We start from the raw sequence: 112,325 nt of genomic DNA, 5'->3' as shown, positions 1-112,325 counted from the left end.
TGCTCGATCGTGCCGTAGTCGACCTTCTCGGCGCTCTTGCGGGCCTTCGGCGGGCGGACCCGCTCGGCGGTCCGCAGCAGCTGCGCCATCGGGACGTCGGTCGCCATGGCGTCGAACTCGCTCGCCGTCAGCACCACCCGCCGGGGCTCGTCGCCGCCGTGCCGGTCGTGGATCTCGACCACCGCGACGTCGAGCGCGGCGTCGTCGATGCTCTCCACCTCGACCGGGGTGGCGTCCAGTTGCACGGGCCCGGCCACCAGGTCAGGGTGTTCCAGGACGACGACGCGGACCACCTCGTCGTGGGGCTGGATGACCGTGCCGGTGAAGTCGGAGACGTGGATCGTCTTCTTGCCCATGCGCGGTGCTTCTCCTGTCGTGGGTCGGGGTTGCGGACCACAAGAAATTACCCGACAGGTGTGCGAAAGCCGCCGCTGGACCGCCCCGGGTGTGTCGTCGCCCCCGGCGGGGCGGCGCGGGTCAGCGCGGGTTGAGGTTGCGGCGGGTGGACGTGCCGGCCGGCAGCTTGTTGAGCTCTCCCCAGGGGAGCGCCTCGGTCCGGGCGGCGCCGCGGTTGCCCCGGTACGGCGGCTGCGCGGGAAACCGTCCGACGGTCCCGGGCGCGCGCCAGAGCCGCTCGGTCTCCTGCTGGTACCGGTCATTCGGCTGATTCGGCATGACCATTACCGTCCCAAAGAAAGTTGTACATGTATGGAAATGAATATGACGCTCGATCGATGTATCGGGTTCCCGCGACCGCGCCGGCTCTCGGGGCGGCGTCCATCGACGTCCTGCACCTGTACCCGCCCGCCGTGCGCTTGAACCGACGTCGGTGCGGCTGAGGCGCGAAGCCCGGCAATGAGGCCGGCGGGCCCATTGATCGGAACGGTGCGCCGGGCGGCAACCGTCCGGCGTACGGTGATCGGCGGACGGGCCGGGGCGCGGACCGCGCTCGGGCCGAGCGCGGCGAGCGACCCCGGCGGCGTCCGCGCGGGCGGCTGCCGTGGGCCGGCCGCGGGGAAGGTGACTCGATGCTCGACCGGCGGCTCCACCTGCACCTGGCGACCTGGCTGGGCCAGTGGCCGGCGGGCCCGGCGCTGCACGTGGTCGGGTCGCGCCGGCGGGCCCGGCCGGCCTGGGACGGTCGGCTTCGGCCGGCGATCGCGGTCGCGGCCGGGGCGAGCACCGTGCTCTCCGTACCGCCGGACCGGGTGGACGCGGTCCGCGAGCTGGTTCGCCGGCGGGCCGGGCGGTTCCTGCCCGAGTTGCCCGCGACGGTCGGCCAGCCCGGCTGGGCGGTCCACGACGACGTGTTCCGGTGGAGCGTGGCCCCGGCCCCGCTGCCCGACGTGGGGGAGTGGGTGTCCCCGGCCTCGCCGGGGTTGCCGTCCTGGCTCCGGCTCTTCGACCGGCCCGTGCTGGTGGTGCGCGACGAGCGTGGCCGGTACCTGTCCGGGGTGGGGGTGAAGCGACACGACGCGTACGGCCACGAGCTGGCGGTGGGGACGGTGCCGGCGGCGCGGGGGCGGGGGCTGGCCCGGCGGCTGGTCGCGCAGGCGGCCCGGCGGGTGCTCGACGAGGGGGCCGTCCCGACCTACCTGCACGACCGCGCCAACGCGGCCTCCGCGCGGGTCGCCGAGGCCGCCGGCTTCCCCGACCGGGGCTGGCGGTCGTTCGGGGTGTACCCGCCCTGACTCGACGGTGGGGCGGGGCGCGGACCGTGGATCCCGGGCCGGATCCACGGCCCGCAGCCTCCCCCAGGTCCCGTGCCCGCGACGGGCGTTGCGGGGCCGGTCGCCGTGTGTGCCGATTACGCTACGTATTGATGGGCTGTTCGGCAAGATGCCGGCGGGCGGTTGGAACTGTCCAGAAGTGGACTTGACCTGGGGCGCAGCGTGTCGAGGCGGCGCGGCGGGTCAGTGACGCAGCGTGCGAATGAGGTCGAGCACCTGCCGGGTGACCGGGCGCAGCACCCGCAACCGGGACAGCCCCACCAGCCGGTCGACCAACGGCACCGCGCCGTCGATGAGCTGCCGGGTCTTGGCCTGCTGCGGGGACCGGTCGTGGACCCAGTAGAGGACCACCCCCATGTACGCGAGCCACAGCAGCTCGGGCAGGTGGGGACGCAGCTCGGCGTCCACCTTCGCGGTCGAGCCGTCGAGGACCTCGGCGAAGAGGTCGACGGCCGCCTTCCTGGGCGCGGACGACTCGGCGGAGAACGGGCTGAGCGGGGACGTCGGCTCCGCCGCCGTCTTGAAGAAGCTCGCCGCGAAGTCGTGCGAGGGGGTGAGCACGTCGATGCCGGCGTGCAGCACCCCGGCGAGCCGGGCGGCGAAGTCGGACTCCCGGTCGAGCACCGGCTGCGCCGCCGCCCGGTGCTGGAGCTGGGCGCGGGCGTAGAACTCCTGGATCAGGTGGTCCTTGGAGCCGAAGTAGTAGTAGGCGTTGCCCACCGCCACCCCGGCCTCCTGGGCGATGGCGCGCATGGTGGTCCGGGCGTACCCCCGCTCCTGGAACAGCCGCATCGCCGTGTCCAGGATGAGCTGCCGCGTCTGCTCGCCCCGGGCGGTGGCCGGCTCACCCGCAGCGGTCGTCGGCGCAGTCTGCTCGGTCATCGGGCTCACCGTATCCCGCCGGGTCGTCCACCGGGCCCGCCCACGGGTCGCGGACGCGCTCGCGTACCGACGCGGCGGCGGCGACGATCCGGCGGGCCAGCGGCAGCAGGTGCGGGCGCGCCAGCCGCTCGGCGGCGCCCCGGTGGTCGGCCAGCGCCCACAGGCAGGCGAACCAGGCGCCGTCGCCCGCGTACACCTCGCCGGTGTCCGCGACCACGGTGAGGTCGCGCAGTGTCGCGTCGGGGTCCAGCTCGGGGAAGCGCCGCCGGGCCTCGGCGGAGCCGGCCGGCACGAACTCCAGGGGTACGAGCTGAGCGCGGGACGCCAGCCAGTGGCGGGCGGCGCGGCAGAGCGGGCAGTGCGCGTCGTAGAGGACGGTGAACCCCCGGATGCCACCGCCCCCGTGCGCGGTGGCATCCGGAACCCCGCCCGTTCCGTCGCCGGGCGGGACGGTCATCGGGCCGGCGGCGTGCCGGGGCCGGCCTCCGGCCCGGGGCCGGTCGGGCCGGCGGGCTGTTGGGTGCCGACGGGCTGCTGCGTGCCGGTGGGCTGGCGTGGGCCGACGGGGTGCGGGTTGCCGGGGTGGAGGCTGCCGGGGTGCGGGCCGACCGGCTGCGGGCCGGCGGCCGGGTGGGGCCCGCGGGGCGCGGGCTGCATCGGCAGCCGGCCGACCGGGGCGAGCGGCGGATGGGTGGCGAGCTGGCGCAGCCGGCCCCGGCGGTACCGGCCGAGCGCGAAGACGTTGAAGAAGTGCAGCGCGCCCAGCACCAGCAGCACCAGGCCGATCTTGAGGGAGAGCTCCTCCATGGCCTGGGCGGTGGACCCGACCGGGTCGGGGTGCTTCATCGCCACCGTGACGTAGCCGAGGTTGAGCAGGTAGAAGCCGACCACGAGCAGGCTGTTCACCGCACGGGCCAGCCGCTCGTCGGCGAACACCTCCTCGAGGAAGACCAACCCGTTGCGGGAGAGCGCCCGGGCCACCCACACGGTCAGCCCGATGCTGACCGCCAGGTAGACCAGGTACATCCAGACCTTGGTGTCCATCGCCGACGCCCTTCTTGAACGTGTTCAAGTTTGTTGCCATGAGCGTAGGGCACTCTTTGAACGCGTTCAAGAGTGGGTGGCGCGGTGTCAGGGGTCGGTCATTCCGACGGCGCACCCCGGGCCCGGGCCCGCGCCGTCAAGCCGCCGGCCCGGGCCCGGGGTGCCGCCGCCCGCGTCAGCCGGCCAGGCCGAGCACCTCGGCCGCCGCCCGGCCGTTGGCGTGGCTCGCGCCGTACGTGGTGACGAACGCCCGTACGCCCGCCGGCCGCCACTGGGCCGGCCAGCCCATCTCGACCACGGTCACCGGGTGCGCGGCGGCCAGCGCGGCGATCAGCTCGGGGCCGCCCGGCAGACGGTGCAGGTGTCGACCGACCAGCACGATCGGCCGGTCCCCGGCGAGCCGGCGCAGGGCCGCCGGCTCGGTCTCGGCGGCGACCACGCGCAGCTCCTCCACGCCGTCGAGGTGCGGGCCGAGGCCCCACGGCACCCGTCCCTCGGCGATGGTCGAGGCGGCGTGCAGCTGCACGACCAGCGGGCGGTCCAGGCCGGACAGGGCCCCCTCCACCCGGACGGCCCGCCGTGCCGCGGCGTACCCGAGTTCGGTGGACGCGGCCGAGGTCGCGCCGGTGGCCCGGGTCCACGCGGCGAGCGTCGCGACGCGGCCGGCCGCCTCCTCGACCCGGGCCCGGTCCAGCCGGCCGTCGGCCAGCGCGCCGACGATCTCCGTGACCACCCGCTCGACCAGTTCGGCGTCGACCTTGGCGCCGATGCAGAGCAGGTCGGCGCCCGCGGCGAGGGCCCGTACGGCGGCGGGGCCCACCCCGCCGGCGGCCACGGCGGCACCCTTCATCTCCAGCGCGTCGGTGATGACGGTGCCGGTGAAGCCGTACTCGCCGCGCAGCAGGTCGACCAGGACCGCCCGGCTGAACGTGGCGGGGCCGTCGCCGGTCAGCGCCGGCACCCGGATGTGCGCGGTCATCACGGCCTGCGCGCCGGCCGCCACGACCGCGGCGAAGGGCGGCAGGTCGCGCTCGCGCAGCACGTCGAGCGGCACGTCCACGGTGGGCAGTTCGTAGTGGGAGTCGGCGACCGTCGCGCCGTGCCCCGGGAAGTGCTTGGCGCAGGCGGCCACCCCGGCGGCCTGGAGGCCGGCGACCGCCGCGGCGGAGTGTGCGGCGACCCGCACCGGGTCGGCGCCGAACGAGCGGGTGCCGATGACCGGGTTCTCGTCGGCGGTGTTGACGTCCACGGTCGGCGCGAGGTCGACGGTGATGCCGAGGCCCGCCAGCTCCGCGCCGATGGCCTCGTAGACCCGGCGGGTCAGCGCTACGTCGTCGATCGCGCCGAGCGCGGCGTTGCCCGGGTACGGGCTGCCGGTGGCGTGCGCCAGCCGGGTGACGTCACCGCCCTCCTCGTCGATCGCGATCAGCACGTCCGGCCGGCCCGCGCGCAGGGCGGCGGTGCTCGCCGCCAGCTGCCCCGGGTCGTGGACGTTGGTGCCGAACAGGGTGTGCCCGGCGAGCCCCTCGGCCACCAGGTCGACCGCCCAGTCCGGCGGGACCGGCCCCGGGTACGCGGCGAGCAGCGTGCCGAGCGCGAGCCGGCGCAGTCCTGGATCGAGCCCCACGTGATCTTCCCCTTTCGGTGCCCGAGGGCACGGATGTCGTACCGGCGGCGGTCGGCGACGTACCGGGTCGGCCGAGCGCCCCGGTCCCGGGCGGCCGATACGCTACGGCTACCCGTTTGCAGGTCCGTTTACAGTTAGCAAGGTTTAACAAAACTAGAGGACGTGGCATGAGTTCGACCCGGCTGCCCGGCACCCCCCGCCTGTTGCGGGCGCTCAACGACCGCGCCGCGCTGGAGCTGCTGCTGGAGCAGGGGCCCCTGACCCGGGCCCGGCTCGGCGAGCTGACCGGGTTGTCCAAGGTCACCGCCTCCCAGCTGGTCGAGCGGCTGGAGGAGCGGGGGCTGGTCACCCGGGTCGGCGAGCAGGCCGGCGGGCGGGGACCGAACGCCCAGCTCTACGCCGTGCGGCCGGGCAGCGCGCACGTGGTCGGCGTGGACGTCGGCGCCGACCGGGTGGTCGCCGCCTGCGCGGACATCACCGGCGCCGTGATCGGCCGCGTCGAGCAGTCGACCCGGGACACCGACGACCCGGTCGGGGTCGTGCACAACGCGGTGGTCCAGGCCGCGAGCAGCGCCGGGGCGCAGCTGTCGAGCGTACGGCGGATCGTGCTGGGCACCCCCGGCCTGGTCGACCCGGGCACCGGCGACATCACCTTCGCCTTCAACCTGCCACGCTGGCACAGCGGTCTGCTCGCCGCGCTCCGGGAGGACCTGCACACCCCGGTGGTCTTCGAGAACGACGTCAACCTGGCGGCGGTCGCCGAGGCGCAGTCGGGTGCGGCCCAGGGGCTGACGGACTTCGTCCTGGTCTGGGTCGGCGCGGGCGTCGGCCTGGCGATCGTGCTGGGCGGCCGGCTGCACCACGGCAGCAGCGGCGCCGCGGGTGAGATCGGTTACCTGCCGGTGCCCGGGGCACCCATCCCGCGTGACGTCTCCCGCCGGGCGAAGCCCGCGTTCCAGCAGCTGATCGGCGCGGAGGCGGTCCGCGAGCTGGCCCGGGCGCACGGCTACCCGGACGACAGCGGCGCCTCCGCCGTGCGGGCGGCGGTCGCCGACGGCACGGCCGGCGGCCCGATGCTCGACGAGGTGGCCCGCCGGCTGGCGCTCGGCGTGGCGAGCACCTGCGTGGTGCTGGACCCGCCGCTGGTGGTCCTCGCCGGTGAGGTCGGCCAGGCCGGCGGGGCGGCGCTGGCGGAGCGGGTGCAGCACGAGGTCGCGGCGATCACCCTGGTCCGGCCCCGGGTGGTGCCCACCGGCCTGACCGAGGAACCGATCCTGCGCGGCGCGCTGCGCACGGCGCTGGACGCGGTCCGCGACGAGGTCTTCGGCTCGACGATCGGCTGACCGCCGCCGCCGACGGGATCGGGATCGGCCGCGCGTCATGTGAAGGAATATTTCATCATCGGCCCCGGTGCTGCAAGGTGTTGCCGCGCCGGGGCCGGATGACGCCGCAGGTCACATCAGGTCGCGTCGGCGGAACACGGCGAAGGCCGCCGCGGTCAGCGCTCCCGTCAGCCCGAGCAGCAGGATGAGCGACGGCTGCCAGGTCAGCGACCAGTAGCCGCTGCAGGACGTGGTCAGCCCGTCCGGGCAGGCCCGCAGGTCCCAGAACTCCACCTTGCCGTTCAGCCAGGCGGCCACGTAGCTGGAGAGCACGTACCGGTCCACCTGGACGACGTCCAGGATCTCCATCACCAGCCGGGCCCCCAGCTCCCACACCACGAGGTAGCCGGCGATCGCGCCGAGCGCCGCGGACGTGTGCCGGCCCAGGGTGGCGATGGCGAACCCCATCGCGGTGACCAGCAGCACCAGCAGCATGCCGCGCCCCCACGTCGCGCCCAGCGACCGCCAGAACTCCCCGTCGAGCCGCCCGGGCCGGCCGGCGAGCTGGGCGATCAGCCAGAACGCCCCGAGGTACGCCACCGAGGCGACCAGCGACAGCAGCGCCGTCGCGCCGAGCAGCGTGCCCAGCTTGGCGCCGAGCACCGTCAGCCGCCGGGGCCGCCAGAGCAGCAGGTTGACCACCCCGCCGGAGTTCAGGTCGGCGCCGATGTAGGAGGCGCCGACCAGGAAGCCGAAGAGCACCAGGAAGGCGACGAGGAAGTAGAGCAGCGGCCGGGCCTCCTCGGCGAAGGTGAACACCCCCGTCAGGAAGTCGGCGGCCACCGGGGCCCGCTCCATCTGGGCCGGGTCGACCTCGCTGCAGTCGTCCGGGATGTACTCGTGCACCTCGTCCACCCGGATGACGCCGCGCTGCCGGTCCAGGCAGAGCTGGTGGGTGCGTTCCAGCTCGCTGCGCGCCGCGGCGGCCTGCTGCTCGGCGTCGAGGATCTCCTGGGCGGTGGGCCGGTGGGAGCCGGCGAGGGTGGTCGCCGCGGTGACGCCGAACGCGAGCACCAGCAGGACGACCATGAGCTGCACGAAGCGCCGGGCACCCAGGCGCTCCAGCTCGGCACGGACCAGGTTCACGCGTCCACTCCGCTCGCGTCGAGGTCGATCACCGGTTCCCGGGGCCCCTGGTCGGGCAGCACCGAGTCGTCCACCTGTCGGGGGACCGTCGGGTGCGCCGCCGTGCCGGTCAGTTCGAGGAAGACGCTCTCCAGGTCGGGCCGCAGCGGGGTCAGCTCGCGCACCCACAGGCCCGCCTCACCCAGCGTGCGGCTGACCGTGGCGGCGTCGTCCACGTCGCCCACCACCAGGTGGTCGTCGTGCCCGGTCACCGCCAGCCCCGCCGCCGTCAGCAGCTCGGCGGCCCGCTCCGGGTCGTCCACCCGCACCAGCAGCTCGTGCCGGTCGAAGCCGGCCAGCACCTCGTCGACCCGCCCGGCGGCCACCCGCCGGCCCCGCGAGATGATCGTCACGTGGTCGCAGATCAGCTGGATCTCGGCCAGGATGTGGCTGGAGACCAGCACGGTCACGCCGGCCTCGGCCAGCGAGCGCATCAGGTCGCGCATCTCCCGGATGCCGGCCGGGTCCAGCCCGTTCGCCGGCTCGTCGAGGATCAGCAGCTCCGGGTCCTTGAGCAGGGCCGAGGCCACCGCCAGGCGCTGCTTCATGCCCAGCGAGTAGCCCTTGACCCGCTCGTCGCCCCGGTCCCGCAGGCCCACCTGCTCCAGCACCTCGTCGACCCGGGCGACCGGCACGCCGCCGGCCCGGGCGAGCAGGCGCAGGGTGCGGTGCCCGGTGAAGTTGCCGAAGAACTGGGGGCTCTCCACGATCGCCCCGACCCGCCCGGCCACCTGGGGCAGCTGCTCCGGCGAGGTCCGTCCCAGCACCGTCATCCGGCCGGCGTCGGCGCGTACCAGCCCGAGCAGGGCGCGCAGCGTGGTGGTCTTGCCCGACCCGTTGGGGCCGAGGAAGCCGTGGATCTGGCCGGACTCCACCAGCAGGTCGAAACCGTCGACCGCCACCCGGCGCCCCTGCCGCAGGCTGCGGAAGGTCTTGCGCAGACCCTCGATCTCGATGACCGCGCTCACCAGCGCGGCTCCGTGTTGCGACCGGGCATGGACCGTCCTTCGAGTGTGGTGACCAACGACACGGCGCCTCACCCTACGACCGGGGCGCCGCCCGTGGGGGGCGCCGCGGCGCTGCGTGGTTGGATGGTCGGGTGACTGGTGACCTGATCCCCGGCGCCGGCGGCGCCGCAGCCGCGCCCGCGCCCGTGGACGCGGATCTGGTGGTCAGCCTCGACGGCGTCGGCGTACGCCGGTCCGGCACGGCGCTGCTGCACGACCTGGACTGGCGGGTCGAGCTGGACGAGCGCTGGGTGGTGCTCGGCCCGAACGGCGCCGGGAAGACGACACTGCTCAACCTCGCCGCCGGGCGGCTGCACCCGACCACCGGCACTGCCCACGTGCTCGGCGAGCGCATCGGCCGCACCGACGTCAACGAGCTGCGCACGCGCATCGGGCTCTCCACCGCCGCGCTCGCCGAGCGGGTGCCCGCCGACGAGCGGGTCAGCGACGTGGTCGTGACGGCCGCCTGGTCGGTGCTGGGGCGCTGGCGGGAGAGCTACGACAGCGGCGACGAGGCCCGCGCCCGCGCGCTGCTGAGCCAGCTCGGCATCGGCGGCCTCGCCGACCGCGCCTACGGCACGCTGTCCGAGGGGGAGCGCAAGCGGGTGCAGATCGCCCGCGCGCTGATGACGGACCCGGAGCTGCTGCTGCTCGACGAGCCCGCGGCCGGGCTCGACCTGGGCGGGCGGGAGGACCTGGTGGCCCGGCTGGCCGAGCTGGCGTACGACCCGGACGCCCCGGCGCTGGTGCTGGTCACCCACCACGTGGAGGAGATCCCGCCCGGCTTCACCCACGCGCTTCTGCTGCGCGACGGCCAGGTGGTGGCCCAGGGGCTGCTCGGTGACACCCTCACCGGGGACAACCTCTCCAAGACCTTCGGGCTGCCGCTGGTGGTCGAGCGCTCCGGCGACCGGTACACCGCCCGCGCCGCCTGAGGCGCCAGAAGGAGGTCGGCGTGCGGCAGACCAGGGTCGTCGTCGTGGGCAGCGCCAACATGGACCTGGTGGGCACCGCCCCCGCCCTGCCCCGGCCGGGGGAGACCCTGCTCGGCACCGGCTTCGTCATGGTGCCCGGCGGCAAGGGCGCCAACCAGGCCATCGCCGCGGCCCGCGCCGGCGCCTCCTGCGCCTTCCTCGGGGCGATCGGCTCCGACGCGTTCGGCGTCACCCTGCGGGCCCGGATCACCGCAGCCGGCGTCGACACCGACCAGCTCCGCACGACGTACGGCACGTCGGGGGTGGCGCTGGTGATGGTCAACGCCGAGGGTGAGAACGCGATCCTCGTCACCCCGGGCGCGAACGCCTCGATGACCCACCTCACCGAGCCCGAGCTGGCGGCCGTACGCTCCGCGGACGTGCTGCTCGCCCAGCTGGAGATCCCGGTCGGCACGGTGACCCGGGCGGCGGTCGTTGCCCGGGCGGCCGGCAGTCGGGTGGTGCTCAACGCCGCGCCGGCCGTGCCGGTGCCCCCGGAGCTGCTCGCGGCGACGGATCTGCTGGTGGTCAACGAGACCGAGGCGCGGGCGCTCACCGGGCGCGGCCGGGACGACCCGTCGGCCCTGCTCGACCTGGTGCCCCGGGTGGTGCTCACGCTCGGCGCGCAGGGCGCCTGGTACGGCGACCGGGACGGCACGGCCGTGCACGTGCCGGCGGTGAAGGTCGACGTGGTGGACTCCACGGCGACCGGGGACGCCTTCACCGCCGCGCTCGCGGTCGCCTGGGGCGAGGGCCGGGACCTCGTCGACGCGGTGCGTTGGGCGGCGGCGGCCGGGGCGGCCTGCGCCCGCCGGCTCGGCGCCTCCTCGGCCCTGCCCAGCCGGGCCGAGATCGAGGAGCTCTACACCCCGGCCTGATCCGGCCCCGGAACGTCGGCCGCCCCTTCGCTGCTGCTTCTCGCTGAATCAGCAGCGGGCCGATTCCGCTAGGCCGGGTGCTTGATGCTCTCGATGATGCGGGCGAAGCCCTCCTTCCCGTGGCCCGCCTCGATCTGGCGGTGCAGGAGCCGCTGGACCGTGGCGACGACCTCCGTGCTGATGCCCTGCTCGGCGCTGGCCGCCAGGATGTCGCCGAGGTCGGAGAACTCCAGGCTCTGCTGTCCGTCGACGGTGTAGTCCCCGCCGTCGATGACCGCGGCGAACTCGTGGAAGGCGCCGGTCATGGCGGTCAGCCAGGGCGCGGCCATGGTGGCGAACTTCGCCGCCGTCACGCCGGCCGGCGCGACCATGGCGGCGCCGTGCATGAACCCGGCGAACATGACGTACATGCCCGCGAGCAGGGCGAGGTCGTAGAGGGGCGCCAGCCCGGGGTCCTCGCCGAACCAGGTGCTGTCGCCCCACACGTCGAGCAGCGGCTGGTACTGGCGGAAGGCGTCGGGCGACCCGCTGTAGAGGACCGACGATCCGGGCTGCCCGATCATGGCCGGTACGGCCATGATCCCGCCGTCGAGGTACGTGATCCCCGCGTCGGCGGCCCAGGCGGCCAGCTCGCGGGACTGGTCCGGTGACGTCGTGGTCACGTTGACCAGGGTCCGGCCGGACAGGTCGCCGGCGAGCGGGTCGAGCACCTCGTGGACGGACGCGTGGTCCAGCAGGCAGACGATCACCAGTCGGCTGGCCCGGACGGCGTCGCCCGCCGTGGTGGCGGCCTGCGCGCCCTGCGCGACGAGGTCGTCCGCCCTGCCCGGCGAGCGGTTCCACACCGTCGTCTCGTGCCCGGCCCTCAGCAGTGCGGCGGCCAGCGCGCTGCCCATCGCGCCCAGCCCGAGAACGCTCACCTGGATGCCGTCGTTCGTTGTCATGTTCGGGGCTCCCCCTCGCGAGTCGTGGTACGAGGAGATCCTCACCGCAGCCGGTAGAGTGCGCCAGTACCGACTAATTTGTCAGGTACTTACCTCTTGGTAAGTGCAGCGGGGAGGCGGCATGGCAACGAAGGCGCGACGCGGTCCCTACATCTGCGGCATCGATGCCGCGATGGACGTCGTCAGCGGCAAGTGGAAGTCGCTGATCCTCTGGGAGTTGCACCACCACGGGACCCGCCGGTTCGCCGAGCTCCGGCGCGGCCTGCCGGGCGTCAGCGAGAAGATGCTGATCCAGCACCTGCGCGAGATGGAGGAGGACGGGCTCGTGCACCGTGAGGTGTACCGCGAGGTGCCGCCGAAGGTCGAGTATTCCCTGACCGAGCACGGGGTCTCCCTCAACGCCGCCCTGGCGTCGCTGGGCGAGTGGGGCACCGACCGCATCCGGCGGATCGGCGCCGACCAGGTCCCGGTGAACGGGGCCGTGCCCGCCCCGCGCTAGACCGGGCCGCTCACCGCCGCTCACGCCTCCGCGTCGTCGCTGAGCTTCTCGCCCCGACGGCGCAGCATGCCCAACCCGGGGATGCCGGCGACGGCGAGCTTCAGGTCGCGGGTGACGTCGAGCAGGTCGTGCAGGTCCGGGCCGACCCGGTCCAGGGTGGCCAGGATCGGCAGGATGTCCGCCGTCAGGTGCTGCTTGAGCTTGGGCAGCTCGTCGACGAGCCGGATCGCGGCGGTCACCTCCTCGTGGCTGAGCTGCTCGACGAAGCGGTTCGCCATGGGCGCCGCCCGGCGCAACGCCGGCTCGTACGCCGTCAGCAGCTCGGCGGCAGTGGCCGCCGCCTCTGCCGCGGTGCCCACGGCACCGGCCGCCCGACCGGCCACCGACTCGGCCTGCCCGACCACCACGGACGCGGCGGCGGCCACCTCGGTGGCCGTCCCGATGGCGGCGGTCGCGGCGGTGCTGATCGCGGGCACCTCCCGCACCGCGGCGTCGGCGTCGGCGAGCACCTGGTCGGTGCGGTCGAGGGTCTGCTCGACCCGGTCCACCATGCCGTCGACCCGGCCCACCGTGGCGTCGACCCGGTCCACCATGCCGTCGACCCGCTCCACCATGCCGTCGATCCGGTCCACCACCCCGTTGATCCGGGTCAGTAGCGCCTCCACGGAGTCCAGCACGGCGAACGCGCGGGCCGGCACGGCGGCGAACGAGGCCGCCGAGCCGAGGGCCTGGTCGAGGGCGGAGCGGGTCAGGCCGACGACCGCGGCGGGCCGGGGAAGGGGAATCACCATGGCACCAAGTGTGCGTCGCCCACGCCCGAACCGCCGGGCGGCACAACGCGGCCCCGGGCAGCGCCCCAGGGCAAGGGTCCGGGCGGCGCCCAGGGTCAGCGCTCCGTGTGCTGCTCGACCGCGCGCTGGACCGCCCGGTAGATCTGCCCGAACCGCAGCGCGTCCGGCGTGCGCAGCAGCAGCACCTCGCGGCCGTGGTGCTGCACCCAGAGTTCGTGCACCTTGCTGCCCCGCTCGTAGGAGCGGTCGAGCCAGCCGAGCGGGATCTCCAGGAACGGGGCCAGGGCCAGCGTGCCGACCACGCACGCGGCGAGGATGACCAGTGCCAGTTGCCACTCGCCCCGGTCCTGCGCCGACCAGGCCAGCGCGAGCACGCAGACCACCGCGACCAGCGGGGGGAGCGAGAGGAGCAGGACCAGGACGCCGCGGCCCAGCACGCGGCCGCGTACCGCCAGCGTCTTCGGCCCCTGCGCGTGCCAGACGTACGTCACGTCGGCGATCGCGACGGCGTGGCCTCCGGCCCGGATCGACTCCGAGGTCACCTGCACCGCGTCGTCCCGGTAATAGAGGGTCATCACTAAGCCTAACCGCTGCGCCGGGTCTGCGGCCGGCCGAGGTGGACGGCGCTCGATGCGGCCGGGCTCAATTTTCAGAACCAACCGATCACCCGGGCAACGTTCAAGGACGGGGTTCTAGCGACGGCGGGGCGTCACCGGCTGGCCGGCCTCCACCGCCCGCTGCACCGCGCGGTAGATCTGCCCGAAGCGCAGCGCGTCGCCGGTGCGCAGCAGCCGCACCGGCTGGCCGCGCCAGCGGGCCCAGATCTCCAGTTGTCGGCTGCCCCGCGCGTACGAGCGGTCCAGGTGCTCGAAGAGGAAGTCGGCGACCGGCCCGACCGCGAGCCCGACGAGCACCGAGGCCCCGACGATGGCGACGGTGACGGTGAGGGAGCGGTCCAGCGTGAGCGCCAGCGCGATGCCGAGCGCGGCGGCCACCAGGGGGCCGGCCAGCGCCACGCCGATCGCGCCCCGGCCGGCGAGCACCCGCCAGGACCGGCTGCCGCGCTGGTGCCAGACCATGCTGATCTCGGCCAGCCGGAACGTGCGGCCGTCCACGCGGACGGCGGTGGACGTGATCTGGACCGACCTGTCGTCGTAGTAAGTGATCATGGCTGCACTCCCGGTGGCGGGCCTGACACCACACTACTGACCCCGACGGGCCGCGCCGTAAGGTTGGCCCGCGACTTCGACGAGGAAGTGAGGGCCAGCGTGGGCGAGTTCGTGCGGCTGGAGACCAAGGACGGCATCGGCACCATCCGGCTGGAGCGGCCGCCGATGAACGCGCTGAACACCCAGGTGCAGGAGGAGTTGCGCGCCGCGGCCGCGGCGGCCACCGCGGACCCGGGTGTCCGCGCCGTCATCGTGTACGGCGGGGAGAAGGTCTTCGCCGCCGGCGCGGACATCAAGGAGATGGCCGACATGTCCTACGTGGACATGGCGGAGCGGGCGGCCGACCTGTCCAGCGCGCTCGGCGCGATCGCCCGGATCCCGAAGCCGGTCGTCGCCGCGATCACCGGTTACGCCCTGGGCGGCGGCTGCGAGCTGGCGCTGGCGTGCGACTGGCGGGTCGTCGCCGAGGACGCGAAGCTCGGCCAGCCGGAGATCAAGCTCGGCATCATTCCCGGCGCGGGCGGCACCCAGCGGCTGGCCCGCCTGGTCGGCCCGGCCCGCGCCAAGGACCTGATCATGTCCGGCCGGATGGTGGACGCCCAGGAGACGCTGCGGATCGGGCTGGCCGACCGGGTGGCCCCGGCCGCCGAGGTCTACGACGCCGCGGTCGAGCTGGTGCGCCCGTACCTCACCGGCCCGGTGCAGGCCCTGCGCGCCGCGAAGCTCGCGGTGGACGGCGGCCTGGACATGGACCTCGCCTCCGGCCTGGCGTGGGAGAGCCAGCTCTTCGCGGCGCTCTTCGCCACCGACGACCGCCGCGAGGGCATGGCGGCGTTCGTGGCCAAGCGCAAGCCGGACTTCACCGGCCGCTGACCGGCGTGGGGCCGGCGGTGCGCCCGCCGGCCCAGTGGCTCGCCGACCGTGAGGCGTCCACCACCGACGTGGACGCCTCACGCCCCGAGCCGAGGACGGTTCACATTCCGCCTACCGGTGAGTAGCGTGTGACTCCGGTCATGCGGACGAAGGGACAGCGGCGATGACGGAGCGGATCGAAGGTCACGGCGGGGAGCTCGCGCTCGCGGCGCTGCGCGCGTACGGGGTGCGGGAGATGTTCACCCTCTCCGGCGGGCACGTCTTCCCGCTCTACGACGCCGCGCACAAGACCGGCTTCCCCCTCTACGACGTCCGGCACGAGCAGTCGGCGGTCTTCGCCGCCGAGGCGGTGGCGAAGCTCCAGCGCCGCCCCGGCCTCGCCGTACTCACCGCCGGCCCCGGCGTCACCAACGGCATCTCGGGGCTGACCAGCGCCTACTTCAACGCCTCGCCGGTGCTGGTGCTCGGTGGTCGGGCCCCGCAGTTCCGCTGGGGCTCCGGCAGCCTCCAGGAGATGGACCATCTGCCGCTGGTCGCCCCGGTCACCAAGCACGCCGAGACGGTGTTCAGCCCCGACGACATCCCGCGCGCGGTGACCGCGGCGCTGACCACCGCGCTCACCCCGCACCGGGGCCCGGTCTTCCTCGACTTCCCCCTGGAGGCGGTCTTCTCGGTCGCCGACGCCGAACTCCCCGCCCCGCCGGGCATCGCGCCCGTCGAGCCCGACCCGGACGAGGTGGCGAAGGCGGCCACCCTGATCGCCGCCGCCAGCCGCCCGGTGATCATCGCCGGCTCCGACGTCTACGCCGGGGACGCGGTCGACGCCCTGCGGGCCGCCGCCGAGGCGCTCCAGGTGCCGGTCTTCACCAACGGGATGGGCCGGGGCGCGCTGCCGCCCGAGCACCCGCTCGCCTTCGCCAAGGCCCGCCGGGTGGCGCTCAAGGGCGCCGACGTGGTCGTGGTGATCGGCACCCCGCTGGACTTCCGGCTCAGCTTCGGCGACTTCGGCGACGCGAAGGTGGTGCACGTCGTCGACGCGCCCAGCCAGCGGGCCGGGCACGTCCAGCCGGCCGCCGCCCCCGCCGGCGACCTCCGGCTGGTCCTCACCGCGTTCGCCGACCACCCCGGCGACCGGGCCGACCACGCCGACTGGATCGCCGGGCTGCGCACCGCCGAGGACGCCGCGAAGGCCCGCGACGCCGCGGAGATGGCCGCCGAGACCGACCCGATCCGGCCCGCCCGGGTCTACGGCGAGCTGCGCCGGGTCCTGGCCCGCGACGCCATCACGATCGGCGACGGCGGCGACTTCGTCTCGTACGCCGGCCGCTACCTGGAGCCCGCCCAGTCCGGCACCTGGCTCGACCCGGGCCCGTACGGCTGCCTCGGCACCGGCATGGGCTACGCGATGGGGGCCCGGGTCAGCCACCCCGACCGGCAGATCTGTGTGCTGATGGGCGACGGCGCGGCCGGCTTCTCGCTGATGGACGTGGAGTCCCTCGCCCGGCAGAAGCTGCCCGTGGTGATCGTGGTCGGCAACAACGGCATCTGGGGCCTGGAGAAGCACCCCATGCGCGCCATGTACGGCTACGACGTCGCCGCCGACCTCCAGCCGGAGCTGCGCTACGACCAGGTGGTGAGCGCCCTCGGCGGCGCGGGCGAGACGGTGGCGAAGGCCGCCGACCTCGGGCCGGCCCTGCAGCGCGCCTTCGACGCCGGCGTGCCGTACCTGGTGAACGTGCTCACCGACCCGGCTGACGCGTACCCCCGCTCGTCGAACCTGGCCTGAACCCCCGCCCGCCGCCGTCGCCGCGCCCGGCGACGGCGGCGGTCGCGTTTCACGACCAGCTAAATCGGCGGAATGTCAGCGCCTGTCGCCGTAACGTCAGCCCGGGATCGGCGGAATGTCAGGGATGCCGGTCATGGTGGCTCGACCAGCGAGAACGACAGGAGTTGCGATGGATCACGCGATCCGCGCGGAGGGGCTGGTGCGCCGGTTCGGCGACACCACCGCCCTCGCCGGTGTTGACCTGTCCGTCCCCACCGGCACGGTCTTCGGCCTGCTCGGTCCCAACGGGGCCGGCAAGACCACCACGGTCCGGGTGCTCGCCACCCTGCTGCGCGCCGACGAGGGGCGCGCCACGGTCGGCGGCTTCGACGTGGTGCGCGACGCCCACCGGGTGCGCCAGCTGATCGGCCTGACCGGCCAGTACGCCTCGGTCGACGAGACGCTCACCGGGGCGGAGAACCTGCTGCTCATCGGCCGGCTGCTCGGCTCCTCCCGGGCCGACGCCAGGGCCCGCGCCCGGCAGTTGCTCGCCGACTTCCACCTCAGCGACGCCGCCGACCGGCCGGCCAAGACCTACTCGGGGGGCATGCGCCGCCGGCTCGACCTCGCCGCCAGCCTGGTCGGCCGGCCGCAGGTGCTCTTCCTCGACGAGCCGACCACCGGCCTCGACCCGCGCAGCCGCAACGAGCTGTGGGACATCGTGCGCGGCCTGGTCTCCGACGGGGTGACGGTGCTGCTCACCACGCAGTACCTGGAGGAGGCCGACCAGCTCGCCGGCGAGATCGCCGTCGTCGACCACGGCCGGGTGATCGCGCAGGGCACGCCCGAGGAACTGAAGGCCAGGACCGGCGGCCAGGTGCTCGCGGTCCGGCCCGCGGACGCCGCCGACCTGGCGACCGTGGTGGCCATCGCCGGCGAGGTGGTCCACGCCACCCCGGAGGTGGCCCAGAGCACCGTCACCGTGCCGGTGAACGACCCGGGTGTGCTGCCCGCCGTGGTGGGCCGCCTCGACGCCGCCGGCATCGCGGTCGCCGAGCTGGCCCTGCGCGGCTCCAGCCTGGACGAGGTGTTCCTCCAGCTGACCGGGCACCGCGCCGACGCCGACGCCCCTTCCGGGGCCGACCTGGAGAGGACTCCGGCATGACCGCCGCCACCCTGACCGCGCCGGTCGCGCCGGCCCGCCGGCTCGGCCCCGCCGCCGGGCTGCGCCACACGTTGACCCTGGCCTGGCGCAGCCTGGTGCAGATCAAGCACAACCCGATGGAGCTGCTCGACCTGAGCATCCAGCCGGTGATGTTCGTCCTGCTGTTCACGTACGTGTTCGGCGGGGCGATCTCCGGCTCGCCCGGGGACTATCTGACCTTCGCGCTGCCGGGCATCATCGTGCAGAACGCCTTCTTCGCCACCATGACCACCGGGTTCGGGCTGAACAACGACCTCACCAAGGGCGTCTTCGACCGGCTCCGGTCGCTGCCCATCGCCCGCTGGGCGCCGCTGGCCGGGCGGATCCTCGCCGACACGGTCAAGCAGGCGTGGTCGGTGTCGCTGCTCGTCGGCGTCGGCGTGATCCTCGGCTTCCGCCTGGGCAACGGCCTGCCCGGCCTGCTCGGGGCGTTCGCCCTGCTGCTCGCGTTCTCGCTGGCCGCGTCGTGGATCTCGGTGCTGGTCGGCGTGCTGGTCAGCGAGCCGGAGAAGGTGCAGATCTTCGGCTTCATGGTGATCTTCCCGCTGACCTTCACCAGCAACGCGTTCGTGCCGACCGAGACGATGCCCGGCTGGCTCCAGTCCTGGGTCGAGGTCAACCCGGTCACCATCCTGGCCGACGCGCTGCGCGGCCTGCTGGTCGGCGGGCCGGTGGCCGCGCCGGTGGTGCAGTCGCTGCTCTGGGCGGCCGTCCTCGCGGCGATCTTCGCCCCGCTCGCCGTGCGCGGGCTCCGGCGCCGGGTGTGACCCGCAGCCGGCCGCCGGCTACACCTCGGGGCGGTCCTCCTCGCGCGGCGGCTCGCCCTCGCGTCGGCGCAGGTCGTCCTCGCGGCGGCGCAGGTCCTCCTCCCAGCGGGTGAACAGCTCCTGGTCCTCCCGCCGGGAGCGCTCGCCGAGCGAGCGGAGGAACTCGGGATCGTCGTCCGGGGCGACCGGGCGGGGCCGCTCGCGGGCCGGCAGGATCCGGCCCGTCGACGGCGCGCCGCCGGGCCGGCCCGGGGTGCGCTCGCGCCCGGCGGCGAACCAGGCGAGGGAGCCGAGCAGCGGGAAGAACAGGATGATCAGCACCCAGGCGATCCGGGGCAGGGCCTTGATCTCGCCCTCCTCGGCGGAGAGGCAGCTGATCAGCGCGCAGACCGCGAGGACGATCTGCACCACGAAGAGGAGGACGTACAACCGGGCCATGGGTCAATGATGGCGCACCCGGTCCCGTCAACCCAGCCCGCGCGCCGCCAGGAGCGCACCGAGCAGCGCGTAGCCGGCGGTGGCCAGGGCGACCAGGGGCAGCGCCCGCCCGTAGCGGGAGGCCGGGCCGACGGCGTTCGCCCGCCGCCAGCAGACCGCCAGCGCCGCGGCCCAGCCGAGCACGGCCAGCCCGGCGACGAGCGCGCCGAGCGTCCCGCCGGCGGGCGGGCCGGTGAGCGCCAGCCGCACGGTCAGCACCATGATCACCGTGAGCGCCAGCGCCGTGCGCCGCCAGGCCAGCCGGGTCCGCTCGGGTTGCAGCCCGGGGTCGCGCGCCGGCCGGCCCGGCGGCGTCCGCTGCGCGCCGGCGCTCACCGTTCGCCGACCGCCCGGGCCAGCACCGCCGCCACCAGCAGCAGCGCGCCGAGGCCGACGGCGAGGGCGAGCACCGCCGGGAAGCGGGAGGCCGGCAGTTCCTCGCCGAGCCGGATCGCCCGCTCCGTACGCGCCCAGTGGTCGACGGCCCGGACCGCCACCGTTCCGCCGAGCAGCAGCAGCGCGACGGCGATCACCTCACGCAGGTGTGCCAGCGGCAGCGGCGGCAGGAACTGGGCGGCGGCGAGCCCACCCGCGACCAGCGCCAGCCCCGTACGCAGCCAGGCCAGGAAGGTCCGCTCGTTGGCCAGCGAGAAGCGGTAGTCGGGGGTGCTGCCGACCGAGCGCAGTTCGCGCGGGTCGAACCATCGCCTGATCGCCTGCCACACGTGCCGATTATCCGCTTCCGTCCGGTCGTAGCCTGGAGCAGTGACGGATCTTGACGCGATGACGCTGCGGAACGCGTACGACCACCAGTTGCGGGCGTCGGTGCCCGACCCACTGCCGGCGGGGGTGACCGTGGACCGGGACGGCCCGCTGGTCCGCCTTCTCGGCCTCGACCACGGCGGCTTCCTCACCTACCGCGATCTCGACGGGCTGACCGGCGCGGCGCTGGACGGGCTGATCGCCCGGCAGGTGGAGTTCTTCCGGGCGCGCGGCGAGTCGGTGGAGTGGAAGTGGCACGGCCACGACGAGCCGGCGGACCTGCCGGAGCGGTTGCGCGCCGCCGGGTTCGTGCCGGAGGAGCCGGAGACCGTCGTGATCGGCCCGGTCGCGCCGCTCGCGGCCGCGCTCCCGGTCGTCCCCGAGGGCGTACGCCTGCGCGAGGTGACCGCCCGCGCGGACCTGGACCGGATCGTGGCGATGGAGGAGGCGGTCTGGAACGCCGACCGCAGCCACCTGGCCACCGGGCTGGAGAAGGAGATCGCGGCGGACCCGCAGTCGATCACGGTGGTGGTGGCCGAGGCGGGCGACGAGGTGGTGAGCGCGGGCTGGGTGCGCTACGTGCCGGGAACCGGGTTCGCCACCCTGTGGGGCGGCTCGACCCTCGTCCCGTGGCGCCGCCGGGGCATCTACCGGGCGCTGGTCACCTACCGGGCCCGGCTCGCCGCCCAGCGCGACCGGACGCTGCTCCAGGTGGACGCCTCCGACGAGAGCCGGCCGATCCTCCAGCGGCTCGGCCTCGTCCCGGTCACGACGACCACCCCGTACGTCTACACTCCGTGATCATGGAGCAGCGGTTGACGGCCGAGGAGCGGCTGACCCTCAAGACGGGCGCGTTCGGGGCGGTGTTCCTGGTGGCCAACGCCGATCCGGGGATGCTCGCCCTGTTCCGGGAGAGCTTCGCCGCCTCCGCCGCGATGGCCGACACGAGCGGGGTCGTGAAGGAGGCGCTGACCACCGGGCCGCTGCCGAGGCTGCCCCGGGACTCGGCGCTGGAGATCGAGGCGGTGGTGCTGCCGGCGCTGGGCCGCTCCGTCGAGATCCTGCGCGAGAAGTCGCCGCAGGACGTGGCGGTCTACCGCGAGGTGGTGCTGTCCGCCGCCGAGCGGGTGGCCGGGGCGCACCGGGGGGTGGCTCCGGCCGAGGCGGCGGTCATCGAGCGGATCAGGGGCGCGCTGGCTCAGTCGGCGTGAGCCGGTCCGCCGGCGCGGGCGTGCGCCGGCCCGGCGACCAGAGCGCCCGGACGGTGGCGCGTACGCACCGGTCGCGGACCCGGCCGCAGGCGCAGCGGTACGCCTCGGGGCGCGCCCGGCGACAGGGGCGCCGCGGCGGCGGGTCGTGCGGCGTGGCGCTGGAAGATTCTGACATTTCGCGACACCTCCCGATTTGCCAGATTACCCGCCGGGGCGGCCTGCCGTGAGCTGTGTCACCCTGAGGTCGCCGGAGGTCGATGCTACTGACAGGTAACATTGCGCCGTGGGCAACTGCACAGCAGCCCGTGGTTGACCGATCGTTAAGTCACGCGGGAGGCTGCGCCCGTGACCGGGCGAGTGATCGCTACACCAAACAGGAGGGTCGTCGAAGCGCGATGAACATCGTCGTACTCGTCAAGCAGGTGCCCGATTCGGGCGCGGACCGCAACCTGCGCACTGACGACAACACCGTCGACCGCGGTTCGGCGAACAACGTCATCAACGAGATGGACGAGTACGCCATCGAAGAGGCGTTGAAGATCAAGGAGGCCCACGGCGGCGAGGTCACCGTCCTGACCATGGGTCCGGACCGGGCGACCGAGTCGATCCGCAAGGCGCTCTCCATGGGCCCCGACAAGGCCGTGCACGTCGTGGACGAGGCCCTGCACGGGTCCTGCGCCGTGGCCACCTCGAAGGTGCTCGCCGCCGCGCTCGGCCAGCTCAACGCCGACCTGGTGCTCTGCGGCGCCGAGTCGACCGACGGCCGGGTGCAGGTGATGCCGCACATGATCGCCGAGCGGCTGGGCGTCGCGGCGCTGACCGGTGCCCGCAAGCTCACCGTCGACGGTGCCACCCTGACCGTCGAGCGGCAGACCGAGGAGGGCTACGAGGTGGTCACCGCCCCCACCCCCGCCGTGGTCTCCGTCTGGGACACCATCAACGAGCCGCGCTACCCGTCCTTCAAGGGCATCATGGCCGCGAAGAAGAAGCCGGTGCAGACGCTCTCCCTGGGTGACCTCGGCGTCGCCCCGGCCGAGGTGGGCTTCGAGGGCGCGACCAGCGCCGTGCTGGAGCACACCAAGCGCCCGCCGCGCTCCGGCGGCGCGAAGATCACCGACGAGGGCGACGGCGGCGTCAAGCTGGTCGAGTTCCTCGCCACCGAGAAGTTCGTGTGAGAGGTCTGGACATGTCTGAGGTTCTCGTCGTCGTCGAAGCCACCCGGGAATTCGGCGTCAAGAAGGTCACCCTGGAGATGCTCACCCTCGCCCGCGAGCTGGGCACGGCGAGCGCGGTCGTGCTCGGCGGCCCCGGCGCCGCCGAGGCGCTGAGCGCCAAGCTGGGCGAGTACGGCGCGGAGAAGATCTACGCCGCCGAGGGTGACGACATCGACGGCTACCTGGTGGCCCCCAAGGCCACCGTCGTGGCCGAGCTGGTCAAGCGGGTGCAGCCCGCGGCCGTGCTGCTCGCCTCGTCCCAGGAGGGCAAGGAGATCGCCGCCCGCCTGGCCGTCAAGCTGGACAACGGCATCCTGACCGACGTGGTCGCCCTGGCCGCCGACGGCACCGCCACCCAGGTGGCCTTCGCCGGCTCGACCATCGTCAAGTCCAAGGTCACCCGCGGCCTGCCGCTGGTCACCGTCCGGCCGAACTCGGTCAACCCGACCCCGGCGGCCGCCACCCCGACCGTCGAGCAGCTCACCGTGTCGGTCACCGACGCCGACAAGCTGGCCAGGGTCGTCGACCGGGTCGCCGAGCAGAAGGGCTCCCGCCCCGAGCTCACCGAGGCCGGCGTCGTCGTCTCCGGCGGTCGCGGCGTCGGCAACGCCGACAACTTCAAGCTGGTCGAGGAGCTGGCCGACCTGCTCGGCGGCGCCGTCGGCGCGTCCCGCGCGGCCGTCGACTCCGGCTTCTACCCGCACCAGTTCCAGGTGGGCCAGACCGGCAAGACCGTCTCCCCGCAGCTCTACGTCGCGCTCGGCATCTCCGGTGCCATCCAGCACCGGGCCGGCATGCAGACCTCGAAGACCATCGTCGCGGTCAACAAGGACGGCGAGGCGCCGATCTTCGAGCTGGCCGACTTCGGCGTGGTGGGCGACCTGTTCAAGGTCGTCCCGCAGGCCGCGGAGGAGATCCGCAAGCGCAAGTGAGCTGACGCCCGCCCGCACCGGGGCCGGGAACCGCGCGGCGGTTCCCGGCCCGTCGCTGTCCGGCCCCGAACGGGGAGGATCGGGACCGACGACGTCATCGGGCGCGGCCTGACCGCGGGTGGGGAGCTGATCGGCGGGCCGGGGAGCTGAGCCGGCCCGCCGATCAGCCCGTCAGAGGCCCCTCGGCACGCTCTCGCGGGGCCGTGGGCTGTCGGACGCCTCGGCGGAAACGTCGACAACCGAGTATGCCTGACGGTCGACGTCCGGTGGCAACGGCAGCCGCTCGTCCGACCCGTCGCCGAGCACCCCGACCGGGACATCCGTGTGTCGCGCGGGTCGGTAGTACCCCGCGACGTCCGAGAGATTCGTGACGTGCGGGTACGGGGTCCCCACCGCCCCCGTGGGTTGGACGGCGTACTCCGGCGTCCGTCCGGTCCGGGGCCGGTCGTTAGGCTGAGCCGTGATGGCATACCTGGATCACGCGGCGACGACTCCGATGCTCGACGAGGCACTGGAGGCGTACGTCGCCACCGCCCGCGAGGTCGGCAACGCGTCCTCCCTGCACGCGTCGGGCCGCCGTGCCCGCCGACGGGTGGAGGAGTCGCGGGAGCGGGTGGCCGCCGCGCTGGGCGCCCGCCCCTCCGAGGTCGTCTTCACCGGCGGCGGGACCGAGAGCGACAACCTCGCGGTCAAGGGCATCTTCTGGGCACGGCGGGGGGCCGACACCCGGCGGGACCGGGTGGTCTCCAGCGCGGTGGAGCACCACGCGGTGCTCGACGCCGTGGACTGGCTGGCCGACCACGAGGGGGCCCGGGTGGGCTGGCTCTCGGTGGACGCCAGCGGCCGGCTCAGCCCCGACGAGCTGCGCGCCGAGCTGGCCGAGCACGGAGAACGGGTCGCGGTGGTGACCGCGATGTGGGCCAACAACGAGGTGGGCACCGTGCAGCCGGTCGCCGACCTGGCTGCGGTCGCCGCCGAGCACGGGGTGCCGTTCCACACCGACGCGATCCAGGCGGTCGGGCAGGTGCCGGTGGACTTCGCCGCCAGCGGGGTCGCCGCGCTGACCGTGACCGGGCACAAGCTCGGCGGGCCGACCGGGGTGGGCGCCCTCGTGCTCGCCCGCGACGTACCAGCCACCCCGCTGCTGCACGGCGGCGGCCAGGAGCGCGACGTGCGCTCCGGCACCCTCGACACCGCCGGCATCGTCGCCTTCGCCGTCGCCGTGGAGGCGGCGGTCAAGGGCCAGCAGGAGTACGCGGCCCGGATCGCCGCGCTCCGCGACGACCTGGTCGAGCGGGTCCGGCAGGCGGTGCCCGAGGTGGTCTTCAACGGCGACCCCACCGGCCGGCTGCCGGGCAACGCGCACTTCTCCTTCCCCGGCTGCGAGGGAGACGCCCTGCTGCTCCTGCTGGACGCCCAGGGCATCGCCTGCTCGACCGGCTCGGCCTGCTCCGCCGGGGTGGCCCAGCCGTCCCACGTGCTGCTGGCCATGGGTGCCGACGACGACCGGGCCCGCTCCTCGCTGCGCTTCACCCTCGGCCACACCAGCACGCCCGCCGACGTCGACGCCCTCATCGCCGCGCTCCCGGCCACCGTCGAACGCGCCCGCCGCGCCGCCGCCCTCCGCACCCCCCGCTGACCCCACCCCACCCCCCCCACCCCGTCGCGCTCGCCCTGTCGCGCTCGCGATCTTGCACTTTCGGCCCCTCAATCGCGGTGTTTGCCCCTTCTGCCGGGCGACAACTGCAAGATCGCGCGGCGGGGGGACGTTGGCGCCAGGGGCGGGGAGGTCGGGTGGGGCGGGGGCGGGGATAGGCTCGGTGGGGTGAAGGGAGTGGGCCGGTGAGGGTGTTGGCGGCGATGTCCGGCGGGGTCGACTCGGCGGTCGCGGCGGCGCGGGCGGTGGAGGCGGGGCACGACGTGACCGGCGTGCACCTGGCGCTGGCGCGTAACCCGCAGACGTACCGCACCGGCGCGCGCGGCTGCTGCACGCTGGAGGACTCCCGCGACGCCCGGCGGGCCGCCGACGTGATCGGCATCCCGTTCTACGTCTGGGACATGGCCGACCGTTTCCATGAGGACGTGGTGGACGACTTCGTCGCCGAGTACGCGGCGGGCCGTACGCCGAACCCCTGCCTGCGCTGCAACGAGAAGATCAAGTTTGCCGCGGTGCTGGACCGGGCCGTGGCCCTGGGCTTCGACGCCGTGGTGACCGGCCACCACGCCCGGCTCGGGGCGGACGGGCTGCTGCGCCGCAGCGTCGACGTGGCCAAGGACCAGTCGTACGTCCTCGCGGTGCTCACCCGAGAGCAGCTCGACCGGTCGGTCTTCCCGCTCGGGGACTCGACGAAGGCGCAGGTCCGCGAGGAGGCCGCCCGGCGGGGGCTGGCGGTGGCCGACAAGCCCGACTCGCACGACATCTGCTTCATCGCCGACGGCGACACCCGCGGCTTCCTCGCGCAGCGGCTCGGCGAGGCGCCCGGCGACGTGGTGGACGCGACCACCGGCGCCGTGGTGGGCAGCCACGCCGGCGCGTACGCGTACACCGTCGGGCAGCGGCGCGGCCTGCACCTGGACCGGCCGGCGCCGGACGGCCGCCCCCGGTACGTGCTCTCCATCACGCCGAAGACCAACACGGTGACGGTCGGCCCGGCGGAGGCCCTCGAGGTCTCCCGGGTGCGCGCCGAGCGTCCGGTGTGGACGGGCGGGCCCCGCCCGGAGGCCCCGCTGGAGTGCGAGGTGCAGTTGCGGGCGCACGGCGACGTGGTGCCGGCGACGGTCGAGGTGAGCGCCGACGGCCTCCGCGCCGAGCTGCGCCGCCCGGTGCGCGGGGTCGCCGCCGGCCAGGCGATCGTCGCCTACCGGCCGGACCCGGCCGGCGACGTCGTGCTCGGCTCCGCCACGATCGCCGGCTGAGCGGTCCGACCGCCCGGCGGCCGGATAGTCTTCGGCCGTGACAGATCAGGCGTGGCCCTGGCCGGCCGGCGCGGCGACCGGCATCGGTTCCCTCCCCGGCACCGACATCGCCGAGGCACAGCGGATCGTCCTCGGCGAGCTTCCCGCGCTGCCGCACCTGCCGGAGCTGCCGGCCCGGGGCCCCGGCGCCGACCTGGTCGGCCGGACCGCCGGCCTGCTGGTCGAGCTGCCGGTCGAGCTGTACGCCGCCCGCTGGCGGATCGCGCCCCGCCCGGGGCGGGACCTGCGCCGCGCCCGCGACCTGATGGAACGCGACCTCGACCAGCTCGCCGAGCAGGCCGAGGAGTACGCGGGACCGGTCAAGATCCAGGCGGGTGGCCCGTTCACCCTGGCCGCGTCCCTGGAGCTGCCGATCGGGGGCCGGATGCTGCGGGATCCCGGCGCGGTCCGGGACCTCACGGGTTCGCTCGCGGAAGGGTTGCGCGCGCATGTCGCGGCGGTCGTCCGCCGGCTGCCGCACGCCACCGTGCTGCTCCAACTCGACGAGCCGTCGCTGCCGGCCGTGCTCGCCGGGCGGGTGCCCACCGAGAGCGGGTTCGGCGTGTACCGGGCCGTGGAGCCGGGCGTCGCCGGGTCGCTGCTGCGCACGGTCGTCGAGGCGGCCGGCGTGCCGGTCCTGGTGCACTGCTGCGCGCCGGACGTGCCGCTGGAGCTGATCCGCGCCGCGGGCGCCGTCGGCGTGGCCCTCGACCTCGACCTCGTCACCGACCTGGACCCGCTGGGCGAGGCCGTCGACGCCGGGCTCGGGCTGCTGGCCGGCGCCGCGCCGACCCGGCCGCCGGCCGCCGGTCGCGCGCCCACCTCGGCTCAGGTCGCCGACCGGGTACGCCAGCTCTGGGACCGCCTCGGCTTCCCGCGCCGGCGGCTCGCCGAGCAGGTCGTGGTCACCCCGGCGTGCGGCCTCGCCAACGCGACCCCGCAGTACACCCGCGCGGTGCTCGCCGCCTGCCGGGACGCGGGGCGGCGGCTCGCCGAGGACTGAGGTTTCCCGTCGTACGGGCGGGGCACGATGGTCGGCATGATTGGAAAGCTGCGCACAGTGGTGATCGACTGTCCCGACCCGCGGGCCCTGGCCGACTTCTACTCCGAGCTGCTGGGTCTGCCGCTGGACGCCGACGCCAGCGACGACGGTTGGGTGGTGATCTCCGGCTCCGGGCACCGGCTCGCCTTCCAGAAGGCACCCGACCTGCGCCCGCCGACGTGGCCCGACCCGCAGCGCCCCCAGCAGTTCCACCTGGACGTCGAGGTGGACGACGTGGAGGCGGCCGAGAAGCGGGTGCTGGCGCTCGGCGCCCGGCGGCTGCCGGGGGAGGGCGACGACTTCCGGGTCTACGCCGACCCCGCCGGCCACCCGTTCTGCCTGGTCTTCTTCGACTGAGTCGACCGCCGGCCGCCGGTCGCCCCGACCGTCCGGCGGCACGGGCTCGGCGGGCCGCGGCGCGGGTGCCCGGCCGTCGCGGTGGTGCGGGTTGCGGCCGGGCGGCATGATCGCGGGAATGATCGACACCTCGCTCCGGCGGGCCGCCGGCTCGCTCTTCGGCCTCGCCTACGGTGACGCGCTGGGCAAGCCGACCGAGTTCCTGACCGTCGCCGAGATCGTCCGCCGCTACGGCCCGGCCGGCCCGCGCGAGCTCGCCGGCCACCCGGCACTCGTCACCGACGACACCCAGATGGCGCTGGCCGTCGGCTGGGCGCTGCACGATGCTCCGGCGCTGACGCCCGAGGCGGTCGAGCCGCTGCTGCGGCAGCGCTTCCTCGACTGGGCGGCCAGCCCGGAGAACAACCGGGCGCCGGGCATGACCTGCCTGCGCGCCTGCGCCGAACTCGGGCGAGGTGTGCGCTGGCAGGAGGCGACGGTCGCCGGCTCGAAGGGCTGCGGGGCGAACATGCGGGTCACCCCGGTCGGTCTGCTCGACGTCGACCTGGACACCCTCGCCGGGCTGTCCCAGCTCCAGGCGGGGCTGACCCACGGGCACCCGACCGGCCTGGCGGCCAGCGAGCTGACCGCGTACGCCGTGCGGCTGCTGCGCGCCGGCGCGGCACCGGCGGACCTGCCCCGCCTGCTCGCCGACCGGGCCCGCGACCAGCGGCGCGTCTACCGCGCCGACTGGCTCGGCGACCTCTGGCAGCGCCCCGGCGTCGACACGCCGGAGGACTTCATCGCCCGTGGCTGGGACGAGTGCCTGGCGGTCCTCGGCCGCCTCGACGCCGCGCTCGCCGACCCCGACGACGGCGGCGACCCGTGCCGGCACACCGGCGAGGGCTGGATCGCCGAGGAGGCGCTGGCCACCGCGCTGTTCTGCGCGATCCGGCACGCCGACGACCCGGTCGCCGCGCTGGCCCGGGGCGCCACCACCGCCGGCGACTCCGACTCGATCGCCGCGCTGGCCGGCGCCTTCGTCGGCGCGGCCCTGGGCATGTCGGCCTGGCCCGACGCCTGGTCCGCCCGCATCGAGTACGCCGACCAGCTCCACGCCCTCGCCCGCGTCTGGGACTGACCTGCCCCGACGTGCGATGGGCCGTCCGGGAGCCGGCCGGACGGCGCGTCCCGCCGGGCCGTGCGAGAGCCGGCCGGACGGCGCGTGGTCAGGCGCCGGGGAGGTGGGGCAGGCGGCGGATGCGGCGCCACAGGGCGGGGTCGCAGGCACCGGCGTGGCGGGAGAAGTCGGCCAGCGGAACCTGGGCGGGCTCGGCCAGGTCGACGAAGCTGTCGTGGTCGGCGTCGGGGTCCCACTCCCGGGTCGGGATGCGGACGTGGTCGTCCCGGCCGCTCTTGTCCTGACTGGTGATCTTCAGGACGTCGGCGCCCCGGGCGTCGGCGCGCAGCACCAGGCAGGGCCGCACCTTCGAGCCGGTGCCGTCGGCGTACGGGACGTCGGCCCACCAGATCTCACCCGGGCGCGGGGCACCGGCGGGCGCCCGTTCGGCGGTACGCGGCCGGGGTGGCGCGGTCGACCGGCCCGGCCCGCCCGGCGACGCGGTGCCGCGGCCGGGCCGGGTGCGCGGGCGTTCCCGTCGGCGCGGGGCGTCGTCACGGGCACCGCGCCGCCACTCGCTCCACGCCCAGCCGGCCGCCACGGCCAGCGCGACCGCCGTCGCCCAGAGCAGCCATTCCGGCATCCGTACCCCCGCCTCGACAGTTGGTGCGGCGCGGACGCCGCAGGTGGCGGGCCCCTGGCGCAGCCCGCAGTCCGGCGATCCTCGCACGTCGGCGGCCCTGTCGCCGCTCGGGCGTGGCGGGTGGCCGGCGGATTGTCCCACCGGACCGATACGGTGCCGGGGTAGCGGAATCACGGGAGGTCGCACGGTGTCCGAGGAAGCCATCGCCCAGCAGGTCACTCCGGCGCAGGAGGCGGCGGCCGGCGCCGAGCCGACCCCGGAGGCCCGGGAGCGGCACGCCACGCTCAGCCAGGAGCTGACGGACCACCAGTACCGCTACTACGTGCTGGACGCGCCGACCATCTCCGACGCCGACTTCGACCGGCAGTTGCGGGAGCTGGCGGCGCTGGAGGAGCGGTTCCCCGCGCTGCGCACCCCCGAGTCGCCGACCCAGCGGGTCGGCGGCACCTTCTCCACCGACTTCACCCCGGTCGCCCACGCCGAGCGGATGCTCTCCCTCGACAACGCCTTCGCCGACGAGGAGCTGGCGGCCTGGGCCGAGCGGGTCGAGCGCGACGCGGGCGGGCCGGTGGCCTACCTGTGCGAGCTGAAGGTCGACGGGCTCGCCATCAACCTCACCTACGAGCGCGGGCGGCTGGTCCGGGCGGCGACCCGGGGCGACGGCCGCACGGGCGAGGACGTCACCGCCAACGTGCGCAGCATCGCCGACGTGCCGGGCCAGCTCAGCACGTCGGCCGAGTTCCCCGACATCCCGGAGTTCGTGGAGGTGCGGGGCGAGATCTACTTCCCGGTGGCCGCCTTCGCCGACCTCAACGCCGGGCTGGTCGAGCAGGGCAAGCCCCCGTTCGCCAACCCGCGCAACGCCGCCGCCGGCAGCCTGCGCCAGAAGGATCCGCGGATCACCGCCTCCCGGCCGCTGCGCCTGGTGGTGCACGGCTTCGGTGCCCGTCGTGGCTTCCAGCCGGTGACGCAGTCCGAGTCCTACGCGGCCCTGAAGGCGTGGGGGCTGCCGACCAGCGACCGCTGGCGGGTGGTGCCCGACCTGGCCGGCGTCGCGGAATACATCGCCCACTACGCCGCGCACCGGCACGACGTCGAGCACGAGATCGACGGCGTGGTGGTCAAGGTCGACCCGGTCTCCATCCAGGGCCGGCTCGGCTCGACCAGCCGGGCGCCGCGCTGGGCGATCGCCTTCAAGTACCCGCCGGAGGAGGTGAACACGAAGCTGCTCGACATCGACGTCGAGGTCGGGCGCACCGGCCGGGTCACGCCGCGGGCCGTGCTCCAGCCCGTCAAGGTGGCCGGCTCCACCGTCGCGTACGCCACCCTGCACAACGCGCGGGAGGTCGAGCGCAAGGGCGTCCTGATCGGCGACACGGTGGTGCTGCGCAAGGCCGGCGACGTCATCCCCGAGGTGCTCGGCCCGGTGGTCGACCTGCGTCCGGCCGACGCCCGGCCGTTCGTCATGCCCACCACCTGCCCGGCCTGCGGCTCGCCGCTCGCGCCGGCGAAGGAGGCGGACGTCGACATCCGGTGCCCCAACTCCCGTACCTGCCCCGGGCAGCTGCGGGAGCGGGTCTACCACCTCGCCGGCCGCAAGGTGTTCGACATCGAGGCGCTCGGTTACAAGGGCGCGGCGGCGCTGCTCGACGCGCACGTCATCACCGACGAGGGCGACCTGTTCTCCCTCGACGAGAAGCAGCTCGCCCAGTCGCCCTTCTTCGTCAACAAGGACGGCACCCTCGGCAGCAACGCCCACAAGCTGCTGGACAACCTGGCCGTGGCGAAGGAACGCGACCTGTGGCGGGTGCTGGTGGGCCTGTCCATCCGGCACGTCGGCCCCACCGCCGCGCAGGCGCTCGCCCGACACTTCCGCTCCGTCGAGGCGATCGACCGGGCCACCGAGGACGAGCTCTCCTCGGTCGACGGCGTCGGGCCGACGATCGCCGCGAGCATCCGGGAGTGGTTCGCCGTCGACTGGCACCGCGAGGTGGTCCGCAAGTGGGCCGAGGCCGGCGTACGGATGGCCGAGGAGGCGGTCGACGAGGGGCCGCGCCCGCTGGAGGGGCTCACCGTCGTGGTGACCGGCACGCTGGCCGGGTTCAGCCGCGACCAGGCGTCCGAGGCGATCCAGAGCCGGGGCGGCAAGGTGAGCGGGTCGGTCTCCAAGAAGACCTCCTTCGTGGTCGTGGGCGACAACCCGGGCTCCAAGGCGGACAAGGCGGCCAGCCTCAAGGTGCCCGTCCTCGACGAGGCGGGCTTCCAGGTGCTGCTGGACGAGGGCCCGGACGCGGCCCGGGGGGTCGCCCGCACCGAGGAGTGACGGCGGGCACGCGGGGAAGCCACCCGGGCACGCGGGCGGACGGTCCGCGGTGTCGTCGGTGGGCGTCGTCGCGGGCGGCTTGCGGGGACTGGCCCGGATACCAACTTAATTACGACTACGACCGATTCGCGACTGTCGTGTCGGGCATTGCGCCACCGAGGGCGTTTCATTGACGGCACGGCGTGCCAGCGGGTCACGCCTCGTGGACCGAGACCCCCGGGAGGTGCGATGGAGGCCGCCGACCTGCGGAACTCCGTTCCGCCCGGCCGGGGACGCCCGTTCTTCGTCTTCGTCTGGTCGGTCGTCGCGCTGGCCGTGCTGTTCTGCGTACGCCCGGTGCTCGCCCTCCCGGAGGAGCTGCCGGAGCTGCCGGCGGCGTTCTGGGTGATGGCGGCCCTCGCCGTCGGCTGCGACGCGCGCCCGTTCGTGCCGCCCGGGCGCCGGCAGACCTCGGCGGTCTTCCCGTCCACCTGCTTCACCTTCGCGATCCTGCTCGGCTGGGGGCTCGGCCCGGCGGTCGCCGTGCAGGCGGTGGCCGTCGTCGTCTCCGGCTGGCGGATGGGGCACGCCCCCTGGCGGACGGCCTTCAACGCCGGCCAGTACGCCTGCGCCCTGGCCGCCGCGTACGTGGTCACCTGGCTCGGGCCCGGCGGCATCTTCGACGGCGGCCCGCTGCGCTGGACGGACGTGGCCGCCGTGGGCGGCGCGACGGTGGCCTGGTTCGCCGTCAACTACGCGCTGGTGAGCGCCGCCGTCCGGCTGCGCTTCGGCGACCGCTGGTGGCCCAGCCTGCGGCAGGGGCTGGGCTTCGAGCTGCTCTCCACCGGCTCGCTGCTGCTGCTCGCCCCGGTGCTGGTCGCCGCGGCCCGGGCCAGCGCGGCGCTGATCCCGCTGGTGCTGGTGCCGCTGTTCGCCGTCTACCGGATGGCCCGGCTCAGCGTGGAGCAGCAACAGCTGGCCTCACTGGACCCGCTCACCGGCCTGCCCAACCGCAAGGCGCTGCTGGCCGAGGTCGGCGAGCAGGTGCACCTGCACGCCGAACGGGCAACCCGCGGCGAGCCCGGTGCCCACCTGGCGCTGCTCCTGATCGACCTCGACCGGTTCAAGAACGTCAACGACGCCCTCGGGCACGCGGTGGGTGACCGGCTGCTGGTCGAGGTGAGCGCCCGGCTGACCGGCGTGGCCGGGGAGGACATGGTGGCCCGGCTGGGCGGGGACGAGTTCGCCATCGTGATGACCGGGCTGGCCGACGTCGGCGAGGCCCGGGACCTCGCCGACCGGGTGGTCCGCGCGCTGGCCGAGCCGGTGCCCCTGGACGGGCTGCCGCTCGACGTGGGCGGCTCCATCGGCATCGCGCTCTTCCCCGAACACGGCGAGGACTTCGCGACCCTGATGCGCCACGCCGACGTGGCGATGTACGACGCCAAGCACCGCAACGACACCGTGGCGGTCTACGCGGCCGAGTCGGACCACAACTCCGCCGAACGGCTGGGCCTCCTCGCGGACCTGCGCCGGGTGCTGGAGTCCGGCCGTCCGGCCGGCGCGCCGCCGGCGACGCGGGCCGGGCTCCCGCCTGAGGACGCCGCGCGGGCCACGCTCCCGCCTGAGGACGCCGCGCCGGCCGGGCTCCCGGCGGGGGAAGCTGCCCCGGACGGCCTACCGGCGGGGGAAGGCGCGCGGGCCGGGCTCCCGGGCGGCGGCGACGGGCCGCAGGGGGCGGCCGACCGGACCGTGGCCGGTGGGGTCCTGGCCGAGGGGGGCGGTGATCTCGCCGGCGTCGATGGTGCCGCCGCGACGGCACCGGCCACGCCGGCGATGGGCGCGCGGGGCGGAGACGGCGCGGAACTTCCGGCCGACGCGGCGGGTCTGCGCCCCGACGCCGGATCCGGCCGCTGGCGGTTGCGCCGCCGCCGGCAGCGGACCGAGCCGCCGCCCACCGACGAGTTGATCAACCGGATCGTCACCGCCGCCGATCCGATCCGCCGCCGGACGGCGGCATCGCCCGAGACCGGCCCGGACCGGGGCGACGGTCCCGGCCGCCGCGAGCACGCCGGTCGGCCCGGGGGCGAGACCGGCGTCGGCGTACGCCGGCAGGGCACGACCGGCGACGGCGGCCGGCGCGGCGACCGCGACCCGGCGGCCCGGCGGGGTGGCCGGCAGGACGCGGCCCGGCGGCGGGGCGCGGACCCCGGGCCGGCTCGGGGTCGGGACGCGGAGCTGGACCCGGCCGCCGAGGCGGGCGAGATCACCATGTACTACCAGCCGCAGGTCGCGATCGCGACCGGTGAGGTGGTCGGCGTGGAGGCGCTGCTGCGCTGGCGGCACCCCCGCCGGGGGATGGTGGACCCGGAGGAGTTGATCCGGGTCGCCGAGCAGAGCGCGGTGATGCGGCTGCTGACCCGGCGGGTGGTGGACGACGTGGTGGAACAGCTCGCCAAGTGGTCGGCCGCCGGGATCGCCGTGCCGGCGGCGCTCAACGTCAGCGTGCGGGACCTGCACACCGGTGAGATCGCCGACCAGATCGCCGACCTGCTCGCCCGGTACGGCGTGCCGCCGCAGCGGCTGCAACTGGAGATCACCGAGGGGGCGCTGATGGCCGACCCCCGCCGGGTGCTGGCCACCATCTCCCGCCTGCACCGGATCGGGGTGGGCATCGCGTTGGACGACTTCGGCACCGGGTACTCGTCGTTGCAGCACCTGCGCCGGCTGCCGCTGTCCGAGGTGAAGGTGGACCGCTCCTTCGTGCTGGGGATGGCCGAGGACGCCGACGACGCGGCGATCGTGCGGTCGACGATCGAGCTGGCCAAGGCGCTCGGGCTGCGGGTGGTCGCCGAGGGCGTGGAGGACGAGCGCACCTGGCGCATGCTGCACGCCGCCGGCTGCGACGCCGCGCAGGGCTGGTTCTACGCCCGGCCGATGCCGGCCGAGGAACTCGTCGCCTGGCTGGCCCGCTACCGCCCGGTCCGCCCGACCCCCAGCCCCGACGCGGAGATCCCCCGCCGGCACGCCCGCTGAGCCCACCGTCCGCCGAGCCCGTCGCCGGGATGCCTCCCACGGGGCGGCGGCCCGGCGCGCCGCGCCCATAGGGGGAGTCGGGGACGCGCCGCCGGGACGGAACAATAGACTCGCTCCGGTCACCGCGCGTCACGCACATCGCCGCGCGGCCGGCACCGGCCCGACCGGCAACACCGTCACGAAGGGGGCACCGATGGCCGCCATCTCCCGCGAGGAGGTCGCGCACCTGGCGCGACTGTCGCGGCTCGCCGTCACGGAGGAGGAGCTGGACACCTTCGCCGGCCAGCTCGACGTGATCCTCCAGGCGGTCGCGCAGGTCGGCGAGGTCACCGCGGCGGACATCCCGCCGACCTCGCACTCGGTGCCGCTGACCAACGTCCTGCGGGACGACGTCGTGGTGCCCGGGCTGACCCCGGAGGAGGCGCTGTCGGGCGCGCCCGACGCCGAGGAGCAGCGGTTCCGCGTACCGCGGATCCTGGACGAGGATGTGGCGTCATGAGCGAGCGGATCACCAGGCCCGGTGTGTCCGGCGCGCAGGACGCCGGTGAGCGAAGCGAGGCGGCGGCATGAGTGACCTGACCAGACTGACCGCGACGGAGATCGCGGGGCTCGTCGCCGCCGGCGAGACCTCCGCCGTCGAGGTCACGCGGGCGCACCTGGACCGGATCGCCGCCGTGGACGACCGGGTGCACGCGTTCCTGCACGTCGACAGCGAGGGCGCGCTCGCCGCCGCCCGCGAGGTGGACGCCCGCCGCGCCGCCGGCGAGGAGCTGGGCCCGCTGGCCGGCGTGCCGGTCGCGGTGAAGGACGTGCTGACCACCAAGGGCGTGCCGACCACCGTCGGGTCGAAGATCCTGGAGGGCTGGCGCCCGCCGTACGACTCGACGATCGTGCAGCGGCTGCGCGCCGCCGGCACGGTGATGCTCGGCAAGACCAACATGGACGAGTTCGCCATGGGCTCCTCCACCGAGTACTCGGCGTACGGCCCGACGCACAACCCGTGGGACCTGAGCCGCATCCCGGGCGGCTCCGGCGGCGGCAGCGCCGCGGCCCTCGCGGCGTACGAGGCGCCGCTGGCGATCGGCTCCGACACCGGCGGCTCGATCCGCCAGCCCGGCGCGGTCACCGGCACCGTCGGCGCGAAGCCGACCTACGGCGGCACCTCCCGCTACGGCCTGGTGGCGTTCTCCTCCTCGCTGGACACCCCCGGCCCGTGCGCCCGTACGGTGCTGGACGCCGCGCTGCTGCACGAGGTGATCGGCGGGCACGACCCGCGCGACTCCACCTCGATCCCGCAGCCGGTGCCGGACGTGGTGGCCGCCGCGAGGCGGGGCGCGACCGGTGACCTGACCGGCGTGAAGCTCGGCATCGTCACCCAGTTCACCGGCGAGGGCGCCGAGCCCGGCGTGCTGGCCGCGTTCCGCGAGTCGGTCGACGCGCTGACCAAGCTGGGCGCCGAGATCGTCGAGGTGTCCTGCCCGAACTTCACGTACGCGCTGCCGGCGTACTACCTGATCGCCCCGAGCGAGTGCTCCTCCAACCTGGCCCGGTTCGACGGCGTCCGGTTCGGCCTGCGGGTCGGCGACGACGGCAACCGGTCGCTGGAGGAGGTCATGTCGCTGACCCGGGAGGCCGGCTTCGGTCCCGAGGTCAAGCGCCGCATCATGATCGGCACGTACGCGCTCTCGTCGGGCTACTACGACGCCTACTACGGGCAGGCGCAGAAGGTCCGGACCCTGATCACCCGGGACTTCACGGCCGCGTTCGAGAAGGTCGACGCGCTCATCTCGCCGACCACCCCGTTCGTGGCGTTCCCCATCGGGGCGCGCACCTCCGACCCGTACCAGATGTACCTGGCCGACCTGTTCACCATCCCGACCAACCTGTACGGCGGGCCGGGCATCTCGGTGCCGTGCGGGCTCTCCGACGGGCTGCCGGTCGGCTTCCAGATCATGGCCCCGACCATGGCCGACGACCGGATGTACCGGGTCGCCGCGGCGCTGGAGAGCGCGGTCGGCACGTTCACCCCACCGGCACTGTGAGGCAGGAGCTCAGATGACGACGACACTGCCCGCGTACGACGAGGTCGTCGCGCGCTACGAACCGGTGATCGGCCTGGAGACCCACGTCGAGCTGGGCACGAACACCAAGATGTTCTGCGGCTGCCCGACCGACTTCGGCGGCGCGCCGAACACCCGGGTCTGCCCGGTCTGCCTGGGTCTGCCCGGCTCGCTGCCGGTGGCCAACAGGGCCGCCATCGAGGCGACGATCCGGATCGGCCTGGCGCTGAACTGCTCGATCGCCGAGTGGTGCCGGTTCGCCCGGAAGAACTACTTCTACCCGGACATGCCGAAGGACTTCCAGATCAGCCAGTACGACGAGCCGCTGTGCTTCGAGGGCTACCTGGACGTCGAGGTGAACGGCGAGCTGGTGCGGATCGGCATCGAGCGGGTGCACCTGGAGGAGGACACCGGCAAGACGCTGCACGTCGGCGGCACCACCGGGCGCATCCACGGCGCCACCGAGTCGCTGGTCGACTACAACCGGGCCGGCATCCCGCTGGTGGAGATCGTCACCAAGCCGGTCCCCGGCACCGGCGCGTTGGCCCCCGAGGTGGCCCGCGCGTACGTCACCGAGCTGCGCGACGTGATCCGCTCGCTGGGCGTCTCCGACGTGCGGATGGAGGAGGGGTCGCTGCGCTGCGACGTCAACACCTCCCTTAACCTGCCCGGCGAGGAATGGGGCACCCGGACGGAGACCAAGAACGTCAACTCGCTGCGGTCGGTCGAGCGGGCGGTCCGGTCGGAGATCATCCGGCAGGCGTCCGTGCTCGACGCGGGCGGCCGGATCACCCAGGAGACCCGGCACTTCCACGAGGACACCGGCGACACCACGCCGGGCCGGTCCAAGGAGACGGCGACCGACTACCGCTACTTCCCGGAGCCCGACCTGGTGCCGCTCGCGCCGGACACCGCCTGGGTCGCCGAGCTGAAGGCCGCCCTGCCCGAGCTGCCCCGGCTGCACCGCCGCCGGCTCCAGGAGCAGTGGGGCCTGTCGGACGCGGACATGCAGTCCGTGCTCAACGCCGGCGCGGTCGAGCTGATCGAGCAGACCGTCGCCGCCGGCGCGTCCCCGGCCGCGGCCCGCAAGTGGTGGCTGGGCGAGCTGTCCCGGCGGGCCAACGAGACCGGCGTGGAGCTGGCCGACGTCGGGGCCACCCCGGCGCAGGTCGCCGAGCTGCAGGGTCTGGTCGACGCCGGCAAGCTCAACGACAAGCTGGCCCGCAGCGTCCTGGAGGGCGTGGTGGCCGGCGAGGGCTCGCCGACCGAGATCATGACCAACCGGGGCCTGGAGGTCGTCTCCGACACCGGCGCGCTCACCGCCGCCGTGGACGAGGCGATCGCGGCCAACCCGGACATCGCCGAGAAGGTGCGCAGCGGCAAGGTCGCCGCGGCCGGCGCACTGGTCGGCGCGGTCATGAAGACCACCCGCGGCCAGGCCGACGCCAAGACCGTCCGCGAGCTGATCCTCTCCCGCCTCGGCGCCTGAGGTGTAAGGAAGGGCACCTTCCTAACGCATTTTGTATAGGAAGGGCCCCTTCCTTACACCCGAGCCGCCGCGTGCGTTCGTTGTGCGCGGCGGCTTCGTACCCGCGCAGTGCGGCTGAGTATCTGCGCAGTTCAGCTGCGTACCCGCGCAGTTCCCGCCCCCGACCGGCCGTCAACGGTGACGTGCCGGACCCCTGGAGCCGAACGTGAACCGAACCGACCTCGACGTCCTCGACGAGATCCAGCGGCGGGTGCTCTGGCTCGCCACCCGGATCGTCGACGCGGCCAACCACGACCGTGACACCGGCGACGGGGTGAAGGTGGGCGGGCACCAGGCGTCCAGCGCCTCGCTGGTCACCGCGATGACGGCGCTGTGGTTCGCGCACCTGGACGCCGAGGACCGGGTGGCGGTCAAGCCGCACGCCTCGCCGGTGTTCCACGCCATCCAGTACCTGCTGGGCAACCTCGACCGGTCGTACCTGACGACGCTGCGGGCCCGGGGCGGGCTCCAGTCGTACCCGTCGCGTACCAAGGACCCGGACGAGGTGGACTTCTCCACCGGCTCCGTCGGGCTCGGCGCGGCGGCGCCGCTCTTCGCCGCCGCGACGCGGCGCTACGTCGACGCGCACTTCGGCGCCCGCCCGCACTCCCGGTTCGTCGCGCTGATCGGCGACGCCGAGCTGGACGAGGGGAACATCTGGGAGGCGGTCGCCGACCCGGCCACCACCGGCCTGGGCAACGTGATGTGGCTGGTCGACTTCAACCGGCAGTCGCTCGACCGGGTGGTACCCGGGGTGCGGATCAACCAGTGGCGGGGCCAGTTCGAGGCCGCCGGCTGGCACGTGGTCGAGGTCAAGTACGGCCGCCGGCTCGCCGAGGCGTACGCCCGGCCGGGCGGGGAGCGGCTGCGCGACTGGATCGACGCGATGCCGAACGAGCAGTACCAGTCGCTGTTCGGGCTCGCCGGGCCGGCGCTGCGCAAGCAGTTCCTCGACGGCGCGCCCGACGGGATCGAGGCGTTCATCGCCGACATCGGCGACGACGAGCTGGGGCCGCTGGTCACCGACCTGGGCGGGCACGACATGGCGGCGATGCTCGACGCGTACGCCCAGTGCGACGCCGTCACCGACCGGCCCAGCGTGGTGTTCGCGTACACCGTGAAGGGGTGGGGGCTGCCGATCGCCGGCAACCCGCGCAACCACTCGGCGCTGCTCACCACCGAGCAGGTCGACGCGCTGCGCGCCGCGCACGGCCTGACGCCGGGGACCGAGTGGGACCGCCTCGACCCGGCGTCCCCGGCCGGCATCCGGGCCGGCGAGCGCCGGGAGGCGCTGTCCCGCGCGCCCCGCGAGCGGGCGCTGGAGGTCACCGTCCCGGAGACCACGCGGGTACGCGCCAACAAGCCCATCTCGACGCAGGAGGTCTTCGGCCGGGTGCTGGTCGAGTTGGCCCGCAACCCCGAGGTCGGCCGCTACCTGGTCACCACCGCGCCGGACGTGGCCACCTCCACGAACCTCGCCGGGTTCATCAACAAGACCGGCGTCTTCGCGCCCACCGAGCAGCGTTCCTGGACCGAGGACCGGATGCTGCGCTGGACGGAGAGCCCCGCCGGCCAGCACATCGAGCTGGGCATCTCGGAGATGAACCTGTTCCTGCTGCTCGGCCAGCTCGGCCTGGCCTGGGACCTGTCGGCCCAGCCGCTGCTGCCGGTCGGCACGGTCTACGACCCGTTCGTGCTGCGCGGGCTCGACGCGTTCCTCTACGGCACCTACTCCGGCTCCCGGTTCGTGGTCGCCGGCACCCCGTCGGGCATCACCCTCGCCCCCGAGGGCGGGGCGCACCAGTCGACCATCACCGCCTCGGTCGGCCTGGAGCTGCCGGGGGTGACGTTCCTCGAACCCGCGTACGCGGCCACGCTGGACTGGCTGCTCTGCGACGCGCTGGGCCGGATCGCCGGCGGATCGACCCCGTCGGCGACGGCCGCGCCGGCCGAGGACGGGGCGTACTACTTCCGGCTCAGCACCCGCCCGATCGACCAGGCGCCCTTCGAGGCGGCCCGGGCCCGGCTCGGTGACGCGGTGCTGCGCCGGCAGGCGGTCGCCGGGGCGTACCGCCTGGTGGACGCCCACCAGGCGTACCCGCACCTGGCCGAAGCCCCGGTCGTGCAGCTCGCGGCCTCCGGCGCGGTGCTGCCGGAGGTGCTCGTCGCGGCGGCGGAGCTGGCCGAGGAGGGCATCGCCGCGCACGTCGTCGACGTCACCTCGCTGGACCGCCTCTACCGGGCCTGGCAGCGTACCCTGCGCCAGGGCGTCCGCACGGCGACCGTGCCGAGCGTGCCCGGCGCGCTGCGCTCGGCGTTCGCCGACCGGGTGCCGGTGGTGACCGTGCACGACGCCGCCTCGCACGCGATGGCGTGGCTCGGCTCGGCGGTCGGCGCCCCGGCGGTGCCGCTCGGGGTGGACGAGTTCGGCCAGTCCGGCAGCGTCCACGAGCTGTACGAGCTGCACGACCTGCTGCCCGGCAGCATCGTCAACGCAGCCCTCGCCGCCCTGTCCCTGCGCTGAGCCGCGCCGGGCCGTCGCGGGGCCGTCGTGGGGCCGTCGCGGGGCCGGGAGGCGGTCCGGAGCCCCTGTCGAGGTTGCCCAGAGTAACCAGCGTCCGAGGTGGCGGAGCGTAACCGCCAGTGCGGGGCGACGCGGCACGTGTGCGCGCCCTTTGCTCTGCAGCCATATACGCGACACGCCTCTGAGCAGCGACAACGTCCGGAGCTTCGATTGGCGAGCGGCGGCGTTTGGCTACGCCTGGTTACTGGCGCGTCGGTGGGTGCAGAGCAAAGCGTCGGAGGACGAGGTCGGCCGCGGCGCGGAGGTCGCTACTCTCCGCAACGGACCTTGAGCGGGGATGTAAGACGTCGGGGACCAGGGCAACCGAGCGGGGCCACCGACAGACGGCCGATCAGGGCGTCCGGGCAGGGCGGCGCGGGGGCAGGGCGGCACGGGGGCAGGCGGCACGGGGGCAGGGCGGCACGGGGGCAGGGCGGCACGGGGGCAGGGTGGTGTGGGTCAGCGGGTCGGGGTGGGGGTGACGGGGGCCGGGACGCCCACCTTCGGGTTCTCCACGATGTGCCGCTCCAGGTTCACCTGCGCCTGGCCGGTGCCGCCCACGGTGATGTCGTCGTACGCCTGGAGCAGCTTGTCCTTGTCGAAGTAGAGGACGCTCATCGTCAGCGGGGTGGGCTTCTCGCCCTCCAGACCACGCAGCCCGGCACCGCCCGTGGAGCCCTGCACCAGCAGCTGGGTCGGCGTCTTCCCGGGCACCTCCGGCAGCTTCGACACCTGCCGGCTGTGGGTGTGCCCGGCGAGCACCAGCGGGCAGGTGCCCGACAGCGGGCCGGCCGAGGCCGGGTCGTGCACCAGCGCGATGTTCACCGGCCGCGGCGAGCTGCGCACCGTGGCGGCGAGCTGGTCGCCGGCGCCGATCACCTGGTCGGCGACCTGCTTGGTGAGGCCGCTGCCCGCCGGCGAGGTGTTCTTGTCGGGCGTGAAGCGCGGGTCGCCGATGCCGGCGATGGTCAGCCCGGCGACCGTGGTGGTGGTGTTGTTGAGCACGATCGCGTTCGGCTGGCGGGCCACCGCCGCCGCCGTCCGGCCCGAGTCGTGGTTGCCGCGGATGTAGACGTACGGCTTCTTGAGCAGGCCGATCGAGCCGACGAACGAGGCCTCCGGCTCGCTGCCCCAGTCGGTGATGTCCCCGGTGTCGATCACCACGTCGATGCCGAACTGCTCCACGACGGTGCGGATGAGCTGCCAGCCGGTCGGGTTGAGGTGCATGTCGGAGACGTGCAGCACCCGGGTCGTGCCGGGGGCCGGCTCGTAGACCGGCAGCGACGACACAGTGGTGTAGAGCTGGCTGACGTTGCCGACGATGTGCTGGAGCTGCTCGGCGTAGCGGGTGTAGTCGTTGGCGATCCGGCGGGCGTCGCCGACGATCGCGGGGGCGTTGACCAGCAGTCCCTCGTAGCGTGGCTCCTCGATGGCCTGCGGCCGCAGGGTCGCCGCGGCGGCGCCGAGGCCGCCGGCGGTGATCACCAGCGCCAGCCCGCCGGCCCAGGCCGCCCGGCGGGCGTCGCGGAAGACCAGCAGGGCCAGCAGCAGGGTCACCAGCACGGCCGACGCGAGCGTACGCAGACCGAGCCGCATCACCCCCTCGCGGACGTCGTCGACGGCGGTCTGGCTCGCCCGGTTGATGCTGGCCGGATCGTCGATCAGCGCCTGGACGCGGCTCTGGTCCAGCGCGCCCAGCTCGACCGTCAGGTGCGTCGGCCCGTCGTGGCTGTCGAGCAGCAACGCGCCCAGCGGCGGGATGTCGACGGTGGTGCTGCCGCTGACGGCCGGGGCCACCGTGAGGTCCGCCTGGAACGGGCCGATGTCGGTGCTCACCCGGCCGCCGGCGAGCACGCCGACGACCACCCCGACCAGGGTGACGACCAGGACCGCCAGCGTCAGCCCGGCCGCACGGAGCGCGCGCCGGCCGGCCCGGTCGGGGTCGCCCCGGCGGGCACCACCGGTCACCGGGGCGTCCTCGTCCCGGTGCTCGTGCTGCTCGTTCTCCTGCCCGTCCATGTTGAGATTCTGACCTGCCCAGTGAGGGATCTTGGTAAACCCGGCGGAGCCGGTCGGGTCAGCTCCGGCCGGCTCCGCCGTCGGCGAAGACCAGACGCAGCAGCCGGTCGTCCTCGGGCGCGGGGTCGCCCCGCCCGTCGTGGTTGGAGGTGCTCACCCAGATCGAGCCGTCGGGCGCGGCGGCCACGGCCCGCAGCCGCCCGAACCGCCCGGTCAGCAGCTCGCGCGGCTGGCCGAGCACCGTGCCGGTGTCGGTCAGCTCGACCAGCCACAGCCGCTCGCCGCGCAGGCACGCGGTGACCAGCAGCCGGTCCGCGGCGGTCAGCCCGGAGCAGGAGGCGTCCGACGTCGGCCACTGGGTGATCGGGTTGACGTAGCGCTTGTCGTCGTCGCGCCCCTCGACCTGCGGCCAGCCGTAGTTGCGCCCCTTGGTGACCTGGTTGATCTCGTCCCAGGTGTTCTGGCCGAATTCGACGGCGTACATCCGTTTGCCCGGGTCCCAGGCGAGCCCCTGGACGTTGCGGTGGCCGAGGGACCACACCGGGGAGTTCGGGAACGGGTTGCCGGGCGCGGGCTTGCCGTCCCTGGTGATCCGCAGGATCTTCCCGCCGAGGCGCTTGACGTCCTGCGCCTGCGGCCGGTCGCCGGCGTCGCCGGTGCTCGCGTAGAGCAGGCCGTCCGGGCCGAAGGCGAGGCCGCCACCGTTGTGGATGCCCGCCTTGGGGATGCCGGTGAGGATCGGGGTGGGCGTGCCGCCGAGCTCCAGCCGGGCGATCCGGTTGTCGCGCTCCGTCGTGTAGTAGACGAAGACCGACTTGTCGCGCTGGTAGTCGGGGGAGACGGCGATGCCCATCAGCCCGCCCTCGCCGGACGCGGCCACGTCGGGGACGGTCTGCACCGGGGTGACCTTCAGCCCGTCGGGCCCCGACTCGGGGCCGACCCGCAGGATCCGGCCGCTGTCTCGCTCCGTGACCAGCGCGGCGCCGTCGGGCAGGAAGGCGATGCCCCACGGCACCCGCAGGCCCTTGGCCAGCACGGTGGTGACCACCTCACTGCCGGCGCCGCCGGCGCTCGCCGTCGTCGAGGGGGTCGGGAAGGTCGGCGGCTCGCCGGCCGGGTCCGGCTCGGGCTCGCCGAAGCTGCAACCGGCGGTCGCGAGCAGCAGCGCCGCGCACGACGCCGCCAGGGCCGCCCGGAGGCGGCGGGTGCGAGGGTACGGGGGACGGGCGCTCACCCGGCCCAGGGTAGCCCGCCGGGGCGCCGTACCGGGGCCGACGGATCGGACCGGGTGCCGCGATCCGCCCCGCCCGGCCGGCGGCCCGGCCGGGGGCCTATCGTCGGCGGGCGTGAAGGTATGGATCCCGCACGAGTCCGGCCGCGCGCTCCTCGGGGAGCTGCCCCGGGACATCACCGTCGAGGTGGTCGAGGACCCCGCCCGGCTCCCCTCGGCGGCGGCCGGCGTCCGGTTCTGGGTGCCGCCGTTCCTGGCCGGCGGCGACGCCACCGCGCTGCTGGGCGAGCTGCCCGACCTGGCGGTGGTGCAGCTCCTCTCCGCCGGGGCGGACGCCTGGGCCGGCCGGATCCCGGAGGGGGTGACGCTCTGCGACGCCCGGGGCGCGCACGATCCGTCCACCGCCGAGTGGGTGGTCGCGGCGATCCTGTCCCAGCTGCGGGCCTTCCCGGCCCTGGCCCGGGCGCAGGCCCGGCGCGAGTGGGCGTACGCGGAGGTGGCCCCCACCGACGAGCTGGCCGGCAAGCGGGTGCTGATCGTCGGGGCGGGCTCGATCGGCGCGGCGGTGCGGGACCGGCTCGCGCCGTTCGAGGTGAGCTTCACCCTGGTGGCCCGGACCGCCCGCCCGGAGCAGGGGGTGCACGGCGTCGAGGAGTTGCCGGGCCTGCTGCCCGAGGCCGACGTGGTGGTGCTGCTGGTGCCGCTGACCGAGCAGACCCGGGGGCTGGTCGACGAGAAGTTCCTCGCGGCGATGCGGGACGGCGCGCTGCTGGTGAACGCCGCGCGCGGGCCGGTGGCCCGCACCGAGGCGCTCGTCGCCGAGCTGCGGACCGGCCGGATCTCGGCCGCGCTGGACGTCACCGACCCGGAGCCGCTGCCCGCCGACCACCCGCTGTGGGCGATGCCGAACGTGCTGCTCACCCCGCACGTGGCGGGCTCGGTGCGCGGCCTGCTGCCGCGCGCGTACCGGCTGGTCGGGGAGCAGGTCCGGCGGTTCGCGGCCGGCGAGCCGCTGGTGAACGCGGTCGTGGACGGCTACTGACCGGCGCCGGCGCCGGCGCGGCGGGTCAGCCGGCCGCGTCGGGCAGGGTCTGGCCGGTGGCCTCGACCAGCCGCGGCAGGTCGGCGCCGCGGACGGCCGGCAGCAGCACCGCCTGGCCGTCGTCGAGTCGGGCCACCGCCCGGCCCCGTGCGTCCGGGGCCAGCTCCACGACCCGGTCCCAGCTGATCCGGCGCTGCCCGACCAGCGCCCGCAGGCGCAGCTCGCGGGCGTCCACGTCGGTGCCGGCCCGCCACGCCCAGACCCCGACGGCGAGCGGGACGAGCAGCACCGGCAGCAGGTACCACCGGGCGCCGGCCAACGGCAGGGCGCCGATGAAGGCGATGATCGCGGCGGCCAGGATCGCCTGGTTGTGCCGGAAGCGGACGGTGCCGGAGCTGCTCACCCCCCGATGATCCCACCCCCGCCGCCCCCGGTACGCGCCGGGCGGCGCCGGGCTCCACCCGACGGCTGGCAGTGACGAGGGCCACTGTCGCCTCGGCGTCACCGCGTGCCTGCGCGCTCGTTGGCGATAGATGGGCAGCGGACCCACCTCGTTCCGGCGCCCCGCACCGCCGCACCGCCCGTGCCCCCTCACGAAGGCGACCGCCGTGCCCCTCGCGTACCCGTCCCACGCCCGCGCCCGCCGTCCGGCCGTGCCGGAGACCCTCGTCCTCGCCGCCGTCGCGCTGCTCCTGCTCGCCGGCGCGACCGGCCGGATGCCGGCACCGGCCGTCGTGGCGCTGGCGGGCGCCGCCGGCTCCGCGCTGGCCGGCGCGCGGCTGTCCCGGCTGGCCGTCGGCCCGCCCACACCTGGGCCCAGCCGTTCCCGGGCGGCCCGCTGCCGCACGGCGCTGCCCCGTCGCGTCGCCGTGCTGCTCGACGCCGCCGTGGTGACGGCGGGGCTGGCCGCCGCCGTCCTCCCGCTCGCCGACTCCCGCCACCGGCCCGCCGTCGCCGTGGCGGGGCTGGTCGTCGCCGCCCCGCTCTTCGCCGCCGGGCTGCCTTCGCGGGCGCGGACGCCGCACCCGGCCACCCGGGTCCGGCTGCGGCGGGCCCTCGACGCGACCGCCGCCGGCCTCGGGCTGGTCCTCGCCGGTTGGCTGCTGCTGCCCCGCGACCGCCTCGACCCGCCGGCCCGGCTCGCGGCGGCGGTGGCCCTCGGCGGGCTCGCGATCGCGGTGCTCACGGCGCTGACCGGGCCGCACCGGCGCTCCGGCGCCGCCCGGTGCCGGGGCGGCGCGGCGCTCACCCTGCTCGGGTTGGTGGCGCTGGCCGCGCTTCCGGTCGGGACGTCGCCGGTCTGGGCGGCGCTGTTGGCCGTACCCCCGCTGGTGGGCGGGGTGCTGCTGACCGCGGCGGGGGCGCGGTGGGCGGCCCGGCCGCAGCCCGACCCGTCGGCCCTGCCCACCCTCGTGTGGCCCCGGGCGGTGGTCCCGGCCGCCGCGGCCGTGGCGGCGACCGGCTGGGAGCTCCGCTCCGACGGGCCGCCGGACCTCACCGCCGTGCTGCTCGCGCTCGCGGTCGCGCCGCCGCTCGTGCTCCGCGACCTGCTCCGGGCGGGCGAACCGCTACCGCCGGCCCCCGCCGCCGCCCCGCCGGCGCGCGCGGAGGCGCCGGCGCGCGCGGACGCCGCGGCGACCTGCGCCGAGGCGGCGCCGGCCCGCGTCGACACCATGCCGACCTGCGCCGAGGCGGCACCGGCCCGGCACCGCTCGCCCGGAACCGGCCGATCCGGCGGGCCGGCGGGCCGCGCCGAGCTGCTGCGGGCCCTCGCCGCGCTGCGGGACGCACCGTCCCCCTGCGGCGCGCTGCTCGTCGTCGACCTGCACATCCCCGGCGCCACCGCCGAGGGGCCCGGCGACGCCGCCCGGGAGGCCGTGACGGCCGAGGTCGCCCGTCGCGTCCGCGCCGTCGTCGGCCCCGGGGACCTGCTCGCCGACCTCACCGCCGCCGGCTTCGCGGTGGTCACCGGGACCGGCCCCGTGCTGGCGTACGCGCTGGGCACCCGGCTGCTCGCCGCGCTCACCCAGCCCTACCAGGTGCCGGGCGGGGTGCTGCGGCTGCGGGCCAGCATCGGGCTGGCCGAGGTCGCCGGCACCGCCCCGGAGGACGTGCTGCGCCAGGCCGACCTGGCCCGGCGGCGGGCCGTGCAGCTCGGCCGGGACCGGGTCGAGTGGTACGACGCCTACCTGGAGGAGCAGCTCGTCCGCCGGCTGGACCTGGAGCGGGAGCTGCCCGGGGCGGTCGCGCGGGGCGAGCTGGACCTCGTCTACCAGCCGGTGCTCGACCTGGCCGACCGGCAGCCCGTCGGCACGGAGGCGCTGCTGCGCTGGCGCAGCCCGGTCCTCGGCACGGTGCTCCCGGCCGAGTTCCTGCCGGTGGCGGAGGACCTCGACATCGTGGGCGAGCTGGGCTGCTGGGTGCTGGACCGGGCCTGCCGGCAGCTCGCCGCCTGGTCGGCGGGGAGCCGGCGGCTCTGGATGGCGGTCAACGTGACCGTCCGGGAGCTGGCCGCGCCCGACTTCGTGCCCCGCACGGCGGCGGTGCTGGACGCGTACGGGGTGCCGCCCGACCGCCTGGTGGTCGAGGTGGCGGAGCCGAGGGTGGCCGGCGAGCTGCCGACCGTGGTGGCCCGGCTGGCCGGGCTCCGGTCACTGGGCATCCGCACCGCGCTGGACGACTTCCGGGCCGAGCACGCCTCGCTCGCCCAGCTCCGCCGGCTGCCGATCGACCTGCTCAAGGTCGGCCCGCAGCTGGTGGATCCGGCGGACCCGCAGCGCCCGCTGATCGACGTGGTGGTGGCCGTGGGGGACCGGTTGGGGTTGGACATCGTGGTGGAGGAGCTGGAGTCGCCGGGCCTGGTCGACGGCGCGCGCCGGGCCGGCTGCCGGTACGGGCAGGGCTTCGCGCTGGCCCGCCCGGCCACCGCGGAGCGGGTGGAGGCGTACTTCGAGGAGTTCCCGTCGGCGTCGCGCTAGATGTACTGCCTACGTCGTGTCGTCACACGACCTCAACCAAGGTCGCTGGGCAGTACAGCTAGACCTGGCGACCCGCGACGGCCGCGTTCCCGCCGCGCGTCCTTCCGCACCTTCCGGCAGGGAGTTGAAGGATTTCGCAAGTGCTAAAGTCTTCATGTCTGGTTGCGGTTGAGAGGGAGGCTGGCATGTCGGTACCGCTCTATCAGGCGAAGGCGGAGCTGTTCCGCACCCTCGGCCACCCGGTGCGGATCCGGGTGCTGGAGCTGCTCCAGGACGGGCCGAAGCCCGTTCGCGACTTGCTGGCGGCGATCGACGTCGAGGCGTCGAACCTGTCCCAGCAACTCGCGGTGCTCCGCCGGACCGGCATGGTCACCTCCAGCCGCGACGGCGCCCTAGTCGTCTACGCGCTCAGCACCCCGGACGTGGTCGACCTGCTGGCCGCAGGCCGCCGCATCCTCGGCGCAGTCCTCACCGACCGCGACGCGCTGCTGAACGAGCTGCGGGCCGACGGGCGGGACCGGTGAGCCGGACACTGTCGTTGCGCGAGCGGTTTGTCGGGCTGTTGCCGCGGCGCGCCGACTGGCTGGCGGTGCGCCGCGCACCCCGGCGCGACCTGCTCGCCGGGCTGACCGTGGCGGTGGTGGCGCTGCCGCTGGCGCTGGCCTTCGGTGTCACCTCCGGGCTCGGGGCCCAGGCCGGCCTGGTGACGGCGGTGGTGGCCGGCGCGGTCGCGGCGGTCTTCGGCGGCTCCCACCTCCAGGTTTCCGGGCCGACCGGGGCGATGACCGTGGTGCTGGTGCCGGTGGTCCAGCAGTTCGGCGCCACCGGGGTGCTGATGGTCGGGGCGCTGGCCGGGCTGGTGCTGATCGCGCTGGCCCTCGCCCGCCTCGGCCGGTACGTGCACTACCTGCCCGTCCCCGTGATCGAGGGGTTCACCGCCGGCATCGCGGTGGTCATCGCCCTGCAACAGGTGCCGGCCGCGCTGGGGGTGGCCGACGCGCACGGTGACCGCGTCTGGGCCGTGGCCGCCGACGCGGTCACCCGGTTCGTCGCGGACCCACGGCCGGTCCCGGTCGCTGTGGCCCTCGGCGTCGCGGCGGTTATGCTGCTCGGCGCCCGGTGGCGTCCCGGCTGGCCGTTCTCCCTGCTCGGCGTGGCCGCCGCGACCGTCCTGGCCGAGACCACCCCGGTCGAGCTCGCCCGCATCGGCGCCCTGCCCGCCGGCCTGCCCGCGCCCTCGCTGGGCTTTCTCGACCTCGACGCCGTCGGGGTCCTGCTGCCCTCGGCCCTCGCGGTCGCGGCGCTGGCCGCCCTGGAGAGCCTGCTCTCCGCCACCGTGGCCGACGGGATGACCATCGGCCAGCGCCACGATCCCGATCGCGAGCTGTTCGGTCAGGGGCTGGCCAACCTCGCCGCCCCGGCGTTCGGCGGGATCCCGGCCACCGCCGCCATCGCCCGTACGGCGGTGAACGTGCGCGCCGGCGCGGGCTCGAAGCTGGCCGCGCTCACCCACGCCGTCGCCCTCGCCGGGATCGTGCTGGCCGCCGCGCCGCTGGTCGGCCGGATCCCGCTCGCCGCCCTGGCCGGCGTCCTGCTGGCCACCACCGTCCGGATGGTCGAGGCCGGGTCGCTCTGGGCGCTGGCCCGTGCCACCCGGGGCGACGCCCTCGTGCTGGTGCTCACCTTCGCGGTCACGGTGGCGCTGGACCTGGTCACCGCCGTGGCGGTCGGGGTGGGCGTGGCGATCGTGATCGCCCTGCGCGCGGTGGCCCGCACGGCGCGGGTGGAACGGGTTCCGCTCGACCCCGGCGAGCACAGCGCCGAGGAGCGGGCCCTGCTCGCCGACCACATCGTGGCCTACCGGCTGGACGGCCCGCTCTTCTTCGCCGCCGCGCACAGCTTCCTGCTCCAGCTTTCCGACGTCGCCGACGTGCGCGTGGTCATCCTGCGGATGTCCCGGGTGTCCGCCCTGGACGCCACCGGTGCGCAGGTGCTCGGCGACGCCATCCTCCGGCTCCAGGAGCGCGGCATCACCGTGCTGCTCTCCGGCATCGCCCCCGGCCACGACCAGGTGCTCGCCACCCTCGGCGTCGCCGCGCGGTTGCGCCGCGACGGGCTGGTCTTCCCAGACACCCCGGCCGCCATCCGCCACGCCCGCGAGCTGGCTCTCGCCTCGGCCCGCTGAGGCGGTCGGGACCACGGACGGGCGATGGCTGACCGTCCCCCGGAGCGACACGGTCTGCCGCCGACCCGGGGGATTCCTCCCTGTCCGCCGTCCCCGCTGCTGCGGCGGCCGTCGATGGCATCGTGGGGAAGGCTGAAGTGGATTGGGTTGCGGTGGGGCACCAGCTTGGCGTGCCATTCACAGCGGTACGCCGTGCCGTCCAGATGGACCGTTCGCTCACTCATCAGCTTCGCACTGCCGCGGCTGTTGGGCTCTCCGGAGAGAGACCGACCCCGAAATGGCCGAACTCCATCGCCACGCCCCACAGGTTGTGCGGCTCGGTCTCCTGGCTGGCGTCCTCGATCTCAGGGCCGATGGCCTCGCCCTCGAAGAGTTCCTCCGTCGCCGCGTCGGGCGTCTCGACTACCATCCGCGAGCCCTGCTCCTTCAGTCTGCGAGCCCTGCTCCTTCAGTCTGATTGACGGCGATGGTAACCGACGGAATGTGCCCTCTCACTCCGGGACGCGGCGGTAGGCGCCGTCGCTGGCCGAGGTCGCCATCGAGGCGTACGCGCGCAGCGCCGCGGACACCGGCCGCTGCCGGTCGACCGGGGTGTACGGCCGGTCGCGCTTCTCCTGGGCGACCCGGCGGGCCTGGAGCACGTCCTCCGGCACGTCCAGCTCGATCGAGCGGCCCGGGATGTCGATGACGATCTCGTCGCCGGGCTCGACGAGGGCGATCAGCCCGCCCGAGGCGGCCTCGGGGGAGACGTGCCCGATGGAGAGGCCGGAGGTGCCGCCGGAGAAGCGCCCGTCGGTGAGCAGCGCGCAGGCCCGGCCCAGCCCCCGGCCCTTCAGGAAGGAGGTGGGGTAGAGCATCTCCTGCATCCCGGGGCCGCCCTTCGGCCCCTCGTAGCGGATCACCACCACGTCGCCGGCGACGACCTCCTTGGCGAGGATCGCCGACACGGCGTCGTCCTGGGACTCGTAGACCTTGGCGGGGCCGCGGAAGGTCAGGCACTCCTCGGGCACCCCGGCGGTCTTCACCACGCAGCCGTCCGGGGCCAGGTTGCCGTGCAGGATGGCCAGCCCGCCGTCGGCGCTGTAGGCGTGGGCGAGGTCCCGGACGCAGCCGTCGGCCGCGTCGGTGTCCAGCGACGACCAGCGGTTGGTGGTGGAGAACGGCTCGGTGGTGCGCACCCCGCCGGGCGCGGCGTGGAACAGTTCGACCGCCTCCGGCGTCGGCGAGCCGCCCCGGACGTCCCAGTCCGCCAGCCAGCGCTCCAGGCTGGGGGAGTGCACCGCGTGCACGTCCCGGTGGAGCAGGCCGGCCCGGTCCAGTTCGCCGAGGATGGCCGGGATGCCGCCGGCCCGGTGCACGTCCTCCATGTGGTACTGCGGGGAGTTCGGCGCGACCTTGGCCAGGCAGGGCACCCGGCGGGAGATCGCGTCGATGTCGGCGACGTCGAAGTCCAGCTCGGCCTCGCGGGCGGCGGCGAGCAGGTGCAGGATCGTGTTGGTCGAGCCGCCCATCGCCACGTCCAGGGCGACGGCGTTCTCGAACGCGGCCCGGTTGGCGATCGCGCGGGGCAGCACGGAGGCGTCGTCGCCGTCGTACCACCGCTTGGCGATCTCCACGGCGGTGCGGCCGGCCTCGACGAAGAGCGACCGGCGCGCGGCGTGGGTGGCCAGCGTCGAGCCGTTGCCCGGCAGGGCCAGCCCGATCGCCTCGGTGAGGCAGTTCATCGAGTTGGCGGTGAACATGCCGGAGCAGGAGCCGCAGGTCGGGCAGGCGGACCGCTCGATGGCGCCGAGCTGGTCCTCGGTCACGGCCTCGTTGGAGGCCGCGACCATCGCGTCGATCAGGTCGATCTTGGAGTGCACCACGCCCTCGATCGCCACCGTCTTGCCGGCCTCCATCGGCCCGCCGGAGACGAAGACGGTCGGGATGTTCAGCCGCAGCGCGGCCAGCAGCATGCCCGGGGTGATTTTGTCGCAGTTGGAGATGCAGACCAGGGCGTCGGCGCAGTGCGCGTTGACCATGTACTCGACGGCGTCGGCGATCAACTCCCGGCTGGGCAGGGAGTAGAGCATGCCGCCGTGGCCCATGGCGATGCCGTCGTCCACCGCGATGGTGTTGAACTCGCGGCCCACCCCGCCGGCCTCGGCCACCGCCTCGGCGACCAGGCCGCCGAGGTCCTTGAGGTGCACGTGACCGGGTACGAACTGGGTGAAGCTGTTGGCGATGGCGACGATCGGCTTGCCGAAGTCGTCGTCGGTCATCCCGGTGGCCCGCCACAGGGCCCGGGCGCCGGCCATCGTCCGACCGTGCGTGGAGGTCTTCGACCGCAGCTCAGGCATGCCTACCAGTGTTGCACCGCCGCCGGAGCACCCGCCGGGGGCGCGCGCCGTGTCCCAAAGGATGCACACCCGGGGCCCCACGCGGGACCCTCATCCGGCACAGTTGGGGACGTGCATCTCCCCCCGGGCATGGTCGCGGCAGCGGTGCTGTGCGGGCTGGTCGCGGCGGCGGCCGGCGCGCTGTCGGCAGCCGACGCCCGGCGGCGGTCCGGGCCGCACCGGCAGGCGCACGCGCTGCTCGCCGCGGCGTCCGCGGTGGCGCTGGCCGGCCTGCTGGTCGGGATCGCCGTGACGTTCGCCGCCGCCGGGCACGGGGCGCACGGGCCGGACCGGCGTACGGGCTGGGCCACCGTCGTCGCGGTCGGCACGACGGTCAGCGGGCTGCTCTTCGCCGCGGGGCTGCTCCGGCTGCCCGGCGTGGCCGCTTCGGGGGCGGCCACGGTGCGGCTGGCGCTCGACGGCCTGGTCCTGGCGGCCGCGTTCTGGTTCGTCGGCTGGGTGCTGTTCTCCGAGCCCACCCGGCTGCTCGGTGACGCCACCCCGCTGGCCTGCCCGCCGATCCTGCTGGCCACGGTCAGCGCGGCCCTGACCGCCGGGACCGCCCTCGTCGTGGCGTTCCGCGCCCCGCCCCCGCGCCGGTTCCTCGCCGGTCTCGGCGCCGGGGCCACCATGGTGACCTGCGGCGGGCTCGGCGTCGCCACCGGCCTCTGCCAGGCCGGGCCGGAAGTGGCGCTGGCCGGGGCGGGAGCGCTCGCCGCCGGCCTGGGCGCCGCCGCGCTGGCCGCCCGGCGGGTGGACGCGGCCGGCCAGGCCGACCTCGACCTGATCCGCCGCGACGGCGACCACGCGTTCGTCCCGATGTTCGCGATGGCCGCCTCGGCGATGTACCACCTCCTCCAGGACGGCCGGTTCGACGCGCTCGGCATCGTCGCCGGCAGCGTCGAGGGCTTCGCCCTGGTGACCCGGCAGTACCTGACGCTGCACGACGTGCGCGGCTACGCCCGGCGGCTGGTGGAGCGCGAGGCGCACTTCCGTGAGTTGGCCCACACCGACCCGCTGACCGGCCTGGCCAACCGGCGGGGGCTGCTGCGGGCGCTGCACCGCTGCGCCGAGGCCGGCACGCCCTGCGTGCTGCTCGGCCTCGACCTCGACGGCTTCAAGAACGTCAACGACATGCGCGGCCACGACGTCGGCGACGCGGTGCTGGCCGAGGTGGGCCGGCGGCTGCGCGGCAACCTGCGCCCCGGCGACGTGGCGGCCCGGCTCGGCGGCGACGAGTTCGCGGTGCTGATGCACGGCTGCCCGGCCGACGCGGACCGGGTCGCCGAGCGCCTGCTCGGCGTGCTCGGCCGCGCCTACGACCAGCCCGAGGGGCCGGTCTTCCTCTCGGTGAGCATCGGGTTGGCGGGCTGGGCCGGGGAGCCCGACGTGGAGCTGCTGCAGCGCCACGCCGACCTGGCGCTGCGCTACGCCAAGCAGCGCGGCAAGAACCGGATCGAGCGCTACGACGCCGCGTACGACCAGCTGCTGCGCCGGCGCACCACGCTCGAACACGAGCTGCGCGGCGCGATCGAGCGCGACGAGCTGCGGCTGGTGTTCCAGCCGGTGGCCTCGCTGCCCTCGGTGCGCCCGGTCGGCGCGGAGGCGTTGCTGCGCTGGCGCCACCCGACGCTGGGCAACGTCCGCCCCGACGAGTTCATCCCGCTGGCCGAGGAGTGCGGGATGATCGCCAAGCTGGGCGCCTGGGTGCTGCACCAGGCCTGCCACCAGCTCTCCCGCTGGCTGGCCGACGGCCACGACGTCTGGGTCTCCGTCAACGTCTCGCCGCGCGAGCTGCACGCCCCGGAGTACGTGGTCCAGGTCGCCGAGGCGCTGCGCGTCCACCACGTGCCGCCGCAGCGGCTGGTGCTGGAGGTCACCGAGCACGCCGTCGCCACCGACCTGGACGAGCTGATCCGGCGGCTGACCGCGCTGCGGCTGACCGGCGTCCGGATCGCGCTGGACGACTTCGGTGCCGGCTACTCCTCGCTGGGGCAGCTACGACGCCTGCCGATCGACATCCTCAAGATCGACCACAGCCTGGTCGCCGAGCACGAGCCGGTGCGGCCGGTGGGCCGGGACGGCCCGGCCTTCGCGCCGATGGTCGACATCGTCATGCGGCTCGGTCACCAGCTCGGCCTGGAGGTCATCGCCGAGGGGGTGACCACGCGCACCGAGCTGGCCGCCGTGGTCGCCGCCGGCTGCCGCTTCGGCCAGGGCGCGTTGTCCGGCTGGGGCGTCCCGGCCGAGCACCTGGGGGCGATGCTGGAGGCGGCCACGTCCCCCGGCGCCCGGCCGGCCCCCGCCCCGGCCCCGCCCGTGTCGCCGCCCCGGCGGCTGCCGACGGCCCCCGCCTCCGTCTCGCCGGCCCCGCCGCCCCGGCGGCTGCCGACGGCCCCCGCCTCCGTCTCGCCGGCCCCGCCGCCCCGGCGGCTGCCGACGGTGCCCGCCCCGCGCCCGCCCGAGCCCGAGTCCGGGCAGGTGGAGCGGGGTGCGCAGGCCCCTCGGACGGGTGAATCTCCACACTCCGTTAACCAACATGTGGGATCAGTTGACTCATCGCGTGAGATGCGTCAGGCTTGACCGCATGTCGTCGTACCGGTCGCTGCGAGTACTTACCTGAGCGCACTCTCCCTGTCGAGAGTGCGCCGGCCCCGTGCAACCTGCACGAGGGCTTTTTTGTTGCCGTCGAACCCATCGACGGGGGCCCCGTGCCCCGCGTCACACCGCTCGAACAGCCGCACCCACTCCAGCCGAGGGGCTGAACCGCAATGACGAGACCCACGCCAGAGACACTCGCCCACTCCGCCCGGCGCGCCCGCCCGGCCGCCGAGCCCGCGACCGACGCCGACCACGCCGGCGCCACCCGCGCCGCGGCCACCTCGGCCGTCCCGGGGGTACGCACACCCGCCACGGCCCAGGTCTCCGGAGCCGGCTCGCTCGTGCGGTCCCTCGAGGCGCTCGGCGTCGACGTCGTCTTCGGCATCCCGGGCGGCGCGATCCTGCCGGCGTACGACCCGCTCTACGACTCCACGGTCCGGCACATCCTGGTCCGCCACGAGCAGGGCGCCGGGCACGCGGCGACCGGCTACGCCCAGGCGACCGGCCGGGTCGGCGTGTGCATGGCCACCTCCGGCCCCGGCGCGACGAACCTGGTCACCCCGATCGCCGACGCGTACATGGACTCGGTGCCGATGGTGGCGATCACCGGCCAGGTCGCGCGGCCGGCGATCGGCACGGACGCCTTCCAGGAGGCGGACATCCAGGGCATCACGCTGCCGATCACCAAGCACAACTTCCTCGTGCAGAACGCCGAGGAGATCCCGCGGGTGCTGGCCGAGGCGTTCCACCTGGCCGCCACCGGCCGGCCCGGGCCGGTCCTGGTCGACATCCCCAAGGACGTCCTCCAGGCGCCCACCACCTTCACCTGGCCGCCGACGCTGGACCTGCCGGGCTACCGGCCGACCCTGCACCCGCACGGCAAGCAGATCCGCGAGGCGGCCCGGCTGATGACCTCCGCCCGCCGCCCGGTGCTCTACGTCGGCGGCGGCGTGCTCAAGGCCGGCGCCACCGAGGGGCTGCGCCGGCTGGCCGAGCTGACCGGGATTCCGGTGGTCACCACGCTGATGGCGCTGGGCGCGTTCCCCGACTCGCACCCGCAGCACCTGGGCATGCCCGGCATGCACGGCACGGTCGCCGCCGTCTACGGATTGCAGAAGGCCGACCTGATCGTGGCCCTCGGCGCGCGCTTCGACGACCGGGTCACCGGCAAGCTGGACTCGTTCGCCCCGGACGCGACGGTGGTGCACGCCGACATCGACCCGGCCGAGATCGGGAAGAACCGGCACGCCGACGTCCCGATCGTCGGGGACGCCCGGCACGTCATCGACGAGCTGGTCGCGGCGGTGACCACCGAGCAGTCGGCCGGCCACCGCGCCGACACCGCCGACTGGTGGACCCAGCTCGACGACCTGCGCCGGCGCTACCCGCTGGGCTACGAGGAGCCGGCCGACGGCACCCTCTCCCCGCAGTACGTGATCAAGCGGCTCGGCGAGATCGCCGGCCCGGACGCGATCTACGTCGCCGGGGTCGGGCAGCACCAGATGTGGGCCTCCCAGTTCATCTCGTACGAGAAGCCGTACACCTGGTTGAACTCCGGCGGCCTCGGCACGATGGGCTACGCGGTGCCGGCGGCGATGGGTGCCAAGGTCGGCAAGCCGGACACGGTGGTCTGGGCGGTCGACGGCGACGGCTGCTTCCAGATGACCAACCAGGAGTTGGCCACCTGCGCGCTGGAGGGCATCCCGGTCAAGATCGCCCTGATCAACAACGGCAACCTCGGCATGGTGCGGCAGTGGCAGACCCTGTTCTACGGGGAGCGCTACTCCAACACCGATCTCGGCACCCACAAGCACCGCATCCCCGACTTCGTGAAGCTCGCCGAGGCGCTCGGCTGCGTCGGCCTGCGCTGCGAGAACGCGGAGGACGTCGACAGGACCATCGAGGCCGCGATGGCCATCAACGACGCCCCGGTGGTCATCGACTTCGTGGTCGGCAAGGACGCCATGGTGTGGCCGATGGTCGCCGCCGGCACCAGCAACGACGAGATCATGTTCGCCCGGGGCGTCCGCCCCGCCTTCGACGAGGACGAACTCTGACCATGAGCGAGCGAATCATTCGGTTCCGCCCCCACCCGCGTCAGGACGCGACCGTGCGCAGCGAGGTCGTGGCATGACGATGCACACCCTGTCCGTGCTGGTGGAGAACAAGCCGGGCGTCCTGGCCCGGGTCTCCGGCCTGTTCTCCCGGCGCGGCTTCAACATCGACAGCCTCGCCGTCGGCGAGACCGAGAACCCGGACGTCTCCCGGATCACCATCGTGGTCAACGCCGAGTCGTCCCCGCTGGAGCAGGTGACGAAGCAGCTCAACAAGCTGGTCAACGTGCTCAAGATCGTCGAGCTGGACCCGCAGGTCTCGGTCGCCCGGGAACTGCTCCTGGTCAAGGTGCGCGCCGACCGCGCGGCCCGGGCCCAGGTCCTGGAGACGGTCGGCCTGTTCCGGGCCCGGGTGGTCGACGTGGCACCGGACACGCTGACCATCGAGGCCACCGGCACGCCGGACAAGCTCGACGCGCTGCTGCGCGACCTCGAGCCCTTCGGCATCAAGGAGATGGTCCAGTCGGGGCTGGTGGCGATCGGGCGCGGTTCGCGTTCCATCACCGCCGGGCCCGCGCTCCGGGCCGCCTGACCCCGGCCGCCCACGCGGCGCGCCGCCTGACCCGCCCCACCTGGCCGGCGCGGCGCGCCGCCGGAACCGCCATTCGCACAGATCCACGACGGGCCGCCCGGGCCGCCGTACGAAAGGGAAAATCATGAGCGTTGAGGTGTACTACGACGACGACGCCGACCTGGGCCTGATCCAGGGCCGGAAGGTCGCCGTGATCGGCTACGGCAGCCAGGGCCACGCGCACGCGCTGTCGCTGCGCGACTCCGGCGTCGACGTGGTGATCGGTCTGCCGGAGGGCTCCAAGAGCCGGGCCAAGGCGGAGGAGCAGGGCCTGCGGGTGGTCACGCCGGCCGAGGCGGCGGCCGAGGCCGACGTCATCATGATCCTGGCGCCGGACACGGCCCAGCGACGCCTCTACGCCGACTCGATCGCGCCGAACCTGAAGCCGGGCAAGGCCCTCTTCTTCGGCCACGGCTTCAACATCCGCTACGGCCTGATCAAGCCGCCGGCCGACGTCGACGTGGCGATGGTCGCCCCGAAGGGCCCCGGTCACCTCGTGCGCCGCCAGTACGCCGACGGCAAGGGTGTGCCCTGCCTGGTCGCCGTCGAGCAGGACGCCAGCGGCAACGCGCTCGCCCTGGCCCTGTCGTACGCCAAGGGCATCGGCGGCACCCGGGCCGGCGTGATCAAGACCACCTTCACCGAGGAGACCGAGACCGACCTCTTCGGCGAGCAGGCGGTGCTCTGCGGTGGTGCGGCGGCACTCGTGCAGACCGGCTTCGAGGTGCTCACCGAGGCGGGCTACGCCCCCGAGGTGGCGTACTTCGAGTGCCTGCACGAGCTGAAGCTCATCGTCGACCTCATGTACGAGGGCGGCATCGCCAAGATGCGCTACAGCATCTCGGACACCGCCGAGTACGGCGACCTCTCCCGCGGGCCGCGCGTCATCGACGCCCGGGTCAAGGAGGAGATGCGCAAGATCCTCAGCGAGGTCCAGTCCGGCGAGTTCGCCCGGGAGTGGGTCACCGAGGACGAGGCCGGCCGGCCGAACTTCAGCAAGTGGCAGGCCGAGGGCGCGGCGCACCCGATCGAGGAGACCGGTCGCAAGCTGCGCGGCATGATGAGCTGGGTCGACCGCCCGATCACCGAGACCGCCTGACGAACACCCCCGGCGACCCGGCCCGGGCGCTCTCCCCGGCGCCCGGCCGGGCCGCCTCCTTTCCGCCACCCACCGACACCGCTCGCCGCGCCGGCGCCATCCGGCCGATCCACCCGCCCCGAACGGGACCTCGCCCGCCTCGCCGAGGCGGCGCGGGCGCCCCGTCGTGCGCCGTTCACCGGCAGGTCGTCGCCCGTTGTGAGGGCACTCACCCCACGGTCCGGGACATGCCGGCCGGCCGGCCCCCTACGATCGCGGGTAGGTGCGTAGCCGGCACCTGACGGCCATGGCACGGATCAGTGCAGGGCGCAGCGCGGCGTCCCGCAGCCCGGCCTACCGCTCTGACGACAACTACGAGGACCAATGACTCCTGTCGTACTGATCGCCGAAGAACTCGCTCCCGCCGCCATCGAGGTGCTCGCCCACGACTTCGACGTCCGCCACGTCGACGGCACCGACCGTCCGGCCCTGCTCTCGGCGCTCTCCGAGGCCGACGCCGTCATCGTGCGCAGCGCCACCCAGATCGACGCCGAGGCGATCGCCGCCGCGCCGCGGCTGAAGGTCGTCGCCCGGGCGGGCGTGGGCCTGGACAACGTCGAGGTGCCGGCCGCCACCGCGCGGGGCGTCATGGTCGTCAACGCCCCCACCTCCAACATCGTCTCCGCCGCCGAGCAGGCCGTCGCCCTCCTGCTGGCCGTGGCCCGCAACACCGCCAGCGCCAGCGCCGCGCTGAAGGCGGGGGAGTGGAAGCGGTCGAAGTACACCGGCGTGGAGATCCAGGGCAAGACCGTCGGCGTGGTCGGGCTCGGCCGCATCGGCGTGCTCTTCGCGCAGCGGATCGCCGCCTTCGGCACCCGGCTGATCGCGTACGACCCGTACATCCAGCCGGCCCGCGCCGCCCAGCTCGGCGTCCGCCTGGTGGGCCTGGAGGAGCTGCTGCGGGAGAGCGACTTCATCTCCATCCACCTGCCGAAGACCCCGGAGACCGTCGGCCTGATCGGTGAGAAGGAGCTGGCCGTCGTCAAGCCCGGCGTCCGGATCGTCAACGCCGCCCGCGGCGGGCTGGTCGACGAGCAGGCCCTGGCCGACGCCATCGCCGAGGGCCGGGTCGCCGGCGCGGGCGTGGACGTCTACGCCAAGGAGCCCTGCACCTCCTCGCCGCTGTTCGCCTTCGACAACGTGGTGGCCACCCCGCACCTGGGCGCCTCCACCGCCGAGGCGCAGGACAAGGCCGGTCTGGCCGTGGCCAAGAGCGTCAAGCTGGCGCTCCAGGGCGAGTTCGTGCCGGATGCGGTCAACGTGCAGGCCGGCGGCGTCGTCGCCGAGGACGTCCGGCCGCTGCTGCCGCTGGCCGAGAAGCTCGGCCGGGCCTTCACCGCCGTCGCGGGCGGGGTCGCCGCCAGCGTCACCGTCGAGGTGCGGGGCGAGATCGTCAACCACGACGTGTCGGTGCTCAAGCTCGCCGCCACCAAGGGGCTGTTCAGCTCGGTGGTCGAGGAGCAGGTGACCTACGTCAACGCCCCGCACCTGGCGGCCGAGCGCGGCGTCGAGGTCACCCTGGTCACCCAGGCCGAGACGGTCGACCACCCCAACCTGGTCACCGTCCGGGGCGCGCTGCCCGACGGGCGTACGGTCAGCGTCTCCGGCACGGTCACCCAGGCGGGCACGCGGGACGTCCTCAAGCTGACCGAGGTGGACGGCTTCGACGTGGAGATCGGCGCGGAGGGCATCCTCGTCTTCCTCCGCTACGTCGACCGGCCGGGCGTCGTGGGCACCGTCGGCACCCTGCTCGGCGAGGCCGGCATCAACATCGCGGCGATGCAGGTGGCCCGCCGGGAGGCCGGCGGCGAGACGCTGATGACCCTCACGGTGGACCAGGCGCTCGGCGCGGACCTGCTCACCTCCGCGGCGGACTCGATCGGGGCGGTCGCGGCCAGCGCCGCCGACCTGCGCGACGAGTGACCTGACGCACGACGACGGGGGCCCGGCGATTCCGCCGGGCCCTTCGTCGTCCGCCGTGCGGCGGGCCCGTCGTCGCGTGCGGGCCGCTCCGGGCGGCGGGCCCGTCGTCGCGTGCGGGCCGCTCCGGGCGGCGGCGGGCCCTTCGTCGTCCGTTCGACGGTCAGCCGGCGGCGGGGGCGTCGTGATGCCGGGCGGTATCGCGGCGATGCAGGACGTGACCGACCCGGACCGCCCGTTCAGCCGGGTAGGCGCGCCGGCGGCGGGTAGACCGAGCCGTCCTGGGCGTCAAAGAGCATCAGGTCGTGCTCGCCGGCCAGCCGCTCGATGTCGAGCAGCACCTGGTCCGGACAGGTCGGGTGCAGGTTCAGCTCGACGTGGTCGTTCGCCGCGTGCAGCGGCGCCACCGCCCACGGGGTGTCCCGCCCGGCGGGCCGGTCCGGATAGCTTCTGGTGATCGCCCGGTAGAACGCCACCACCCGCGGATCCGGGTGGCGTTCGACGTGCTGCCCCTGCCGGCAGCGCCGCACCGCGGCCCGCACGTCCTCGGGTGTCGCCCCGTCCGCCAGGGCCCACACGCTCAGATCGAAACTCACGGCGGACAGCGTGCCATCCGCCGTTCAGCCTGTCGAAATCGCCCCGCCGATGGGCCCTTCCGTGCCGCGACGGTCCGGTGTGGAGACCCTTGCGTCGAGTTACGTCGATTCGCTAGCGTACCGGTGCGGTCACTGGCCGAGCTCGCGGCGTAGGCCCGTCTTCGGGTGGCGAGGTCGACGTCCGGCCGACCGGCCCGCACCCCTCGATTGCGCGAGCCACGCGCACTCGTCGCTGACCGGCCCTCACGGTCGTTGCCGAGACCGTGGGGGCCGATCGCGCATGCCGGCCCCGCACCGCCCGCCGCCGCACGGCACCCGACCGCACGGCACCGGCCGGCGTCTCGGCGACGCTCCACACCGGTCGCCGGCTCGGCGCCCGCACCGGTCGGCGGCTCAGCGGCGGTGGGCGAAGAGCGCGCGGTAGTCCGACCCGTTGCGGAACCAGACGAGACCGGCCGGCCCGGCGGCGTAGAGCGCGGTGGCGTAGGCGTCGGCGACGGCGAGGTCGGGGCCGACCACCGTCGCGGCGACCAACTGCTCGGCCGGCTCGCCCGTGTGAGGGTCCACCACGTGTCCCTGCCGGCCGCTCACCCCGGACGTGCCGACCGCACCCGCCGTCATCTCCAGCACCAGCGGCGCGCGGTGCCGATCCGTCGGGTGGTGCACCGCCACCCGCCACGGGCCGCCGTGCGCCGCGTGCCCGCGTACGACCAGGTCGGCGCCGGTGAGCACGGCGTAGTCGTGGATGCCCGCGGCGCGCAGCCGGGCGGCGGCACGCTCGACCGCCCACCCGCCGAGCAGGCCGCCCGGGTCGAAGCCGCCGGGCACCGCCCAGGCGTCGAACCAGCCGTCGGTGGCCGCCCGCATCGCCGCGCAGCGGTCGACCAGGTCGGCCAGCGGCGGGTACGACTCGGGGCTGATCTCGCCGCGGCGCAGCCGGGAGACCAGGCTCTCGGGCCGGCTCGGGCCGTACGTGAGGTCGATGGCCCGCAGTTCCGCCACCGCGTCGCGCAGCGCGTCCCCGACGCCGCGGCGGCCCAGCCACTCGGGCGCGTTGAGCAGCAGCGAGTATTCCGCCGTCGAGGTCCGCACGGTGTGCTGGACGGCGATCCGGTCGCCGGTGGCCGCGCCGGGGCGGTCGACGCGGTGGCTGCGGGCGCCGAGGCGCAGGTCAGGCCGGCGGGGCTGGAAGGCCGGCTGGTCCACCCAGCGGGTCCGTGGCTGCTGGTCGATCCGCATGACAGTGCTCCCTCGCTGCCGGCGGGCCGCGTCGTCGCGGTGCCGTCGCGGGCCCCCGTGACCCGCTCGTCACCACGCTAGGCAGCGGAGATGACCCCACCATGAATGTCACCTGAGAGCATCCTGTGCATCTCGGTTTCCCGAATCGTGGAACCTTCGTACCGGGAGGCGGGACAGCGGCGTACGGTCAGACGTAACGGCGAGGCGAAGGAGCGCAGGACGTGGCACGGATCGCGGTGGTGGCCGGGGACGGGATCGGACCCGAGGTGGTCGCGCAGGCCCGCAAGGTCATCGACGCCGTGCTCCCGGGGGTGGAGGCTACCGAATACGACCTCGGCGCCGCCCGCTGGCACCGCACCGGCGAGGTGCTGCCCGACTCGGTGCTGGACGAGCTGGCCGGGCACGACGCCATCCTGCTCGGTGCGGTCGGCGACCCCACCGTGCCGCCGGGCGTGCTGGAGCGGGGCCTGCTGCTCAAGCTGCGGTTCGCCTTCGACCAGTACGTCAACCTGCGTCCGGCGCGGCTCTGGCCCGGCGTGGCCGGGCCGCTGGCCAGCGTCAAGCCCGGCGAGGTCGACCTGGTGGTGGTGCGCGAGGGCACCGAGGGCCTGTACGCGGGCGCCGGTGGCGCGCTGCACCGCGGCACCCCCGCCGAGGTCGCCACCGAGGAGAGCCTGAACACGCGGCACGGGGTGGAGCGGGTGATCCGCGACGCCTTCGCCCGCGCCACGCGCCGCGAGCGGCGCAAGGTCACCCTGGTGCACAAGACCAACGTGCTCACCCACGCCGGCTCGCTGTGGGCGCGCGCGTTCGAGGCCGTCGCCGCCGAGCACCCCGACGTGACCACGGAATACCAGCACGTAGACGCCGCCGCGATGTTCCTGGTCACCCAGCCCCAGCGCTACGACGTGGTGGTCACCGACAACCTGTTCGGCGACATCCTCACCGACATCGCCGCGGCGGTCACCGGCGGGATCGGGCTGGCGGCCAGCGGCAGCATCAACCCCGAGGGGGCCTACCCCTCGATGTTCGAGCCGGTACACGGCTCCGCGCCGGACATCGCCGGGCGCGGCGTGGCCGACCCGGTCGCGGCCGTGCTCTCGGCCGCGTTGCTGCTCGACCAGCTCGGGCACGCCGACGCCGCGGCCCGCGTCACCGCCGCGGTCGGCACGGAGCTGGCCGGCCGGGCCCCGGGCGTACCGCTGCGCACCGAGGAGGTCGGCGACCGGCTGGCCGGGTACGCCGCCTCCTGAAGCCGGCGGGCCCGCCCCACCGGGGCGCCCCTTCCCTGTCCTCCGTCCCTCCGACGCCACGGGTGCCGCGGCGGGTCACCCGTCCGGCGCCGTCGATGCGCCGGGCGTAGCTACCCCCTGAACGACCGTTCGGGGTAAGTTTCTCGCACCATCTTTCTCGGCATGCGGACCCGTGTGCCGTCCGTCCCCAGGGAGGTCAGCGCGATGAGCGGTGGTGACAAGCTCGACTTCGAGATCCGTCCGAATCCCGCGCCGGTATCCGTCGCCGACCGGGCCGCCCTGCTGGCCAACCCCGGGTTCGGCCGGGTCTTCACCGACCACATGGTCACCATCCGCTACGCCGACGGCAAGGGCTGGTACGACGCCCGGGTCGAGGCGCGCGCGCCGATCCCGATGGACCCGGCCGCCGCGGTCCTGCACTACGCGCAGGAGATCTTCGAGGGCCTGAAGGCGTACCGGACGCCCGACGGCGGGGTCACCATGTTCCGGCCGGAGGCCAACGGCGCCCGGTTCGCCGCCTCCGCCCGGCGGATGGCGATGCCGCCGCTGCCCGAGGAGGCGTTCGTCGACTCGCTGCGCCGGCTCGTCGAGATCGACCGGGACTGGATTCCCGAGGGCGAGGACGGCAGCCTCTACCTGCGTCCGTTCATGTTCGCCAGCGAGGTGTTCCTCGGCGTCCGCCCGGCCAACGAATACCTCTACGTGGTGATCGCCTCGCCGGTCGGCGCGTACTTCTCGGGTGGGGTCAAGCCGGTGACGGTCTGGGTCTCTCCGGACTACACCCGGGCCGCCCCCGGGGGCACCGGCGCGGCGAAGTGCGGCGGCAACTACGCCGCCTCGCTGGTGGCCCAGGCCGAGGCGATCGAGCACGGCTGCGACCAGGTGGTCTTCCTCGACGCGGTCGAGCGCCGCTACGTCGACGAGCTGGGCGGCATGAACGTGTTCTTCGTCTACGACGACGGCACCGTGGTCACCCCGCCGCTGACCGGCACGATCCTGCCCGGCATCACCCGGGAGTCGGTGCTCGAGCTGGCCGCCGGCGCGGGGCACCGGATCGAGGAGCGGCCGGTGAGCTTCGCCGACTGGCAGGCCGACGCGGCCAGCGGCCGGCTCCGCGAGGTGTTCGCCTGCGGCACCGCCGCCGTGATCACCCCGATCGGGCAGGTGCGCTTCCCCGACGGCGAGTTCCTGGTCGGCGACGGCGGGCCCGGCCGGGTCACCATGACCCTGCGCCAGCAGCTCGTCGACCTCCAGCGGGGCATGGCCGACGACCCGCACGGCTGGGTCCGGCGCATCCTCTGACCCGTACGCGCGACCGACGCCGCCCCCGCGCCGCCCTCGGCGCGGGGGCGGCGTCGTCCGTGCCCACCCCACCCCACCCGATCCCACCCCCGCCACCCCGCCCCCGCCGCGTCGATCTTGCACTTTGTGCCCGGACAAATCAGGGCAGGTCGCGCATTCGGGGGGCACAAACTGCAAGATCGCGGGAGCGGGAGCGGGAGCGGGAGCGGGAGCGGGAGCGGGAGCGGGGGCGGGAGCGGGGCGGGGGCGGGTCAGGTCAGGAGGTGGGCGCGGAGGGCGGCGAGCTGGGCGTCGGTGACGCCGGCGTGGCGAAGGTAGCCCTCGACCGAGCCGTGGGCCGCCCGCAGCTCGGCGAGGAAGAGCGTCATGGCCTCGGCGGGGCAGGTCAGCACCGGCAGGGTGTGCCCCGCCTGCTGCCCGGTGGCCTCGAACCAGGCGCGGTACCGCTCGCCGGCCTCGGTGCTCAGCGCGTAGTCGGCGGCGATCTCGTCGTCGTCGACGCCGAGCACCGCGAGGGTGAGCCCACAGACGATGCCGGTGCGGTCCTTGCCGGCGACGCAGTGCACCACCACGGGGGCGTTGGCGCTGTCGGCGATCAGCCCGACGGCCTCGGCGAGCCCGGCCGTGCCGGTCTCCGCGAGGTCGGCGTACCGGTCGGCCAGGTAGCGGGCCAGGTCGGTGCCCGGCTGGTAGGGCCGCTCGCCCCACTCGGCGTGCTCGGGGTGGATGTTGCGCCAGGTCAGGCCGTCGAAGTGGGGGATCCGGCCGTCGCGTTCCACCTCGTAGGGGCGGCGCAGGTCGATGACCGTGCGCACACCGAGGGCGGCGAACGCCTCCCGGTCGGCGTCGTCGATGCGGTGCGGCGAGTCGGAGCGGTAGAGCCGGCCCCGGCGGACGGTGCGCCCGTCACGGCCGGAGTGGCCGCCGACGTCGCGGAAGTTGAACATCGTGGCGAACGGGATCCTGCGGTTGACCTCGGTGGCGTCCACGCTGACACGGTAACGGCCTCCCGCGGCTGGCGGGAGACCGTCGCGCGCCGGTGACTACGGCTAGCGGGCGGTGCCGGGCGGGATCGCCGAGTACGTCTCGCCGTAGTAGCCGCCGAGCCGGTCCCGGTAGGTGGGGTCGGTGTCGGCGGTCTCGTCGTACTCCGGGGCGGCCTTGATCTGGTCCTTGCTCCGGTCGACGTGGACCTTGCGCTCGTCGTGGTCGACGTGGTTGACGGTGCCGGCCGGGATCATGACCTTCCGGCCGAAGATCCACGGGCCGGTGTCCACCACCAGGTAGCTGTCGTTGACCTCGTGGCTGGCATTGTCGATCTTGCCGATGCCGCCGTCGGTGGCCTCGACCTTGTAGCCGACCAGGTCGGCGTCGGCCACCCGCGCCGTGTCCCGGTAGCGCCACGGGTCGAACGTGCCGGCGGGCGCGCCGCCGGCGAACTCGCCCTGGCCGCCGTGGCGCACGGGGTCCGGGCTGCCGTGTGTGCTGTGCGGGTCGAGCCTGTCCATGTGACAACTCCTGCCCCGACTGTCGTCAGTCGTCTCGCCGGATCGAGTCCTCGTCCTGGGAGGAGCTACCCGGGCGGTCGCCGCCGGAAACGGCGGTGGGCCGGTGCCGAGGACGACGGTGGGCCGGCGCCGTCGTGCGGCGCCGGCCCACCGGGGCGTACGGGTCAGGCGAGCGCGGCCTGGGCGTCCAGGGTGACCGCGGCGGCGTGCACGACGGCGGCGATGCGCAGCCCCTCGTGCACCTGCTCGCGGCTGAAGCCCGCGCCGCGCAGGGTCTTCTCGTGCGACTCCAGGCACACTCCGCAGCCGGTGATGGCCGAGACGGCCAGGCACCAGAGCTCGAAGTCGGCCTTCTCCACGCCCGGCTTGGCGATGATCTGCATCCGCAGCCGCGCCGGAATCGACTGGTACTGCTCGTCGCCGATCAGGTGCTTGGCCCGGTAGTAGACGTTGTTCATCGCCATGATCGCGGCGGCGCCCTTGGCCGCCTCGATCGCCTCCGGCCCGAGGTGGGTGGCCGCCTCGTCGGCGATCTCCCGCAGCACCACCGGGTTGCGCGCGGCGACGGCGCAGGCCAGGGCGGTGCCCCACGCCTGCTCCGGCTTCAGCGTGCTGGTGCCGATGGTGGAGCCGAGGTTGAGCTTGATGTCCTTGGCGTACTCCGGCAGAGCCGCCTTGACCGCGTCCAGACCCACGGTCAGGCCCCGGCCCCGGCGAGCAGTTTGGTGGCGTCCAGGGTCTCGCCGCCCTTGTTCCAGTTGCACGGGCAGAGCTCGTCGGTCTGCAGGGCGTCGAGCACCCGCAGCACCTCGGAGACGTTCCGGCCGACCGAACCGGCGGTCACCATGACGAACTGGATCTCGTTGTTCGGGTCGACGATGAAGGTCGCCCGCTGGGCCACGCCGTCCTCGCCGAGCACGCCGCAGGCGGCGGTCAGCTCGCGCTTGATGTCGCTGAGCATCGGGAACGGCAGCTCGCGCAGGTCCGGGTGGTCCTTGCGCCACGCGTAGTGGACGAACTCGTTGTCGACCGACACGCCGAGGACCTGGGCGTCCCGGTCGGCGAACTCGTCGTTCAGCCGCCCGAACTCGGCGATCTCCGTCGGGCAGACGAAGGTGAAGTCCTTCGGCCAGAAGAAGACGACCCGCCACTTGCCCTCGTGGGACTTGTGGTTGATCGTCTCGAACGCCTTCTCGGCGTCCAGCGACACGCAGGCGGTGAGTTCGTACTCGGGGAAGCGGTCACCGACAGTGAGCACAGGTCCTCCTTGACAGTGGCACGAGGCCGGTAAAACTGGATCGGTTCCAGATACTTCCTCAGCGCTGTTTCCGCCTGGCGGCGGCCGGGTCACTTGTGAAGTGGATCACCGGCTTCCGGTTCCGCCGGCGTGCGGGCGCCGGCTGCGGTATCGCGACCCTCCGTCACCGTCCCGCCATGTGGACTGTGCCTCCCAAAACTACTGCTCGGGTGGCAGAGTGGCGATCGTGACCAGCACCTACCTGATTATTCGCACCTAGCGCGCCGGCCTCCCCTCCGCCGAGCGCGCAGACCTCCCGCATCCGCGGGGGGTCTTTTTGTTGCTCTCGAAAGGATCCCTGATGACCTTCCAGGTGTACGACACGACGCTGCGCGACGGTGCCCAGCGCGAGGGGCTCAGCTATTCGGTGGTCGACAAGCTCGCGGTGGCCCGGCTGCTCGACGAGTTCGGGGTCGGCTTCATCGAGGGCGGCTGGCCGGGCGCGGTGCCGAAGGACACGGAGTTCTTCCGCCGGGCGCGCAGCGAGCTGGACCTGAGACACGCGCTGCTGGTGGCGTTCGGGGCCACCCGCCGGGCCGGGGTGCAGGTCGCCGACGACCCGCAGGTGCGCGGTCTGCTCGACGCGCAGACCCCGGCGGTCGCCCTGGTCGCCAAGGCCGACCTGCGGCACGTCGAGCGGGCGCTGCGCACCACCGCCGGGGAGAACCTGGCGATGGTCCACGACACCGTGGCGCACCTGGTGGCGGAGGGTCGCCGGGTCTTCGTCGACGGCGAGCACTTCTTCGACGGCTACCGGTCCGACCCGGCGTACACGGCCTCCGTGGTGGAGACCGCACTCGCCGCCGGCGCCGAGCGGTTCGTGCTCTGCGACACCAACGGCGGCATGCTGCCCTCCCAGGTGAGCGCCGCCATCGCCGACCTGACCGCCCGGCTGGGCGTGAGCCCGGAGCTGCTCGGCATCCACTGCCAGAACGACACGGCCTGCGCCGTGGCGAACACGATCGCCGCCGTCGAGGCGGGGGTGCGGCACTTCCAGGGCACCGCGAACGGCTACGGCGAACGCCCCGGCAACGCCGACATCTTCGCCGTGGTCGCCAACCTCCAGCTCAAGCTCGGGCTGCCCGTCCTACCGGACGGCTGCCTGGGGCAGATGGTGCGGGTCTCCCACGCCATCGCCGAGATCGCCAACATCGCCCCCGACACCCACCAGGCATACGTCGGGGCCGCGGCCTTCGCCCACAAGGCGGGGCTGCACGCGAGCGCGATCAAGGTGGATCCGCTGCTCTACAACCACGTGGACCCACAGGTGGTGGGCAACGACATGCGGATCCTCGTCACCGAGATGGCCGGCCGGGCCAGCGTCGAGCTCAAGAGCCGCGAGCTGGGCCTGGACCTGGCCGGCCATCCGGAGGCGCTGTCCCGGGTGACCGGGCGGGTCAAGGAGCTGGAGGCCGACGGCTGGTCGTTCGAGGCCGCCGACGCCTCGTTCGAGCTGCTGGTCCGCGCCGAGCTGGACACCGCGCCGCCGAGGCCGTTCACGCTGGAGTCGTACCGGGTGCTGGTCGAGCACCGGGAGGACGGCGCGGTGGTCTCCGAGGCGACCGTCAAGATCCGCGTACGCGGGGAGCGGGTGATCGCCACCGCGGAGGGGAACGGCCCGGTCAACGCCCTGGACGAGGCGCTGCGGGCCGGGTTGGCCCGGCACTACCCGCAGCTGCGCGACTTCGAGCTGGCCGACTTCAAGGTGCGGATCCTGGAGGGCAGCAGCGGCACCGGAGCGGTGACGCGGGTGCTGCTGGAGACCGCCGACCGCAACGGCCGCGACTGGACCACGGTCGGCGTGCACCCCAACGTCGTCGAGGCGAGCTGGCACGCCCTCGTCGACGCCCTCACCTACGGCCTCGACCGCGCCCGGGTCTGAGGCGGCCCAGCCACCGCGTGGGCGCCGGCCACCGCAGCCGGCCCGGCGGGTCAGCCGGCCGGCAGGCGCAACTCGGCCAGGACGGCGCGGTGGTCGCTGCCCGGCACCCGGTGCACGGCCACCGCCCGTACGGCTATCCGGCGGTCGACCAGCACGTGGTCGATGGTCACCGGTGGGATCGGGTCGCCGTCGTAGGGGCCCCAGGTGCCGGTGAGACCGGCGCCGACCTCGTCGGCGGCGTCGACGTAGCCGGTGGCCAGCAGGGCGCGCAGCGGGGCGTGGTCGAGGGTGGCGTTGAAGTCGCCGGCCAGGATCCGCAGCGGCCCGTCCGGCGTCGCGGGCGGCTGCGCGGCCAGGTCGGTGCGCCAGTGGCCGACCTGGTCCACCGCGTACGGCGCCGCCGGGTGCGCCGACTCGACCCGCACCGGCGGCGCCCCGGGCACCGTCACCGTGCCGTACGCCTGGTCGAAGCCCCAACCGCCGCGATTGCGTCGGACGCCGCCCTCGTCGACCGGGAACCGGGCGTAGAGCCCGGAGCCGACCGTGCCCGGCTGCGGGTCGAGGTGCCGGTGGGGGAGCAGCCGGTCCAGGCCGAGTCGGTCCAGCTCCGCTCCGGCCCCGGGGGTGAACTCCTGCACGGTGAGCACGTCGACGCGGTGCCGCTCGACCAGGTCGACCAGCGCCCGCGCGTCGGCGGCCCCGGCGAGCAGGTTGGCGGTCAGCACCCGCACCGTCGGCCCCGCGGCCGAGGGCTGCCCGGCGGGCAGGGCCCGGGGCGCGACCACGGCCACCAGCGCCGTCGTGACCACCGCCGCGACCACCGCGGGCCACCGGCACCGCAGGGCGAGCGCGAGCACCAGCGGCAGCAGGCTCCCGGCGGCCACGTACGGGGTGAAGGCCAGCAGTTGGACCAGCGGCCCGTGGTCGAGGCCGGCCAGCCGCAGGGCTGCCCAGGCGACCCCGGGCGCGACGGCCGCCCAGCAGAGCGCGGTGCCCGATCGTCCCGCCCGGCTGCCCGTCGTCCGTTCCGCCGCCCCGGTGGTCATGGCCGGGCCTTGGCGATCATGGGCGCGCCTGGCGTGATCATGGCTGGAGAGTAGCCCGGCCCCCCGCGCGCCGCGGCCCCGTCGCCTCCGCCGCGCGCATTCGTGAATGCCGTGGCATTCGCTTTTCACAAATTGTCGGCGACTGTCGACCGTTTTGATGAAGCGTGATCAACTATTGACGTCCGGCTTTTTGTGGTGCTACGTTCCAGTGGGTTGAGACGTCGAAACTCTGAGTAGTAATGCCTGCTCAGGGCCGGTGAAAATCGTTGAGGCGACAACATCTAGGGTGCGGCCTGAAGTGCGGGCTTCCGGCGGTTGTCGCTCATTTTCCCGGCCCAAGAATGGAAATCTGCCGTCCCGTGACAGCGCGGGAACGGTCGAATTCGCACGGTCAACAAAAGGGAGACCCTGTCATGACCACACTCTTCCGACGCAAGGCGGTGGCGGTGGCCTTCGCCGCCCTGGCGCTCACCCTGGCCGGGGGCGGCATCGCCGTCGCCCAGCCGGCGGCGAAGGCGCGCGCCGAGGTCGCCCAGCCGTCCCTCCGTCAGCCGGGCGACGGCAGCCAGCCGGCGGTCACCCCCGCCGAGGCCCGCAAGGCCAAGGCCGCGCTGGCGCAGGGGCCGTCCACGCAGGCGACCGCGCCGGGCACCATCTCCTTCGCCGTCGTCAGCAGCGGTGGCACGCTGCTCCGCGGCTCGCCCGAGGCGGTCTCCGCCACCAGGTACGGCCCCGGGCAGTACCAGGTCCTGTTCAACTACAACGTCACCCTGAAGGGCTTCCACGCCACCATCGGCACCACCGACCCGTACAACGTGCCGCCGGGCGGGGAGATCTCGGTGGCGCCGCGGCTCCAGACGCCGAACGCGGTCTTCGTCCAGACCCGCAACTCGTCCGGCAGCCCGTCCGACCGGCCCTTCCACCTGACCATCACCAACTGACGCACCCGCTGACCCGCCGGCCCCCACCGCCCGTGGGGGCCGGCGCCACGCGGTGGGCCACCGGCGGGCGAGTCGGGCACGCGGGCGCCCCCCGCCGGTGTGTGGCCGGCCGCGTCGTCGCTGCCGGCCCGGGAGGCTCGTCCCGGTTCGGGCCGGTAAGGACCGCCCCGGCGCTGATAATCCGACGTTTGTCCGAGGGCCGCCACGGGAAGCAAGCACCGTGACGGACATCTCGGACACCCTGGCCAGCGTGCCCAGCCCGGCCGATCCCGACGCGAGTTCGGCCGAGCTGGAACAGACCCTCTTCGAGGTCAAACGCGTGATCGTCGGGCAGGATCGGCTCGTCGAGCGCCTGCTCACCGCCCTCGTCGCCGACGGGCACTGCCTCCTGGAGGGCGTGCCCGGGGTGGCCAAGACCCTCGCCGCGCAGACCCTCGCCACCGTGGTCGGCGGCACCTTCTCCCGGATCCAGTTCACCCCCGACCTCGTCCCGTCGGACATCGTCGGCACCCGGATCTACCGGGCGTCGAAGGAGACCTTCGACATCGAGCTGGGCCCCGTCATGGCCAACCTGGTGCTCGCCGACGAGATCAACCGTGCCCCCGCCAAGGTGCAGTCCGCGTTGCTGGAGGCGATGGCGGAGCGCCAGGTCTCCATCGGCGGGCGCAGCTACCCCGTGCCCGACCCGTTCCTGGTGCTGGCCACCCAGAACCCGATCGAGTCCGAGGGGGTCTACCAACTGCCGGAGGCGCAGCGCGACCGGTTCCTGATGAAGATCGTGGTCGACTACCCGAGCGACGCCGACGAGCTGGCCATCCTCTACCGGATGAGCGCCGACCGGCCCACCGCCCGGCGGGTGCTCGACCCGCAGCGGCTGCGCGACCTCCAGGCCCGCGCCACCCACGTCTTCGTGCACCACGCCCTCGCCGAGTACGTCGTCCGGCTCATCCTCGCCACCCGCGACCCCGGCCGGTTCGGCCTGCCGGAGATCGCCCCGCTCCTCGCGTACGGGGCGAGCCCGCGGGCCACGCTCGGGCTGGTCGCCGCCGCCCGGGCCCAGGCGCTGCTGCGCGGCCGGGAGTACGTGCTGCCCGAGGACATCCGCGAGCTGGCCGTCGACGTGCTGGCCCACCGGCTGGTGCTCTCCTTCGACGCGGTCGCCGACGGGGTGTCCGCCGAGTCGCTGGTGCGCCGGCTGGTCGAGGCGGTGCCGCCGCCCCGCGTCGCCACCGGCCACCCCGAGTTCGCGACCGACCTGGCGGCGGCATGAGGTGGCGCGGGGCCACCTCGCCGGCGCCCGTGCCGGCCGACCCGGGGCTGGCCGACCTCGCCCCGGACCGGCGGCTGCGCCGGCTGGAACTGACCGTCACCCGGCGGCTCGACGGCCTGCTGCACGGCCGGTACCGCGGCCTGCTCCCCGGGCCGGGCAGCGAGCCGGCAGGCAGCCGGGAGTACCGCCCCGGTGAGGACGAGGTGCGCCGGATGGACTGGGCGGTGACCGCCCGGACCACAGTCCCGCACGTCCGCGAGGTCGACGCCGACCGGGAGCTGACCACCTGGCTGCTGGTGGACGCGAGCCCCAGCATGGAGTACGGCACCGCCGAGCTGGACAAACGCGAACTGGCCGTGGCGGCCGTGGCGGCGGTCGGCTTCCTCACCGCCGGGGTCGGCAACCGGCTCGGCGCGCAGGTGCTCGGCCCGGCCGGGCTGCGTCGCTTTCCGCCCCGCAGCGGGCGTACCCACCTGCTCGGGCTGCTCCGGGCCCTGCTGACCGCGCCGCGCGCCAGCGCGTACGACGAGCGCCGCCCGCCGCCCGGCGGCCCCGACCTGGCCGACGGGCTGGCCGCCCTGCACCGGGTGGCGCTGCGGCGCGGCCTCGTGGTGGTGGTCTCGGACTTCCTCGACGGCCTGCCCGACGACCCCTGGCACGCGCCGGCCTGGGAGGCGCCCCTGCGCCGGCTCGCCGTGCGGCACCAGGTGCTCGCCGTGCAGGTCACCGACCCGCGCGAACTGGAACTGCCGGACGTCGGCCTGATCACCCTGGTCGACCCGGAGACCGGCCGGACGCGGGAGGTGTGGACCGGCGACCCCCGCCTGCGCGAGCGGTACGCGGTCGCCGCCACCGCCCAGCGCGACCAGGTGGGCCAGGCGCTGCGCCGCAGCGGGGCGACCCACCTGCCGCTGCGCACCGACCGCGACTGGAGCGCGGACATCGTGCGCCACGTGCACGCCCAGCGGCGGCTCGCGGCGGCCCCGGCCGGCGCGGCCCGGGGAGGTGCGGCGTGATCTGGCAGTCGCCCGTCCGGCTCTGGCTGCTGCTCGGGGTGCTCGCCCTGGCCGTCGGCTACCTGCTGGCGCAGCGCCGGCGCAGCCGGTACGCCGTCCGCTTCACCAACCTGCGGCTGCTCGACCGGGTCGCGCCGCAGCGGCCGACCTGGCGGCGGCACCTGCCGGCCGGGCTCTTCCTCGCCATGCTGGCGCTGCTGGTGGTCGGCTTCGCCCGGCCGACGGCGGAGGTGCGGGTCCCCCGCGAGCGGGCGACGGTGATGGTGGCCGTGGACGTCTCGACCTCGATGCTCGCCGGCGACGTGGAACCCGACCGGCTCAGCGCCGCCAAGGAGTCCGCCCGGCGCTTCGTCGACAGCCTGCCCGACGAGTTCAACGTCGGGTTGGTCGCCTTCGCGGGCAGCGCGGCGGTGCTGGTGCCGCCGAGCACCGACCGGGAGGCGCTGCACGAGGGGGTCGAGCGGCTGGTCGAGGGGGCCACCGGGGTGCAGGGCACGGCCATCGGCGAGGCCATCAGCACCTCGCTCGGCGCGGTGAAGGGCTTCGACAGCCAGGCGGCCAAGGACCCGCCGCCGGCCCGGATCATCCTGCTCTCCGACGGCGCGAACACCTCCGGCATGGACCCGATGGAGGCGGCGGCCGACGCGGTGACCATGAAGGTGCCGGTGCACACCATCTCGTTCGGCACCCCCGGCGGCACCGTGGACCGGGGCGGCCGGCCGATCCAGGTGCCGGTGGACGGGCAGACCCTGCGCGCGGTCGCCGAGGAGACCGGGGGCGGGTTCCACGAGGCCCACACCAGCGACGAACTGCGCGCCGTCTACGACGACATCGGCACCTCGGTGGGCTACCGCACCGAACGGCAGGACGTCTCGGCCCGCTTCATCGGCCTGGGACTGGTGTTCGCGATGGGCGCCGCGGCCGGCTCGATGCGCTGGTTCTCCCGGCTGCCCTGACCCGTACGGCCACCGCCGAGAAGAACACGTGAGGAGCGTACGCATGGCAGTGCAGACCGGGTTGGGCGAGCCGCGCGGCCCCTGGTTCATCTCGCCGGAGCTGGACCCGGACGGGCGGTCCCGGTGGGACGGGCCCGGGTCGGACCGTCGCCCGGCCGGGTGGCGCCGGCACGGGCGGCTGCTGGCCGCGCTGGCGGTGGTGGCCCTGTCCACCGCCTCCGGCGCGGTCGCCGGCGGCGTGGTGGCCAGCCGGGACGGCGCGCCCGGCCCGGCGGCGGCCTCGGCGGCCCCGGTCCCGGCGGAGCTGGTGACCGCGGCCGAGAAGACCGTGCCGGGGGTCGTCTCGGTGCTCGTGGGGGGCGGCGCCGGGGCCTCGGCGACCGGCTCCGGCTTCGCCGTCGACGACCAGCAGCACATCATCACCAACGACCACATCCTGGCGAAGGGGGGTGGCGGCTCGGTGACGGTGGAGCTGCCGGACGGGCGGCGGTTCGCCGCCGAGGTGGTCGGCCGGGAGCCGCGCAGCGACCTGGCGGTGCTTCGGGTGCCCCCGTCGGCCGGCCTGGCGGCGCTGCCGCTGGCCAAGCCGGGGTCGACCCGGGTCGGCGAGCCGGTGCTGGCGGTCGGCTCGCCGCTGGGCCTCGCCGGCACCGTCACCGCCGGCATCGTGAGCGCCCTGGACCGGGAGGTGCGCCTCGGCGACAACCGGCACACCGCGGTGCAGACCGACGCCTCCATCAACCCGGGCAACTCGGGCGGCCCGCTGGTCAACGCGCGCGGCGAGGTGGTGGGGGTGAACACCGCGATCGCCACCATCGACGGCAACGGCTCCATCGGGATCGGCTTCGCCATCCCCATCGAACAGGTGCAGAAGACCGCCGACACGATCATCGGAAAGGGCGGCTGAGCTGCCCTCATGCCCGCCGAGACCGCGTGGGAACGTGAGAACTGTCGGATACCCGGCGCGGAATGATCGGACAATGGAAATATTACGCTGAGTGTGGATACTGGCGTGGGTGGAGCGTCCTGTCATCGTGGCCCTCCTGCTGGTGGGCCTGATCATCGGAACCGGTGTCGGGTCGGCGTACGCCCGGGCGCGACGCGGGTGGGCCGACTACCAGACCGTCAAGAAGACCGTGCCCGGTGCCCGGCGCACCGCGTGGCTGCTGATCAAGGTGGTCACCACGAAGATCGGGGTGATCGCCCTGCTGCTCGTCGGGGCGGTCGCGTACGCCGCCGTCGACTCCGACGCCGAGCCCGCGCCACCCGGCCCGACCCCGAGCCCGTCCGCCACCCCGAGCATCCGGCCGGGGCGTTAGCCTCGGGGTGTGGACGACGGACTGCGGGTGACCGACCGGTGGGTCGTCCCCGCCGCTGAGCTGCGGGAACGCTTCTCCCGCTCGTCCGGCCCCGGCGGCCAGGGCGTCAACACCACCGACTCCCGGGTCGAGCTGAGCTACGACCTGGGCGCCTCGCCCGGGGTGCCCGAACCGCTGCGGGCGCGGGCGCTGGACCGGCTCGCCGGGCGGCTCGTCGACGGCGTGCTGACGGTCACCGCGAGTGAACACCGGGCGCAGTTGGCCAACCGGGAGGCGGCCCGGGAACGGCTGGCCGCGCTGCTGCGCGAGGCGGCGGCCCCGCCACCCCCGCCCCGGCGGCCGACCCGGCCCTCGCGCGGCGCCAAGGAGCGCCGGCTGGCCGAGAAGAAGCGCCAGTCGCAGCGCAAGCGCGACCGCCGCGTCGACGGCGACTGACGGGCGACCGCGGCGGCCGACGGGCAGGGGCGGCCGACGGGCCGGCGGGCCGCTACCGGAGGATCTACGCCGGCAGGGCGTCGACCGGCGGATCTACGCCGGCAGGGCGTCGAGCAGTCGGGCTCGCAGCACGGCGGCCCGGTCGGCGAACCCCCGCTGCGCGGCGGCGTACTCGGCCCGCCCTTCCGGGGTCTCCACCCGCACCGGCGGGTAGCCCAGGTCGGACAGGTCGTACGGGGAGGCGCGCATGTCCAGGGTGCGGATTTCCCTGGCCAGCTCGAAGCAGTCCGCGACGAGTTCGGCGGGCACGAGTGGCGACAGCTTGTACGCCCACTTGTAGAGGTCCATGTTGGCGTGCAGGCAGCCCGGCTGCTCGTGGGCGTGCTGCGTCTCCCGCGTCGGGGTGAGCAGGTTCAACGGCCGGGCCGGCGCGGTGAAGAACCGGTACGCGTCGAAGTGGCTGCACCGCACCCCGCGCTCCTCCACCACGGCTGCGGTCCGCTCCGGACTCAGCCGCAGCGGCCAGGCGTTGTGGCGTACCTCCGCCTGGGTCTGCCGGTAGACCATGGCCCACTCGTGCATCCCGAAACAGCCGAGGTGCGCCGGCCGGCCGGCGGTCGCCACCAGCAGCGCCCGGATCCACTCGACCGACTCGGCGCGCCGCGCGCGTACCCCCTCGGTGTCGAGGGTGACCCCGGCGGCGGTGGCGCGGTAGTCCCGGCCGAACTCGGCCGGGTCCGCGTCGCGCAGCGCCACTCCGGCCCCCGGGTGCCACCGGCGCAGCTGGGCCGGGCGGTGCGAGTAGTAGGTGAAGAGGAAGTCCTCCACCGGGTGCTTCCCGCCCCGGCGGCGGCGTGCCAGATGCGGGGCGAGCCAGGCGTCGACCCGCTCCTCGTGCGCCCGGCGCCGGGCCCGCCAGCGCGCCGCGTCGAGCACGGCGGTCGGGGCGAGGGCGGCGGTCACGGAGCCAAGGGTACGACCGCCGCCCCGCCGCCGGTCAGGGCACGTCCACCCGGACCCCGGCGGAGAACACCCCGCTGCGCAGCTCCAACTGCTGCGGCGGCGCCTGCCCGTCGACCGTGAAGACCAGCGGCAGCACCGTCCGGCTGCCGCCCGCCAGCGGCTGGGCGAAGACGTCCCGGCCCTGGTTGGCGGCCCGGGTGGCCTGCTCGTCGGTGCTGACGAAGTTGCCGTCCGGCAGGTACGCCCGTTGCAGGCGGCCGTGCCAGCTCTGCTTCTCCGGGGTGAGGTTGCGCACCCCGACCGTGGCCTGGCACTGCCGCGCGCCGCGGCCCGGCTCGCACGCGACCCGGAAGACGGTGAACTCGAACGCCGACTCGCGCAGCGGCTCGCCGATCGCGCCGTTGGTGCCCCGGCCGATCCACGCGCCGCTGGTCGGCTGGCTGTCGGTGTCGATGGCCGCGACCTCCCGGGTGGCCGTCCAGGCGGCGGTGCCCACCGTGCCGGCCAGCACCGCGGCGGCCACCGGCACGATCAGCCAGCCGGACGGCGTGCGGCGGGTCTGCGCCGGCCGGGGCGTGGCGGGCCGCGGGTAGACGGTCCCCCGCCCGCCGGCCGAGAGGGCCGCGGCGACGGGCCGGCGGCGCCGCCGCCACGTCCAGATCCCGCCGAGCGCGAGCACCGCCACCGTGGCCAGCCCGGCCAGCAGCACGGGCGTCCGACGCCACACCGGCGTCTCCCGGGTCTCCTTCGCCGCCGCCGGCGCGGCCGCGTTCCAGGTCGCCGTCGCGCAGTCGTACGGCCGGCTGCCGTCGCGGGCGAAGGCGCAGGCCGGCGCGGTCAGCGGCCGGTCCGGGGCGGCGGTGGTCAGCGTCGTGCCCAGGGTGGTGGTGCTCCGGGCCGGCAGCTTGAGCTGCCAGGTCACCGCGGTGGCCGACTGGCCGGCGGTGCGGGTGGCCCGGCCGCCGGTGGTGATGGCGGTCGCCGAGGCGCCGGGCGGCAGCTCCTGGCGCACGGTGGTGTCCAGCGGCGTGTTGCCGGCGTTGCGGACCTGGATCCGGTAGCGCGGCGCCGGCGTGCTCTCCGGCGCCACCGCCACCGTGACCGGCGGCTTCGGCAGCGGCGGGGCGGCCCGGGTCGGGGTGGGCACCGCCGGTGGCACCGACGGCATCGCCGGCGCCGGGGTCGGCGCGGCCGCCGCCGGTGGTGGCTGCGCGGCCGCCGCGGGTGGTGCCGCCGTGGGCAGTGCCGGCACGGCGGCGAGGATGCCGAGGCAGTGGACGAACACTGCGAGGGCCCTGTGGTGTCGTGTCGATGCAGGCATACGAACGAACCTCCGGAGCCGACGCTAGGGGCGGGGCGACGCCGGGCGGGTACGAAGTCGCGAAGTCCGCCCCGGGACGCGGGACGTGGCGTAGGGTGCGCGGCCGGGCGGCGCGCCCGGGGTTGCGCGGGCCGGGTCGGTGCCAGGGTGCGACTGCCGGACGGCGCGCCTACGGTGCCGCGGGCCGGGCGGGGCGACGCCGCGCTGCCGTCCGCCGGCCGGGATCCGCCTGGACGGGGCGTGGCCTGGGCCGGGGTGCGAGTCGTCCGGGACTAGATTGGCCTGGTGCGTATCGCTCGTTTTGCTCATGCCAAGGGAATGTCGTTCGGGGTCGTCGAGGGCGAGCCGGAGGCGGGCCCGCAGGGCCTGACCGTCGCCGAGATCGAGGGCCACCCGTTCGGCCAGATCCAGTTCTCCGGCGCCCGCTGGGCGCTCTCCGACGTCCGGCTGCTCTCGCCGATCCTGCCCAGCAAGGTCGTCTGCGTCGGGCGCAACTACGCCGAGCACGCCGCCGAACACGGCACCGAGGTGCCGAAGGAGCCGCTGCTGTTCCTCAAGCCGTCCACGTCGGTGATCGGGCCCCGCGACGCGATCCGGCTGCCGATCTTCTCCAAGCAGGTCGAGCACGAGGCGGAGTTGGCGGTGGTGATCGGCGCGCCGGGCGCCCGGCGCGCCGACCGGGCCGCCGCGGAGCGGGCCATCTTCGGCTACACCTGCGCCAACGACGTCACGGCCCGGGATCTCCAGCGCTCCGACGGCCAGTGGACCCGCGCCAAGGGCTTCGACTCGTTCTGCCCGATCGGGCCGTGGATCACGACCGGGCTCGACGTGCGGGACCTGGAGGTCCGGTGTGAGGTGGGTCGCAATCCCGAGGAGATGGAGGTCCGCCAGCTCGGCCGTACGCGGGACATGGTCTTCGACGTGCCGGCCCTGGTGTCGTACGTCTCGCACGTGATGACGCTGCTCCCCGGCGACGTGGTGCTCACGGGCACGCCGGCGGGGGTTAGCCCGCTCACGGACGGGGATACGGTCACCGTGCGGATCGAGGGGATCGGGGAGCTGACCAATCCGGTGGTGCCCGTCGCCTGATCCGGGTCGAGGCCCGGTTTTCGCAGCTCAGAGGCGGTTCCGGGGGCTCGATTTGGCCTGTCGGCACCGGGAGGGTAAAGTTTGTTCCCGGCGCCGCAAGGGGCCAATGGGGTATGGGGTAATTGGCAGCCCGACTGATTCTGGTTCAGTTAGTCTAGGTTCGAGTCCTGGTACCCCAGCGCAGCCGAGGTTCGAGAGAGCCTCGGGCGCTGGATCTCGGTGGAGAGCAGCTCCGGTTCCCGTCAGGGGGTCGGAGGTTCTCTCTGATAGAGTCCAACAGCGCCGCTCGGGAGAGCGGTGTGGCAAGGAAGTTCTGGCCCCGTCGTCTAGCGGCCCAGGACGCCGCCCTCTCAAGGCGGTAGCGCCGGTTCGAATCCGGTCGGGGCTACAGCATGATCGGCCCGTCTCGCTCTGGTGAGGCGGGCCGTTTCGCATTCCCAGCCCGGTCCGGTGCCACCCGCCCGGCCTCCTGTGGTGCCGGCTCCCTGCGGCGGTCGCGGGTGCCGGTTCCCTGCGACGATCCCGTGCCGGCGCCTGGCGTCACGGAGGCCCGCGCGCCCGCCCGACCCGGTGCCGGCTCCCTCAGGGGACGCCGCTAGACTACAGCGGCACCGCTCGCGGAGGCGGTGGAAGCAGGGAAAGTCTTGGCCCCGTCGTCTAGCGGCCCAGGACGCCGCCCTCTCAAGGCGGTAGCGCCGGTTCGAATCCGGTCGGGGCTACAACACGAATGGTCCGCCTCGCTCCGGCGAGGCGGACCATTTCGCTGTTCCAGGCCCCCAGCCGGTCCGGCTCCCGGCCCCGGCCTCCCGCCCCGGCCTCCCGCTCCCGGCTCCCGGCTCCCGGCTCCCGGCCCCGGCCCCTGGCGGCCCGCTCAAGCTCTCGGCACCGCCCGGCTCCCGGCGGCCCGCCCGCCTTCCGGATCCGGCCCCGGAAGGCCGCCGGCGGGGTGGGTCAGAGGCCGGAGAGGCGTTGACCGGCCCGGACGACGGCCATGGCGTGGCGTTCGCCGGGGCGGCGGCCGAGGCGCTCGATCGGGCCGGAGACGCTGATCGCGGCGATGACCCGACCGGTGCGGTCGCGGATCGGCGCTGAGATGCTCGCCACACCGGCCTCCCGCTCGGCGACGCTCTGCGCCCAGCCACGGCGGCGTACCTCGGCGAGGGTGCGGCCGGTGAACTTCGACCGGGGCAGCAGCGGCATCACCGCCTCCGGCGGCTCCCACGCGAGCAGGATCTGGGCCGCCGAGCCGGCCGTCATCGGCAGCACCGAGCCGACCGGCACGGTGTCCCGCAGGCCGCTGGCCCGCTCGGCGGCGGCCACGCAGATCCGCTCGTCGGCGCGGCGCAGGTAGAGCTGCGCGCTCTCGCCGGTGGCGTCGCGCAGGGCGGCCAGCAGCGGCTCCGCCGCCGTCAGGAGCACGTCCGGCGCGGCGTTGGCGAGCTCACCCAGGCGCGGGCCGGGGCGCCAGCGGCCCTGGGTGTCCCGGACGAGCATCCGGTGGATCTCCAGCGCCTGCGCCAGCCGGTGCGCGGTCGCCCGGGGCAGCTTGGTGCGTTCAACGAGTTCGGCCAGGCTGGCGCCGTCGACGCAGGCGGCCAGAATGACCACCGCCTTGTCGAGAACGCCGACACCGCTCATACTGTGTCCCACAAGCCGAAATTTACCTCCCAGAATTTAGGATGTCCAGATGGTGGGAGTCACTACTACCGAGCCGAGGACCCTGGCCGAGAAGGTCTGGGACGCGCACGTCGTACGGTCCGCCGAGGGCGAGCCCGACCTGCTCTTCATCGACCTGCACCTGCTGCACGAGGTGACCAGCCCGCAGGCCTTCGACGGGCTGCGCCTCGCCGGCCGCCGGGTGCGCCGCACCGACCTCACGCTCGCGACAGAGGACCACAACACCCCGACCGGGTACGCCGACCCGTCGTTCCGGGAACGGCGTGGCGACCTGCTCACCATCGCCGACCCCACCTCGCGTACGCAGATCGAGACGCTGCGCCGCAACTGCGCCGAGTTCGGCGTGCGGCTACACCCGCTGGGCGACGCCAACCAGGGCATCGTGCACGTCATCGGCCCGCAGCTCGGCGTCACCCAGCCCGGCATGACCATCGTGTGTGGCGATTCGCACACCGCCACCCACGGCGCGTTCGGGGCGCTCGCGTTCGGCATCGGCACGAGCGAGGTCGAGCACGTGCTGGCCACCCAGACGCTGCCGCAGAGCCGGCCGAAGACCATGGCGGTGAACGTCACGGGGCAGCTCGCCCCCGGGGTCACCGCCAAGGACCTGGTGCTCGCGCTGATCGCCCAGGTCGGCACCGGCGGCGGTCGCGGCCACATCGTCGAGTACCGCGGCGAGGCGATCCGGTCGCTGTCCATGGAGGGGCGGATGACGATCGCCAACATGTCGATCGAGTGGGGCGCCAAGGCCGGCATGATCGCGCCCGACGAGACCACGTTCGCGTACCTGAAGGGGCGGCCGAACGCCCCGCAGGGCGCCGACTGGGACGCGGCGGTCGCCTACTGGCGGAGCCTGCCCACCGACGAGGGCGCGACCTTCGACGCCGAGGTGACCCTCGACGCCGGCGCGGTCACCCCGTTCGTCACCTGGGGCACCAACCCGGGTCAGGGCGCGCCGCTGGGCGCGGCGGTGCCGGACCCGGAGGAGTTCGTCACCGACGCCGAGCGGACCGCCGCGCGCCGCGCCCTGGAGTACATGGACCTGCGCCCCGGCACCCCGCTGCGCGACCTCGCGGTCGACGTGGTCTTCGTCGGCTCCTGCACCAACGGCCGGCTGGAGGACCTCCGGGCCGCCGCCGACGTGCTGCGCGGGCACCGGGTCGCCGACGGGGTGCGGATGCTCGTCGTGCCCGGCTCCGCCGCCGTCCGCGAGGCGGCCGAGGCGGAGGGGCTGGACAAGGTCTTCACGGACGCCGGGGCCGAGTGGCGCTTCGCCGGCTGCTCGATGTGCCTGGGCATGAACCCGGACACGCTCTCCCCGGGCCAGCGCTCCGCGTCCACCTCCAACCGCAACTTCGAGGGCCGCCAGGGCCGGGGCGGACGCACCCACCTGGTCTCCCCGCCGGTCGCCGCCGCCACCGCCGTGGCGGGCCGGCTGGCCGCTCCCGCCGACCTGTAGAAGGGCACACCGCAGATGGAAAGGTTCACCACCCACACCGGCACGGCCGTGCCGCTGCGCCGTTCCAACGTGGACACCGACCAGATCATCCCCGCCGTGTACCTCAAGCGGGTGACCCGGACCGGTTTCGCGGACGGCTTGTTCAGCGCCTGGCGCGAGGACCCCGAATTCGTGCTCAACGATGCGGCGTATTCCGGTTCGTCGATTCTCGTGACCGGTCCGGAGTTCGGCACCGGCTCCTCCCGGGAGCACGCGGTCTGGGCGCTGCGCGACTGGGGCTTCCGTGCCGTGATCTCCCCCCGCTTCGGCGACATCTTCCGGGGCAACGCGCTCAAGGAGGGGTTGCTCCCGGTCGAGTTGGAATTGAAAGCGGTCGAGGAGATCTGGGATCTCGTCGAGGCCGACCCGACCACCCCGGTCACCGTCGACCTGACCGCCCGGCAGGTCCGGGTCGGCGAGGCCACCTGGTCGTTCCCGCTCGACGACTTCAGCCGCTGGCGGCTGCTGGAGGGCTTGGACGACATTGGACTCACCCTCCGGCACGAGGCCGAGATCAGTGCCTTCGAGGCCACCCGGCCGCCGTTCCTGCCCTCGGTCGCATAGCCGTACGCCCGATCCCGCAGCGGTTTCCGCCCCCGCCGGTCTGACCGGTGGGGGCGAATCCGTTACGACACAAGGGCTTTTTTCCACCGAATGTTTGTGTCCCGGCAGCACAGGGCATACCGTGCGCGCAGAATGGCTCGCGTCGAGTCAGTTGCACAATCGGGAGGAAGTCGTGAACAAGGCCGAGCTCATCGAGGCGCTCGCCGTTCGCCTGGGGGACCGGAAGACGGCGACGGCCGCGCTAGACGCGGTCCTCGCTGAGGTCCAGGCGGCGGTCACCAAGGGCGAGAAGGTGGCGATCACCGGATTCGGAGCGTTCGAAAAGCGCGTCCGGGGCGCCCGAACAGCGCGCAACCCGCGGACCGGCGAGGCGGTGAAGGTCAAGAAGACATCCGTCCCGACCTTCCGCCCGGGCGCCGGGTTCAAGGAGATGGTGGCCAGCGGCAAGGTGCCGAAGGCCACGGCGGCGGCGAAGAAGACCACCACGGCCGCCGCCAAGACCACTGGCGCCAAGGCGACGGGTGCCAAGGCGACCGGCGCCAAGGCCACCACGGCCGCGGCGAAGAAGACCACCGCGGCGAAGACCACCGCGGCGAAGAAGACGACCGCGGCCAAGAAGGCCCCGGCGGCGAAGGCGGCCAAGACGACCGCGGCGAAGAAGACCACGACCGCCAAGGCCGCCCCGGCGAAGAAGACCGCCGCGGCGAAGACGACCGCGGCGAAGACGACCGCGGCGAAGAAGACGACCGCAGCCAAGAAGACGACCGCAGCCAAGAAGACGACGGCGGCCAAGAAGGCCCCGGCGAAGAAGGCCCCGGCGAAGAAGGCCGCGGCCAAGCGCTGATGTCCAGCGGTACGAGGGCGTCCACCGGCACGGTGGGCGCCCTCGCCGCGTCCACGCTCCTGTCGACGGGGCGTTGACCAAGGCGGTGCGCCGCACGCAGAATCGCCGCACCCCTTCCGGTCGGCGAAAGGCAGCCCCGTGCGCCACCGCACCACCCTCACCCTCGCCCTGGGCGTCGTGCTGCTGGTCGACGTGCTGCGTGTCTTCCTGCCGGCGGTCATCACCATCTTCGGGCAGGCCGCGTCGACCCCGGCCGAGCTGCTGGGGGCGTTCGCGCTCGGCTGGTTCGTGCTCGCCCTGGCCGCGCCCGCGCTGGTCCGCAGGGTCGGCGCCCGCCCGGTCACGCTCGTCGCCGCCGTCCTGCTGGTCGCCGCCCGGCTCGCCGTCACCGGCCAACCGGGCGGGCGGCTCCAGCTCTGGCTCGCCGCGGCCGGGCTGCTCGCCGGGCTGGTCTGGCTCGCCGGTGTCGCCGCCGCCACCGACCGGCCGGTGCCCGGCCTGGCGCTCGGGCTGGCCCTCGGGGCGATCCTGCACACCGCGCTGGACACGTACCGCCTGGGCTTCCTCGGGAGCTGGCAGTCGTGGCTCGCCGCCGGCCTGGTCGGCGGACTCTTCCTGGCGGGGCAGGCGCGGCCCGCGCCGCCGGCCGGCCCGGGCGGCGTACGGAGCTGGCTGCTGGCCGGCCCGGCGCTGCTGCTCGCCGGCATGGTGGCGCTCTCCCCGGCGGTCGCCCGGACGGCGACGACGTACCAGTTCGGGCTGCTGCGGTCGCATCCCGGCGACGAGGTGGGGGTCGCCACCGTGCCGCTCCTCGGCCCCGCCCCGATCGCCGTGGCGGTCGGCGGATTCCTGCTCGCCGCGCTGGCGTCACCGCGCCAGGGGGCGTGGCGGTGGCTCGCCCCGGCGGCCCTGGTGGCCGGGGCCGTCCTCTTCGCCCTCGAGCGCGGGGAGCTGCTGCTGCCGGCCGTCCTGCTCGCCGCGGTGGGGCTCGGCGGCTGCCTGGCGTCCGCCGGCGCGGCCGAAGAACGGGACACCCCCGCCGCCGGCTCCACCGAGGAGACCGACGCCGCCGGGCTCGCCGTGGTCGACGGCGGCACCGCCGATCCGGGCCGGGCGGCGGGCCGGCGCGCGTACGCGGCGGTCGCCGGGATGCTGCTCTTCGCCGTCGCGGCGGTGCTCTACTACGCGGCGTACGACCTGGGCCACCCCAACGCCGGGGTGCCCGTGGCCGTGGCGGTGCTGGTCGCCGCGGTCGCCCTGGCCGCCCGGCCCGCGGTGGGGCCGGTGCCGTCGCCGCTGCCGCCGGTGCGGACCGCAGCCGCGGCCACCGCGCTGGCGCTGGTCGCCGCGATCGCCAGCGACGAGCTGCTCTCCGCGAGCAACCGAGACGGGCCGCCCGACACGGTGCGGGTGGCGGCGTACAACGTCCGGATGGGGTTCGGGGCGGACGGCCGCTTCGACCCGGACGCGTTGGCGCGGGCCGTCGCCGGGGCCGACGTCGTGGCGCTCAGCGAGGTGGACCGGGGCTGGCTGCTCAACGGCGGCCACGACACGCTCGACCTGCTGGCGGAGCGGCTGGACATGCCGTACGTCTTCGCGCCGGCCGCCGACCCGCTCTGGGGCGACGCCGTGCTGAGCCGCTGGCCCCTGGACGGAGCCCGGACCCGGCCGCTGCCGGCGGTCGGCGCGCCCACCGGCGCGCAGGCCCTCGGGGTCACGGTCGACCTCGGCGACGGCGTCCGCCTCGCGGTGGTCGCCACCCACCTGCAACCGCCGCCCGGCCAGGGCCCGGTGGTCCAGGCCCGCGCGGTCGCCGACTTCGCCCTCCGGTACGCGGCCGGCCGCCCGCTGGTGGTCGCCGGCGACCTGAACACCGAGCCGGGCGATCCGGCGTTCGCCGAGTTCACCCGGGCCGGGCTGGTCGACGCGCTGGCCGCGGCCCGCCCGCTGCCGACCAGCCCGGCGGACGACCCGCGCCAGCAGATCGACCACGTCTTCGTGACGCCCGACCTGGGGGCCGGCGATCCGGTGGCCCCGCCCGGCACGGCCAGCGACCACCTGCCGGTCGCCGTGACCCTGGCCCTGCCACCGGCCTGACCCGCCGCCGGGGCGCGTCGGCCGGGGCGCGGGCGCCCGCACCGCACCGGCTCGGCCGGCCGGTCAGAGGCGGCCGGATGGGGCGGCCGGTCAGAGGCGGTCGGATGGGGCGGCCGGTCAGAGGCGGTCGGCGGCGAGCAGGCGGTCCCCGGCGAAGGCGAGCAGCCAGCCGCCGCCCTTCGGCGTGGTGAAGTCGCCCGCCCGCCCGCTGAGCCGCTCCAGGGCGGCCGGAATCACCTTGCCCTGGCTGCACACCCCCGCCTGCTCGCCGGAGGCCGCCAGCTCGGCCAGGCGGGCGGCGACGGCCAGTGCGCACTCGTCGGGCTGCTGGCCCGGCCGCGGCTCGTCCAGGTCGCCGCTCACCTCGATCGGCAGCTCGAGCAGCGCCGCCGCCGGGTCGAGGGTCTGCACGCAGCGGCGGGCCGAGGCCGACAGCAGCCGCGCCGGGCGGACCAGCGCCACCAGCGGGGCCAGCGCCTGCGCCTGCGCCCAGCCCCGGGCGTCGAGCGGCCGGCCGGTGTCCGGGCCGGACCAGGTGCCCCGCTTGCCGGCGTGCCCGTGCCGGACGAGCGCGATCGTCGCGGTCACCGCCGGCAGGGCCGCGAACGCGGCCAGCACCTCCGCGTCGTGCGGGTAGCTGACCAGCCGCACGGCCGCGTCGACGTCGAGCCAGCGCACCTCGTCGACCTCCGTGCCCGGCTGGAAGCCGCCGTCGGCCACCGCCCGCATCGACCAGTAGTCGACCAGCTTCGGCCGGCCCTCGCTGCGGTAGCGCACGCTGGGCAGCCGCAGCTGCGGCACCGCCCGGACGTCGGCCTCCTCGGCCACCTCGCGTACGGCGGCGAGCAGGGGGTGCTCGTCCGGCTCCAACTTGCCCTTCGGCAGCGACCAGTCGCCGTAGCGGGGCCGGTGCACCAGGCACACCAGCACCCCGGCGCGCCGCGCGTCCGGGCCCGGGCCCGGGCCCGGGCCCATGACGGTGGGGCCGGGGTCGTCGGCGGGGCGCCACACGACGCCGCCGGCCGCCCGGATCGGCGTCGTCCCGTCGGGGACGTCGGCCGCCCAGCTCCGACCCGGGCCGGCCGCGTCCCGCTCATCCAACATCCGGTCAGCCTATGCGCGCGCCGGTCAGCCCGCCGTGCCACCGACGCGACGCAGCAGCAGTTCCTGCAGGTGCACCAGCGGCTCCTCTGCCGTGCCGGTACGCCGGCTCCAGGTGCCGTCCGCCGCCAGCTCGAACGCCTCCACGTCCGGGCTCATCGCGGCGGCCATGACGTGGTCCAGCTCGGCCCGGGCGACCGGGTCGCTGACCTGCACCAGCGCCTCGACGCGGCGGTCCAGGTTGCGGTGCATCAGGTCGGCCGAGCCCATCCAGAACTCGGCGTCGCCGTTGTTGCCGAACCGGAAGATCCGGGAGTGCTCCAGGAACCGGCCCAGGATGGAGCGGACCCGGATGTTCTCCGACAGGCCCGGCACCCCCGGCCGCAGCGTGCACATGCCCCGGATGACCAGGTCGACGTGCACGCCGGCCCGGGAGGCCCGGTAGAGGGCGTCGGTGATCTCCTCGTCGACCAGCGAGTTCACCTTGATCTGCACGAGCCCGGGCATGCCGAGCCGCACGTGCGAGATCTCCCGCTCGATGCGCTCGATCAGCCCGCTGCGGATGCCCTGCGGGGCGACCAGCAGCCGCCGGTACGCGGTCTGCCGGCTGTAGCCGGTGAGGACGTTGAACAGGTCGGTCAGGTCGGCGCCGATCTCCGGGTCGGCGGTGAGCATGCCGAAGTCCTCGTAGAGCCGGGCGGTCTTCGGGTGGTAGTTGCCGGTGCCGATGTGGCAGTAGCGGCGGATCTGGTTGCCCTCCTGGCGTACCACCAGGGCGGTCTTGCAGTGCGTCTTCAGGCCCACCAGGCCGTAGACGACGTGGCAGCCGGCCCGCTCCAGGGTGCGCGCCCAGCCGATGTTGGCCACCTCGTCGAAGCGCGCCTTCAGCTCGACCAGCACCACCACCTGCTTGCCGGCGGCCGCCGCGTCGACCAGCGCGTCGACGATCGGCGAGTCGCCGCTGGTGCGGTAGAGGGTCTGCTTGATGGCCAGCACGTCGGGGTCGGCAGCGGCCTGCTCGATGAAGCGCTGCACGCTGGTGGCGAACGAGTGGTACGGGTGGTGCACCAGGATGTCGCCGTCACGCAGCGTGGCGAAGACGCTGCGCGGCACCTCGCCCTCGGTGAGCCGGGGATGGGTGGCCGGCACGAACGGGGGGTCCTTCAGATCCGGCCGGTCGGCCTCGTTGTAGAGCTGCCACAGCGCGGAGAGGTCCAGCAGGCCGGGCACCCGCAGCACCTCCTGGTCGTGCATGTCCAGTTCGCGGACGAGCAGCTCCAGCATGTGGTCGGAGATCGAGGCGTCCACCTCCAGCCGGACGGGCGGGCCGAACCGGCGCCGGGCCAGCTCCCGTTCCAGGGCCTGGAGCAGGTCCTCGTCGCGGTCCTCGTCGACCTCCACCTCGGCGTTGCGGGTGACCCGGAACAGGTGGCACTCGACCACCTGCATGCCGGAGAAGAGCTGCCCCAGGTGCACCGAGATCAGGTCCTCCACCGGCAGCATCCGCACGCCCGGCAGGTCCCGGTGCACCCAGACGAAGCGGGGCACGTTGTTCGGCACCTTCACCCGGGCGAACAGCTCGGAGCCGCCGTCCGGGTCGCGCACCGTCACGGCCAGGTTGAGCGACCGCCCCGAGATGTACGGGAACGGGTGCGCCGGGTCGACCGCCAGCGGGGTCAGCACCGGGAAGATCTGCTCCCGGAAGTACGCGCGCAGCCGCTCCCGTTCGGGGTCGTCGAGGTCCGCCCAGCGCAGGATGCGGATGTCCTCGGCGGCCAGCTTCGGCAGGACGTCGTCGGTGAAGCAGGCCGAGTGCCGGGTGACCAGTGTGGCGGCCTTCTCGGCGACCAGCTCCAGCTGGGTGCGCAGCGGCATCCGGTCGCCGCCGCGCACGGGCAGGCCGGCCTGGAGCCGCCGCTTCAGTCCGGCCACCCGCACCATGTAGAACTCGTCCAGGTTGCTGGCGAAGATGGCCAGGAACTTGGCCCGCTCCAGCAGCGGCGTGCGCGGGTCCTCGGCGAGCGCCAGCACCCGGGCGTTGAAGTCGAGCCAGGAGAGCTCCCGGTTGAGGAAGCGGTCCTCGGGCAGCGGCGCCACGGCGGGCGGCTCGTCGTCGGCGCCGTCCCCCGCCGGGGCGGCGGGGGACGGCCCGGTGACCGGGTCCAGCACCTCCTCCAGGCCGGCGGAGGCGGTCGCCGCGTCGGGGCCGGCGTCGTCCGTCCGGGCGGTCTCGGCCGACCCGGCGGGGCGGAAGCGGCCGTCGGCGCCCCGGGAGCGGGTGCCGTTGCGGGCTGCGGCCGGCTCGGCGGCGGAGGGCGGTCGGTTGGCGGGCTCGCGAGGGGTGCTCACCCGCCCATAATCACCCGGTCCGGGTTAACGCAAAATGAACTTCGACCAGTCGCTCAGGCCATCGTCGGCAACGTCACCCGGACGACCTCGCCGGCGGCGTCGGTCTCGACGCGCAGCCGCTGGCCGAGGCGGAGCAGCCGCAGGCCGGAGGCGTCGAACGCCCGGGCCGGGAAGGCCAGCTCGGTGCCGTCGTCGAGGAGCAGCATCCCGCTGCGGGTCGCCGCGTCGTAGGTGGCCACCGTGCCCTGCATGTCCCGCACGCTACACCGCCCGCACCCCGCAGCCCCGCCCGCACACCGCCGTACCACGCGGCCGGCGCGGGTCAGGCGGGGCAGCCGGCGGCGGCGAGCGCGGCGGTCTCCGGCCCCAGCCCGAGCCGGGCCGCCGCGGCCAGGTCGTCGGCGGTGTCCACGTCGCGGCGCAGGCTCGGCCAGTCCCCGGTCAGGGCGAGTGCCCCGCTCGCCGCGTGCGCGGCGGCCGAGCCGCCGCCGAACCGGGGATCCAGGGGCACGCCCGGCGGCGCGGCCAGCAGCACGGTGCCGTCGCCGGGGGCGTCGGGCACGTACCGGCGTACGCCCGCCGGGCCGGCCTGTGCCGCGTGCAACGCCGCCGCCAGCTCGGCCGGGCGCAGCGCGGGCAGGTCGGCGGTGAGCCCGGCCACCCAGCCTCCGCCGACGGCCGACGCGCCGTGCCGGAAGGCCGCGTTCAGGCCGGCGTCCGGGGCGTCCGGCAGCGTGCGGGCGCCCGCCCGGCGGGCCGCCGCGGCCACCCGGGCGTCGTCGGTGACCACCAGCACCCCGGCCACCGCGGGGCAGGCCCGCACCGCGGCGACCGTGTCGGCCGCCAGGGCCAGCGCCAGCGCCTCGTGCGGTACGGCCGGCAGCGCCCCCCGCAGCCGGCTCTTCGCGGCGGCGAGGCGCTTCACCGGCACCACGACAGTCCACCTCGGCTGACTCACACCCGCCATCCTGCCAGCCGGACGGCGGTACCCTCTCTGGCCGGACCCGGGGCGAGCAGGCATGATTTCCGCTGCGGGCGTCACCGGGTGCGGACCGGTGCGGGTCGGGGCGGCACGAGGAGGCGCGGTGACACGGCGGAGGCTGGGGTTCTGGCAATGGTTCGCCGTGGTGCTGGTCAAGCCGGTCATGACGGTCTGGACCCGGCGCACCTGGCGCGGCATGGAGCACCTCCGCGGCGACGGTGGCGTGATCATCGTGCCGAACCACATCTCGCACGCCGACCCCCTGGTCGCGGCGCACTTCGTCTACGACTCCGGCCGCTGGCCGCGCTTCCTCGGCAAGGCCAGCGTGTTCCGGGTCCCGGTGGTCGGCTGGATCCTGCACCGGTGCCGGCAGATCCCGGTCGAGCGGGGCACCGTGGACGCGGTGAAGTCGCTGGACGCCCTGGTCGCCGCGCTCGACGAGGGCGGCGCCGTGGTGATCTACCCGGAGGGCACCACCACCCGCGAACCCGACCTGTGGCCGATGAAGGGCAAGACCGGCGCGGCCCGGCTCGCGCTCGCCACCGGCGCGCCGGTGATCCCGGTCGCCATGTGGGGCCCGGAGCGGATCTTCGACCCGCGCCGGGCCCGGCTCAACCCGCGGCCCCGGATCCCGGTGACCGTGGTCGCCGGCCCGCCGGTCGACCTGAGCCGGTGGACCGGAGCCACCCCGACGAAGGCCGTCCTCGAGGAGATGACCGACACCATCATGCTGCGGCTGCGTGACATGCTCGCGGAGGTTCGGGGCGGCACGCCGCCGCCCCTGTGGGAACGACCGGGCCGCCCCGGTGGCGAGCGTCGGCCGGGAGCGGCGGCGTGAGCGAGCGGAGCGAGCGAACCATCAGGCACCGCAGCGTGGCGCCTCGCGCCGCCGCCGAGCGGAGCGAGGTGGCGGCGTGAGCGGGCACGTCGCGGTGCTGGGGGCCGGCTCGTGGGGGACGGCCTTCGCCAAGATCCTCGCCGACGCCGGCCGGGACGTCACCATCTGGGCGCGCCGCCGGCCGGTCGCCGACACGATCCGCGCCGAGCGGCGCAACCCGGAGTACCTGCCGGACGTGCTCCTGCCGTCCCGGGTCACGGCGACCGGGGACGCCGCCGAGGCGATCACCGGGGCCGAGCTGGTGGTGCTGGCCGTGCCGTCGCAGACGCTGCGCGGCAACCTCGCCGAGTGGAGCGGGCACCTGCACCCGGACGCCACCCTGGTCTCGCTGATGAAGGGCATCGAGCTCGGCACCACCAGGCGGATGAGCGAGGTGATCGTGGAGACCGCCGGGGTGGCGGCGGACCGGGTGGTGGTGGTCTCCGGGCCCAACCTGGCCCCCGAGATCGCCGCCGAGCAGCCGGCCGCCACCGTGGTCGCCTGCACCGACCCGGACCGGGCCACGCTGGTGCAGCGGTCGATCACCACGTCCTACTTCCGCCCCTACACCAACGACGACGTGATCGGCTGCGAGCTGGGCGGCGCGGTGAAGAACGTGATCGCGCTGGCGTACGGCATCGCCGTCGCGATGGGCTTCGGCGACAACACCCGGGCCATGCTGGTCACCCGGGGGCTGGCCGAGACCGCCCGGCTCGGGGTGGCCCTGGGTGCCGACCCGCTCACCTTCGCCGGCCTGGCCGGGATGGGTGACCTGGTCGCCTCCTGCTCCTCGCCGATGGCCCGCAACCGCACGTTCGGCGAGCACCTGGGCCGGGGCGCGACCCTGGAGGAGGCCCGCGTCGCCACCCGGCAGACCGCCGAGGGGGTCAAGAGCGCCCTCGCCATCCGCGACCTGGCCCGGGCGCACGCGGTGGAGATGCCGATCACCGAGCAGGTGGAGCTGGTCTGCCACGAGGGCGTCGACCCGCGCCTCGCCGTCGACGCCCTGATGAGCCGGACGACGAAACCGGAGTGAGCCCTTGACCGCACCGCACGACGGCACCCGATGCGTCCACGCCGGCCTGCCCGAGCCGGCCCCCGGCCAGCCGTTCCTGCCGGGGCCGGTCCTCGCCGCGCCGTACCACCTCGACCCGTGGGCGGGGCCGGCGGCGGCACCGAACGGCTACGGCCGGCCGGACAACCCCACCCGGCGGCTGCTGGAGGCGGCCATCGGGGAGCTGGAGGGGGGCGACTGCCGGGTCTTCGCCAGCGGGCAGGCCGCGATCACCGGGCTGCTGCTGACGGTGCTGAAGCCGGGGGACACCGTGGTGCTCCCGTCGGACGGCTACTTCTCCGTCCGGGCCTTCGCCCGGGACACGCTGGAGGGGATCGGGGTGCGGGTGCTCCTCGCCCCGACCGCCGGCCCCCACCCGGACCTCGACGGCGTACGCCTGGTGCTGCTGGAGACCCCGGCCAACCCCGGCCTGGACGTCGCCGACGTGCCGGCGCTGGCCGCCCGCGCGCACGCCGCCGGCGCCCTGGTCGCGGTCGACAACACCACCGCCACGCCGCTCGGGCAGCGCCCGCTCGACCTCGGCGCCGACCTCGTGGTGGCCTCCGGCACCAAGGCGCTCACCGGGCACTCGGACCTGCTGCTCGGCTACGTCGCCACCCGCTCGGCCGAACTGCTGGACGCGGTGACCGCCTGGCGGAACGTCACCGGCGCGGTGCCCGGCGCGTTCGACGCCTGGCTCGCGCACCGGTCGCTGGCCACCCTCGACCTGCGGCTGGCCCGGCAGACGGCGAACGCCGAGGCGCTCGCCGGGCTGCTCGTCGGGCGGTCCGACGTGACCGGGCTGCGCTGGCCCGGGCTGCCCGGCGACCCGGCCCACCCGGTGGCGTCGGTCCAGATGCGACGGATCCCCGGCGTGCTCTCCTTCGACCTCGGCGACGCCGCGCGGGTGGCGCGGTTCCTCGACGCGGCCCGGCTGGTCGCCGCGGCCACCTCCTTCGGCGGCCTGCACACCACCGCCGACCGCCGGGCCCAGTGGGGCGACGACACCCCGCCCGGCTTCGTCCGGCTCTCCTGCGGCGTGGAGGACGCCGTCGACCTGGTCGCCGACGTGGCCGCCGCGCTCGATGCCAGCCGCTGAGCGCTCGGGGCACCGGCCGCTGAGCGCTCGGGCGCGGGCCGTTGCGCACCCGGTGTGTTGTGTGCCGGCCGTTGGGCTATCTTGACCGTGGCCCGAGCGGGGCCGTCCGCGGCCCGCGCCGGGCCTGACCGGAGGAGGTGAGTCCGATCCACCCGACAGGCAGGACCGACGCTCCCCTCCGACGCCACGCCGGCTGACCCGGCGGCCGGGAGCGTCGACGAGCGCTCCCGGAGGTCCACCATGACCGTTTCCTTCCGCCCCGACCGACCCGCCCTCGTGCACCGGCTGCGCGCCGCCGGCTGCGTCTACGCCGAGGACGAGGCGGACCTGCTGATCGCCGCCGCCGACTCGCCGCAGGCGCTTTCCGACCTGGCCGACCGCCGGGTCGCGGGGCTCCCGCTGGAGCACCTGCTCGGCTGGGCCGAGTTCTGCGGCGAGCGGGTCGCCGTCGACCCCGGGGTGTTCGTGCCGCGCGCGCGTACCGCCCTGCTGGTCGACGCCGCCGTCGCGGTGACCGGCCCGGCGGCGGCCGTGGTGGACCTGTGCTGCGGCTCCGGCGCCGCCGCCGTCGCGCTGGCCCGCCGGCTCGCGCCGCGTTGGCTGGCCGCCGCCGACGTCGACCCCGCCGCCGTGGCCTGCGCCCGGCGCAACCTGGCGCCGTTGGGGGTGCCGGTCTTCCACGGCGACCTGTACGAGCCGCTGCCGGTGCGCTGGCGGGGGAGCCTGGACCTGGTGGTGGCCAACGCCCCGTACGTGCCGACGGCGGCGGTGGCGCTGATGCCGCCGGAGGCCCGGCTGCACGAGGCGCAGGTGGCCCTGGACGGCGGGTCGGACGGGCTGGCGGTGCTGCGCCGGGTCGCCGCGGGCGCGGCGCGCTGGCTGGCCCCGGGCGGGCACCTGGTGGTGGAGACGAGCGAGGCGCAGGCGGACGCGCTCTGCGCGGCGCTGACCGCCGCCGGCCTGCACCCCACGGTGACCCGCGACGACGACCGGGACGCCACCGCCGTCACCGCCCGCCGTCCCGCCTGACCGGGCTCCGCGTCTCCGGCGGCCGGCCGGCCGGCGCTGCCCGCCGGCCGCCTGCGGGCCGCCCGCTCGCGGCGCGCGACAGGTGGCGGCGCGCGGCAGCTCCCGCCCTGACCCGCCCGTCGACGGCCCCACCGGCTCCCAACGGCGAGACCGTCGACGGCGCGGGGGCGCCGGCATCGCGTGCGGGCAAGCGGCGCCGGCGCCGAGGGTGGGGTCAGCGGCGGGGCGGCGCCCCGGCGAAGACGGACCAGGCGGCGGGCGGGAAGAGCAGCGCCGGGCCGGACGGGTCCTTGGAGTCGCGGACGGCGACGGTTCCCGGAAGCATCGCCATCTCCACGCACGCCCCCTCGTCGCCGCTGTGGCTGCTCTTGCGCCACCGGGCCGCGGTGAGCGTCGCGCTGGTCGTCGGTGTCATCGTCCTACCGTCCCTTCAGGAGTTGGAGGAGCTGGTCTCGGCTGGCCGACGGGCTGAGCGCGACGGTCCGCAGGTGCTCCATGATCTTGGTGCAGGTACGCAGGTCGCCCGGCCGGTCCAGGACCATCTGCCCGGCCACGGTCTCCACCGAGGCGATGATCGGGTCCTCCGGGTCGGCGAACTCCAGGATGTGCAGCGAGCCCCGGGTGCCCCGGTGGTAGCCGGCGGCGAGGGGGATCACCTGCACCGTGATGTTGGGCAGTTCGCCCATCTTCAGCAGGTGGTGCAGCTGGCTCTCCATCACCGACCGGTCGCCGACCGGCCGCAGCAGCGCGCCCTCGTCGATGATGGCGTCCAGGATCGGCGGCTTGTCGCCGGTGAGCCGCTGCTGCCGGTCGAGCCGGACCTGGACCCGCTGCTCGACCTCGTCGTCGCCGAGGGTGTGCGGGCCGCCCCGCATGACGCCCCGGATGTAGTCGGCGGTCTGCAACAGCCCCGGCACCACGGACGGCTCGAAGTTGGCGATCCCGGTCGCCTCGGCCTCCAGCGCGATGAAGTCGATGGTGCGCCGGTCCAGCAGGTACGAGTACGACACCCACCAGCCGGGTTTGCGGGCGTCCTTGGCCAGCTGGACGGCTGCCGCCACCTCGTCCGCGCCGACCCCGTAGAGGGTGAGCAGGGCGCGCACGGTGGCCGGGCTGACCAGCGTCTGCGCGTTCTCGTAGCGGGACAGGGTGCTGCGGGTGCTGCTGATCTCGTCCGCCGCCGCCTCCAGCGTGAGGCCGGCGGCTTCCCGGTGGGTGCGCAGCGCGATGCCCAGGCGTCGGGCGCGGGCGGTCTTGGGAGCCATGCATCGATCGTCGCACATCTTGCCGGGAAGGTGTAGATGAGAGAACGTCGATGAGAGTTGCATTCACGGCTGTGCACATGTCAATCTGTCATCGCGTCCTCACCGCCGGTTGTCGTGGCGACGGTGGTGGTGAGTGACCGGAGGGGATGGGGCGCGCGGCGATCGGGTTTCTCCCCCGAGCCCGATCGCCGCGTGCCACGCCCCGTGGCCGCCAGCCGGAAGGGATTCGACGTGCGTACTGGTCAGCAGGCCCGCGCCGACCGCGCCGGCGGCCTCCGATGACCCGGTTCCTCGTGGTGCTCACCGACGTCCGGCCCGTCGACGGCGCCGGCCGCGACGAGCGGACCTGCCCCGAGCGGCGCCGCCAGGTGGTCGGCGCGACCAGCCGCGAGGCGGCCGACCGGATCGCCGGCGCGTTCATGGCGCTGGGCATGGTGCGGGCCGGCCGGCAGCGGGTCAAGGTGATCGCCATCGGCCGGCGGCACGCGCGCGGCTGACGCCGCCACGGGCGGCGCGGTCGGGAGACGGCCCCCCGGGCGGACGGCCCGCCCGGCCGGCGGCCCGGCCCGGCGGAGAGGCGCGGCCCGGCGCCCCGCCGGGCCGTCCGGCGTCACAGCATCCGGCGCCGCTTCAGGTACGCCACCAGGTCGTCGTAGACGCCCCCCTCGTTGGCGAACATCGCCACGTTGCGGGCGGTGGCCATCCACGGCTTCGTCGAGGGCCGGACCTCCTTCGCCGCCCGCTCCAGGTCCCGCTGCTCGATCATCCGCACCTCGCCGGTGCGTACGGAGTCGGCCATCGCGTACTCGGCGGCGGTCTCGCAGAGGTGGGCCAGGTCGGCGCCGGAGTAGTCCTCGGTGGCCGCCACGATCTTCCGCAGGTCGATCCCGGCGATCGGCCGCTCCCGCAGGTGGTACTCCAAAATGGACGCGCGCGCCTCCGCGTCCGGCGGCAGCACCAGCACCACCCGGTCGAGCCGGCCCGGGCGGCGCAGCGCCGGGTCGACGTCCCACGGGGTGTTGGTGGCGGCCAGCACGAAGACGCCCTCGTTGCTGCCCTCCATCCCGTCCAGCTCGGCCAGCAGTTGGTTGCCCAGCGTCCGCATCGAGCTGGAGCCGACCTGCGAGCGCTTGTGCCCGAGCGCGTCGACCTCGTCGAGGAAGAGCACGCACGGGGCGTTGCGGCGGGCCGCCTGGAACAGCTCGTGCAGGTTGCGCTCCGAGTTGCCCATCCACATGTCCAGCACGTCCACGATCGACAGCGAGATGAACTTGGCGCCCATCTCCCCGGCGACCGCGCGGGCCAGGAAGGTCTTGCCGCAGCCGGGCGGGCCGTAGAGCATCAGGCCGCCGCGCAGGCTCTTGCCGTACATCTTGCGCAGTTGCGGGTTGCGCAGCGGGCCGAGGAAGGCCAGCTCCAGCCGCTCCTTGACCGCCGCCATGCCGCCGACGTCGGCCAGCCGGATGCCGGAGGTCTCCACGTCGTACACCCGGTCGGAGTCGCCGGTCACCGGCTCCGGCTCGTCGCCGGCACGGGCGAAGCGCGGCGGCACGACGTCGGCCAGCTCCTGCTCGTAGGCCGCCAGCGGGTCGTGGCCGGCGGTCGCGGCGGGGCCGCCGGGCCCGGCCGGCGCCGGGCGCTGCGCCGGCGGCTGCGGGGCCGCCGGGGCCGGCGCCGACGGCGGGGGTACGGAGCCGCCCAGCGCCCGCTGCATCAGGGCCTGCGCCTGGTCGTTGCCCGGATCCCGGGCGAGCGCCTGACCCACCTGCGCGATCGCCTCCCCGGCCCGGCCGGCGTCCAGCAGCAGCGAGGCGAGGTGGAGTCGCAGCGGCAGGTCGTCGGGGCGGGCGTCCAGGGCCGCCGTCAGGGACTCGATGAGGGGATCAGCGCTCATAGGACGAGCAGCGTAGTGGGCCTCCGGTGCCGTCACCGCCCCGGATCTCCGCCCGAGCGATTACGCAACGTATATCCTTTGTTGACCGATTGCCGCGCACTGTCGCCTGTCCCCCGGGTATCGGCAGCCGAGGCCCGCCACGCACAGTAAGGTCAACCGGGTGAGCGCCACCACCGGCGCAGCAGTCGCGTACGAAGAGGTGACCGGAGTGACCACCCCAGGCAGGACCCGCGTGGCGATCGTCTTCGGCGGCCGCAGCCCGGAGCACGGCATCTCCTGCGTCAGCGCCGGCAGCGTGCTCGGCGCCCTCGACCCGGACGAGTTCGAGGTGGTGCCGGTGGGCATCACCCGGGCCGGGCAGTGGGTGCTGACCAGCGGCGACCCGGCCCAGTTGGCGATCAACGCGCGCCGGTTGCCGGAGATCACCGCCGAGTCCGGCGCCGACATCGTGCTGCGCGCCGACCCGACCGGCAACGGGCTGATGGTGCTCGACCCGACCGAGGGTCCCCGGGCGCTCGCCGACGTCGACGTGGTCTTCCCGGTGCTGCACGGCGCGTACGGGGAGGACGGCACCATCCAGGGCATGCTGGAGATGGCCGGCATCCCGTACGTCGGGGCGAACGTGTTCGCCTCCGCCGCCGCCATGGACAAGGAGTTCACCAAGAAGCTCTGCGCCGCCGAGGGCATCCCGGTGGGCCCGTACGCGGTGCTGCGCAACGGGATGACGCTGAGCGAGGCGGACAAGGAGCGGCTCGGCCTGCCCGTGTTCGTCAAGCCCTCCCGGGCCGGTTCGTCGTTCGGCATCACGAAGGTCACCGACTGGGCGGACCTGGACGCCGCCGTCGCCACCGCTCGCCAGATCGATCCGAAGGTGCTGGTCGAGGGGGCGGTCGTCGGCCGCGAGATCGAGTGCGGCGTGCTGGAGGGCGAGGCCGGCGGCGCGCCGGAGGCGTCGGTGCTCGCCGAGGTGCGGGTGGTCGGCGAGTACGACTTCTACGACTTCGAGGCGAAGTACATCGACTCCGAGGAGGCCTGCGAGTACGACATCCCCGCCGGCCTGCCCGAGCGGGTGACCCGGCAGGTCCAGGAGTACGCCGTCCGCGCCTTCACCGCGCTGGACTGCGCCGGCCTGGCCCGGGTCGACTTCTTCGTCACCCCGGAGCTGGACGTCTACCTCAACGAGATCAACACGATGCCGGGCTTCACCTCGACGTCGATGTTCCCCCGGATGTGGGCGGCGTCCGGGCTGGAGTACCCGAAGCTGGTCAACCGCCTCATCCGCACCGCCCTGCACCGCGGCGTCGGCCTGCACTGACCTGTAAGGAAGGGCACCTTCCTAACGCCTGATGCATAGGAAGGGTCCCTTCCTAACGACTGGCGTCGGGGAGGGACCCTTCCGGGTGGCTGGGCGTCAGCCCTGGCAGCCCCGCGGGGTGTCGCCGCCGGAGGGCACGGAGGCCACGATCGTCTCCGAGATGGGGGAGACCCACTGCAACGCCTGCCCGTACGACCGCGGCACGCGGACCGTCACGGCGGTCTCCCGGTCCAGCGTGGTGAGCACGGTGATGTCCGTCTCCTCCTGGGCGTACCAGCAGACCTTGTTGACCGTCCACACGTCGTCCGTCTCGCCGACGGTCGGCTCGGCGCCGCCGCAGGCCAGCGTGAGCGCCGGGTCGCCGTACGCGGCGTTCTGCTCCGGGCCGGCGGTGACCGGGCGCTGGGCGAGGTCGTTGACCGTCGGCGGCAACTGGGAGAGCAGCGCCCGGCAGACCGTGGCGGGCCGTTCGGCCAGCGCCGGGGCGGCCATCTCGACCGGGGCGGTGGACTGGGCGCGGGAAGCACTTGCCGTCGGGCTCGGCGCGGCGGCCGGCTCGGCCGGCTCGTCCGGGGAAAGCTGGACGAAGGCGAGCACGCCGACCAGCGCGGTGATCGGCAGCGCGACCAGCGTGGCGATCAGCGCGGCGCTCCGGGTCGTCCGGTCCGGGGCCGGGCGGTCGGGGGCGGCCTCGTCCGCCTGGGCGGAATCGGTCGCGGGAGAGTCAGTGATCTTGTCCACTTACAGGCGCACCACCGAACACGTGAGGGTGCGGGTGATGCCGGGCACCATCTGCACCTTGCTGACGATGAGTTTGCCGAGCTCGTCGACGGTGTTCGCCTCGGTGAGCACGACCACGTCGTACGGCCCGGTGACGGCGTCGACCCGCACCACGCCGGCAAGGTCCGCGATGAGACCGGCCACGTCGCGCGCGCGACCGACCTCGGTCTGGATGAGGATGTACGCCTGTACCACGACTCGACCTCCGTCCGTCGCCGCCTGCGGGGCGGCCCGAAGGGAGAAAGTACCTTACGGACCAGGTCTGATCCCTATCGGTGGTCAAGGAGAAGCGGTGAGCGAGCACGGCGGAGGGCCGGCATGAGTGTCGCGGGGGTCGGCGAGTTCGGCCTGATCGACCGGGTGACCGCCCGGTTGTCGTACGGATCGACCGTTCTGCTCGGTCCCGGGGACGACGCGGCCGTGGTGGCCGCCCCGGACGCCCGGGTCGCGGCCTCGACGGACGTGTTGGTGGAGGGGCGGCACTTCCGGCGGGACTGGTCCGCCGCGCGTGACGTCGGCCACCGTGCGGCGGCGGCCAACCTGGCCGACATCGCCGCGATGGGGGCGGAGCCGACCGCGCTGCTGGTCGCGCTCTGCATGCCGCCCGAGTTGGAGACCGGGTGGGCCGAGGAACTCGCCGACGGGCTCGGCGCCGAGGCGGCGAAGGTCGGCGCGAGCGTGGTGGGCGGGGACATGTCCGCCAGCCCCACGCTGACGATCGCGGTCACCGCCCTCGGCGACCTCGGCGGCCGGCCGCCGGTGACGCGCTCCGGGGCGCGGCCCGGGGACGTGCTGGCCCTGGCCGGCCGGACCGGGTACGCGGCGGCCGGGCTGACGGTGCTCTCCCGGGGCTTCCGCACCCCGCGGCTGCTGGTGGAGGCGTACCGGCGGCCGGAGGTGCCGTACCGAGCCGGACCGCACGCGGCCCGGCTCGGCGCCACCTCGATGATCGACGTGTCGGACGGGCTGCTCGCCGACCTCGGGCACGTGGCCAAGGCCAGCGGCGTGGCCCTCGACGTGCGCCGGGACGCCTTCGAGGTGCCCCGGCAGATGCGCGACGCCGCCCAGGCCCTGGGCGTCGACCCGTACTCCTGGCTCCTCACCGGGGGCGACGACCACGCGCTGGCCGCGACCTTCCCGCCGGCGGTGGCGCTGCCGCCCGACTGGCGCCCGATCGGGCGGGTGACGGCGGGCTCCGGCGTCACGGTCGACGGCGCCCCGTACGACGGACCCGCCGGCTGGGACCACTTCCGGTAAGGGCCGGCGTTGGTCGTACCCTTTACGCCGTGAGTGAGATCGAGATCCGCGCCGAGCGCTTCGACTCGCCGGTCGCGCAGCGGCTGATCCGCGCCGCGCTGGCCGACCTCGGCGCCCGGTACGGCGGCAGCGGCGACGACACCCCGGTGGACCCGGGCGAGTTCGTGCCGCCGGCCGGCGCCTTCCTCGTCGCCCACCTCGGCGGCGAGCCGGTCGGCTGCGGCGGCTGGCGCAGCCACGGCGACGACGGCGACACGGCCGAGTTGAAGCGGATGTACACCGACCCGGCGGCCCGGGGCCGGGGTGTGGCCCGGGCGGTCCTGGCCGCCGTGGAGCGCTCGGCCCGCGAGCACGGGCGCAAGCGGATCGTCCTGGAGTGCGGCGACAAGCAGCCCGAGGCCATCGCCATGTACACCGCGGCCGGCTACGAGCGGATCCCGAACTTCGGCTTCTACAAGGACGCCCCGGGCTGCCTCTCGTTCGGCCACACCCTCTGAGCCCTTTCCTTCGGTCGCACCCCCTGAACCGTCGCACCCCCTGAGCCGTCGGACCCGGCGGCGGCTCCCGGCCCGGCCGGGGAAGCCGCCGGGCCGGCTACGGCACGATCAGGCGGTGGTGAACAGGATCTGCTCGGCGGCCTTGCCAGCCGCGTCGGTCGCCTCGGCCGGGCCGGCGCCCCAGGCCAGCAGGTGACCGCTGCGCCGCAGCGAGGACGTCACCTCCGTCACGGTGTCGCCGACTGCCGCGTCGAGCTGCACCTCCAGCACGCCGGGCACCCGGCGGGCCGCGCGCAGCCCGTCGACGGCGGTGACGGTGCCGGGCGCGGCCAGCAGGAACTCGACCGCCGCCGCGCCGGTCGGCCGCGCCGGCAGGGCCGGCCGCTCCCCGCACAGCGTCCGCAGGTACGCCTCGATGAACCCGCACTCGTACGCGATCGACACCAGCGCGGTGATCATGTCGCCGGGCAGCCGGGCGGCGCACTCGACCAGCGTCGGCACCCCGTCGGCGACGATCCACTCGCTGTGCAGGGTGCCGGTGCGGAAGCCGGCGGCGGCGGCCAGCCGGGTCGCCACCTCGACCAGTGCCCGGCGGGTGGGGTCGGGCAGCGCGGTCGGCACCGTGTGGCCGGTCTCCACCGGGGAGCGCCCCGGGAGCACCCGCTTGTCCGTGACGTTGGCGAAGATCACCTCGCCGTCGGCGACGAGCAGCTCGACGCTGTGCTCGCGCCCGTCGATGACCTGCTCGACGAGGACGCCCGTGGGCAGCCCCCGGCCGGTCGCCTCCGGCGGGTCCTCGGGCGAGGCGGTGCCCGCCCACGCCCCGGCGACCTCCGCCGGGTCGGCGATGATCTGCACGCCCAGGCTGCCCGAGCGGCGGGTGGGCTTCAGCACGCACCGGCCGCCGTGCCGCCGGGCGAACTCGGTGGCCCCGGCGGCGGAGTCGACCAGCGCGAAGGCCGGGTTGGCCAGGCCGGCCTCGGCGGCGAGCAGCCGCATCCGGTGCTTGTCGGAGAAGACGTCGGCCGCCGCCGGACCGGCGCCGGGCAGGCCGAGCGCCTCGGCGAGCCGGGCGGTGGCCCCGACGGCGTACTCGAGGCCGGGCATGACCAGCCGGGCGGCGGCCAGCCCGGGTTCCCGGATGACCAGCGCGGCGGCGTCGAAGCCGATCTGGTACTCGGCGGGCACCACGCGGGAGATGAAGGGCATCTCGCGGGCGAACCGCTCCAGCCCCCGGCGCTCGATGACGTCGGGTTCCTCGACGAGGACGACGCTGTCGGCGGGCAGTTCCTCGCTGAACCAGCGCAGCATCCCGAGGGAGGCACCGACGATGACCATCTCGTCCCGGCCTAGGTCAAGCTGCACCAGTCGTCCCTCCGTGCTCGGTCGCCCCCGCGCCGGTCCGACCCGGACTCGCGGCGCACGCAGACCCTAACCGGGCCCGCGCCGCGCGTCGAAGGGCGGTCGCGTACCCGTCAGCCGACCCGCCCGGACCCGACACGAACCGGCCCGGGGCCGCCGGGAACCGGCACGAGGCGGGCAACCCTGGACACGACAGAACCGGCGGGCCCTCGAGGGCCCGCCGGTAATGACGAGTGTGAAGCTGGGGCCTACCGCGTCAGGCGCGGGTGACCTTGCCAGCCTTGATGCACGAGGTGCAGACCTGCATCTTCTTGGTGTTCCCGCCACCGGCCGGGGTACGCACCGACTGGATGTTCGGGTTCCAGCGGCGGTTGGTCCGCCGGTGCGAGTGGGACACGTTGTGGCCGAAGCCCGGTCCCTTGCCACAGACGTCGCACACGCTAGCCACGGGATACTCCTGGGTTTGAAACGTTCATGAGGTCGCCGCCAGGCGCTGCCCGGGCAACCTGGCCAGGTTACCCGATGACCCGCGCACCCGACCAACCGGCCCCGGGCGGCGCCCGGGGCGGAGCTGGCACGGCGCGGCGGGGTCGCCCGGTCGGCGCCGTCCCTTCCGGCAGCACCGTACGAAGGGACGCGACCACGAGGGTAGTGCCGGCCGGGGCCACCGGAGTCGGCGGCCCCCGACCAGCGGGCCGGGTCGCGCCGGCTCGTCCGGGTGTCGACGTGACGGGCGGCCGGGGAGCGCCGGGCCGGACACGCCGCCGGACGGCCGGCGACCCCGGCGCGCGTCGGTGCCCGCCAGTAGGCTTCTCGCCGTGTTGGACACCCTCGACGCCGCCGCGGTCCGCCGCTGGTGCGCGGGCGGGCTGGCCGCGCTCAGGCGGCACCAGGGCGAGATCGACGACCTGAACGTCTACCCGGTGCCCGACGGCGACACCGGCACCAACCTGGTGCTCACCCTCACCTCCGCGCAGCAGGCGCTGGCGATGGACCTCGGCACCCTCCCGGAGGACGGGCCCACCCCGCACGGGCACGCGCTGCGGCTGATGGCCCGGGGCGCGCTGCTCGGCGCCCGGGGCAACTCCGGGGTGATCCTGTCGCAGATCCTGCGCGGCTTCGCCGACGCGGTCGCCGCCGTGCCCGCGGTGCGCGGGCGGGAGCTGGCCGCCGCGCTGCGCGACGCGACCACGGCCGCCTACGCCGCGGTCGCCCGCCCCGTCGAGGGCACGCTGCTCACCGTCGTCGCCGCCGCGGCCCGCGCCGCCGAGCGGGCGGACAGCGACGACCTGCGGGCGGTCGCCCGGGCGGCGGCGGGCGAGGCGGCGCGGGCGCTGGCGCGCACCCCGGAGCAGCTCCCCGCGCTGGCCCGGGCCGGCGTGGTCGACGCCGGCGGCCGGGGCCTCTGCCTGCTGCTCGACGCCCTGGTCGAGGTCGTCACGGGGGAGAGCCCGGAGCGTCCCGCGCCCGCGCCGCGTGCGGCCCGCCCGCCGGCCACCGCCGTCCGCGAGACCGGTTCCGAGGAGTACGCCTACGAGGTGCAGTTCCTGCTCGACGCCGCGCCCGAGGCGGTGGGCCGGTTGCGGGCCGAGCTGGCCGCCCTGGGCGACTCGCTCGTGGTCGTCGGCGACGGGAGCGCCGGTGCGGGCACCTGGAACGTGCACGTGCACGTCAACGACGTGGGCGCGGCGATCGAGGCGGGCGTGGTCGCCGGCCGGCCGCACCGCATCTCGGTGACCCGCTTCGCCGACCAGCCGGCCCTCGCCCCGCCGATGGCGCGCGGCGGCCGCGCGGCGGTGGTGGTGGCCGCCGGCGCGGGCATCGCCGAGCTCGTCGCCGGCGAGGGCGCCACGGTGGTGCCCGGCAACCCGTCCACGGGCGAGCTGCTGGACGCGATCCGCGCGACCGGCGCCGCCCGGGTGGTGGTGCTGCCCAACGACCCCAACACGCAGGCGGTGGCGAGCGCCGCCGCCGAGGAGGCGCACCGGCTGGGCATCAAGGTCAGCGTGGTGCCCACCCGGTCCCCGGTGCAGGCGCTGGCCGCCCTCGCGGTGCGCGACCCGGCCCGCCGCTTCTCCGACGACGTGATCGCGATGGCGGAGGCGGCCGGCGCCTGCCGCTACGCCGAGGTCTGCTACGCCAGCCGCGAGGCGCTGACCGTCGCCGGCCCCTGCCGCCCCGGTGACGTGCTGGCGCTGGTCGAGGGCGAGGTGCACCTGATCGGGTCGGACCTGGCCGACACCTGCGCCGCCGTGGTCGACCGGATGCTCGGCGGCGGCGGCGAGCTGGTCACCCTGCTCTCCGGGGCGGACGCCCCGGCCGGGCTGGCCGAGGCGGTCCGCGAGCACGTCGGCCGGCGCTGGCCGTTCGTCGAGGTGCAGGCGTACCCGGGCGGGCAGCCGTACTATCCGCTCCTGGTGGGGGTCGAATGACGTCCGAGCCGTGCACGGTGGACACGCCGCTGAAGAAGCTGGTCGGGGAGAAGACCGCGAAGGCCCTCGCGAGCCACCTCGACCTGCACACCGCGGGTGACCTGGTCTACCACTTCCCGCGCCGCTACGACGAGCGCGGCGAGCACACCGACATCCGCTCGCTCGACGTCGGCGAGCAGGTCACCGTGCTGGCCCAGGTGCAGCGCACCGCCGTACGCCCGATGCGCCAGCGCCGGGGCAACCTGCTGGAGGTGACGGTCGGCGACGGCTCGGGCGGCACCCTGACCCTCACCTTCTTCGGCAACCAGGCGTGGCGGGAGCGGGAGCTGCGCCCCGGCCGGTGGGGGCTGTTCGCCGGCAAGGTCACCGAGTTCCGGGGCAAGCGGCAGCTCAACGGCCCCGAGTACGTCCTGCTCGGCGAGGGCGGCGACGGCGAGGCGGCGGCCAGCGAGGAGATCGAGGAGTTCGCCGGGGCGCTGATCCCGGTCTACCCGGCCGCTGCGGCGGTGCCCACCTGGGTGATCGCGCGCTGCGTCCGGGTGGTGCTGGACACCTTCACCCCGCCGGAGGACCCGCTGCCCGCCACCCTGCGGGCGAGCCGCAAGCTGGCCGGCATCGACGTCGCGTTGCGTGAGATCCACCGGCCGTCCAGCAAGGAGGCGCTCTACCGGGCCCGCCGGCGGCTCAAGTGGGACGAGGCGTTCGCCGTGCAGCTCACCCTGGTGCAGCGCAAGCACCGGGCCGCCGCGTGGCCGGCCCGGCCCCGTCCGGCGAAGCCCGGCGGCCTGCTCGACGCGTTCGACGCCCGGCTGCCGTACGAGCTGACCCCCGGCCAGCGGGACGTGGGGGTGGAGATCGCGGCGGACCTGGCCACCGCCCACCCGATGCACCGGCTGCTCCAGGGCGAGGTCGGTTCCGGCAAGACGGTGGTCGCGTTGCGCGCGATGCTCCAGGTGGTCGACGCCGGCGGGCAGGCCGCGCTGCTGGCCCCGACCGAGGTGCTCGCGGCGCAGCACCACCGGGGCATCCTCGAACTGCTCGGGCCGCTCGGCCGGGCCGGCGAGCTGGGCGCGGCCGACGACGCCACCCGGGTCGAGCTGGTCACCGGCTCGTTGGGTGCGGCGGCCCGTCGGCGCGCCCTGGCCGAGGTGGCCAGCGGGGCGGCCGGCATCGTGCTCGGCACCCACGCCCTGCTCTACGAGGGCGTCGACTTCGCCGACCTGGGCCTGGTGGTGGTGGACGAGCAGCACCGGTTCGGCGTCGAGCAGCGCGACGCCCTGCGCGCCAAGGCCGACCAGCCGCCGCACGTGCTGGTGATGACGGCCACCCCGATCCCGCGCACGGTGGCGATGACGGTCTACGGCGACCTGGAGACCTCGACCCTCTCCCAGTTGCCGCAGGGCCGCTCGCCGATCGCCTCGCACGTGGTTCCGGCCGCCGAGAAGCCGGCGTTCCTGGACCGGGCCTGGCGGCGGCTGCGCGAGGAGGTGGCCGCCGGCCACCAGGCGTACGTGGTCTGCCCGCGCATCGGGGAGGGCCCGGCCAGTGAGGAGGAGCCGCCGCCGGTCGACGACAACGGGCGGCGGCCGCCGATGGCGGTCACCGAGGTGGCGCCGCTGCTCGCCGAGGGGCCGCTGCACGGCCTGCGGATCGGCGTGCTGCACGGCCGGCTGCCGGCCGACGAGAAGGACGCGGTCATGCGTTCCTTCGCCGCCGGCGACGTCGACGTGCTGGTCGCCACCACCGTGGTCGAGGTGGGCGTCAACGTGCCGAACGCCACCGTGATGATCGTGCTCGACGCCGACCGGTTCGGCGTGTCCCAGCTGCACCAGCTTCGCGGCCGGGTCGGCCGGGGCTCGGCGCCCGGGCTGTGCCTGCTGGTCACCGAGGCGCTGGAGGGCGCGTCCGCGCGGGAGCGGCTCGACGCGGTCGCCTCCACGACGGACGGGTTCAAGCTCGCCGAGCTGGATCTGGAGCAGCGGCGCGAGGGCGACGTGCTGGGGGCCACCCAGTCGGGGCGGCGGTCGCACCTGCGGCTGCTGTCGCTGCTGCGCGACGCCGAGATGATCCGGGACGCCCGGGCCGAGGCGATCGCCCTGGTCGAGGAGGATCCGGAGCTGGCGCGGCACCCGGCGCTGGCCGCGTCGGTGGCGGCGCTGGTCGACGAGGAACGCGCGGAATACCTGGAGAAGGGCTGACCCCGGCGCCGGCGGGCGCAGGTCGCGGCCGTGGCGTGCACCGGGCGGGCGTCGGCCGCCGGCGCGTCGCGTAGCGTCGTGCGCATGAGCAGGAGGAGTCCGTGACCCGGATCGTGGCCGGGACGCTCGGCGGGCGCCGGATCGCCGCCCCGCCCGGGGCGGGCACCCGGCCCACCTCGGACCGGGTCCGCGAGGCGCTGTTCAGCGCCGTGCAGGCCGAGGTGGACCTGACGGGCGCCCGCTTCGCCGACCTCTACGCGGGGTCCGGCGCGGTCGGCCTGGAGGCACTCTCCCGGGGCGCCGCGCACGTGCTGCTGGTGGAGTCCGACCCGCGGGCGGCCCGGGTGATCCGGGAGAACGTCGCGGCGTTGCGCGCCGCCCCGGCCGCCCGGCTGGTCACCGGCAAGGTGGCCACGGTGCTGGCGGCCGGCCCGGACGGCGACCCGTACGACGTGGTCTTCGCCGACCCGCCCTACTCGGTGTCGGACGCGGAGGTCACCGCGATGCTCGCCGCGCTGGTCGACGGCGGCTGGCTGGCCCCCGACGCCCTGGTCGTGGTGGAGCGGTCCAGCCGCACCGGGCCGGTCGGGTGGGGGGACGGTGTCACCGGCGAGCGCAGCCGCCGGTACGGCGAGACCACCCTTTGGTACGGTCGCCGATCATGAGACGTGCGGTGTGTCCCGGCTCGTTCGATCCGGTCACCAACGGACACCTCGACATCATCGGCCGGGCGAGCCGCCTGTTCGACGAGGTGATCGTGGGCGTGCTGGTGAACCAGTCGAAGAGCGGCCTGTTCACCGTCGAGGAGCGCATCGACATGCTCCGCGAGGTGACCGCCTCCTACGACAACGTCCGGGTCGAGTCGTTCCGTGGCCTGCTGGTCGACTTCTGCCGGGCGCAGCAGGCGAGCGTGCTGATCAAGGGCCTGCGGGCGGTCAGCGACTTCGACTACGAGCTGCAGATGGCGCAGATGAACATCGGCCTGGCCGGCGTCGAGACCTTGTTCATGCCGACCAACCCGCTCTACTCGTTCCTCTCCTCCAGCCTGGTCAAGGACGTGGCGAAGTGGGGCGGCGACATCTCCGCCCACGTGCCCGACCGGGTTCGGGAGGAGTTGCGGGCCCGCCTCGCGCCGCCGGCCCGCGACTGACCTCCGCCGCGCCACCGGGCGGTCGGGCGCGCCGGCCCCGACCGTCCGCCGGCTCCTGCCCGCCGCCCGCCCCGCCGGGGTCGGCGGGACGGGCGGCGCGACGCGCCGGGCCGGGGTGAGAGGCGCGGTGTGGCCGGGGCGCGACATGATGTGTGGAGCGGGAACCCGGCCGTAGCCCGCATCATGTAGGTCGGCCCGACGAACGACAGGAGTGAGCTACCGGTGGACTCGCTCGATCGCATCGACGAACTGATCGCCATGGTGGAGCAGGCGCGTTCCGTCCCGATGTCACGCAACAACTGCATGGTCGACCGGGGCGAGTTCATCGCGGCCCTCGACGAGCTGCGCGCCGAACTCCCGGTGGAGGTGCGCAAGGCCGTCGCGCTGCTGGAGGAGCGGGACAAGATCATGGAGGCCGGCAAGCGGGAGGCCGACCGGATCATCAGCGAGGGTGAGGCGGAACACGCCCGCCTGGTCTCGGTGAACGAGATCACCGTCTCCGCCGAGCACGAGGGCGCCCGGATCATCGCGGAGGCCCGGGCCGAGGCGCAGCGCCTGCGCGAGGAGGTCGACGACTACGTCGACACCGCGCTGGCCAACTTCGAGCAGTTCCTCACCCGGGCGTTGGCCTCGATAGAGCGCGGCCGGGACAAGATGCACGCGCTGCGGGAGATCGGCACCTTCGCTGGGGACGAGGCGGAACGCCCGCTACCCTTCTGAACGGCACCTCACCAGCCGACGGACGGGGCGGGCGTCGCCCCCGGTTCGACGGTCCGGCGGTCGCCCAGGTAACCTTTTTTGTCGGCCTCTCACCGGCCGGAGTCTGACTATGCCCAAACACACGCCTTCCACACTCAACCCCAGGTCGCCGCTGGTCCTCGACGCGAGGGAGCTGCCGCGCCGGCCTGGTGCGTTGCGTACGGTCAAGCGGGTGGCACCGGCACCGGCGGACCTCGGCGTGGAGTTGATCGGCGTGCCGGAGGGCGCGGACCTCGACCTCGACCTGAGGTTGGAGTCGGTGTCCGAGGGCGTGCTCGTCTCGGGGACCGTCACCGGTCCCGTGCGGGGCGAGTGCGGCCGGTGCCTGCGCGAGATCAACGACTCGGTGGCCGTGCGGATCCAGGAGCTGTACGCGTACGAGAACAGCACCACGGACTCCACGACCGACGAGGACGAGGTGGGCCGGATGCAGGGAGACCTGATCGACCTGGAGCCGGCGCTGCGGGACGCGGTGGTGCTCGCGCTGCCGACCAACCCGCTCTGCCGGGAGGACTGCCCAGGCTTGTGCCCCGACTGCGGGGTGCACTGGGATGATCTGCCGGCCGACCACAGTCACCAGCAGATCGACCCGCGATGGGCGGGCCTGTCGCAACTGACCCGTAAAGAGGAGTAGGAACCGTGGCCGTCCCCAAGCGCAAGATGTCGCGCAGCAACACCCGCGCCCGCCGGGCGAACTGGAAGGCTGCCGTGGTCGCGACCGTGGCCTGCCCGCAGTGCAAGTCCGCCAAGCTGCCGCACGCCGCCTGCTCCGTCTGCGGCACCTACAACGGCCGCCAGGTCCTCGAGGTCTGACCTGGACGCCGAGTGACGCCCCCGACCGCAGGTCGGGCGGCGCGCGCACCCTGGCGAACGCCCGGTGCCCCGGCTCCCACCGACGCCGGCCGGCCTGGTCCGGCCGGCGTCACGGTGGAGCCGGGCACCGCGCGGATCGCCGTTGACCTCCTCGGCGGGGACGACGCTCCCGACGTCGTGGTTGACGGCGCTCTGCGGGCCGTGCGCGCCGATCCTGACCTGCACCTGCTGCTCGTCGGCCCGGCCGAGGTCGCCGGCGAGGTGGTCCACGCCCTCGACCCGGCGCAGCGCGCCCGGGTCGCCGTCCGGCCGGTCCGCACCGCCGTGAGCATGGCCGACCACCCCGTGGCCGCCCGCTCCGACAGCACCGTCCGCGCCGCCGTGCACGCCGTTCGCGACGGCGCCGCGGACGCCCTCGTCTCTGCCGGCTCGACCGGCGCCACCGTCACCGCGGTCGCCCTCGGCCTCGGCCGCTGGCCGGACGTACGCCGTCCCGCGCTGGTCGCCACCCTGCCGGCCGTCGCGGGCCCGGTGGTCCTGCTCGACGTCGGCGGCTCGCTCGAGCCGCGCCCGGCCACCCTCGCCCGGCACGCCGTCCTCGGCGCGGCCTACGCCGCGGTGGCGCACGCCGTCGGGACCCCGCGCGTCGGGCTGCTCTCGGTCGGCACGGAGGCCGGCAAGGGTGACCGTGCCCGCCGGCTCGCCGATCCCGTCCTCGCCGCCGCGTCGCTGCCCTGCGGTGGTCGCTACGTCGGCCTCGTCGAGGGGTATGACGTCTCCCTCGGCGCGCGCGCGGATGTGGTGGTGACCGACGGCTTCACCGGTAACGTGCTGCTCAAGGCGATCGAGGGCGCGTACGCGATGGCCGGCGGGCCCCCGCCCGGCGGTGGCGCCCCCCGGGCAGCCGCCCTGCTCGGGGTGGCCGGCACGGTGGTCGTCTGCCACGGCGCGGCCCGTCCCGAGGACGTCGCCTCCGGCAT

Annotated in this window: 106 protein-coding genes and 3 tRNA genes (2 of these 109 cut by a window edge); 67 read left to right on the top strand and 42 right to left on the bottom strand. The window is 74.8% G+C overall.

Annotated elements, in window-relative coordinates:
* Positions 1-356: the 5' portion of a hypothetical protein gene (locus tag ACGF5G_RS25640; protein WP_357453722.1), read on the bottom strand. 163 nt of this gene lie to the left of the window's left edge; the window shows 356 of its 519 coding nt (coding positions 1-356); it begins with the start codon at positions 354-356; its stop codon lies beyond the left edge, outside the window.
* Positions 357-477: 121 nt separating this feature from the next.
* On the bottom strand, positions 478-675 hold the full coding sequence (locus ACGF5G_RS25635) for a DNA repair protein (protein ID WP_393266971.1): 198 nt from the start codon (positions 673-675) through the stop codon (positions 478-480).
* 353 nt (positions 676-1,028) lie between these two features.
* On the opposite strand from ACGF5G_RS25635, the gene ACGF5G_RS25630 reads away from it, so the two are divergent.
* Positions 1,029-1,691: a GNAT family N-acetyltransferase gene (locus tag ACGF5G_RS25630; RefSeq protein ID WP_357697201.1), complete on the top strand. Its 663-nt coding sequence runs from the start codon at positions 1,029-1,031 to the stop codon at positions 1,689-1,691.
* Between the two features lie 222 nt (positions 1,692-1,913).
* On the opposite strand, the gene ACGF5G_RS25625 is transcribed toward ACGF5G_RS25630, so the two are convergent.
* The 4 genes from ACGF5G_RS25625 to ACGF5G_RS25610 form a co-directional block, all read right to left on the bottom strand.
* Positions 1,914-2,612 carry a TetR family transcriptional regulator gene (locus ACGF5G_RS25625; protein WP_393266968.1) on the bottom strand — a complete coding sequence of 233 codons (699 nt, stop codon included), beginning with the start codon at positions 2,610-2,612 and terminating at the stop codon, positions 1,914-1,916.
* A complete protein-coding gene (locus ACGF5G_RS25620; protein ID WP_393266965.1) occupies positions 2,575-3,069 on the bottom strand; it encodes a thiol-disulfide oxidoreductase DCC family protein in 495 nt (164 codons plus the stop codon). The genes ACGF5G_RS25625 and ACGF5G_RS25620 overlap by 38 nt, the downstream gene beginning before the upstream one ends.
* Positions 3,066-3,656, bottom strand: coding sequence for a hypothetical protein (locus ACGF5G_RS25615; protein WP_393266962.1), 591 nt, complete (start codon positions 3,654-3,656; stop codon positions 3,066-3,068). Before ACGF5G_RS25615 ends, ACGF5G_RS25620 begins: the two co-directional genes overlap by 4 nt.
* A 175-nt stretch (positions 3,657-3,831) precedes the next feature.
* Complete coding sequence (locus ACGF5G_RS25610) at positions 3,832-5,283, bottom strand: glycoside hydrolase family 3 N-terminal domain-containing protein (protein ID WP_393266959.1); 1,452 nt, start codon at positions 5,281-5,283, stop codon at positions 3,832-3,834.
* Positions 5,284-5,450: 167 nt separating this feature from the next.
* Between ACGF5G_RS25610 and ACGF5G_RS25605 the strand changes: the two genes are divergently transcribed.
* On the top strand, positions 5,451-6,626 hold the full coding sequence (locus ACGF5G_RS25605; RefSeq protein WP_357697190.1) for an ROK family transcriptional regulator: 1,176 nt from the start codon (positions 5,451-5,453) through the stop codon (positions 6,624-6,626).
* 111 nt (positions 6,627-6,737) lie between these two features.
* On the opposite strand, the gene ACGF5G_RS25600 is transcribed toward ACGF5G_RS25605, so the two are convergent.
* Complete coding sequence (locus tag ACGF5G_RS25600) at positions 6,738-7,751, bottom strand: ABC transporter permease subunit (RefSeq protein WP_393266956.1); 1,014 nt, start codon at positions 7,749-7,751, stop codon at positions 6,738-6,740.
* A complete protein-coding gene (locus ACGF5G_RS25595; RefSeq protein WP_357697186.1) occupies positions 7,748-8,758 on the bottom strand; it encodes an ABC transporter ATP-binding protein in 1,011 nt (336 codons plus the stop codon). Before ACGF5G_RS25595 ends, ACGF5G_RS25600 begins: the two co-directional genes overlap by 4 nt.
* A gap of 131 nt (positions 8,759-8,889) precedes the next feature.
* On the opposite strand from ACGF5G_RS25595, the gene ACGF5G_RS25590 reads away from it, so the two are divergent.
* Both ACGF5G_RS25590 and ACGF5G_RS25585 read left to right on the top strand, forming a co-directional pair.
* Positions 8,890-9,732 carry an ABC transporter ATP-binding protein gene (locus tag ACGF5G_RS25590; protein ID WP_350704664.1) on the top strand — a complete coding sequence of 281 codons (843 nt, stop codon included), beginning with the start codon at positions 8,890-8,892 and terminating at the stop codon, positions 9,730-9,732.
* A 20-nt stretch (positions 9,733-9,752) separates the two neighbouring features.
* The gene (locus tag ACGF5G_RS25585) at positions 9,753-10,649 is read left to right on the top strand and encodes a ribokinase (protein ID WP_393266953.1); all 897 of its coding nucleotides are present in this window, start codon (positions 9,753-9,755) and stop codon (positions 10,647-10,649) included.
* A 68-nt stretch (positions 10,650-10,717) separates the two neighbouring features.
* Here the strand turns inward: ACGF5G_RS25585 and ACGF5G_RS25580 are convergent, their stop codons facing one another.
* Positions 10,718-11,593: an NAD(P)-dependent oxidoreductase gene (locus ACGF5G_RS25580; RefSeq protein ID WP_393266950.1), complete on the bottom strand. Its 876-nt coding sequence runs from the start codon at positions 11,591-11,593 to the stop codon at positions 10,718-10,720.
* A 121-nt stretch (positions 11,594-11,714) separates the two neighbouring features.
* Between ACGF5G_RS25580 and ACGF5G_RS25575 the strand changes: the two genes are divergently transcribed.
* Complete coding sequence (locus ACGF5G_RS25575; protein ID WP_393266948.1) at positions 11,715-12,092, top strand: winged helix-turn-helix transcriptional regulator; 378 nt, start codon at positions 11,715-11,717, stop codon at positions 12,090-12,092.
* Between the two features lie 20 nt (positions 12,093-12,112).
* On the opposite strand, the gene ACGF5G_RS25570 is transcribed toward ACGF5G_RS25575, so the two are convergent.
* The 3 genes from ACGF5G_RS25570 to ACGF5G_RS25560 all read right to left on the bottom strand — a co-directional run bounded on the left by ACGF5G_RS25570 (position 12,113) and on the right by ACGF5G_RS25560 (position 14,052).
* Entirely contained in the window at positions 12,113-12,883 is a 771-nt protein-coding gene (locus ACGF5G_RS25570; protein ID WP_393266945.1) for a hypothetical protein, read from the bottom strand.
* 95 nt (positions 12,884-12,978) lie between these two features.
* Complete coding sequence (locus tag ACGF5G_RS25565; RefSeq protein ID WP_393266942.1) at positions 12,979-13,458, bottom strand: DUF6232 family protein; 480 nt, start codon at positions 13,456-13,458, stop codon at positions 12,979-12,981.
* Positions 13,459-13,575: 117 nt separating this feature from the next.
* Complete coding sequence (locus ACGF5G_RS25560; protein ID WP_393266940.1) at positions 13,576-14,052, bottom strand: DUF6232 family protein; 477 nt, start codon at positions 14,050-14,052, stop codon at positions 13,576-13,578.
* A gap of 99 nt (positions 14,053-14,151) precedes the next feature.
* On the opposite strand from ACGF5G_RS25560, the gene ACGF5G_RS25555 reads away from it, so the two are divergent.
* The 4 genes from ACGF5G_RS25555 (at position 14,152) to ACGF5G_RS25540 (ending at position 18,661) form a co-directional block, all read left to right on the top strand.
* Positions 14,152-14,925 carry an enoyl-CoA hydratase-related protein gene (locus tag ACGF5G_RS25555; protein WP_393266937.1) on the top strand — a complete coding sequence of 258 codons (774 nt, stop codon included), beginning with the start codon at positions 14,152-14,154 and terminating at the stop codon, positions 14,923-14,925.
* Between the two features lie 163 nt (positions 14,926-15,088).
* Entirely contained in the window at positions 15,089-16,711 is a 1,623-nt protein-coding gene (locus ACGF5G_RS25550; protein WP_393266935.1) for an acetolactate synthase, read from the top strand.
* A 169-nt stretch (positions 16,712-16,880) separates the two neighbouring features.
* Positions 16,881-17,855, top strand: a complete 975-nt coding sequence (locus ACGF5G_RS25545; RefSeq protein WP_393266932.1) for an ATP-binding cassette domain-containing protein — start codon at positions 16,881-16,883, stop codon at positions 17,853-17,855.
* The gene (locus tag ACGF5G_RS25540) at positions 17,852-18,661 is read left to right on the top strand and encodes an ABC transporter permease (RefSeq protein WP_393266929.1); all 810 of its coding nucleotides are present in this window, start codon (positions 17,852-17,854) and stop codon (positions 18,659-18,661) included. The genes ACGF5G_RS25545 and ACGF5G_RS25540 overlap by 4 nt, the downstream gene beginning before the upstream one ends.
* 18 nt (positions 18,662-18,679) lie before the next feature.
* On the opposite strand, the gene ACGF5G_RS25535 is transcribed toward ACGF5G_RS25540, so the two are convergent.
* Genes ACGF5G_RS25535 through ACGF5G_RS25525 form a run of 3 tightly spaced genes read right to left on the bottom strand, consistent with a single transcriptional unit; the run spans position 18,680 to position 19,863 of the window.
* Positions 18,680-19,099, bottom strand: a complete 420-nt coding sequence (locus tag ACGF5G_RS25535; RefSeq protein ID WP_357453652.1) for a PLD nuclease N-terminal domain-containing protein — start codon at positions 19,097-19,099, stop codon at positions 18,680-18,682.
* A 27-nt stretch (positions 19,100-19,126) separates the two neighbouring features.
* Positions 19,127-19,474, bottom strand: a complete 348-nt coding sequence (locus ACGF5G_RS25530; RefSeq protein ID WP_357453649.1) for a DUF202 domain-containing protein — start codon at positions 19,472-19,474, stop codon at positions 19,127-19,129.
* Positions 19,471-19,863: a DUF202 domain-containing protein gene (locus ACGF5G_RS25525; RefSeq protein ID WP_350705113.1), complete on the bottom strand. Its 393-nt coding sequence runs from the start codon at positions 19,861-19,863 to the stop codon at positions 19,471-19,473. Before ACGF5G_RS25525 ends, ACGF5G_RS25530 begins: the two co-directional genes overlap by 4 nt.
* A gap of 40 nt (positions 19,864-19,903) precedes the next feature.
* Here ACGF5G_RS25525 and ACGF5G_RS25520 point away from each other — a divergent pair, with 40 nt between their 5' ends.
* From ACGF5G_RS25520 to ACGF5G_RS25480, 9 genes are all read left to right on the top strand, one after another.
* Positions 19,904-20,701, top strand: coding sequence for a GNAT family N-acetyltransferase (locus ACGF5G_RS25520; protein ID WP_393266926.1), 798 nt, complete (start codon positions 19,904-19,906; stop codon positions 20,699-20,701).
* Between the two features lie 2 nt (positions 20,702-20,703).
* Positions 20,704-21,111, top strand: a complete 408-nt coding sequence (locus ACGF5G_RS25515; protein WP_393266924.1) for a hypothetical protein — start codon at positions 20,704-20,706, stop codon at positions 21,109-21,111.
* A gap of 395 nt (positions 21,112-21,506) precedes the next feature.
* A complete protein-coding gene (locus ACGF5G_RS25510; RefSeq protein WP_393266921.1) occupies positions 21,507-22,286 on the top strand; it encodes an electron transfer flavoprotein subunit beta/FixA family protein in 780 nt (259 codons plus the stop codon).
* A gap of 11 nt (positions 22,287-22,297) precedes the next feature.
* A complete protein-coding gene (locus ACGF5G_RS25505) occupies positions 22,298-23,257 on the top strand; it encodes an electron transfer flavoprotein subunit alpha/FixB family protein (RefSeq protein ID WP_393266918.1) in 960 nt (319 codons plus the stop codon).
* 463 nt (positions 23,258-23,720) lie between these two features.
* Complete coding sequence (locus ACGF5G_RS25500) at positions 23,721-24,896, top strand: cysteine desulfurase family protein (protein WP_393266916.1); 1,176 nt, start codon at positions 23,721-23,723, stop codon at positions 24,894-24,896.
* Positions 24,897-25,099: 203 nt separating this feature from the next.
* Positions 25,100-26,173, top strand: coding sequence for a tRNA 2-thiouridine(34) synthase MnmA (mnmA, locus tag ACGF5G_RS25495; protein WP_393266914.1), 1,074 nt, complete (start codon positions 25,100-25,102; stop codon positions 26,171-26,173).
* 37 nt (positions 26,174-26,210) lie between these two features.
* The gene (locus tag ACGF5G_RS25490; protein WP_393266911.1) at positions 26,211-27,215 is read left to right on the top strand and encodes a methionine synthase; all 1,005 of its coding nucleotides are present in this window, start codon (positions 26,211-26,213) and stop codon (positions 27,213-27,215) included.
* A 36-nt stretch (positions 27,216-27,251) separates the two neighbouring features.
* Complete coding sequence (locus tag ACGF5G_RS25485; RefSeq protein ID WP_393266908.1) at positions 27,252-27,611, top strand: VOC family protein; 360 nt, start codon at positions 27,252-27,254, stop codon at positions 27,609-27,611.
* Positions 27,612-27,729: 118 nt separating this feature from the next.
* Positions 27,730-28,731 carry an ADP-ribosylglycohydrolase family protein gene (locus ACGF5G_RS25480; protein ID WP_393266905.1) on the top strand — a complete coding sequence of 334 codons (1,002 nt, stop codon included), beginning with the start codon at positions 27,730-27,732 and terminating at the stop codon, positions 28,729-28,731.
* Between the two features lie 88 nt (positions 28,732-28,819).
* Here the strand turns inward: ACGF5G_RS25480 and ACGF5G_RS25475 are convergent, their stop codons facing one another.
* On the bottom strand, positions 28,820-29,440 hold the full coding sequence (locus tag ACGF5G_RS25475) for a type II toxin-antitoxin system PemK/MazF family toxin (protein WP_393266903.1): 621 nt from the start codon (positions 29,438-29,440) through the stop codon (positions 28,820-28,822).
* 100 nt (positions 29,441-29,540) lie between these two features.
* On the opposite strand from ACGF5G_RS25475, the gene ligA reads away from it, so the two are divergent.
* The 6 genes from ligA to ACGF5G_RS25445 all read left to right on the top strand — a co-directional run bounded on the left by ligA (position 29,541) and on the right by ACGF5G_RS25445 (position 40,803).
* On the top strand, positions 29,541-31,676 hold the full coding sequence (ligA, locus tag ACGF5G_RS25470) for an NAD-dependent DNA ligase LigA (protein ID WP_393266900.1): 2,136 nt from the start codon (positions 29,541-29,543) through the stop codon (positions 31,674-31,676).
* 228 nt (positions 31,677-31,904) lie between these two features.
* Positions 31,905-34,691 (top strand): EAL domain-containing protein, encoded by a 2,787-nt coding sequence (locus ACGF5G_RS25465; protein WP_393266898.1) that lies wholly within the window; start codon positions 31,905-31,907, stop codon positions 34,689-34,691.
* Between the two features lie 193 nt (positions 34,692-34,884).
* Positions 34,885-35,190, top strand: a complete 306-nt coding sequence (gene gatC, locus ACGF5G_RS25460; RefSeq protein ID WP_350685712.1) for an Asp-tRNA(Asn)/Glu-tRNA(Gln) amidotransferase subunit GatC — start codon at positions 34,885-34,887, stop codon at positions 35,188-35,190.
* A gap of 67 nt (positions 35,191-35,257) precedes the next feature.
* Positions 35,258-36,733, top strand: a complete 1,476-nt coding sequence (gene gatA / locus ACGF5G_RS25455) for an Asp-tRNA(Asn)/Glu-tRNA(Gln) amidotransferase subunit GatA (protein ID WP_393266896.1) — start codon at positions 35,258-35,260, stop codon at positions 36,731-36,733.
* 13 nt (positions 36,734-36,746) lie between these two features.
* Entirely contained in the window at positions 36,747-38,240 is a 1,494-nt protein-coding gene (gatB, locus tag ACGF5G_RS25450; protein ID WP_350704713.1) for an Asp-tRNA(Asn)/Glu-tRNA(Gln) amidotransferase subunit GatB, read from the top strand.
* Between the two features lie 205 nt (positions 38,241-38,445).
* Complete coding sequence (locus tag ACGF5G_RS25445; protein ID WP_393266894.1) at positions 38,446-40,803, top strand: pyruvate dehydrogenase; 2,358 nt, start codon at positions 38,446-38,448, stop codon at positions 40,801-40,803.
* Positions 40,804-41,301: 498 nt separating this feature from the next.
* Here ACGF5G_RS25445 and ACGF5G_RS25440 read toward each other — a convergent pair whose 3' ends face one another.
* Together ACGF5G_RS25440 and ACGF5G_RS25435 are read right to left on the bottom strand one after the other, a co-directional pair.
* The gene (locus ACGF5G_RS25440) at positions 41,302-42,861 is read right to left on the bottom strand and encodes a metallophosphoesterase (protein ID WP_393266891.1); all 1,560 of its coding nucleotides are present in this window, start codon (positions 42,859-42,861) and stop codon (positions 41,302-41,304) included.
* A 58-nt stretch (positions 42,862-42,919) separates the two neighbouring features.
* Positions 42,920-44,095, bottom strand: coding sequence for a PQQ-dependent sugar dehydrogenase (locus ACGF5G_RS25435; protein ID WP_393266888.1), 1,176 nt, complete (start codon positions 44,093-44,095; stop codon positions 42,920-42,922).
* Positions 44,096-44,207: 112 nt separating this feature from the next.
* On the opposite strand from ACGF5G_RS25435, the gene ACGF5G_RS25430 reads away from it, so the two are divergent.
* Positions 44,208-45,134 carry a 2-hydroxyacid dehydrogenase gene (locus ACGF5G_RS25430; RefSeq protein ID WP_393266886.1) on the top strand — a complete coding sequence of 309 codons (927 nt, stop codon included), beginning with the start codon at positions 44,208-44,210 and terminating at the stop codon, positions 45,132-45,134.
* Between the two features lie 25 nt (positions 45,135-45,159).
* On the opposite strand, the gene ACGF5G_RS25425 is transcribed toward ACGF5G_RS25430, so the two are convergent.
* Positions 45,160-45,537 carry a PH domain-containing protein gene (locus ACGF5G_RS25425; protein WP_393266884.1) on the bottom strand — a complete coding sequence of 126 codons (378 nt, stop codon included), beginning with the start codon at positions 45,535-45,537 and terminating at the stop codon, positions 45,160-45,162.
* A 205-nt stretch (positions 45,538-45,742) separates the two neighbouring features.
* On the opposite strand from ACGF5G_RS25425, the gene ACGF5G_RS25420 reads away from it, so the two are divergent.
* The 3 genes from ACGF5G_RS25420 to ACGF5G_RS25410 all read left to right on the top strand — a co-directional run bounded on the left by ACGF5G_RS25420 (position 45,743) and on the right by ACGF5G_RS25410 (position 50,297).
* A complete protein-coding gene (locus tag ACGF5G_RS25420) occupies positions 45,743-48,112 on the top strand; it encodes a putative bifunctional diguanylate cyclase/phosphodiesterase (protein WP_393266881.1) in 2,370 nt (789 codons plus the stop codon).
* Between the two features lie 185 nt (positions 48,113-48,297).
* Positions 48,298-48,636 carry an ArsR/SmtB family transcription factor gene (locus tag ACGF5G_RS25415; protein ID WP_393266878.1) on the top strand — a complete coding sequence of 113 codons (339 nt, stop codon included), beginning with the start codon at positions 48,298-48,300 and terminating at the stop codon, positions 48,634-48,636.
* Positions 48,633-50,297: a SulP family inorganic anion transporter gene (locus ACGF5G_RS25410; protein ID WP_393266875.1), complete on the top strand. Its 1,665-nt coding sequence runs from the start codon at positions 48,633-48,635 to the stop codon at positions 50,295-50,297. The genes ACGF5G_RS25415 and ACGF5G_RS25410 overlap by 4 nt, the downstream gene beginning before the upstream one ends.
* A 223-nt stretch (positions 50,298-50,520) precedes the next feature.
* Here the strand turns inward: ACGF5G_RS25410 and ACGF5G_RS25405 are convergent, their stop codons facing one another.
* Positions 50,521-50,706: a hypothetical protein gene (locus ACGF5G_RS25405; protein WP_393266872.1), complete on the bottom strand. Its 186-nt coding sequence runs from the start codon at positions 50,704-50,706 to the stop codon at positions 50,521-50,523.
* Positions 50,707-50,788: 82 nt separating this feature from the next.
* Positions 50,789-52,636, bottom strand: a complete 1,848-nt coding sequence (gene ilvD, locus ACGF5G_RS25400) for a dihydroxy-acid dehydratase (RefSeq protein WP_393266870.1) — start codon at positions 52,634-52,636, stop codon at positions 50,789-50,791.
* Between the two features lie 129 nt (positions 52,637-52,765).
* Here ilvD and ACGF5G_RS25395 point away from each other — a divergent pair, with 129 nt between their 5' ends.
* From ACGF5G_RS25395 to serA, 5 genes are all read left to right on the top strand, one after another.
* Positions 52,766-55,258, top strand: a complete 2,493-nt coding sequence (locus ACGF5G_RS25395) for a putative bifunctional diguanylate cyclase/phosphodiesterase (RefSeq protein WP_393267030.1) — start codon at positions 52,766-52,768, stop codon at positions 55,256-55,258.
* Positions 55,259-55,446: 188 nt separating this feature from the next.
* The gene (locus ACGF5G_RS25390) at positions 55,447-57,333 is read left to right on the top strand and encodes an acetolactate synthase large subunit (protein WP_393266867.1); all 1,887 of its coding nucleotides are present in this window, start codon (positions 55,447-55,449) and stop codon (positions 57,331-57,333) included.
* A gap of 73 nt (positions 57,334-57,406) precedes the next feature.
* Entirely contained in the window at positions 57,407-57,922 is a 516-nt protein-coding gene (gene ilvN, locus ACGF5G_RS25385; RefSeq protein ID WP_091096900.1) for an acetolactate synthase small subunit, read from the top strand.
* 124 nt (positions 57,923-58,046) lie between these two features.
* The gene (gene ilvC, locus ACGF5G_RS25380) at positions 58,047-59,060 is read left to right on the top strand and encodes a ketol-acid reductoisomerase (RefSeq protein WP_357695373.1); all 1,014 of its coding nucleotides are present in this window, start codon (positions 58,047-58,049) and stop codon (positions 59,058-59,060) included.
* 363 nt (positions 59,061-59,423) lie between these two features.
* Positions 59,424-61,022 (top strand): phosphoglycerate dehydrogenase, encoded by a 1,599-nt coding sequence (serA, locus tag ACGF5G_RS25375; RefSeq protein ID WP_393266864.1) that lies wholly within the window; start codon positions 59,424-59,426, stop codon positions 61,020-61,022.
* Positions 61,023-61,258: 236 nt separating this feature from the next.
* Here the strand turns inward: serA and ACGF5G_RS25370 are convergent, their stop codons facing one another.
* Complete coding sequence (locus ACGF5G_RS25370) at positions 61,259-61,615, bottom strand: hypothetical protein (protein ID WP_357695369.1); 357 nt, start codon at positions 61,613-61,615, stop codon at positions 61,259-61,261.
* A gap of 393 nt (positions 61,616-62,008) precedes the next feature.
* On the bottom strand, positions 62,009-62,854 hold the full coding sequence (locus ACGF5G_RS25365; RefSeq protein WP_393266861.1) for an FAD:protein FMN transferase: 846 nt from the start codon (positions 62,852-62,854) through the stop codon (positions 62,009-62,011).
* Between the two features lie 221 nt (positions 62,855-63,075).
* Between ACGF5G_RS25365 and ACGF5G_RS25360 the strand changes: the two genes are divergently transcribed.
* On the top strand, positions 63,076-64,107 hold the full coding sequence (locus tag ACGF5G_RS25360; protein ID WP_393266858.1) for a 3-isopropylmalate dehydrogenase: 1,032 nt from the start codon (positions 63,076-63,078) through the stop codon (positions 64,105-64,107).
* A gap of 204 nt (positions 64,108-64,311) precedes the next feature.
* A complete protein-coding gene (locus tag ACGF5G_RS25355; protein ID WP_393266855.1) occupies positions 64,312-65,409 on the top strand; it encodes a branched-chain amino acid aminotransferase in 1,098 nt (365 codons plus the stop codon).
* 251 nt (positions 65,410-65,660) lie between these two features.
* Here the strand turns inward: ACGF5G_RS25355 and ACGF5G_RS25350 are convergent, their stop codons facing one another.
* The 4 genes from ACGF5G_RS25350 to ACGF5G_RS25335 form a co-directional block, all read right to left on the bottom strand.
* Entirely contained in the window at positions 65,661-66,398 is a 738-nt protein-coding gene (locus ACGF5G_RS25350; protein ID WP_393266853.1) for a tyrosine-protein phosphatase, read from the bottom strand.
* A gap of 60 nt (positions 66,399-66,458) precedes the next feature.
* Complete coding sequence (locus ACGF5G_RS25345; protein ID WP_357695361.1) at positions 66,459-66,917, bottom strand: PRC-barrel domain-containing protein; 459 nt, start codon at positions 66,915-66,917, stop codon at positions 66,459-66,461.
* Between the two features lie 164 nt (positions 66,918-67,081).
* Entirely contained in the window at positions 67,082-67,612 is a 531-nt protein-coding gene (locus ACGF5G_RS25340; RefSeq protein WP_350704754.1) for a carboxymuconolactone decarboxylase family protein, read from the bottom strand.
* Positions 67,613-67,614: 2 nt separating this feature from the next.
* A complete protein-coding gene (locus ACGF5G_RS25335; RefSeq protein WP_350704756.1) occupies positions 67,615-68,175 on the bottom strand; it encodes a peroxiredoxin in 561 nt (186 codons plus the stop codon).
* Positions 68,176-68,515: 340 nt separating this feature from the next.
* Between ACGF5G_RS25335 and cimA the strand changes: the two genes are divergently transcribed.
* Entirely contained in the window at positions 68,516-70,096 is a 1,581-nt protein-coding gene (gene cimA, locus ACGF5G_RS25330; RefSeq protein WP_393266849.1) for a citramalate synthase, read from the top strand.
* Between the two features lie 50 nt (positions 70,097-70,146).
* Here the strand turns inward: cimA and ACGF5G_RS25325 are convergent, their stop codons facing one another.
* Positions 70,147-71,142, bottom strand: a complete 996-nt coding sequence (locus ACGF5G_RS25325; RefSeq protein ID WP_393266846.1) for an endonuclease/exonuclease/phosphatase family protein — start codon at positions 71,140-71,142, stop codon at positions 70,147-70,149.
* A gap of 413 nt (positions 71,143-71,555) precedes the next feature.
* Here ACGF5G_RS25325 and ACGF5G_RS25320 point away from each other — a divergent pair, with 413 nt between their 5' ends.
* From ACGF5G_RS25320 to arfB, 7 genes are all read left to right on the top strand, one after another.
* Positions 71,556-72,083: a hypothetical protein gene (locus ACGF5G_RS25320; protein WP_393266843.1), complete on the top strand. Its 528-nt coding sequence runs from the start codon at positions 71,556-71,558 to the stop codon at positions 72,081-72,083.
* Between the two features lie 220 nt (positions 72,084-72,303).
* Positions 72,304-73,353, top strand: a complete 1,050-nt coding sequence (locus tag ACGF5G_RS25315; RefSeq protein ID WP_357695351.1) for a MoxR family ATPase — start codon at positions 72,304-72,306, stop codon at positions 73,351-73,353.
* A 29-nt stretch (positions 73,354-73,382) separates the two neighbouring features.
* The gene (locus ACGF5G_RS25310) at positions 73,383-74,369 is read left to right on the top strand and encodes a DUF58 domain-containing protein (protein WP_393267027.1); all 987 of its coding nucleotides are present in this window, start codon (positions 73,383-73,385) and stop codon (positions 74,367-74,369) included.
* A complete protein-coding gene (locus ACGF5G_RS25305) occupies positions 74,366-75,325 on the top strand; it encodes a VWA domain-containing protein (RefSeq protein WP_357453523.1) in 960 nt (319 codons plus the stop codon). Before ACGF5G_RS25310 ends, ACGF5G_RS25305 begins: the two co-directional genes overlap by 4 nt.
* 43 nt (positions 75,326-75,368) lie before the next feature.
* Positions 75,369-76,232, top strand: coding sequence for a S1C family serine protease (locus tag ACGF5G_RS25300; protein WP_393266841.1), 864 nt, complete (start codon positions 75,369-75,371; stop codon positions 76,230-76,232).
* 109 nt (positions 76,233-76,341) lie between these two features.
* Positions 76,342-76,644 (top strand): hypothetical protein, encoded by a 303-nt coding sequence (locus ACGF5G_RS25295; RefSeq protein WP_393266839.1) that lies wholly within the window; start codon positions 76,342-76,344, stop codon positions 76,642-76,644.
* Between the two features lie 9 nt (positions 76,645-76,653).
* On the top strand, positions 76,654-77,079 hold the full coding sequence (gene arfB, locus ACGF5G_RS25290; protein ID WP_357695345.1) for an alternative ribosome rescue aminoacyl-tRNA hydrolase ArfB: 426 nt from the start codon (positions 76,654-76,656) through the stop codon (positions 77,077-77,079).
* Between the two features lie 93 nt (positions 77,080-77,172).
* On the opposite strand, the gene ACGF5G_RS25285 is transcribed toward arfB, so the two are convergent.
* Both ACGF5G_RS25285 and ACGF5G_RS25280 read right to left on the bottom strand, forming a co-directional pair.
* Entirely contained in the window at positions 77,173-78,042 is an 870-nt protein-coding gene (locus tag ACGF5G_RS25285) for a 3-methyladenine DNA glycosylase (protein WP_393266836.1), read from the bottom strand.
* 34 nt (positions 78,043-78,076) lie between these two features.
* Positions 78,077-79,363 carry a hypothetical protein gene (locus ACGF5G_RS25280; RefSeq protein WP_393266833.1) on the bottom strand — a complete coding sequence of 429 codons (1,287 nt, stop codon included), beginning with the start codon at positions 79,361-79,363 and terminating at the stop codon, positions 78,077-78,079.
* A 285-nt stretch (positions 79,364-79,648) separates the two neighbouring features.
* On the opposite strand from ACGF5G_RS25280, the gene ACGF5G_RS25275 reads away from it, so the two are divergent.
* From ACGF5G_RS25275 to ACGF5G_RS25260, 4 genes are all read left to right on the top strand, one after another.
* A complete protein-coding gene (locus tag ACGF5G_RS25275; RefSeq protein ID WP_393266832.1) occupies positions 79,649-80,452 on the top strand; it encodes a fumarylacetoacetate hydrolase family protein in 804 nt (267 codons plus the stop codon).
* 107 nt (positions 80,453-80,559) lie between these two features.
* Positions 80,560-80,631 (top strand) — tRNA-Gln (locus ACGF5G_RS25270).
* Positions 80,632-80,767: 136 nt separating this feature from the next.
* Positions 80,768-80,840, top strand: a tRNA-Glu gene (locus ACGF5G_RS25265).
* A 258-nt stretch (positions 80,841-81,098) separates the two neighbouring features.
* Positions 81,099-81,171, top strand: a tRNA-Glu gene (locus ACGF5G_RS25260).
* Positions 81,172-81,403: 232 nt separating this feature from the next.
* On the opposite strand, the gene ACGF5G_RS25255 is transcribed toward ACGF5G_RS25260, so the two are convergent.
* The gene (locus ACGF5G_RS25255; RefSeq protein WP_350684716.1) at positions 81,404-82,090 is read right to left on the bottom strand and encodes an IclR family transcriptional regulator; all 687 of its coding nucleotides are present in this window, start codon (positions 82,088-82,090) and stop codon (positions 81,404-81,406) included.
* Between the two features lie 49 nt (positions 82,091-82,139).
* On the opposite strand from ACGF5G_RS25255, the gene leuC reads away from it, so the two are divergent.
* The 4 genes from leuC to ACGF5G_RS25235 all read left to right on the top strand — a co-directional run bounded on the left by leuC (position 82,140) and on the right by ACGF5G_RS25235 (position 87,132).
* Positions 82,140-83,588, top strand: coding sequence for a 3-isopropylmalate dehydratase large subunit (gene leuC / locus ACGF5G_RS25250; protein ID WP_393266829.1), 1,449 nt, complete (start codon positions 82,140-82,142; stop codon positions 83,586-83,588).
* Positions 83,589-83,603: 15 nt separating this feature from the next.
* Positions 83,604-84,191 carry a 3-isopropylmalate dehydratase small subunit gene (leuD, locus tag ACGF5G_RS25245; RefSeq protein WP_393266827.1) on the top strand — a complete coding sequence of 196 codons (588 nt, stop codon included), beginning with the start codon at positions 83,604-83,606 and terminating at the stop codon, positions 84,189-84,191.
* A gap of 172 nt (positions 84,192-84,363) precedes the next feature.
* Positions 84,364-85,035, top strand: coding sequence for an HU family DNA-binding protein (locus ACGF5G_RS25240; RefSeq protein ID WP_393266824.1), 672 nt, complete (start codon positions 84,364-84,366; stop codon positions 85,033-85,035).
* A 138-nt stretch (positions 85,036-85,173) separates the two neighbouring features.
* Complete coding sequence (locus ACGF5G_RS25235; protein ID WP_393266822.1) at positions 85,174-87,132, top strand: endonuclease/exonuclease/phosphatase family protein; 1,959 nt, start codon at positions 85,174-85,176, stop codon at positions 87,130-87,132.
* A gap of 117 nt (positions 87,133-87,249) precedes the next feature.
* On the opposite strand, the gene ACGF5G_RS25230 is transcribed toward ACGF5G_RS25235, so the two are convergent.
* From ACGF5G_RS25230 to cofC, 4 genes are all read right to left on the bottom strand, one after another.
* A complete protein-coding gene (locus ACGF5G_RS25230) occupies positions 87,250-88,107 on the bottom strand; it encodes an NUDIX domain-containing protein (protein ID WP_393267024.1) in 858 nt (285 codons plus the stop codon).
* A gap of 153 nt (positions 88,108-88,260) precedes the next feature.
* Entirely contained in the window at positions 88,261-90,582 is a 2,322-nt protein-coding gene (locus ACGF5G_RS25225; protein WP_393266819.1) for an RNA degradosome polyphosphate kinase, read from the bottom strand.
* A gap of 53 nt (positions 90,583-90,635) precedes the next feature.
* Positions 90,636-90,833, bottom strand: coding sequence for a cold-shock protein (locus ACGF5G_RS25220; RefSeq protein WP_350684722.1), 198 nt, complete (start codon positions 90,831-90,833; stop codon positions 90,636-90,638).
* A 71-nt stretch (positions 90,834-90,904) separates the two neighbouring features.
* Entirely contained in the window at positions 90,905-91,540 is a 636-nt protein-coding gene (gene cofC, locus ACGF5G_RS25215; RefSeq protein ID WP_393266817.1) for a 2-phospho-L-lactate guanylyltransferase, read from the bottom strand.
* Positions 91,541-91,667: 127 nt separating this feature from the next.
* On the opposite strand from cofC, the gene ACGF5G_RS25210 reads away from it, so the two are divergent.
* From ACGF5G_RS25210 to ACGF5G_RS25195, 4 genes are all read left to right on the top strand, one after another.
* Positions 91,668-92,402: a lysophospholipid acyltransferase family protein gene (locus ACGF5G_RS25210; protein WP_393266815.1), complete on the top strand. Its 735-nt coding sequence runs from the start codon at positions 91,668-91,670 to the stop codon at positions 92,400-92,402.
* Between the two features lie 76 nt (positions 92,403-92,478).
* Positions 92,479-93,477 (top strand): NAD(P)H-dependent glycerol-3-phosphate dehydrogenase, encoded by a 999-nt coding sequence (locus ACGF5G_RS25205; RefSeq protein ID WP_350704791.1) that lies wholly within the window; start codon positions 92,479-92,481, stop codon positions 93,475-93,477.
* 4 nt (positions 93,478-93,481) lie between these two features.
* On the top strand, positions 93,482-94,594 hold the full coding sequence (locus ACGF5G_RS25200) for a cystathionine gamma-lyase (protein WP_393266812.1): 1,113 nt from the start codon (positions 93,482-93,484) through the stop codon (positions 94,592-94,594).
* A 240-nt stretch (positions 94,595-94,834) separates the two neighbouring features.
* The gene (locus ACGF5G_RS25195; protein ID WP_393266809.1) at positions 94,835-95,623 is read left to right on the top strand and encodes a putative protein N(5)-glutamine methyltransferase; all 789 of its coding nucleotides are present in this window, start codon (positions 94,835-94,837) and stop codon (positions 95,621-95,623) included.
* Between the two features lie 214 nt (positions 95,624-95,837).
* Here the strand turns inward: ACGF5G_RS25195 and ACGF5G_RS25190 are convergent, their stop codons facing one another.
* Complete coding sequence (locus tag ACGF5G_RS25190) at positions 95,838-96,038, bottom strand: DUF397 domain-containing protein (protein ID WP_393266806.1); 201 nt, start codon at positions 96,036-96,038, stop codon at positions 95,838-95,840.
* A 4-nt stretch (positions 96,039-96,042) separates the two neighbouring features.
* Entirely contained in the window at positions 96,043-96,888 is an 846-nt protein-coding gene (locus tag ACGF5G_RS25185; protein ID WP_357695312.1) for a helix-turn-helix transcriptional regulator, read from the bottom strand.
* A 278-nt stretch (positions 96,889-97,166) separates the two neighbouring features.
* Between ACGF5G_RS25185 and ACGF5G_RS25180 the strand changes: the two genes are divergently transcribed.
* Positions 97,167-97,385 (top strand): hypothetical protein, encoded by a 219-nt coding sequence (locus tag ACGF5G_RS25180; RefSeq protein WP_350704800.1) that lies wholly within the window; start codon positions 97,167-97,169, stop codon positions 97,383-97,385.
* A gap of 113 nt (positions 97,386-97,498) precedes the next feature.
* Here the strand turns inward: ACGF5G_RS25180 and ACGF5G_RS25175 are convergent, their stop codons facing one another.
* Positions 97,499-98,782 carry an ATP-binding protein gene (locus ACGF5G_RS25175; protein ID WP_393266805.1) on the bottom strand — a complete coding sequence of 428 codons (1,284 nt, stop codon included), beginning with the start codon at positions 98,780-98,782 and terminating at the stop codon, positions 97,499-97,501.
* Positions 98,783-98,990: 208 nt separating this feature from the next.
* Between ACGF5G_RS25175 and ACGF5G_RS25170 the strand changes: the two genes are divergently transcribed.
* Positions 98,991-100,097, top strand: coding sequence for a D-alanine--D-alanine ligase family protein (locus ACGF5G_RS25170; protein ID WP_393267021.1), 1,107 nt, complete (start codon positions 98,991-98,993; stop codon positions 100,095-100,097).
* 96 nt (positions 100,098-100,193) lie between these two features.
* Here ACGF5G_RS25170 and ACGF5G_RS25165 read toward each other — a convergent pair whose 3' ends face one another.
* A complete protein-coding gene (locus ACGF5G_RS25165) occupies positions 100,194-100,838 on the bottom strand; it encodes a DUF3515 family protein (protein WP_393266802.1) in 645 nt (214 codons plus the stop codon).
* Entirely contained in the window at positions 100,839-101,072 is a 234-nt protein-coding gene (locus ACGF5G_RS25160; protein WP_013284547.1) for an Lrp/AsnC ligand binding domain-containing protein, read from the bottom strand.
* Between the two features lie 123 nt (positions 101,073-101,195).
* On the opposite strand from ACGF5G_RS25160, the gene ACGF5G_RS25155 reads away from it, so the two are divergent.
* A complete protein-coding gene (locus tag ACGF5G_RS25155) occupies positions 101,196-102,134 on the top strand; it encodes a thiamine-phosphate kinase (RefSeq protein ID WP_393266800.1) in 939 nt (312 codons plus the stop codon).
* Positions 102,135-102,163: 29 nt separating this feature from the next.
* Complete coding sequence (locus ACGF5G_RS25150) at positions 102,164-102,631, top strand: GNAT family N-acetyltransferase (RefSeq protein ID WP_393266799.1); 468 nt, start codon at positions 102,164-102,166, stop codon at positions 102,629-102,631.
* 108 nt (positions 102,632-102,739) lie between these two features.
* Here ACGF5G_RS25150 and ACGF5G_RS25145 read toward each other — a convergent pair whose 3' ends face one another.
* Both ACGF5G_RS25145 and rpmB read right to left on the bottom strand, forming a co-directional pair.
* On the bottom strand, positions 102,740-103,996 hold the full coding sequence (locus ACGF5G_RS25145) for an ATP-grasp domain-containing protein (protein WP_393266796.1): 1,257 nt from the start codon (positions 103,994-103,996) through the stop codon (positions 102,740-102,742).
* A 253-nt stretch (positions 103,997-104,249) separates the two neighbouring features.
* The gene (gene rpmB, locus ACGF5G_RS25140) at positions 104,250-104,441 is read right to left on the bottom strand and encodes a 50S ribosomal protein L28 (RefSeq protein WP_088963534.1); all 192 of its coding nucleotides are present in this window, start codon (positions 104,439-104,441) and stop codon (positions 104,250-104,252) included.
* Positions 104,442-104,811: 370 nt separating this feature from the next.
* Between rpmB and ACGF5G_RS25135 the strand changes: the two genes are divergently transcribed.
* The 8 genes from ACGF5G_RS25135 to ACGF5G_RS25100 form a co-directional block, all read left to right on the top strand.
* Positions 104,812-106,425, top strand: coding sequence for a DAK2 domain-containing protein (locus tag ACGF5G_RS25135; protein WP_393266793.1), 1,614 nt, complete (start codon positions 104,812-104,814; stop codon positions 106,423-106,425).
* Positions 106,422-108,623: an ATP-dependent DNA helicase RecG gene (gene recG, locus ACGF5G_RS25130; protein WP_393266791.1), complete on the top strand. Its 2,202-nt coding sequence runs from the start codon at positions 106,422-106,424 to the stop codon at positions 108,621-108,623. Before ACGF5G_RS25135 ends, recG begins: the two co-directional genes overlap by 4 nt.
* A gap of 101 nt (positions 108,624-108,724) precedes the next feature.
* A complete protein-coding gene (rsmD, locus tag ACGF5G_RS25125; RefSeq protein ID WP_393266789.1) occupies positions 108,725-109,288 on the top strand; it encodes a 16S rRNA (guanine(966)-N(2))-methyltransferase RsmD in 564 nt (187 codons plus the stop codon).
* Positions 109,285-109,773 carry a pantetheine-phosphate adenylyltransferase gene (gene coaD / locus ACGF5G_RS25120; RefSeq protein WP_350704816.1) on the top strand — a complete coding sequence of 163 codons (489 nt, stop codon included), beginning with the start codon at positions 109,285-109,287 and terminating at the stop codon, positions 109,771-109,773. Before rsmD ends, coaD begins: the two co-directional genes overlap by 4 nt.
* 222 nt (positions 109,774-109,995) lie before the next feature.
* Complete coding sequence (locus ACGF5G_RS25115; RefSeq protein ID WP_350680447.1) at positions 109,996-110,493, top strand: hypothetical protein; 498 nt, start codon at positions 109,996-109,998, stop codon at positions 110,491-110,493.
* A gap of 109 nt (positions 110,494-110,602) precedes the next feature.
* Entirely contained in the window at positions 110,603-111,166 is a 564-nt protein-coding gene (locus ACGF5G_RS25110) for a YceD family protein (protein WP_357695289.1), read from the top strand.
* A gap of 5 nt (positions 111,167-111,171) precedes the next feature.
* Positions 111,172-111,345 (top strand): 50S ribosomal protein L32, encoded by a 174-nt coding sequence (gene rpmF / locus ACGF5G_RS25105; protein ID WP_091096818.1) that lies wholly within the window; start codon positions 111,172-111,174, stop codon positions 111,343-111,345.
* A 114-nt stretch (positions 111,346-111,459) separates the two neighbouring features.
* Positions 111,460-112,325, top strand: the 5' portion of a protein-coding gene (locus ACGF5G_RS25100; RefSeq protein WP_393266785.1) for a phosphate acyltransferase PlsX. Its footprint extends 130 nt past the window's final position; only the first 866 of its 996 coding nucleotides appear in the window; the start codon lies at positions 111,460-111,462; its stop codon lies beyond the right edge, outside the window.

It is taken from the genome of Micromonospora sp. NPDC047730, assembly GCF_043204765.1.
In the GTDB taxonomy this organism is placed as follows: Bacteria; Actinomycetota; Actinomycetes; order Mycobacteriales; family Micromonosporaceae; genus Micromonospora.
This window is presented reverse-complemented; position numbering and strand designations above follow the sequence as displayed.

Bases quoted from the DNA above. Each gene is read 5' to 3' on its own strand.
- ACGF5G_RS25635 (WP_393266971.1), bottom strand. From the start codon at position 675: ATGCCGAATCAGCCGAATGACCGGTACCAGCAGGAGACCGAGCGGCTC.
- ACGF5G_RS25630 (WP_357697201.1), top strand. From the start codon at position 1,029: ATGCTCGACCGGCGGCTCCACCTGCACCTGGCGACCTGGCTGGGCCAG.
- ACGF5G_RS25625 (WP_393266968.1), bottom strand. From the start codon at position 2,612: ATGACCGAGCAGACTGCGCCGACGACCGCTGCGGGTGAGCCGGCCACC.
- ACGF5G_RS25620 (WP_393266965.1), bottom strand. From the start codon at position 3,069: ATGACCGTCCCGCCCGGCGACGGAACGGGCGGGGTTCCGGATGCCACC.
- ACGF5G_RS25615 (WP_393266962.1), bottom strand. From the start codon at position 3,656: ATGGACACCAAGGTCTGGATGTACCTGGTCTACCTGGCGGTCAGCATC.
- ACGF5G_RS25605 (WP_357697190.1), top strand. From the start codon at position 5,451: ATGAGTTCGACCCGGCTGCCCGGCACCCCCCGCCTGTTGCGGGCGCTC.
- ACGF5G_RS25580 (WP_393266950.1), bottom strand. From the start codon at position 11,593: ATGACAACGAACGACGGCATCCAGGTGAGCGTTCTCGGGCTGGGCGCG.
- ACGF5G_RS25575 (WP_393266948.1), top strand. From the start codon at position 11,715: ATGGCAACGAAGGCGCGACGCGGTCCCTACATCTGCGGCATCGATGCC.
- ACGF5G_RS25570 (WP_393266945.1), bottom strand. From the start codon at position 12,883: ATGGTGATTCCCCTTCCCCGGCCCGCCGCGGTCGTCGGCCTGACCCGC.
- ACGF5G_RS25565 (WP_393266942.1), bottom strand. From the start codon at position 13,458: ATGACCCTCTATTACCGGGACGACGCGGTGCAGGTGACCTCGGAGTCG.
- ACGF5G_RS25560 (WP_393266940.1), bottom strand. From the start codon at position 14,052: ATGATCACTTACTACGACGACAGGTCGGTCCAGATCACGTCCACCGCC.
- ACGF5G_RS25550 (WP_393266935.1), top strand. From the start codon at position 15,089: ATGACGGAGCGGATCGAAGGTCACGGCGGGGAGCTCGCGCTCGCGGCG.
- ACGF5G_RS25545 (WP_393266932.1), top strand. From the start codon at position 16,881: ATGGATCACGCGATCCGCGCGGAGGGGCTGGTGCGCCGGTTCGGCGAC.
- ACGF5G_RS25540 (WP_393266929.1), top strand. From the start codon at position 17,852: ATGACCGCCGCCACCCTGACCGCGCCGGTCGCGCCGGCCCGCCGGCTC.
- ACGF5G_RS25535 (WP_357453652.1), bottom strand. From the start codon at position 19,099: ATGGCCCGGTTGTACGTCCTCCTCTTCGTGGTGCAGATCGTCCTCGCG.
- ACGF5G_RS25515 (WP_393266924.1), top strand. From the start codon at position 20,704: ATGGAGCAGCGGTTGACGGCCGAGGAGCGGCTGACCCTCAAGACGGGC.
- ACGF5G_RS25510 (WP_393266921.1), top strand. From the start codon at position 21,507: ATGAACATCGTCGTACTCGTCAAGCAGGTGCCCGATTCGGGCGCGGAC.
- ACGF5G_RS25505 (WP_393266918.1), top strand. From the start codon at position 22,298: ATGTCTGAGGTTCTCGTCGTCGTCGAAGCCACCCGGGAATTCGGCGTC.
- ACGF5G_RS25500 (WP_393266916.1), top strand. From the start codon at position 23,721: ATGGCATACCTGGATCACGCGGCGACGACTCCGATGCTCGACGAGGCA.
- ACGF5G_RS25485 (WP_393266908.1), top strand. From the start codon at position 27,252: ATGATTGGAAAGCTGCGCACAGTGGTGATCGACTGTCCCGACCCGCGG.
- ACGF5G_RS25480 (WP_393266905.1), top strand. From the start codon at position 27,730: ATGATCGACACCTCGCTCCGGCGGGCCGCCGGCTCGCTCTTCGGCCTC.
- ACGF5G_RS25465 (WP_393266898.1), top strand. From the start codon at position 31,905: ATGGAGGCCGCCGACCTGCGGAACTCCGTTCCGCCCGGCCGGGGACGC.
- gatC (WP_350685712.1), top strand. From the start codon at position 34,885: ATGGCCGCCATCTCCCGCGAGGAGGTCGCGCACCTGGCGCGACTGTCG.
- gatA (WP_393266896.1), top strand. From the start codon at position 35,258: ATGAGTGACCTGACCAGACTGACCGCGACGGAGATCGCGGGGCTCGTC.
- gatB (WP_350704713.1), top strand. From the start codon at position 36,747: ATGACGACGACACTGCCCGCGTACGACGAGGTCGTCGCGCGCTACGAA.
- ACGF5G_RS25440 (WP_393266891.1), bottom strand. From the start codon at position 42,861: ATGGACGGGCAGGAGAACGAGCAGCACGAGCACCGGGACGAGGACGCC.
- ACGF5G_RS25415 (WP_393266878.1), top strand. From the start codon at position 48,298: ATGTCGGTACCGCTCTATCAGGCGAAGGCGGAGCTGTTCCGCACCCTC.
- ACGF5G_RS25405 (WP_393266872.1), bottom strand. From the start codon at position 50,706: ATGGTAGTCGAGACGCCCGACGCGGCGACGGAGGAACTCTTCGAGGGC.
- ilvD (WP_393266870.1), bottom strand. From the start codon at position 52,636: ATGCCTGAGCTGCGGTCGAAGACCTCCACGCACGGTCGGACGATGGCC.
- ACGF5G_RS25395 (WP_393267030.1), top strand. From the start codon at position 52,766: ATGGTCGCGGCAGCGGTGCTGTGCGGGCTGGTCGCGGCGGCGGCCGGC.
- ACGF5G_RS25390 (WP_393266867.1), top strand. From the start codon at position 55,447: ATGACGAGACCCACGCCAGAGACACTCGCCCACTCCGCCCGGCGCGCC.
- ilvN (WP_091096900.1), top strand. From the start codon at position 57,407: ATGACGATGCACACCCTGTCCGTGCTGGTGGAGAACAAGCCGGGCGTC.
- ilvC (WP_357695373.1), top strand. From the start codon at position 58,047: ATGAGCGTTGAGGTGTACTACGACGACGACGCCGACCTGGGCCTGATC.
- serA (WP_393266864.1), top strand. From the start codon at position 59,424: ATGACTCCTGTCGTACTGATCGCCGAAGAACTCGCTCCCGCCGCCATC.
- ACGF5G_RS25365 (WP_393266861.1), bottom strand. From the start codon at position 62,854: ATGCGGATCGACCAGCAGCCACGGACCCGCTGGGTGGACCAGCCGGCC.
- ACGF5G_RS25355 (WP_393266855.1), top strand. From the start codon at position 64,312: ATGAGCGGTGGTGACAAGCTCGACTTCGAGATCCGTCCGAATCCCGCG.
- ACGF5G_RS25345 (WP_357695361.1), bottom strand. From the start codon at position 66,917: ATGGACAGGCTCGACCCGCACAGCACACACGGCAGCCCGGACCCCGTG.
- cimA (WP_393266849.1), top strand. From the start codon at position 68,516: ATGACCTTCCAGGTGTACGACACGACGCTGCGCGACGGTGCCCAGCGC.
- ACGF5G_RS25325 (WP_393266846.1), bottom strand. From the start codon at position 71,142: ATGACCACCGGGGCGGCGGAACGGACGACGGGCAGCCGGGCGGGACGA.
- ACGF5G_RS25320 (WP_393266843.1), top strand. From the start codon at position 71,556: ATGACCACACTCTTCCGACGCAAGGCGGTGGCGGTGGCCTTCGCCGCC.
- ACGF5G_RS25300 (WP_393266841.1), top strand. From the start codon at position 75,369: ATGGCAGTGCAGACCGGGTTGGGCGAGCCGCGCGGCCCCTGGTTCATC.
- ACGF5G_RS25280 (WP_393266833.1), bottom strand. From the start codon at position 79,363: ATGCCTGCATCGACACGACACCACAGGGCCCTCGCAGTGTTCGTCCAC.
- ACGF5G_RS25255 (WP_350684716.1), bottom strand. From the start codon at position 82,090: ATGAGCGGTGTCGGCGTTCTCGACAAGGCGGTGGTCATTCTGGCCGCC.
- leuC (WP_393266829.1), top strand. From the start codon at position 82,140: ATGGTGGGAGTCACTACTACCGAGCCGAGGACCCTGGCCGAGAAGGTC.
- leuD (WP_393266827.1), top strand. From the start codon at position 83,604: ATGGAAAGGTTCACCACCCACACCGGCACGGCCGTGCCGCTGCGCCGT.
- ACGF5G_RS25230 (WP_393267024.1), bottom strand. From the start codon at position 88,107: ATGGGCCCGGGCCCGGGCCCGGGCCCGGACGCGCGGCGCGCCGGGGTG.
- ACGF5G_RS25220 (WP_350684722.1), bottom strand. From the start codon at position 90,833: ATGCAGGGCACGGTGGCCACCTACGACGCGGCGACCCGCAGCGGGATG.
- ACGF5G_RS25195 (WP_393266809.1), top strand. From the start codon at position 94,835: ATGACCGTTTCCTTCCGCCCCGACCGACCCGCCCTCGTGCACCGGCTG.
- ACGF5G_RS25190 (WP_393266806.1), bottom strand. From the start codon at position 96,038: ATGACACCGACGACCAGCGCGACGCTCACCGCGGCCCGGTGGCGCAAG.
- ACGF5G_RS25185 (WP_357695312.1), bottom strand. From the start codon at position 96,888: ATGGCTCCCAAGACCGCCCGCGCCCGACGCCTGGGCATCGCGCTGCGC.
- ACGF5G_RS25180 (WP_350704800.1), top strand. From the start codon at position 97,167: ATGACCCGGTTCCTCGTGGTGCTCACCGACGTCCGGCCCGTCGACGGC.
- ACGF5G_RS25175 (WP_393266805.1), bottom strand. From the start codon at position 98,782: ATGAGCGCTGATCCCCTCATCGAGTCCCTGACGGCGGCCCTGGACGCC.
- ACGF5G_RS25155 (WP_393266800.1), top strand. From the start codon at position 101,196: ATGAGTGTCGCGGGGGTCGGCGAGTTCGGCCTGATCGACCGGGTGACC.
- recG (WP_393266791.1), top strand. From the start codon at position 106,422: ATGACGTCCGAGCCGTGCACGGTGGACACGCCGCTGAAGAAGCTGGTC.
- coaD (WP_350704816.1), top strand. From the start codon at position 109,285: ATGAGACGTGCGGTGTGTCCCGGCTCGTTCGATCCGGTCACCAACGGA.
- ACGF5G_RS25110 (WP_357695289.1), top strand. From the start codon at position 110,603: ATGCCCAAACACACGCCTTCCACACTCAACCCCAGGTCGCCGCTGGTC.